This window comes from Enterococcus sp. SMC-9 (genome assembly GCF_021011285.1).
GTDB classification, from domain to species: domain Bacteria; phylum Bacillota; class Bacilli; order Lactobacillales; family Enterococcaceae; genus Enterococcus_C; species Enterococcus_C montenegrensis.
In genome coordinates, this window is record NZ_JAILYE010000004.1 from 114,741 (window position 1) to 230,083 (window position 115,343).

The 115,343-nt window shown below is 37.0% G+C and carries 99 protein-coding genes, 1 tRNA gene and 4 other annotated features (2 of these 104 cut by a window edge); of the genes, 24 read left to right on the forward strand and 76 right to left on the reverse strand.

Annotated elements, in window-relative coordinates; all coding sequences use genetic code 11:
• The 9 genes from K4422_RS07120 to K4422_RS07160 all read right to left on the reverse strand — a co-directional run.
• Positions 1-1,786: the 5' portion of an ABC transporter ATP-binding protein gene (locus K4422_RS07120; RefSeq protein ID WP_230710153.1), read on the reverse strand. 605 nt of this gene lie to the left of the window's left edge; the window shows 1,786 of its 2,391 coding nt (coding positions 1-1,786); the start codon lies at positions 1,784-1,786; its stop codon lies off the left edge, out of view.
• 14 nt (positions 1,787-1,800) lie between these two features.
• Positions 1,801-2,493 (reverse strand): TetR/AcrR family transcriptional regulator, encoded by a 693-nt coding sequence (locus K4422_RS07125; RefSeq protein WP_206902333.1) that lies wholly within the window; start codon positions 2,491-2,493, stop codon positions 1,801-1,803.
• Between the two features lie 575 nt (positions 2,494-3,068).
• Positions 3,069-3,806 (reverse strand): alpha/beta hydrolase, encoded by a 738-nt coding sequence (locus K4422_RS07130; protein ID WP_230710155.1) that lies wholly within the window; start codon positions 3,804-3,806, stop codon positions 3,069-3,071.
• A gap of 10 nt (positions 3,807-3,816) precedes the next feature.
• Complete coding sequence (locus K4422_RS07135; protein WP_230710157.1) at positions 3,817-4,344, reverse strand: dihydrofolate reductase family protein; 528 nt, start codon at positions 4,342-4,344, stop codon at positions 3,817-3,819.
• A gap of 163 nt (positions 4,345-4,507) precedes the next feature.
• Positions 4,508-4,714: a hypothetical protein gene (locus K4422_RS07140; RefSeq protein ID WP_230710159.1), complete on the reverse strand. Its 207-nt coding sequence runs from the start codon at positions 4,712-4,714 to the stop codon at positions 4,508-4,510.
• A gap of 49 nt (positions 4,715-4,763) precedes the next feature.
• On the reverse strand, positions 4,764-5,687 hold the full coding sequence (locus K4422_RS07145; protein WP_230710161.1) for a DUF5655 domain-containing protein: 924 nt from the start codon (positions 5,685-5,687) through the stop codon (positions 4,764-4,766).
• 785 nt (positions 5,688-6,472) lie between these two features.
• On the reverse strand, positions 6,473-8,806 hold the full coding sequence (locus K4422_RS07150) for an AAA family ATPase (RefSeq protein ID WP_230710163.1): 2,334 nt from the start codon (positions 8,804-8,806) through the stop codon (positions 6,473-6,475).
• A gap of 466 nt (positions 8,807-9,272) precedes the next feature.
• The gene (locus K4422_RS07155) at positions 9,273-9,464 is read right to left on the reverse strand and encodes a hypothetical protein (protein WP_230710165.1); all 192 of its coding nucleotides are present in this window, start codon (positions 9,462-9,464) and stop codon (positions 9,273-9,275) included.
• A gap of 91 nt (positions 9,465-9,555) precedes the next feature.
• Positions 9,556-9,924 (reverse strand): hypothetical protein, encoded by a 369-nt coding sequence (locus K4422_RS07160; protein WP_230710167.1) that lies wholly within the window; start codon positions 9,922-9,924, stop codon positions 9,556-9,558.
• 35 nt (positions 9,925-9,959) lie between these two features.
• Between K4422_RS07160 and K4422_RS07165 the strand changes: the two genes are divergently transcribed.
• Positions 9,960-10,247, forward strand: coding sequence for a hypothetical protein (locus K4422_RS07165; protein ID WP_230710168.1), 288 nt, complete (start codon positions 9,960-9,962; stop codon positions 10,245-10,247).
• A 52-nt stretch (positions 10,248-10,299) separates the two neighbouring features.
• On the forward strand, positions 10,300-11,586 hold the full coding sequence (locus K4422_RS07170) for a site-specific integrase (RefSeq protein ID WP_230710171.1): 1,287 nt from the start codon (positions 10,300-10,302) through the stop codon (positions 11,584-11,586).
• A 90-nt stretch (positions 11,587-11,676) separates the two neighbouring features.
• Here K4422_RS07170 and sufB read toward each other — a convergent pair whose 3' ends face one another.
• The 14 genes from sufB to K4422_RS07240 all read right to left on the reverse strand — a co-directional run bounded on the left by sufB (position 11,677) and on the right by K4422_RS07240 (position 24,710).
• A complete protein-coding gene (gene sufB / locus K4422_RS07175; RefSeq protein ID WP_206902413.1) occupies positions 11,677-13,068 on the reverse strand; it encodes a Fe-S cluster assembly protein SufB in 1,392 nt (463 codons plus the stop codon).
• Between the two features lie 62 nt (positions 13,069-13,130).
• Positions 13,131-13,628, reverse strand: a complete 498-nt coding sequence (gene sufU, locus K4422_RS07180) for a Fe-S cluster assembly sulfur transfer protein SufU (protein WP_230710173.1) — start codon at positions 13,626-13,628, stop codon at positions 13,131-13,133.
• Entirely contained in the window at positions 13,615-14,850 is a 1,236-nt protein-coding gene (locus K4422_RS07185) for a cysteine desulfurase (protein ID WP_206902328.1), read from the reverse strand. The genes sufU and K4422_RS07185 overlap by 14 nt, the downstream gene beginning before the upstream one ends.
• Positions 14,847-16,127, reverse strand: a complete 1,281-nt coding sequence (gene sufD, locus K4422_RS07190; protein ID WP_230710175.1) for a Fe-S cluster assembly protein SufD — start codon at positions 16,125-16,127, stop codon at positions 14,847-14,849. Before sufD ends, K4422_RS07185 begins: the two co-directional genes overlap by 4 nt.
• A gap of 16 nt (positions 16,128-16,143) precedes the next feature.
• A complete protein-coding gene (gene sufC, locus K4422_RS07195; protein ID WP_230710486.1) occupies positions 16,144-16,914 on the reverse strand; it encodes a Fe-S cluster assembly ATPase SufC in 771 nt (256 codons plus the stop codon).
• A 186-nt stretch (positions 16,915-17,100) separates the two neighbouring features.
• On the reverse strand, positions 17,101-18,006 hold the full coding sequence (gene hemC, locus K4422_RS07200; protein ID WP_230710177.1) for a hydroxymethylbilane synthase: 906 nt from the start codon (positions 18,004-18,006) through the stop codon (positions 17,101-17,103).
• The gene (cobA, locus tag K4422_RS07205; protein ID WP_230710178.1) at positions 17,996-18,994 is read right to left on the reverse strand and encodes a uroporphyrinogen-III C-methyltransferase; all 999 of its coding nucleotides are present in this window, start codon (positions 18,992-18,994) and stop codon (positions 17,996-17,998) included. The genes hemC and cobA overlap by 11 nt, the downstream gene beginning before the upstream one ends.
• A 120-nt stretch (positions 18,995-19,114) precedes the next feature.
• Positions 19,115-19,963: a MetQ/NlpA family ABC transporter substrate-binding protein gene (locus K4422_RS07210; RefSeq protein WP_230710180.1), complete on the reverse strand. Its 849-nt coding sequence runs from the start codon at positions 19,961-19,963 to the stop codon at positions 19,115-19,117.
• Between the two features lie 51 nt (positions 19,964-20,014).
• The gene (locus tag K4422_RS07215) at positions 20,015-20,701 is read right to left on the reverse strand and encodes a methionine ABC transporter permease (protein ID WP_230710182.1); all 687 of its coding nucleotides are present in this window, start codon (positions 20,699-20,701) and stop codon (positions 20,015-20,017) included.
• Positions 20,694-21,728, reverse strand: coding sequence for a methionine ABC transporter ATP-binding protein (locus K4422_RS07220; RefSeq protein ID WP_230710184.1), 1,035 nt, complete (start codon positions 21,726-21,728; stop codon positions 20,694-20,696). Before K4422_RS07220 ends, K4422_RS07215 begins: the two co-directional genes overlap by 8 nt.
• Before the next feature lie 76 nt (positions 21,729-21,804).
• Positions 21,805-22,060, reverse strand: a binding site (T-box leader).
• Between the two features lie 58 nt (positions 22,061-22,118).
• Complete coding sequence (locus K4422_RS07225) at positions 22,119-22,457, reverse strand: glycine cleavage system protein H (protein WP_206902321.1); 339 nt, start codon at positions 22,455-22,457, stop codon at positions 22,119-22,121.
• Between the two features lies 1 nt (position 22,458).
• The gene (locus K4422_RS07230; RefSeq protein WP_206902320.1) at positions 22,459-22,815 is read right to left on the reverse strand and encodes an arsenate reductase family protein; all 357 of its coding nucleotides are present in this window, start codon (positions 22,813-22,815) and stop codon (positions 22,459-22,461) included.
• 44 nt (positions 22,816-22,859) lie between these two features.
• On the reverse strand, positions 22,860-24,053 hold the full coding sequence (locus tag K4422_RS07235) for an FtsW/RodA/SpoVE family cell cycle protein (RefSeq protein WP_230710186.1): 1,194 nt from the start codon (positions 24,051-24,053) through the stop codon (positions 22,860-22,862).
• A gap of 417 nt (positions 24,054-24,470) precedes the next feature.
• Positions 24,471-24,710, reverse strand: a complete 240-nt coding sequence (locus tag K4422_RS07240) for a hypothetical protein (protein WP_173102292.1) — start codon at positions 24,708-24,710, stop codon at positions 24,471-24,473.
• A gap of 125 nt (positions 24,711-24,835) precedes the next feature.
• Here K4422_RS07240 and K4422_RS07245 point away from each other — a divergent pair.
• Both K4422_RS07245 and K4422_RS07250 read left to right on the forward strand, forming a co-directional pair.
• Positions 24,836-24,908, forward strand: a tRNA-Thr gene (locus K4422_RS07245).
• Positions 24,909-25,260: 352 nt separating this feature from the next.
• The gene (locus tag K4422_RS07250) at positions 25,261-25,452 is read left to right on the forward strand and encodes a hypothetical protein (protein WP_230710488.1); all 192 of its coding nucleotides are present in this window, start codon (positions 25,261-25,263) and stop codon (positions 25,450-25,452) included.
• 406 nt (positions 25,453-25,858) lie between these two features.
• Here the strand turns inward: K4422_RS07250 and upp are convergent, their stop codons facing one another.
• From upp to K4422_RS07290, 8 genes are all read right to left on the reverse strand, one after another.
• Positions 25,859-26,488, reverse strand: coding sequence for a uracil phosphoribosyltransferase (upp, locus tag K4422_RS07255; protein WP_173102291.1), 630 nt, complete (start codon positions 26,486-26,488; stop codon positions 25,859-25,861).
• Between the two features lie 60 nt (positions 26,489-26,548).
• Entirely contained in the window at positions 26,549-28,174 is a 1,626-nt protein-coding gene (locus tag K4422_RS07260) for an ABC transporter (protein WP_230710188.1), read from the reverse strand.
• Positions 28,161-28,919 carry an ABC transporter ATP-binding protein gene (locus K4422_RS07265; protein WP_230710190.1) on the reverse strand — a complete coding sequence of 253 codons (759 nt, stop codon included), beginning with the start codon at positions 28,917-28,919 and terminating at the stop codon, positions 28,161-28,163. The genes K4422_RS07260 and K4422_RS07265 overlap by 14 nt, the downstream gene beginning before the upstream one ends.
• A 228-nt stretch (positions 28,920-29,147) precedes the next feature.
• Positions 29,148-30,398, reverse strand: coding sequence for a serine hydroxymethyltransferase (glyA, locus tag K4422_RS07270; protein WP_230710192.1), 1,251 nt, complete (start codon positions 30,396-30,398; stop codon positions 29,148-29,150).
• Positions 30,399-30,528: 130 nt separating this feature from the next.
• On the reverse strand, positions 30,529-31,560 hold the full coding sequence (locus K4422_RS07275; protein WP_206902316.1) for an L-threonylcarbamoyladenylate synthase: 1,032 nt from the start codon (positions 31,558-31,560) through the stop codon (positions 30,529-30,531).
• Positions 31,561-31,760: 200 nt separating this feature from the next.
• The gene (prmC, locus tag K4422_RS07280) at positions 31,761-32,594 is read right to left on the reverse strand and encodes a peptide chain release factor N(5)-glutamine methyltransferase (protein WP_230710194.1); all 834 of its coding nucleotides are present in this window, start codon (positions 32,592-32,594) and stop codon (positions 31,761-31,763) included.
• Positions 32,587-33,660, reverse strand: coding sequence for a peptide chain release factor 1 (gene prfA, locus K4422_RS07285; RefSeq protein WP_206902314.1), 1,074 nt, complete (start codon positions 33,658-33,660; stop codon positions 32,587-32,589). The genes prmC and prfA overlap by 8 nt, the downstream gene beginning before the upstream one ends.
• Before the next feature lie 79 nt (positions 33,661-33,739).
• Positions 33,740-34,309 carry a thymidine kinase gene (locus K4422_RS07290; protein WP_206902313.1) on the reverse strand — a complete coding sequence of 190 codons (570 nt, stop codon included), beginning with the start codon at positions 34,307-34,309 and terminating at the stop codon, positions 33,740-33,742.
• Between the two features lie 410 nt (positions 34,310-34,719).
• On the opposite strand from K4422_RS07290, the gene K4422_RS07295 reads away from it, so the two are divergent.
• From K4422_RS07295 to K4422_RS07305, 3 genes are all read left to right on the forward strand, one after another.
• Entirely contained in the window at positions 34,720-36,117 is a 1,398-nt protein-coding gene (locus tag K4422_RS07295; protein WP_442896730.1) for a TrkH family potassium uptake protein, read from the forward strand.
• A gap of 369 nt (positions 36,118-36,486) precedes the next feature.
• Positions 36,487-37,839 (forward strand): Mur ligase family protein, encoded by a 1,353-nt coding sequence (locus tag K4422_RS07300; RefSeq protein ID WP_230710198.1) that lies wholly within the window; start codon positions 36,487-36,489, stop codon positions 37,837-37,839.
• Positions 37,832-38,524: a type 1 glutamine amidotransferase gene (locus K4422_RS07305; RefSeq protein WP_206902310.1), complete on the forward strand. Its 693-nt coding sequence runs from the start codon at positions 37,832-37,834 to the stop codon at positions 38,522-38,524. Before K4422_RS07300 ends, K4422_RS07305 begins: the two co-directional genes overlap by 8 nt.
• Before the next feature lie 108 nt (positions 38,525-38,632).
• On the opposite strand, the gene K4422_RS07310 is transcribed toward K4422_RS07305, so the two are convergent.
• The 5 genes from K4422_RS07310 to K4422_RS07330 form a co-directional block, all read right to left on the reverse strand.
• Positions 38,633-39,439 (reverse strand): metallophosphoesterase family protein, encoded by an 807-nt coding sequence (locus K4422_RS07310; protein WP_206902309.1) that lies wholly within the window; start codon positions 39,437-39,439, stop codon positions 38,633-38,635.
• On the reverse strand, positions 39,439-40,221 hold the full coding sequence (phnE, locus tag K4422_RS07315) for a phosphonate ABC transporter, permease protein PhnE (protein ID WP_206902308.1): 783 nt from the start codon (positions 40,219-40,221) through the stop codon (positions 39,439-39,441). Before phnE (K4422_RS07315) ends, K4422_RS07310 begins: the two co-directional genes overlap by 1 nt.
• Positions 40,218-40,997, reverse strand: a complete 780-nt coding sequence (phnE, locus tag K4422_RS07320; protein WP_230710201.1) for a phosphonate ABC transporter, permease protein PhnE — start codon at positions 40,995-40,997, stop codon at positions 40,218-40,220. Before phnE (K4422_RS07320) ends, phnE (K4422_RS07315) begins: the two co-directional genes overlap by 4 nt.
• Positions 40,987-41,754, reverse strand: coding sequence for a phosphonate ABC transporter ATP-binding protein (gene phnC / locus K4422_RS07325; RefSeq protein ID WP_206902306.1), 768 nt, complete (start codon positions 41,752-41,754; stop codon positions 40,987-40,989). Before phnC ends, phnE (K4422_RS07320) begins: the two co-directional genes overlap by 11 nt.
• A gap of 134 nt (positions 41,755-41,888) precedes the next feature.
• On the reverse strand, positions 41,889-42,806 hold the full coding sequence (locus tag K4422_RS07330) for a phosphate/phosphite/phosphonate ABC transporter substrate-binding protein (protein ID WP_230710203.1): 918 nt from the start codon (positions 42,804-42,806) through the stop codon (positions 41,889-41,891).
• Positions 42,807-43,026: 220 nt separating this feature from the next.
• On the opposite strand from K4422_RS07330, the gene K4422_RS07335 reads away from it, so the two are divergent.
• The 3 genes from K4422_RS07335 to K4422_RS07345 all read left to right on the forward strand — a co-directional run bounded on the left by K4422_RS07335 (position 43,027) and on the right by K4422_RS07345 (position 45,415).
• Positions 43,027-43,683 (forward strand): cyclic nucleotide-binding domain-containing protein, encoded by a 657-nt coding sequence (locus K4422_RS07335; RefSeq protein WP_206902304.1) that lies wholly within the window; start codon positions 43,027-43,029, stop codon positions 43,681-43,683.
• 188 nt (positions 43,684-43,871) lie between these two features.
• Positions 43,872-44,666, forward strand: a complete 795-nt coding sequence (locus K4422_RS07340; RefSeq protein ID WP_230710205.1) for a hypothetical protein — start codon at positions 43,872-43,874, stop codon at positions 44,664-44,666.
• 62 nt (positions 44,667-44,728) lie between these two features.
• Entirely contained in the window at positions 44,729-45,415 is a 687-nt protein-coding gene (locus K4422_RS07345; protein WP_230710207.1) for an HAD family hydrolase, read from the forward strand.
• 205 nt (positions 45,416-45,620) lie between these two features.
• Here K4422_RS07345 and K4422_RS07350 read toward each other — a convergent pair whose 3' ends face one another.
• Complete coding sequence (locus K4422_RS07350) at positions 45,621-46,433, reverse strand: endonuclease/exonuclease/phosphatase family protein (protein WP_230710209.1); 813 nt, start codon at positions 46,431-46,433, stop codon at positions 45,621-45,623.
• 313 nt (positions 46,434-46,746) lie between these two features.
• A complete protein-coding gene (locus K4422_RS07355; protein WP_230710490.1) occupies positions 46,747-48,927 on the reverse strand; it encodes a PTS transporter subunit IIBC in 2,181 nt (726 codons plus the stop codon).
• Between the two features lie 339 nt (positions 48,928-49,266).
• On the opposite strand from K4422_RS07355, the gene K4422_RS07360 reads away from it, so the two are divergent.
• Together K4422_RS07360 and K4422_RS07365 are read left to right on the forward strand one after the other, a co-directional pair.
• Positions 49,267-51,534, forward strand: a complete 2,268-nt coding sequence (locus tag K4422_RS07360) for a glycoside hydrolase family 65 protein (RefSeq protein WP_230710211.1) — start codon at positions 49,267-49,269, stop codon at positions 51,532-51,534.
• Positions 51,535-51,789: 255 nt separating this feature from the next.
• Positions 51,790-52,809 (forward strand): LacI family DNA-binding transcriptional regulator, encoded by a 1,020-nt coding sequence (locus tag K4422_RS07365; RefSeq protein WP_230710213.1) that lies wholly within the window; start codon positions 51,790-51,792, stop codon positions 52,807-52,809.
• A gap of 103 nt (positions 52,810-52,912) precedes the next feature.
• Here K4422_RS07365 and K4422_RS07370 read toward each other — a convergent pair whose 3' ends face one another.
• From K4422_RS07370 to K4422_RS07430, 13 genes are all read right to left on the reverse strand, one after another.
• Positions 52,913-53,158, reverse strand: a complete 246-nt coding sequence (locus K4422_RS07370; RefSeq protein WP_206902422.1) for a hypothetical protein — start codon at positions 53,156-53,158, stop codon at positions 52,913-52,915.
• Between the two features lie 366 nt (positions 53,159-53,524).
• The gene (manA, locus tag K4422_RS07375) at positions 53,525-54,481 is read right to left on the reverse strand and encodes a mannose-6-phosphate isomerase, class I (protein ID WP_206902409.1); all 957 of its coding nucleotides are present in this window, start codon (positions 54,479-54,481) and stop codon (positions 53,525-53,527) included.
• Between the two features lie 90 nt (positions 54,482-54,571).
• On the reverse strand, positions 54,572-55,591 hold the full coding sequence (locus K4422_RS07380) for a serine hydrolase domain-containing protein (protein ID WP_230710216.1): 1,020 nt from the start codon (positions 55,589-55,591) through the stop codon (positions 54,572-54,574).
• 199 nt (positions 55,592-55,790) lie between these two features.
• Positions 55,791-56,627, reverse strand: coding sequence for a VOC family protein (locus tag K4422_RS07385; RefSeq protein ID WP_206902297.1), 837 nt, complete (start codon positions 56,625-56,627; stop codon positions 55,791-55,793).
• 328 nt (positions 56,628-56,955) lie between these two features.
• Complete coding sequence (gene argB, locus K4422_RS07390) at positions 56,956-57,723, reverse strand: acetylglutamate kinase (protein ID WP_230710218.1); 768 nt, start codon at positions 57,721-57,723, stop codon at positions 56,956-56,958.
• Between the two features lie 53 nt (positions 57,724-57,776).
• Complete coding sequence (gene argJ, locus K4422_RS07395) at positions 57,777-58,967, reverse strand: bifunctional glutamate N-acetyltransferase/amino-acid acetyltransferase ArgJ (RefSeq protein ID WP_230710220.1); 1,191 nt, start codon at positions 58,965-58,967, stop codon at positions 57,777-57,779.
• A 14-nt stretch (positions 58,968-58,981) separates the two neighbouring features.
• On the reverse strand, positions 58,982-60,013 hold the full coding sequence (argC, locus tag K4422_RS07400) for an N-acetyl-gamma-glutamyl-phosphate reductase (protein ID WP_230710222.1): 1,032 nt from the start codon (positions 60,011-60,013) through the stop codon (positions 58,982-58,984).
• A gap of 188 nt (positions 60,014-60,201) precedes the next feature.
• Entirely contained in the window at positions 60,202-61,353 is a 1,152-nt protein-coding gene (locus tag K4422_RS07405; RefSeq protein WP_230710224.1) for an acetylornithine transaminase, read from the reverse strand.
• 268 nt (positions 61,354-61,621) lie between these two features.
• A complete protein-coding gene (locus K4422_RS07410) occupies positions 61,622-62,938 on the reverse strand; it encodes an FAD-binding oxidoreductase (RefSeq protein ID WP_230710230.1) in 1,317 nt (438 codons plus the stop codon).
• A gap of 35 nt (positions 62,939-62,973) precedes the next feature.
• Entirely contained in the window at positions 62,974-63,633 is a 660-nt protein-coding gene (locus K4422_RS07415) for a methionine ABC transporter permease (protein ID WP_230710232.1), read from the reverse strand.
• Positions 63,618-64,655 (reverse strand): methionine ABC transporter ATP-binding protein, encoded by a 1,038-nt coding sequence (locus K4422_RS07420; protein WP_230710234.1) that lies wholly within the window; start codon positions 64,653-64,655, stop codon positions 63,618-63,620. The genes K4422_RS07415 and K4422_RS07420 overlap by 16 nt, the downstream gene beginning before the upstream one ends.
• A 28-nt stretch (positions 64,656-64,683) precedes the next feature.
• Complete coding sequence (locus K4422_RS07425) at positions 64,684-65,526, reverse strand: MetQ/NlpA family ABC transporter substrate-binding protein (protein WP_230710240.1); 843 nt, start codon at positions 65,524-65,526, stop codon at positions 64,684-64,686.
• Positions 65,527-65,610: 84 nt separating this feature from the next.
• Positions 65,611-65,852 (reverse strand) — a binding site (T-box leader).
• Positions 65,853-66,050: 198 nt separating this feature from the next.
• Positions 66,051-67,082 carry an aromatic acid exporter family protein gene (locus K4422_RS07430; RefSeq protein WP_230710242.1) on the reverse strand — a complete coding sequence of 344 codons (1,032 nt, stop codon included), beginning with the start codon at positions 67,080-67,082 and terminating at the stop codon, positions 66,051-66,053.
• A 311-nt stretch (positions 67,083-67,393) separates the two neighbouring features.
• On the opposite strand from K4422_RS07430, the gene K4422_RS07435 reads away from it, so the two are divergent.
• On the forward strand, positions 67,394-69,316 hold the full coding sequence (locus K4422_RS07435; RefSeq protein ID WP_206902287.1) for a fructose-1,6-bisphosphatase: 1,923 nt from the start codon (positions 67,394-67,396) through the stop codon (positions 69,314-69,316).
• 229 nt (positions 69,317-69,545) lie between these two features.
• Complete coding sequence (locus K4422_RS07440; RefSeq protein ID WP_230710244.1) at positions 69,546-69,839, forward strand: rhodanese-like domain-containing protein; 294 nt, start codon at positions 69,546-69,548, stop codon at positions 69,837-69,839.
• Between the two features lie 40 nt (positions 69,840-69,879).
• Here K4422_RS07440 and K4422_RS07445 read toward each other — a convergent pair whose 3' ends face one another.
• Positions 69,880-71,037 carry an AI-2E family transporter gene (locus K4422_RS07445; RefSeq protein ID WP_277988631.1) on the reverse strand — a complete coding sequence of 386 codons (1,158 nt, stop codon included), beginning with the start codon at positions 71,035-71,037 and terminating at the stop codon, positions 69,880-69,882.
• A 134-nt stretch (positions 71,038-71,171) separates the two neighbouring features.
• Entirely contained in the window at positions 71,172-71,525 is a 354-nt protein-coding gene (locus K4422_RS07450; RefSeq protein WP_206902284.1) for a PTS glucitol/sorbitol transporter subunit IIA, read from the reverse strand.
• 263 nt (positions 71,526-71,788) lie between these two features.
• Here K4422_RS07450 and K4422_RS07455 point away from each other — a divergent pair, with 263 nt between their 5' ends.
• Genes K4422_RS07455 through K4422_RS07465 form a run of 3 tightly spaced genes read left to right on the forward strand, consistent with a single transcriptional unit; the run spans position 71,789 to position 73,362 of the window.
• Complete coding sequence (locus K4422_RS07455; protein ID WP_230710246.1) at positions 71,789-72,811, forward strand: lactonase family protein; 1,023 nt, start codon at positions 71,789-71,791, stop codon at positions 72,809-72,811.
• Between the two features lie 27 nt (positions 72,812-72,838).
• A complete protein-coding gene (locus K4422_RS07460; RefSeq protein WP_206902282.1) occupies positions 72,839-73,189 on the forward strand; it encodes a hypothetical protein in 351 nt (116 codons plus the stop codon).
• Positions 73,190-73,200: 11 nt separating this feature from the next.
• Positions 73,201-73,362: a hypothetical protein gene (locus tag K4422_RS07465; protein WP_206902281.1), complete on the forward strand. Its 162-nt coding sequence runs from the start codon at positions 73,201-73,203 to the stop codon at positions 73,360-73,362.
• 194 nt (positions 73,363-73,556) lie between these two features.
• On the opposite strand, the gene abc-f is transcribed toward K4422_RS07465, so the two are convergent.
• On the reverse strand, positions 73,557-75,062 hold the full coding sequence (abc-f, locus tag K4422_RS07470; protein WP_230710247.1) for a ribosomal protection-like ABC-F family protein: 1,506 nt from the start codon (positions 75,060-75,062) through the stop codon (positions 73,557-73,559).
• Between the two features lie 1,132 nt (positions 75,063-76,194).
• Positions 76,195-76,632 carry a hypothetical protein gene (locus K4422_RS07475; protein ID WP_230710492.1) on the reverse strand — a complete coding sequence of 146 codons (438 nt, stop codon included), beginning with the start codon at positions 76,630-76,632 and terminating at the stop codon, positions 76,195-76,197.
• 141 nt (positions 76,633-76,773) lie between these two features.
• Between K4422_RS07475 and K4422_RS07480 the strand changes: the two genes are divergently transcribed.
• Positions 76,774-79,521: a cation-translocating P-type ATPase gene (locus K4422_RS07480; RefSeq protein ID WP_230710253.1), complete on the forward strand. Its 2,748-nt coding sequence runs from the start codon at positions 76,774-76,776 to the stop codon at positions 79,519-79,521.
• Positions 79,522-79,573: 52 nt separating this feature from the next.
• On the opposite strand, the gene nhaC is transcribed toward K4422_RS07480, so the two are convergent.
• The 6 genes from nhaC to metG form a co-directional block, all read right to left on the reverse strand.
• A complete protein-coding gene (nhaC, locus tag K4422_RS07485) occupies positions 79,574-80,953 on the reverse strand; it encodes a Na+/H+ antiporter NhaC (RefSeq protein WP_230710255.1) in 1,380 nt (459 codons plus the stop codon).
• Between the two features lie 75 nt (positions 80,954-81,028).
• The gene (gene tyrP / locus K4422_RS07490) at positions 81,029-82,465 is read right to left on the reverse strand and encodes a tyrosine-tyramine antiporter (RefSeq protein WP_206902277.1); all 1,437 of its coding nucleotides are present in this window, start codon (positions 82,463-82,465) and stop codon (positions 81,029-81,031) included.
• Between the two features lie 77 nt (positions 82,466-82,542).
• Positions 82,543-84,414: a tyrosine decarboxylase gene (tdc, locus tag K4422_RS07495; RefSeq protein WP_206902276.1), complete on the reverse strand. Its 1,872-nt coding sequence runs from the start codon at positions 84,412-84,414 to the stop codon at positions 82,543-82,545.
• A 461-nt stretch (positions 84,415-84,875) separates the two neighbouring features.
• Positions 84,876-86,132 carry a tyrosine--tRNA ligase gene (gene tyrS / locus K4422_RS07500; protein WP_206902275.1) on the reverse strand — a complete coding sequence of 419 codons (1,257 nt, stop codon included), beginning with the start codon at positions 86,130-86,132 and terminating at the stop codon, positions 84,876-84,878.
• Between the two features lie 150 nt (positions 86,133-86,282).
• Positions 86,283-86,484: a binding site (T-box leader), on the reverse strand.
• 285 nt (positions 86,485-86,769) lie between these two features.
• Positions 86,770-89,442 (reverse strand): cation-translocating P-type ATPase, encoded by a 2,673-nt coding sequence (locus K4422_RS07505; RefSeq protein ID WP_230710257.1) that lies wholly within the window; start codon positions 89,440-89,442, stop codon positions 86,770-86,772.
• A gap of 459 nt (positions 89,443-89,901) precedes the next feature.
• Positions 89,902-91,911, reverse strand: coding sequence for a methionine--tRNA ligase (gene metG, locus K4422_RS07510; RefSeq protein WP_206902273.1), 2,010 nt, complete (start codon positions 91,909-91,911; stop codon positions 89,902-89,904).
• A 293-nt stretch (positions 91,912-92,204) separates the two neighbouring features.
• Between metG and K4422_RS07515 the strand changes: the two genes are divergently transcribed.
• Together K4422_RS07515 and K4422_RS07520 are read left to right on the forward strand one after the other, a co-directional pair.
• Positions 92,205-92,480, forward strand: coding sequence for a hypothetical protein (locus tag K4422_RS07515; protein ID WP_206902272.1), 276 nt, complete (start codon positions 92,205-92,207; stop codon positions 92,478-92,480).
• Positions 92,481-92,499: 19 nt separating this feature from the next.
• Entirely contained in the window at positions 92,500-93,333 is an 834-nt protein-coding gene (locus K4422_RS07520) for an NUDIX domain-containing protein (protein WP_206902271.1), read from the forward strand.
• Positions 93,334-93,584: 251 nt separating this feature from the next.
• Here K4422_RS07520 and K4422_RS07525 read toward each other — a convergent pair whose 3' ends face one another.
• The 10 genes from K4422_RS07525 to K4422_RS07570 all read right to left on the reverse strand — a co-directional run bounded on the left by K4422_RS07525 (position 93,585) and on the right by K4422_RS07570 (position 105,025).
• Positions 93,585-94,550 carry a transposase gene (locus tag K4422_RS07525; protein ID WP_230710259.1) on the reverse strand — a complete coding sequence of 322 codons (966 nt, stop codon included), beginning with the start codon at positions 94,548-94,550 and terminating at the stop codon, positions 93,585-93,587.
• Positions 94,551-94,823: 273 nt separating this feature from the next.
• On the reverse strand, positions 94,824-95,378 hold the full coding sequence (gene aac(6'), locus K4422_RS07530) for an aminoglycoside N-acetyltransferase AAC(6')-Ii (protein WP_230710261.1): 555 nt from the start codon (positions 95,376-95,378) through the stop codon (positions 94,824-94,826).
• 354 nt (positions 95,379-95,732) lie between these two features.
• A complete protein-coding gene (rlmN, locus tag K4422_RS07535) occupies positions 95,733-96,806 on the reverse strand; it encodes a 23S rRNA (adenine(2503)-C(2))-methyltransferase RlmN (protein WP_230710494.1) in 1,074 nt (357 codons plus the stop codon).
• Between the two features lie 296 nt (positions 96,807-97,102).
• Entirely contained in the window at positions 97,103-98,914 is a 1,812-nt protein-coding gene (locus tag K4422_RS07540) for an FtsX-like permease family protein (protein ID WP_230710263.1), read from the reverse strand.
• Positions 98,904-99,653, reverse strand: a complete 750-nt coding sequence (locus K4422_RS07545) for an ABC transporter ATP-binding protein (RefSeq protein ID WP_206902267.1) — start codon at positions 99,651-99,653, stop codon at positions 98,904-98,906. The genes K4422_RS07540 and K4422_RS07545 overlap by 11 nt, the downstream gene beginning before the upstream one ends.
• Before the next feature lie 293 nt (positions 99,654-99,946).
• Positions 99,947-100,090 (reverse strand): hypothetical protein, encoded by a 144-nt coding sequence (locus K4422_RS07550; protein WP_230710265.1) that lies wholly within the window; start codon positions 100,088-100,090, stop codon positions 99,947-99,949.
• 280 nt (positions 100,091-100,370) lie between these two features.
• Positions 100,371-102,797: a DNA translocase FtsK gene (locus K4422_RS07555; protein WP_230710267.1), complete on the reverse strand. Its 2,427-nt coding sequence runs from the start codon at positions 102,795-102,797 to the stop codon at positions 100,371-100,373.
• A gap of 91 nt (positions 102,798-102,888) precedes the next feature.
• Positions 102,889-103,704 (reverse strand): amino acid ABC transporter substrate-binding protein, encoded by an 816-nt coding sequence (locus K4422_RS07560; protein WP_230710269.1) that lies wholly within the window; start codon positions 103,702-103,704, stop codon positions 102,889-102,891.
• Positions 103,705-103,729: 25 nt separating this feature from the next.
• Entirely contained in the window at positions 103,730-104,362 is a 633-nt protein-coding gene (locus K4422_RS07565; RefSeq protein WP_230710271.1) for an amino acid ABC transporter ATP-binding protein, read from the reverse strand.
• A 15-nt stretch (positions 104,363-104,377) separates the two neighbouring features.
• Positions 104,378-105,025, reverse strand: coding sequence for an amino acid ABC transporter permease (locus tag K4422_RS07570; RefSeq protein WP_206902262.1), 648 nt, complete (start codon positions 105,023-105,025; stop codon positions 104,378-104,380).
• A gap of 440 nt (positions 105,026-105,465) precedes the next feature.
• Positions 105,466-105,699: a binding site (T-box leader), on the reverse strand.
• A gap of 71 nt (positions 105,700-105,770) precedes the next feature.
• Between K4422_RS07570 and K4422_RS07575 the strand changes: the two genes are divergently transcribed.
• The gene (locus K4422_RS07575) at positions 105,771-106,253 is read left to right on the forward strand and encodes a prolyl-tRNA synthetase associated domain-containing protein (RefSeq protein WP_206902261.1); all 483 of its coding nucleotides are present in this window, start codon (positions 105,771-105,773) and stop codon (positions 106,251-106,253) included.
• Between the two features lie 26 nt (positions 106,254-106,279).
• Complete coding sequence (locus tag K4422_RS07580; RefSeq protein WP_206902260.1) at positions 106,280-106,450, forward strand: hypothetical protein; 171 nt, start codon at positions 106,280-106,282, stop codon at positions 106,448-106,450.
• Positions 106,451-107,244: 794 nt separating this feature from the next.
• Here K4422_RS07580 and K4422_RS07585 read toward each other — a convergent pair.
• On the reverse strand, positions 107,245-107,883 hold the full coding sequence (locus tag K4422_RS07585; RefSeq protein ID WP_206902259.1) for a DUF421 domain-containing protein: 639 nt from the start codon (positions 107,881-107,883) through the stop codon (positions 107,245-107,247).
• A gap of 11 nt (positions 107,884-107,894) precedes the next feature.
• Positions 107,895-108,344: a DUF3290 domain-containing protein gene (locus K4422_RS07590; protein WP_206902258.1), complete on the reverse strand. Its 450-nt coding sequence runs from the start codon at positions 108,342-108,344 to the stop codon at positions 107,895-107,897.
• 276 nt (positions 108,345-108,620) lie between these two features.
• Here K4422_RS07590 and K4422_RS07595 point away from each other — a divergent pair, with 276 nt between their 5' ends.
• Positions 108,621-110,612 carry a KUP/HAK/KT family potassium transporter gene (locus K4422_RS07595; RefSeq protein WP_206902257.1) on the forward strand — a complete coding sequence of 664 codons (1,992 nt, stop codon included), beginning with the start codon at positions 108,621-108,623 and terminating at the stop codon, positions 110,610-110,612.
• Between the two features lie 52 nt (positions 110,613-110,664).
• On the opposite strand, the gene K4422_RS07600 is transcribed toward K4422_RS07595, so the two are convergent.
• Together K4422_RS07600 and K4422_RS07605 are read right to left on the reverse strand one after the other, a co-directional pair.
• On the reverse strand, positions 110,665-112,446 hold the full coding sequence (locus tag K4422_RS07600) for an ABC transporter ATP-binding protein (protein WP_206902256.1): 1,782 nt from the start codon (positions 112,444-112,446) through the stop codon (positions 110,665-110,667).
• Entirely contained in the window at positions 112,436-114,184 is a 1,749-nt protein-coding gene (locus tag K4422_RS07605) for an ABC transporter ATP-binding protein (RefSeq protein WP_230710274.1), read from the reverse strand. The genes K4422_RS07600 and K4422_RS07605 overlap by 11 nt, the downstream gene beginning before the upstream one ends.
• A 222-nt stretch (positions 114,185-114,406) precedes the next feature.
• Here K4422_RS07605 and K4422_RS07610 point away from each other — a divergent pair, with 222 nt between their 5' ends.
• A complete protein-coding gene (locus K4422_RS07610) occupies positions 114,407-115,240 on the forward strand; it encodes a helix-turn-helix domain-containing protein (protein ID WP_206902254.1) in 834 nt (277 codons plus the stop codon).
• Positions 115,241-115,284: 44 nt separating this feature from the next.
• On the opposite strand, the gene K4422_RS07615 is transcribed toward K4422_RS07610, so the two are convergent.
• A protein-coding gene (locus K4422_RS07615; RefSeq protein ID WP_230710276.1) for a GRP family sugar transporter crosses the window boundary here: on the reverse strand, positions 115,285-115,343 show its 3' portion. The gene runs 811 nt beyond the window's last position; the window shows 59 of its 870 coding nt (coding positions 812-870); its start codon lies off the right edge, out of view; it ends in the stop codon at positions 115,285-115,287.

The window sequence follows — 115,343 nt, forward strand, 5'->3', positions numbered from 1 at the left end:
GAATCAAGTTGACAACCGTTGACTTACCAGAACCCGTGGAACCGATTAAAGCTGTTGTTTGCCCAGGTTTAGCAGTGAAATTCAAATGATGCAATACATCTTCATCTGCATCTGGGTAACGGAATGTTACACCTTCGAATTTTACTTCCCCATTAAAGTCGTGATCATCTTGTGGTTGTTCAGGATTAGTAATTGTTGGTTTTGTTTCTAAGACTTCGTCAACACGACCAGCAGATACGTTAGCACGTGGTAAAATAATTGAAACCATTGAAAGCATCATAAAGGCCATTACGATTTGCATTGTATACGTAATAAAGGCCATCATATCCCCAACTTGTAATTGTCCGGCATCCATATTGTGACCGCCGACCCAAACGATTAAAACAGAAATACCATTCATCAACAACATCATAATTGGCATCATAATAGACATCGCCCGGTTAACAAACATTTGCGTTTTCATTAGGTCTGTATTGGCACCATCAAAACGTTTTTCTTCGTATTTTTCACGGGAGAAGGCCCGAATAACTGGTAAACCAGTAATGATTTCACGGGAAACTAAGTTCACCCGGTCGACCAGTTTTTGCAAGCTCTTGAATTTTGGCATTGTAAAACCAAGTAAAGTCAAAACTAAAATCAAGACTAAACCAACGGCAACACCAATAATCCAGCCCATACCAGTACCTGTTTTATATACTTCGTAAATCCCACCTAAACCTAATATCGGTGCGTACAGTACCATCCGAATTGTCATAACCAAACCCATTTGGATTTGTTGAATATCATTTGTACTGCGCGTGATTAAGGAAGCTGGTGAGAATTTTTCCATTTCAGCATTTGAAAATTGTAAAATCTGCTTGAATTGTCCCACCCGCAAATTTTTACCAACAGAAGAAGAAACCAAAGAAGCAATTAGACCAACTAAAATTGCAGCGGCAGCAGAGATTAACGTTAAAATAATCATTTGCGTACCTTTTTTCACCATATAATCAGTTTGAATTTGCTTAGTATCTTTATTCAAAGCTTTATACTCGGCTAATGTCAATTGGACTCCAACTGTTTTCATGGAATCACTTCCCATATCGCCAAGCTCGTCTTTGGTTTCTTTTCTTGCAGCTGCTAATTTTGCTGGCATCGCATCATTGGTTTTTTTCAACTCGTTTCCAAGTTCTTGGGCCTCGGCACCTTTGGCTTTGGCTTCATCCCCAAGTTTTTGGGCCTCGGCACCTTTTTCTTGGGCGGTTGCCATATCACCACCTGCTGCAGCTTGTTGAGCTTGGGCTGCGGCTTGTTGGGCTTGTTGTCCCAATGTTTTAGCTTCGTTACCAAGTGCTTGGGCTTTTTTGCCGTCTGTGCCTAATTTTTGGTAGGTCGTTAAAATTTCTTTGGCAGCATTCCCGTCTTTTGAATCTTTGGCTTGAGAAGAAGCCAGCATCATCATTGGCAATTCAAAAATCTTGGCCAATTTTTCTTTTGTCATACCATCTTTTAAATCAAGATTGTAAACATCAACTTTTTTACCATCTACTGTTTTTGTAGTAGCTTTATAATTTTCTTTAATCGTATCTTTTTCAGCATCCGTCATAAATAACTCGATAGCTGATAGCGTGGACTTGCGAATTGTTTCTGGTGTCGCAGTTTCTAGTCCTCCTTGTTGAATACCTACGTCGACGATGTCTGACGTAATACTTGGTAATGTCAAATCACTATGCGCTTGGATTCCTAAAAGTACCAGTGCTGCTAGGATTGCATACCAATATTTTCCCAGATATTTAAATAATTTCACGTCTGCAACCTTCCTTATCTACTTAATTTTTCATCTTTAGGTTTTGTAGCACCACTTTTTAGCCAATTGAGCTTTAAAGTAAAATCCTTTAAAACTTCTTCCATATCAAAATCGTCTTTTCCAACTAACTGGCGATACCCTTCTGCAACAGACGAAAATACCATGTGCATCAACATTTTGACTAAAATTTTCAACTCATCTTCGTTTGCAACTTTTAAAGTCGTCAGATCAATCATATTGTAAAATTCCTGCATGGTTTCTTTATGTTCTTGGCGTGCCTCTTCAGAATGAAAAGCCACATGGGGATGATTTCGTTTATCAAAATGGGGTGAAACTTTATGGAAAGAACGATAGTCCATATTCATAAACAAGTTCTTATAAAAGGCTGCATTCTCACCTTGCAAAACTTCTTTCACCATTTTGATAAAGTAAATTTCAAAACCGTCAAAAAGTTGTCCTTTTGCCTCTCTCATGGCATTATTCAACTCATGTTGGGTATTGCGCCGCATACTTTGAAAATAATAGAAATATAAATCTTCTTTATCTTCAAAATATTGATAAAAACTTCCCCGGGGAATCCCGGCATCTTTAATAATTTGCGCAATTGACGCATCCACTAAAGGTGCTCTGGAAAACTCTTTTTTCGCAGCTTTCATAATTCGTTGCTGCTTTTCTCTTGTCAGATGAAAAAAGGTTTCCTTTGGCATGATCTCTCCTCCTTACTTTAAAAATTTTCACTTTAAATAAATGACGCTATGTCATGTGACAATGTGTCATTATACGCTCATTTTTGGCAATTGCAAGCATTTTGCATAATTATTTTCATAAAAACGTTCAAACAAAAATGGTTATTTAAAAAGTTAAAAATATTGATTTGTCAGCATTTAAACGCAAAACATATATTATCTTTTGAAATAAAATCAGCATTTTACTATTTTCAAACAAAAAAATTTCATACTTTCTTCATATATCAATTTGAAATAACGGTTTCAATTTTATCAAGACAATAACAATTGATTATATTTCTTGCAAAAAAATATACCAATTTGTTTTCACGTTTTTTAATCGTTGACGTTAAGGTTATCAAAATTTTGTTTTTTAAATTTGCCAAGCCATCTCGCCTTTTTTTTCAAAGCTGAAGATTAAACTTTAGTACGTTTAATTTTGATTGTCTTAAAAAAAATCCTCACATAAAAAGTCGTCTTAACTTTCAAAACTTAAAAATTACACCAACTTATCATCTTTAGGGTTGCTACTACGACTTAATCCTTGAGAATTTTTCCTATTTTATTTCTTGCAACCAATGAATAATAATCTGACCAATTTTCCTTTGTTGTTCATCATTGGAGATTGTTGCTTGTCCATCACCTTTTTGTGCTCCGTAACTGCCAAAGCCAGCATGATTGCCACCTTTAATGATTTCATAAGTAGCCGTCTTTGGTAAATAGTTTTTGGCTTTTTGATACTGTTTATGATTTAATACCTGATCTTTACTAGCTGTAATTGATAAAACCGGCATATTGTTCTTTACAAGTGACCCTTTCTCATCAGGATAACTAGCTAAAAAAATCATACCCGCAATATCTTTGGGCTGGTTATGTGCATAACGACTCGCCATCACCCCACCTAATGAATGACCGACTAAAATATTTCTTTCATGTGGATTCATCACAACATCTGCTTTATTTGGGGCCATTACAGCCAAATTCAAAGGTAACTTCAAAATATAAACCCGATAACCTGCTGCAGCTATTTCTTGAGCCAAAATGCGATAACTCGCCGGATTGACCAAAGCCCCCGGATAAAAGATAAGATTTGTCTTTTCTTTTGTTTTATCTGCCTGTTGACTAGTAAATAATTCGTAATCTTTTGTAACTTTTACCGGCTTAATTGCACTTGCAGTACTTGTGGGGGTGTAGGTGTTCACTTTTAGATAGAAAACACCACCTGCTATTACTAAAATAAAGGCAACAAAAATTCCCAGCAGCGTTTTTTGCCACCAACGCCATTTCTTCAACATAAAACCTTCCTTACGTCATTTTTTTACGATAATGTAATTCCACCAATTCACCCATTTGCGTTGTCGCAACAAACGTCAGCCGTTGTTGATAATTGCCGGTTGGAAATAACCGTTTACCACTGCCTAGTAACACTGGCGCAATTTGTATCCAGTATTCATCCAATAGATCAGCTTTCATTAATTGAGTTAATAAATTGCCGCCACCAACAATCCAAATATAGTCCTTGACTTGATTTTTCAAATCACCAATCACTTTGACAGGATCTTCACTGGTAAAATATCCCTCATGAATTTCGCCTGTTCGCGTGCGGGAAAAAACGATCTTCTGTTTATTTGGATACAAGGATTCCTCTTGCAGTAATTTCAATACTTCATCGTACGTAACACGTCCCATAACGACCGTCGCAACTTTTTCTGCAAAACTTTCATAAGTCGAAACACCAGCTAAATCCGTATCAAACAACCATTGCAAATTATCATTACTGTCTGCTAAATAGCCATCCAAACTAATCGCACCATAAAACACGACTTTACCCAAGTAAATACCTCCTTTATGTATTTAAAAATTTACGCAAAAGAAGACCACTTCTTGATTATAGCAACAAGAAGTGGTCTTATAAAAAGATACGACTGAAAGATTTTATTATTATAAGCAAACTCATTTCATACTCAAAAATTATAAGCATTCACAAAATTTTTACTTAATACATTTCAGTTAACTCCAAAGCATCGCGAATATCGCCATTTTCATAAACACGGACTTGAGCTAAAGTTCCAGTTTCCCCTTGAGCTTGCCATTCTTTACTTGCTATCTTGATTTGCCAATAATGACCATATTCATCAATTCCTTCCCCCATATCATTATATAAAAGATCATCATTATAATTCACTAGTGTTGTATGAAACATTATATATTTCGTACAACACTAGTGATATTTTCTCTAAATTACAATTTTATCAACGATAATGTTTCCAAGCTTGCTTAATTAAGCTCGCGATATACTCAATATTTTGATTGTCCTTTAGAATAATTTCGTAGTCCCCATTTCCCCAATGGCCTGTTTGACTCACATCTCGTGCCATATTTTCCGGGTCATTTAGCTCACCCGCTTTTAAATTGATCCAAAGTTTCAACGCATTCTTCTGTATATGGATATCCACAATATTGCGCTTTAATTTAAAGGAATTATAGAGTTTCACGGGTTTAATTTGAATATTTCCATCCCACCCAAGAATAATTTCCCTTAAATCATCATACAAATTTTGAATGTCTAGATTACCAATTTGACGATTTTTTTCTTCCGTGTAAATCATTATTTCTTTTGATAAGCCTTTCTTACTAACTGAATTCAATTCATTAGTCTCAATACTTCTTATCTGTCCAAAGTTAGTTTTTTTAAGGAATTCAACATCAAACAAACCATTCTCATATTTTTTTGCCACGAGTAAATCAATTGGTAAGTCAGGGTTATTAAACGCACCATACTGATAATTGGTGTAGTCTCGTGCTATAAACAAAATTTTTGTTTGAGACCAATCAATATCTTTTACCCGCTTCAAATTTGCAGGATAATGTTCATTATAACTTAAGGTAAAATCCCCTTTATGCGCCAAAAGACTGTTGAGATAAGCATAGCCTTGATCAACCACGCTAAATTTTTTTCCCATTTTGTATTCAATGATCACAAAACTATTCGTCTCCTCGTCAAACGCAACTGTATCAAGACGAAAATTGTCCACAACAAATTCAGTTGCCACGAATTTTAAATTGAACAGCACCTCTAAATTGGACTCAATCAAACATTGAAGCTCCTTTTCATTGCTGAACATAACTTCTTTGACTGCAACTAGTTCTTGATTTTTTAATCGATATAAAACCATTCCTATACCTCCTTTTACTATAATTCTTTTCACTTGTTATCTAAATGATAGCACAGAAGAGGTTTAGGTAAAAAATTGAAAATAGCTGGTTAAAGATTGGGAACAGCGTTTCGAGCAATCATTTCAGTACTACCCCACAGACCCTTCCATTTGACAAAAAGCATAAAACACAAACGAAATAGATGTCAAAACAAACTAATATGAATATTAATAAACAAAATAGAATCATACAAAATCATCGAATTCAAAACTTTCCGGTGTAAGTTTCGGTGTAAAATTTGGGGAACATAGGAAAGGTTTTTATTCATTAATGTCGATACTAAATGTTTATCTTTTTAAATAGTTCTTAGTATAACACAGGTTCACCTATCAACCGCAAGAGGAGTAAGCAGCATGAATGGTAACTACTTTCCCAATAGCCACGGGTTTTGATGTATGTCATATTAATAAATAAAAAATGATGTAGAACCAACGATTCTCTACAATTGGGCAAACCCAGATCTTAAAAAATAGTAAATAAAAGAAACAAACCTTGTCAGTTGTTAATTTGACAAGGTTTGTCTGTAAGTGAAATGGTAGATATCCATATTATTTTTAATAAAAATCAAGATACATAGTAATTGAAGAGTATTGATTTATAGGTATTCTCATCCGTATTATGTCAGCTCTTTATTCTGATTCAATTAAATATACTTTACTTCATTAGAATAACCAATATTGTTAGAACTAGGTATATACGAATGGACTAGAAATAATATTAGAAATTGAAATATTATTCTATTGAATTATTGATTTTCTGATAATAAAGTCCACCTTTTGTTGTAGTTATCATAATGCTCATTTGCGTTATTATTGTAGAAAATTTCTTTGAACATCTCTAAGATATCTTCTTTATTTTTTCCAATAAGCTCAGCTGAAAGATCATCTACAGCATGTGAATTTACATTGAATAGTTTTCTATGTTCATCCATATCCTTATAAAACCGATCTGGATGAATTTTATTGAAATGAATATACGTCTCAATTATACGTCTCATCGAGTTTAGCATTGAATTTAACATATTTTGCTCATACAGAGAGCCTAGTTCCATCCAAAGAAGCTCATAATGTGTACTCAAGTCTGTCGTTTCTGATAAAATCCGATTGAAAATCCCGTTTTCAAGCCAATAAAATGTATTTTTATCGTACTTAGAGACTTCTATTAGTTTTCCGGTTGGATTATCAGGGTTTTTCTTTTTATCTTTTCTATTATCTTGTGGTTGAACATTCAGGTAAAAATGAGCGTTATGAGTCATACAAATGAAAAAATCATTATTAGCGTTAAAGCGATTTTTATACTTACCTTGATATAATTTTTGAATTTCAGTAATAATTAAATACTGCATCGTATCGTCATTAGAATTCATAGGATCATCAAAAATAATAAATTTATTTTTTTTATCTTCAGAGTTTTCTAATTGCTCCATAAAATATAAAAATGCTATTATATTTTTTTCGCCAGTAGAAACCTTGTCAATGGAACGAGTACCAGATTCATCTTTTATTTGATAGTGTTCAACTTCTTGATCATTTTTAACTATCTCCAATTGCAGATTACTTTTACCCACGCTTATCAATTTTTTATTTATACGAGTTGCCAATATTTTAGTATTTTTAGTTTGTTCTAAGAGAGCAAGTTTAGCCTGTGTTAGTTTTGAAATTTCATTTGTAATAAAATATAATGTTCCTTCATTTGGTTCCAACTCGGAACCCTTCAAAGAGATAATTCTATTTTTGAGTGCTTCACTTTTAGTTTTGTAAGAGTCAGATAATTCTGTGAGCTTAAAATTCTCAATGTCATGACCTTGCCAATCTTTTTTATAGGATTCTTTAAGGGCTAATGCTTTTGCTACGTAATGTAGTCTAAGGCTGTTTCGTGCACTTTGATGTTTAGTTGATAGTTGATTGGAATATTCATTATTTTTTCTGATCAATTCGGTGATTAGAGAATCTTCTTTATCAAAATTTAAAATGGGCTCTATATCCAATGGACCTTTTGGAGAAAAGAGACTGTCTCTTTTTTCATCAATAGCTAATTCTAGAGTTGAAATAAATGTTAACCACAGCCTTTTTTTCCCCAGTATAGTTTCATTTAGTTCGTGTATCTCCTTGGAAAAAGAATGATAAAAAGAGGTGGGATCAATACCTTGAATATTATTCACCTCATTTTTTATCTTATATAACTTATCTGATTTATATGTACGAAGCTCTTGTTGAAATAGTTCAATATCTTCACTAGAAAAATATCGTTTCAACTTTTCCATGCGTTCAGAAGTTACGATATTCCCGCAATAAGCACAGATATCTCCAGAATTATGTAACTTCCATCCTAGCTCTGCAAAATCTTTTTTCTCAGAGCTTTCGGATAGCTCGTCAATGGTAAATGTTTCTTGAACAGTCTTCTGCAATAGGATATTAAGATCACGTATAAGATCGCTGCTATTTAGGATGGGCAGGTTTTCTAAACTAATACTTTCTGTTGTTGTTTCAGATAAAACTATTTTAAGTCTATCAATTTCTTCTTTTTCTATTTGTTTAGCACTAGATATATCCTTTTCAAATTGATTTTTATTATAGTTTGTATTATTAATTTGGTTTTGATAGTTTTCTTTGATCTTTCTCGCTTGATCTGTATAAAATCTATCTAACTTACGTTCTTGTTCATTTTTAAGGAGAGAAGCCTTTTCATATTCTAAGAGTAAAGGATGTTTAGAAATCCCAGTTTCATCAATATCATGACTCTGATTTAGAGAATTAAGTTCTTGGTTAACTTCAAATTCTTTTTTTCTCAGAACGTCTAATTCATTGTCTATATCGTCAATGTTCTTCTTGATTTCTTCATTTTCTTCACCCAACACTACTGCATTTAGTCTTTGATCTACTAAGACACCTTCAAGGCCGGTGAAAATTCTAACATCGAAATCATTAAAAAACTGTCTATTAATAATGCGGCAAAGAGAACTTTTACCTGCACCATTCTTTCCAAAAATAAAACTTTTATTTAATAAAAGAAGTGAAGGATGTGACAAATCAAATACGTCTACGTCTGCTAAATTTAAATCAACATTCAAATTCTTCATTTTTTCTACTCCCCAATAAATTAATTATTTCACAATTTCATTATAGCGACTACATTAACAATAATCTAGATTATTTCATAGATAGTTAAACTAATATAGAAATAGATATGAAAAATTTGAAAACAGTTTAGTGGAAAGAGAGAATAAATTTAAGGTGTTAGATCAGTTAAGTAAAGCTTCAATTTGAGCGATTAAAATGAAAGTTAACAACGATCAAGAAGAAATAGAAAACTGTTCAATCAGCGCAGCAAGCAAAACCGCATATACAATCTTTTTCCGAGACAATAAATATAGATGAATAAAAAAGTACCAAAGCTTTTTTACCTTGGTACTTTTTTAGTATCCAAAAACTCGGTGTAATTTAGGGAAAAAGGGGGACGGAATTGATAACTCAATGTTACTTAGGACTTTCAGTTCATTGGTTTTTAGTTAATTTTAGAGGAGATTACTTCTAACCAACAGTAGTTTATTTCTGATTTCCTAATAAAATAATATTATCTGCTTTGTAATACATCGGATTTCCTGGACGGCTTGGTTGGAGGTTCTCAAACCGGCATTTGACACTCTCGCGTTTCATAATCTCATCATTATCAATCGGGTGATCCAACGTATTGACGGTGACTTGCGTTGCTTTTTTACGGAATTGCCCCAAAATCAAAATCGTTCATACTTAACATTTTTGGCATCGTGTTTTCTTCCTTTCTTTGCTATACTTGCTTTAGAAAATTTTTAGCGCGGCGTTCATTCACTTATTGGGAAGTGATGGACGCTTTTTTTGTGCGTTCTTGAATAATCGGAATCAAATCGAAACGTTGTTGTTCACTGACATATTGAATCATCCGATCAGAAAGTTCCGGTGTCCATTCGTAGTTTGGATGAATCTCTAACAAGCTCGGGTTAATCTTTACACCCTCACCATGTAAGAAAAAGAGTGCTTGTGTTAAAGCCATCGGTCCGCCATATTCATACCAATTCAAGGAACGATCAAAACTATTAAGCTGATATTGCCGTGTGGTAGTGGGAATGAGACATGGTTTAAGATAATCTTGCCACCACTGAGACGTTAGAAAAATTTGCGACCGTTCTTCATGCGACGCCCATCCAGTTATTTGGTTCACCAAAAGAAATTGCCGTATCCGAAACTACGGTAATTATGGATCGCATTGACGAATACGACCAAAAAGTTCAAAACTTGTTTAATTTAACAAAAGTCATGAATAGCTATACCATTAAGGAAATAAACGAGGTAGCTGAAAACTTAGCCTTTATTCAACGTTTCTTTACACCACAAATGCGCCGAGATGAAGAAGGATTACCTGTCTTGGATGAGAAAGGAAACCCTATTATGGAACCAATTTTCTTTGACAACTTACCCTTCGATACGATTGAAAAAACAGCCAAAGATTTAGCTTTCATACAAAAATCACAACAAAATTTGTAAATTGAATTATTTTTCTTTCCTATGTGCCCCACACATCAGAAAGAGAAAGAAAATGCCAATATATATACAATACGAAACCAAAAAAGGAACTTTTTGGGAATTACGTGCCTATCTTGGACAAGATGAACAAGGAAATGAAAAGAGAATTACTAGAAGAGGCTTTAAAACACAAAGAGCTGCTCAGTCTGAATTAAAGCGAATACAAGCCGAGTATGAATATAATAAAGGGCTCAAAAAGCAAGTGATGACTTTCAAACAACTATACGAACTCTGGCTAGAGCAATATCGTTTAAGAGTAAAGCCCTCTTCTGTTGCAACCGCAAAAAGATATTGTGAAAATCATATTTTACCTAAATTTGGTCATTTAAAACTTAATCAAATTACAATTTCTTATTGCAAAAAAATCGTTAATGAATGGCATGCAAAATATAAACAATATTCTTATCTAAAAAAAGAAACGCAAAAAATATTAAAGTATGGCGTTTCTATTGAAGCCATAGACTCGAATCCGATGCAGAAAATTCAAATGCCTCGAAAAATAGAAACAGACGAACCCATAAAGTTTTATACAAAGGATGAGTTGATTTTTTTCTTGAAACATTGCCAAAAAAATTGTTCAACAAAACTTTATACTTTTTTTAGGCTTATAGCTTTTACTGGAATGAGAAAATCAGAAACTTTAGCTCTCCGATGGGCTGACATCAATTTTGAAGAAAAAACACTGTCTATTGGTAGAACTCTTACGATCGACGAAAACAAAAATAAAATTATTCAAGAACCAAAAAACAAAAATTCAATTCGAACGATTAAGCTTGATGATACTACTATTTTTCAACTTAAAAAGTGGAAGTTATCTCAGCAGCAAGAACTACTCGTCAGCAGCCATAATGCATATAAAACAGGACAACTTATTTTTACAAACAGATATAACGAACTTTATTATCCACAAGTTGCAAACGATTGGTTAGATTGGGTGTACAAAAAATATGATTGCATTGATCTAGCGAATAGGAAAAAGATAAAAAGAGAATACGAAAAATTACTAGAAGAATTGCAAAATCTTGAAATTACACAAGAAGAAAGATTCAACAAGCAAAAACTTCTAACGATGAAAGAAAATGCAATCAATAAAGAACACATTCCGTTAAAAAGAATCACTTTACACGGTTTTAGATATACTCATTGTAGTTTGTTATTTGAATCTGGTGCATCAACCAAGGAAGTCCAAGCAAGATTAGGCCATAAAGACGTTCAAACTACGATGAACATCTATGCTTGTGTAACTCCACAAATGATTGAAAATACTGGAGAAAAATTTGCAAAATATATTGGATTTTGACGGAGTAAGTTTCGGTGTAAGCTTTGAAAATCGCGAAACAAAAAAACTAGGAACCCTATAATGTCAAGGTTCCTAGCCTGTATTTAATTATTAACCCACAGACCCTTCCATCTCATAACTAATCAAACGATTTAGTTCGACGGCGTATTCCATTGGGAGCTCTTTGGTGAATGGTTCGACAAAGCCCATGACAATCATCTCGGTGGCTTCGGATTCTGATAGGCCGCGGCTCATCAAATAATACAATTGTTCTTCAGAGATTTTTGAAACTTTGGCTTCGTGTTCAAGTGATACTTGGCTGTTATGAATTTCGTTAAATGGAATGGTATCAGATTTTGATAGTTCATCCATAATAATCGTGTCACATTCAATATGAGAAGCTGAACCGGTACTTTTCTTACCAAAGGTTACTTGTCCGCGATAGTTCACTTCGCCGCCATCTTTTGAAATAGATTTTGAAACGATTGAGCTTGAAGTGTTAGGTGCGTTGTGAATCATTTTAGCACCGGTATCTTGAATTTGGTTGGCCCCTGCAAAGGCGATTGAAAGCATGGTGCCGCGCGCACCTTCGCCGTCTAGGTAGACACTTGGATATTTCATTGTGGTTTTTGCACCGAGGTTACCGTCAATCCACTCTACTGTAGCCCCTTCGTAAGCTTTCGCACGTTTTGTTACCAAGTTGTAGACATTGTCAGACCAGTTTTGAATTGTGGTATAACGGCAGTAGGCATCTTTTCTGGTAAAAATTTCAACAATCGCTGCATGTAAACTGTTGCTTGAATACGTCGGAGCGGTACACCCTTCAACATAGTGAACGCTAGCGCCTTCATCAACGATAATTAATGTTCGTTCAAATTGTCCCGTATTTTCGGCATTAATCCGGAAATATGTTTGCAATGGTGTATCCACCCGAACGCCTTTTGGTACATAAATAAATGTCCCCCCTGACCAAACAGCTGAATTTAGGGCAGCTAATTTGTTATCAGTTGGTGGTACTAATTGGGCAAAATATTCTTTGAATAATTCAGGATATTCTTTTAAGGCTGAGTCTGTATCCGTAAAGATAATCCCTAATTTTTCAAATTCTTCTTTCATGTTGTGGTAAACCACTTCAGATTCATATTGAGCAGAAGCGCCCGCCAAGTATGCCCGTTCGGCTTCAGGAATTCCGATTTTTTCAAAGGTATCTTTGATTTTATCGGGAACATCATCCCAATCACGAGCTGGTTTATCACTTGCTTTTTGGTAGTATTTAATTTTGCCAAAATCAATATCTGAAAGGTCTGGACCCCATTTTTGCATCGGCATTTTGTTAAATGCTGCCAGTGATTTCAAGCGAAAATCTAACATCCATTCTGGTTCGCCTTTAACTGCTGAAATCTCCCGAACAACTTCTTCGGTTAAACCTTCGCCGGTACTAAAGACGGGTTTGACGTCATCATGGAAGCCAAATTTGTATTCTTCTAATTCAGGAACACCCATGCGATCACTACTCCTTACTTTATTTAGGTATTGATTTTCTCTGAAATCAATGCCACATCTTCTTATTTATTTTCCCCTAAAATATCTTCTTCATGGGAATGTATGGAACTTGTTTCGGCAATGCCACTGTTTGTTTCAACGACCGCTTTTTCCAATGCTTTCCAAGCTAAAGTCGCACATTTAATTCGCGTTGGAAATTTTGCGACGCCACTTAACATTGCGGCATCTCCCAATTTTTCAGCATCAGCTACGTCTTTTCCTTGCACCAAGTCAGAAAACATCTGCTCTAAATTGCCGACTTCTGATAATGGTTTGCCAATAACTGCGTCAGTCATCATAGAAGCACTGGCGGTACTGATCGAACAGCCGCTGCCATCAAAGGCAATATCCGAAATAATTCCATCATTTACTTCAACTTCCAAATGAATGACGTCGCCACAAGTTGGGTTATTCATTTCAATTGTCACATTAGATTTTCCCAACGTCCCTCTATGATGAGGATGGCTAGAATGATCTAAGATGACTTGGCGATACAAATTGTCTAGTTTAGATAGTGCCATGTTGGAAAAACTCCTTTGTTTTATGAATCGCATCAATTAAGCGATCCGCATCTTTTTTTGTATTATAAAAATAGAAACTTGCCCGAGCTGTGGCAGGTACATTCAAGTACTTCAATAATGGTTGAGCACAGTGATGTCCTGCTCTAACTGCCACGCCTTCCATATCTAGCGCGGTTGCCACATCATGGGGATGAAGACCGTCAATGTTAAAAGCAATAACGCCAGTATGATCTTGTGGATCTTGCGGGCCATAAACTGTGACACCGTCAATTGCTTGTAATTTAGGCATGACATAGTCTACTAAGCTTTGTTCATAAGCGTGGATTTCATCCATCCCAATGGCAGACAAATAATCAACTGCTGCCCCTAAGCCGATTCCTCCGGCAATGTTAGGTGTACCCGCTTCAAATTTCCAAGGCAATTCTTTCCATGTACTGTCGTATAAATTAACAAAATCAATCATCTCGCCGCCAAATTCCACAGGCTCCATTTGATCCAACCATCGGCGTTTGCCATATAAAACGCCAATACCAGTTGGACCACACATCTTATGACCACTAAAGGCATAAAAATCAGCATCCAATTGTTGAACATCCACTTTCATGTGGGGAACAGATTGTGCGCCGTCTACGACCATAACAGCATCATTTGCGTGGGCTAGAGCAATCAATTCTTCAATTGGATTAATCCCACCTAAAACATTTGAAACATGGGCAATCGAAACAATTTTAGTTTTTGGTCCGATTTTACGCTTGGCATCAGCTAAATCAAGATAACCTTCTGGCGTAATATCGATATAAACTAATTTAGCCTTTTTTTGTTGCGCCAATTGCTGCCAGGGAATGATATTGGAATGATGTTCCATATAAGAGATGACAATTTCATCACCAGCTTCAACAAATTTAGCGCCAAAACTTTTGGCAACCCAGTTTAAGCTAGTCGTTGTGCCTCGCGTAAACAAAACCTCTGCTGTTTCTTTGGCATTAATAAAAGTACGTACTTTTTCTCTGGCACCTTCATAAGCTTGTGTTGCACGTTCTGCTAAGGTATGAACACCACGGTGAACATTCGCATTATCTTGATGATAATAGGCAGTCAATTTATCCAACACAGCTTCAGGCTTTTGTGTTGTCGCGGCATTGTCTAAATAAACGAGTGGTTCATCGTTGACCAATTGATGTAAGATTGGAAAATCTTGTCTTAATTTTTGGGCATCAATCATCGATTCAACTTCCCTTCAATCACTTCAATAAATTCTTGTTGGGCCTCTTTCACTGGAATTGCTGTAATAACAGAACCTAAGAAACCACGAATAACTAAGCGTTCTGCTTCTGTTTTAGGCAAACCACGACTCATTAAATAGTACATTTCTTCTGGATCGACGCGACCAACACTGGCTGCGTGTCCGGCAGTAACTTCATTTTCATCAATCAAAAGAATTGGGTTAGCATCGCCACGAGCTTTATCAGAAAGCATTAATACGCGACTTTCTTGCTGCGCGTCTGCACCTTTGGCTCCTTTTAAAATATGACCAATACCGTTAAAGGTTAACGTACCTTTTTCACGGATTACACCGTGTTGCAAGATATGGCCGATAGAATGTGGTGCTTTATTGGTAACCCGGGTATCAATCCCTTGAATTTGTTTGCCTGCTGAAATGGCAACAACTTTAATTTCAGAATGGGCCCCATTGCCAACTAAATCTGTATCAAAGTCTGCTACGACATCCCCGTCATTCATGACACCAATTGCCCAATCTACCATTGCATCTTGCATTACGTAACCACGACGATTCAAATACGTCGTCAAGTCTACACCTAAGCGGTCAATTGCAGAGTATTTCACTTTGGCCCCAGCTTTGGCGATAACTTCTACAATAATATTAGCGGCTTGTTTTTGTGCTACTTCTTTTTCAGAATTAAAACGCTCCAAGTAAGTAAACTCACTATGCTCATCTGCCACTATTAAAATATGTTTAAAGAAATGCTCTGTACCAGATTGATTTAAAATCGCTTCGATTGGTTCTTTAATCACTACATTTTTAGGAACATATAAAAACACGCCACTATTCATAAAAGCGGTATGGGCAGCAGTTAATTTATCTTCAAAAGGTGTCACTGCTTTTTTCATATAATACTCGTGAACTAATTTGGGATATTCTTGCATGGCAGTAAAAATATCCGTGAAGATAACACCTTGATCCACTAAATTTTGGGGTAACTGTTCAAAAACAGTAGTGTCGTCTGCTTGTACTAATAATGGATTGTCCTGCATGACATCAAAAGAGGGGACACTTGTTTCTTTTGGTTCTCCACTTAAATGGTCACTGGTTATATTTAATAGTGGCCAGCGGTGAAAACGAACCCGTTCAATTTGTGGCAAAGCTAATTCGTCCACTTGTTCTAAAGCCTGCAAACGCATTTCCAACATCCAAGCTGGTTCTTCTTTATAAGCAGAAAAGGTGGTCACATCAGCCAGTAGCTTTTTCAATTCTGTCATCTAATTGACCTCCTTTTTAAACTTCTTCCTTGTAATCAATACCTAATTCTTTGCTGATTCCAGCATAACCTTCTGCCTCTAAGCGTTTGGCAAGGTCAGCGTTACCTGTTAAAACAACGCGACCGTCCATCATGATATGAACGACATCAGGCGTAATATAGTTTAACAAACGTTGGTAATGGGTAATGATTAAAGCACCAAAATCATCGCCGCGCATTTCGTTGACCCCTTTTGCCACTACTTTTAACGCATCGATATCAAGACCTGAGTCAATTTCATCTAAAATAGCAAAAGTTGGTTCCAACATTAATAGTTGTAAAATTTCGTTACGCTTTTTCTCCCCACCGGAAAATCCTTCATTCAAGTAACGTTCTGCCATTTCTTCTGGCATATTTAATAATTCCATTTTTTTATCTAGTTTTTTTAAAAATTCCATGACTGAAATTTTATTGTCTTCATCTCGTTTTGCATTAATTGCTGCCCGCATGAATTCTGCGTTGGTGATGCCTGGAATTTCACTTGGATATTGCATTGCTAAAAATAGCCCTGCCCGTGCTCGTTCATCAACTTCCATCTCCAATAAATTTTCACCATCTAGCAGGATTTCACCTTGGGTTACTTCATAATTAGGGTTTCCCATAATCGCAGCAGATAAAGTAGACTTCCCTGTTCCGTTTGGTCCCATAATGGCATGAATTTCGCCAGTTTTCAGCGTCAAATTAACACCTTTTAGAATTTCTTTATCTTCGATTGCTACATGTAAATCTTTAATTTCTAACGTTGCCATCGTCTCGCCTCCATCATTTTCATTCTCACTCATTTTACGCTAATTGAGAATGATAAGCAAACTTCCCTCAATAAATTTGCTTATTCTTTTACTATTATAAAATCAATAATTTTCAATTTAGAATGATTATAAATTAAAAGACCCAAAACGAAAACTTCCTCGTCTTGGATCTTAGTTATTTCTCATTTATTCTAGTGGCCAATTAGCCAGTTTTTGTAATGCTCGTGCACTATTCTGCCCTAAAATCACCGGATTAGCGCCAACTTGAACAAGAGAATAAGATGCACCTGTCTTACTGCCTAACATTGTGCTCAGTTCAATTTTCTCCCCAATCACTTTGGCATGAGCGGCTAGTGGAACGTTACAACCAACCCCAAAGACAGATAAAAACGCACGCTCACAAGTAATTGCGCTTCGCACATTTTTGTCATCAATAGCTGCGGCGATTTTTGCTGCAGGTGAATTTTTCACAGCTTCAACTGCAATCACCCCTTGGCCGACAGCTGGCAAAAATTCATCTAACGCTAAGGAAACTTGATGCAATTTAAAATCACCTAAAGCTTTGGGATGGCGTAGTAGTGCAGCTTGAGCCATCATGATACCGTCGTATTCTTTTTGGGCTAATTTTTTTAAACGCGTATCGATATTGCCCCGCAAAGACTTAATCATAAAATCCGGACGTAGCGACAATAGTTGAAATTGGCGGCGTAAACTGCCAGTACCGATCACAGCGCCTTCAGGCAAATCTGTTAATGTAGTAAACTCATTGCGTAAAATTAAAGCATCCCCTGCCGGTGCACGTTCGGGAAATGCCGCTAAAGTTAACCCTTCTGGCTCTGTGGAAGGTAAATCTTTCGCACTATGAACGGCCAAGTCAATTTCGCCAATCAATAGCTTTTGCTGAATAGTTTTAACAAAAACACCCTGTCCTGCCATTTGGCTTAAAGCGGTTGTTTGATCCTTATCACCGGTAGTTGTAAGTAACACTTTTAAAAAGCGATGTTCTGGAAATAAGTTTTGTAAACGCGCAATCACATTGTCCGTTTGAATTTGAGCTAAGGGACTTTTTCTAGTACCAATTTTAACGTCCATTTTGGCCTCCTTTAATTTCTTTTAGGAAGTCTTGAAATAATGCCGGAGCATTTTTGCCTTGGTAGATGATTTCGTAATCTTCTTTTAAAAGGGGTAACAATAAACGTTGATGTAAAGAAATAAACCGTTCATCAAATGCTGCCCCCACAAAAACGGGATACAAGTCTGCACCTTGATCGGTATAAGTTAAAAGTTCATCAAAAGTAAGTTTTTTTTCACTGACTAAAATCGTTTTTTGACCAAAACGGGGTAATTCTTCAAACCAGGATTTTGTCGCCGCTTTTGCTGCTACTGGTCCAATAAAAATCAATGCAGGATTATGCAAACCAGCTTTTTCCACTGTTTCATGAATTGTTGCAAGTGTTGCCACGACCTTTTTTTGTCGCCCCCAACTTCCCCACTCCACAACTGTAACAGGCAGGTTTTCACTGGCACCTTGGGTTAACATAATTTTAACGACAGCTGCTAATTTTTCCATTCCCATGTATAAAACGATTGTTCCACCAGCAGAAAGTTGAGCTAAAGGCTCTTGGGCAAATTCTTGCAACTGGGCTGTCGGTGTAGCTAGAAACACTTTTTCACTGACATGGCGCTCTGTAATCGCAAATCCGGCATAGACAGATACACCAGAAGCACTGGTTATACCTGGATATACTGCATATTCTATCCCGCGTTTTGCTAAAGCCTGCACCTCTTCTTCAACGCGTCCAAAAATACCGGGATCGCCGCCTTTTAATCGGACAACATTATCATATTTTTTAGTAGCACTAATTAACTTTTCTTGAATTTCACTTTGGGTATAGGCATGGTGTTCAGGTGCTTTTCCTACATAAACAAGTTTAGCATCCTCAGGGGCTAAATATAATAAAATTGGATTTAATAAGCGGTCATAAAAAATAATATCGGCATTTTGCAAGGCTCGCAATCCGTGGTAAGTGATTAAAGCAGGATCGCCTGGGCCTGCACCAATTAAAGCAACTTTTCCCATTTTTTTGCTCCTTTTAAGCTAATTTTTTAGTCATTACTTCTACGCTATTATCCCTTATCTTAAACAAAAAAACAAAGGCACAACTCACGACTTCGTAAGTGCGCCTTTACTTATTTTTTATTATTTTGCATCAACGATTTTAACAGAGCCTTTCCATTTATCGTCAACAAATTTTTTCACTTCATCGCTGTGTAATACTTCCAACAATTTTTTAATTGCAGGTTTCGTTTCATCACCTTTGCGTACTGCGATAATGTTAGCATAGGGGGAATTATCGTCATCGTGCATCAAGGCATCTTTTTCTGGATTTAAACCAGCAGTTAAAGCAAAGTTCGCATTAATTGCAACCAAGGCATCTTTTTCATTTTCATAGGTTGGAACCAATAAACCTGGGTCGATATCGTGTTTGAATTTTAAGTCTTTTTTGTTTTCAGCAATATCATCGAAGGTCGCAGTTGTTTTTTCAACACCGTCTTTTAATTTGATTAGGCCCGCGTTTTCAAGAATTGTTAAGATACGACCCCAGTCAGTATTGGAGTTTGAAGTAATGACAGTCGTACCCTCTTTAATGTCATCTACACTTTTAATACCTTTTGAATAAATGCCCATCGGTTCAATATGAACGGCACCTGCATCGACAAAGTCATAGCCATTTTCTTTGACTTGGTCATTGAAATACGGTTTGTGTTGGAAATAGTTGGCATCAATTTCTTTTTCTGCCAATAACTTATTTAACAATGTGTAATCGGTAAAAGATTTCACTTCCAAGTCCACGCCTTCTTTTTTCAATAAAGGTTTGGCTTCGTTCAAGATTTCCGCATGAGGACTTGTTGTCGCCCCAACGATTAATTTTGTTTCTTTGGCATCTGATGAAGAACTAGCTTTCTCATCTTTTGATCCGCCATTGCCACAAGCGGCTAAAGTAATTGTTGCAAGCAATACTGTTGCGAAACCAAATAATTTTTTCATTTTCATTTCTCCTCTACAATTTAATAATTTAATTGTGAAACTTCGCCGCAATTAGCGCTTGTCTAATTTTTGCGTGAAGTAATCTCCCAAGCCTTGAACAACAAAAACGATTAGTAACATAATCACCGTTGCAACTAAAGTGACCGTTTGATTACCTAATTGGAACCCTTCTGACCAAGCAAGAGAACCTAAGCCACCAGCGCCGATTGCACCAGCCATAGCGGTAAAACCAATCATAGAAACAGATGTCACGGTAAAGCCAGAAACCAAAGCCGGCATACTTTCAGGCACTAAAATTTTATAAATAATCTGCCAGTAGTTAGCCCCCATCGCATTGGCGGCTTCAATCACCCCTGAAGAAACTTCGCGAAAAGCAATTTCCACTAGACGAGCATAAAATGGTACCGCCGATAAAATCAAAGCTGGTAAGGCTGCACTAGCACCGATCATACTCCCCACCAACGTTTTGGTAAATGGAATAATTAATACCATTAAAATCATAAAAGGTGTAGAACGAAAGATGTTACTGATGATGGACACCACATTATATAAAATTTGGTAACCGGCACTTTTTTTTCGTCCTAAGCTATATAGTAATAAGCCTAACAAAATTCCTAAAACAAAAACCACAACCATGGAAACAATTGACATATAAAGCGTATCAACGGTGGATGTTTGCATCTTTGCCCAATCGACTTTGTCAAAGTTTAAATATGTTTCAGTAAAACTCTTATCCACGATGCAACACCTCCACTCCTACTTGTTGGGCAGAAAAGAATGCCATGGTTCCATTAACCGCGTCGTCGTCTCCGGTAATCAAGACCGTCAAAGAGCCAAAAGAGTTGTCTTTTGATTGCCGAATATTCCCATAGACGACGTTAATATCAACATCAAATTTGCGAATTGCTTGTGAGATTACCGGTTCATTGGCATTATCGTCTTTAAAAATTAACGTCGCTAACACACCATTAGGATTTTCAGCGATAAATTCTTGTAAAACTTCTTTTGGTTCTTCACTTTGCTGTAAGTCTTGTTGAACAAAACGTTTGGTAACAGCCTGTTTAGGATTACGAAAGACCTCAGAAACTTGACCTTCTTCCACAATCTTACCCAATTCCATCACCGCTACTTTATTACAAATTTTGCGGATGACGTTCATTTCATGGGTAATTAATACAATTGTTAAGTTTAATTTCTGGTTGATATCTAATAATAAGTCCAGTACTTCATCGGTCGTTTGCGGATCTAGCGCACTCGTCGCTTCATCACAAAGTAAAATCTTAGGATCATTGGCTAGCGCTCGAGCAATTCCTACCCGTTGCTTTTGCCCACCGGATAATTGTGCCGGATAAGCATCTCCTCGACCTTCTAAATTTACTAATGCAAGAAGTTCTTTGGCTTTTTGCTGCCGCTTCTCTTTTTTAATCCCTGCTAATTCCATCGGTAATTCAATATTTTCTAGAACTGTTCTGGACCATAAGAGATTGAAATGTTGAAAAATCATTCCCACGTTTTTACGAAACTCACGTAATTCTTTGCTCTTCAATTTGCCGATATCTTGTCCATCAACGACAACACTGCCGTCAGTTGCTAATTCTAGCCCATTTAACAGGCGAACCAATGTCGATTTACCAGCACCAGAGTAGCCGACAATACCATAGATGTCACCTTTATCAACAGTCAGAGAAACACCGTCTACAGCCTGGATTGTCTGTTTTTTGACATTAAAACTCTTTTTGACATCCGTTAATTGGATTAAAGCCATTTTTTCAGCCTCTTTCTTTTTTTCATACTTCAAGCCATAAAAAAACAGCTTGCCATCCTTGTAATTCTTTCAATTACAAAAGGACGAAAAGCTGTCGCAATTTCGTGTTACCACCTTAATTTGTTATAGTCTCACAACTATAACCTTATCCAGTACTTACCTCTTGGTGCATACTGTCGTGCTATAACGGGCACCCCCGTAATAAGCTTGCCAGCGGCTCACTTATTCTGCTCAAAGACCATCTTCCATCTTACCTTCATTACCTGTTTGCAGCATCTCCAGGCTCTCTGTGAAATGTCGGTGACATGTACTCTTCTTTTCAAAGCTTTCAAGTTATTGGTGAAATTATAACAAGCTAAAAATCGCCTGTCAATTATTTTCAGAAAAATTTTACAGTTCGTTGAATTCTGTGGCATCGACATCTTTAAATGCCACCAACCACGCATTCATTTCATCTTCATCATTTAAAACGTCAATATTTTCTAGCGCTTTTTCATTCACAGAAGAAATCGTCCCTGTTAGAGGTGCGGGAAATTCTTGCACGGCTTTTTCAGCTTCCACTTCAACTAGCGGTGTGCCTTGTTTAAACGTTTGACCGGCTTTTGGCAATGAGGCAAAGGTTACTTTACCTAAATCAGATTGCGCAGCTTCCGTTAAACCAACGACATACTCATTTCCATTGTACAATACCCACAAATTATCTTTTGTTTTCAAACATTTTTGTTGCATCTTATTTCGCGACCCCTTCATATTCAGTTTCTTTAAAGCCAATCGACAAAAGTTTGTCGTCACGCACTAAAATTGGACGTTTGATTAACATCCCATCACTTGCCAATAATTCGCTAGCTTCTTGTATCGATAAATTGGGCACTTGATCTTTTAAACCCATTTCACGATACTTCATACCACTTGTGTTAAAGAAGCGGCGTACTGGCAAATCACTTTCTTCCATCCACTGCATTAATCTTGCGGCAGTCGGTGGATTTTGAACCATATCAATGGTTTGAACCGCAATTTCTTGTGAATCCAACCAAGCTTTTGCTTTTTTACACGTACTACATTTTGGATACCAATATAAAGTCAGCATAGCATTGCTCCTTTACTTTTATTTCCGCTTTCACTTTACCACGTTTAAGCTAAAGTAGCATCTTTTTCCTCTTTTTTCGTCTCTGCTTGGTAACGCATCGATAAAATGAGGCCGATGCCGATCATATTGCTTAAAATAGCCGAGCCACCTTGACTAATAAAGGGCAATGGAATCCCCGTTAATGGCAAAAGACCAATATTGGCGCCAATATTTTCAAAAACGTGAAATAAAATCATCATAATAATACCAGTAGCAATGTAAGCATAAAACTCATTATTTGTATCAAAGCACACGCGAATCATATGATAAATTAAAATGAAATACAAGAGGATGACAAACGCACTTCCAATAAAGCCAAAATTTTCGCCAATAATCGTAAAAATCATATCAGATTCTCTGACTGGTACATAAACATCGCTAACATTAAAGCCTTTTCCTGTCATCCCACCAGAACCAATAGCAAGTAAGCCATATGCTAGCTGATAAGAATTTCCTTGCATATCATGGAAAGGATTTAACCATGAGTCGATGCGGGCAAATTGATAGGATTTAAAGCCGACGTGATACAAAAGATCTCGTCCTACCTCAGTTGTCACTAAGAAAATCGTACCTCCACCCACAATCGCAAAAATCGCAATTAGCGGAATTAAAATGCGCCAGGATATTCCAGACATCAAAAAAACGCCCCCGATAATCGCTACAAACACCAACATGGTCCCAAAGTCTTTTTGCAACATCACTAAAACCAAGACTGGCAGTGAAACAGCTAAAATCTTTAATATCAAAAGACCATCTGTAGGTAAATTACGATTACGGTATTTCACATTGTGCGTCGTTACGACTAATGCCAACATCAAAATTAACGCAATTTTCATAAGTTCGGCGGGTTGGAAATTTACCGGCCCAAAAGTAAACCAGTTTTTAGAACCCGTGACACTTTCTAAATTTCGGTCGTAAAACTTCAATAATAAGGTCATAATCACTAGACCGGCACCATAAATGTAGGGTGTCAACTTCCAAATCCACTTTGATTTCATATGCATAATCACCACAACCGCTACTGTACCGACCCCATACCAAACAGCTTGTTTGGCAACACCGGCCAATACATTAGGATTGTTACGATCATGGGTCAAGGCGACATACAAGGCTGCCAACCCGATTAAACACAACAGAAAGACTGGCAATATCACGCCATAATCAATCCGATTATCATTTCTTGCTCGTCTATTTTCCATGCTTCCTCTTCTTTCCAAAAAGACTTTGCAAACTTCTAAAAATTAGATACGACAGTAAAAGCTCGCTAAACTCCTACATTCATTTACGTTTACGTAAAATTTTGCCTTCGCATCTAAAAGATTCGTTTGTAAAGCTAGACACTGCTGGCTGATTGCAGCAGCGTTTTTCCTACGTTAGATAATATAAACTAAAAATCGAGTAAAAAAGTACACTTCCCCATTATAGTTGTTAATGAAAAGAAAGAAAAGAAGGGAATTAGACCCTAGGAAAAATTTAAAAACTTTACTTATACGGCCTAAAAAAAGACCTGAAAAATTGTATAAAAAAGGATCGTCATAAACCTAGTTCCATAAATTTTGCGGATAAAAAAATAAGACTTAAGCCAACAAGTGCTGCCAGCTTAAGCCGTAAGAAAACTATTTTAGTTTTTCCAGTTCTTTATAATTGATAATCATCACACCATTACTTTGTGTCATTAATTGTTGATTATCACCCGTTTCGTCAATTTCAACGACTGCAGAATTTTTTAACTGTTTCGTGACGGTACCGGTCTGCGGTTTTCCGTAAATTGTAAATTTCACATGGGTATCGACCTGAAATCCTTTACCTGCATCTGACGGAATGATTGTTGTTTCAAACTTACCAAAACTTGCCACTATAGAAAACCTCCCTTTAATTAATACTAGTATACCACACTTTGTGAAAATTTTCTAAGTCCTTGTTTCATAGAAGGGTTTTGCCTTTACAAATATTTTATTTTTGCTATAATTTCTAACGTACTGCCAGCTTAGCTCAGTAGGTAGAGCAACGCACTCGTAACGCGTAGGTCACAGGTTCGATCCCTGCAGCTGGCATAACTAGACAAAAAAGCCTGTCTCAAATTTGAGACAGGCTTTTTTTATGTTTAGCTATATAATCTCCCTTTTTAAATTGTTAGTAGGATGAAAGATTATTAACAGCACGCATTAGCTATAATATTATTCATATTATGTAGATAGGATTGATAAAAACGAGAAAAATAACAGGGTTAATCATTCTAGTTCTTTTAGGTTTTATGGGCTACAAAGCTTACGACTACTATCACTCAACCTATGTTGGAAAAACAGCTTACGCTTAGTTCCAAAAGAAGTTCCACCCAAACTTGAACATAAGGCTGAAACTTCAGTTGGTGATCGCTCTTCTTGGTATTCCTATGACTACAAATTAATTTTTGTCAAAGAAGATGGTACGACTGAAATAAGAGATGTATCAATCTCTCAAGATAATCCCACGCCATTAGTTCCAAACTCTTACGTTAAAGCAACCATCAGTATAAAAAGAGTACGCAAAGGACCAAATAGAATTGATGAACAGGCTATTCCTCAAAAGCTCCATAAAAAACGAACACCGTTAACATAAAAACGAAATGACCTCTTTTATTTATTTTTGTACGTTTACACTTTTGTATCCTTTCTTCTATAATGAAGATACGAGGTGATAACTATGATGAAAAGACTTTTTTATGCTGCTATCTGTACTTTAGTTTATCTTTTTATTTCGAATATTGGTAACTTTGTATTTGGAATCAGCGAGCGCTTTAGTTGGACAACTACTTTATGGGAGGCTCTCTTTTTCTTCATCTTCATTTTCTTAATTCAAGGCTTTCGAAATAAAAAATAATAAAAACTAACTTATGCACATATCAACAGACTTATCCACAATATATTGTGCCGTTTCATCTACACAATTCTATATTTTGTGTCTATTATTATTTTTTCTTACAAAAAAAACGCTGATTTTAAAGTCAGCGTTTTTTTGTAAATTATTATTTTGTACCAAACAAACGGTCACCAGCATCCCCTAGGCCAGGAACGATATAGCCGTGTTTGTTTAAATGGTCATCTAAAGCCGCAGTAAAGATATCAATATCTGGATGGGCTTCTTGTAACGCCCGCACGCCTTCTGGAGCCGCAACGAGACAAACAAATTTAATATTTGAAGCCCCACGTTTTTTCAATGAATCAATTGCCATGATGGCAGAACCACCGGTTGCTAACATTGGATCTACAACAAAGATTTGACGATTATCAATATCTTCTGGCATTTTGAAGAAGTATTCATGTGCTTGTAATGTTTCTTCATCGCGGTATAACCCAACGTGACCTACTTTAGCAGCTGGAATTAATTCCAAGATACCGTCTACCATGCCTAAGCCAGCCCGTAAGATTGGCACAATCGCAACTTTTTTACCAGTTAATGTTTTTTGCGTAGATTGTGCAACTGGTGTTTCAATTTCAATATCTTCTAGTGGCATATCCCGTGATACTTCATACGCCATTAACATCGCGATTTCGTTTACAACTTCCCGAAATACTTTTGTACCTGTATTTTTATCACGAATAATTGTTAATTTGTGTTGGATCAATGGATGATCGATTACTTGAAATTTGCCCATTGTAAAAGCTCCTTTAGTTTTTATTTTATTTTAAAGCAAATACGCTGGTTTAACAACTAATCACTTTATTTTTTTCTGCCTTGCTAGATCAATTTTTCTCTGCCAAGACACCTGGTCTACTTTTTGCCAGAAATTACGGCGATAATAATACATGAGCCACAAACCAACAGCTATGATACCTAGAGCAACGACTGCATTGACTAAAGTTGCATCGATAAGGTTTAACAAGGCCACATAACCGCCAATTAAAACTGCCCCTAAAATCATGCTGCCCCACATCATAAAAATTAACCCAACGCGACCACTGCCTCGTAAAAAAAGCTGTGTAAAATTCGTCCAGTCTACTAAAAGCAGTCGATAATCTCGCACAAAATAAAATTGTGACAACAAAAGCGTACCCAATAAGCTGCCAAGCACAAACGATACAATAAAGAATAATGAGCCTTGTAAAACAAGACCCGTAGCTAGGGATAAAATTAAGGTAATCCCACCTTGAATAAGCAGTCCTGTTTTAAATTTAGCTACCAAATATTCCTTGCGACTCACAGGCAATGTCTGCATATACGTATAATTTTCTCCATCTAAAGAAATTAAATTGCCGACAAAAGAAGTTTGATTAATTGTTATTAAAGCTAAAACTATCCCACCAAAAAAGGCTACCCCGACATATTTTAAAGGCAGATCACGCAAACTTAAGCTGCCATTCAAAGCAAAAGTAGCTATAAAGACCACTGGAAAAACCAACGAGGAAGACAGTACTTGGGTAATCAAAGAGGGATTTTTTACCAATTCGAAATTATACCGACGTAAAATCTGTTGCAAGTTTTGATTTTTCTTATGTTTTCGCCGCACTACTTGTTCTGTAGAGGAAATATTGGTCACTTGTTCATAAAGCTGTGGTAAAATCTGCCACTTCACCAAGAAAGCTAAAATAAGTAAAAAGCCTACTACACCAACTATACTTATTAATCCCTCGCTAGAAAAAGGCGCATGGGTAATATGAAAGAGTGGCAGCATTGGCAATATGATATTACGATCTGCTACATAGCTGTCAGCTGTATCTTGATTCATCAACATAATCCCAATAATAACCAGCGCCATTGTCACCCATAAAAGAAGAGTGGTCATTAATTTCTTATGCTTTTGGAAAACTTTGGTCTTCGTTATACCAAAAACAATCAAGCTACAAATTGCAAATAAAATTAACAAAACAACAATAAACAATAAGCTACTAATCACACCAGCTAAGACGATATTTAGTTTACTTTTTAAACTCGTTAGAAAAAACAAGATAAGTAAAGGAATGATGAAGGGGACTACTGATAAGGCCACCACGATATTTTTAGCAATAAAAATCTGACTTTGTTTAAATGGCAGCGGTAGATAACTGCCCAAATCTTTACTCTCAAAGAAAATATTGTAAATAATACTTACCCCTTGGGATAGTCCTAATAAGAAAAAAAGCATCGCAAAATACGTAAATGTTCCGGGCATTTTGGCAAAGTCAGTCATAAAAAGCATCGAGCCATAGACTGCTAAAAAGACCAAACCAGACAACAGATACTGGTTAATAATCGCTTGGGATAAGTTCTTACGTCCTTTTTTCCGTAGCCGATCGGTAGCTTGGGGATTCGCGTAACGTAAGCTGGTGGCAATTAAACTCTTTAATTGCTTACTCATCACCATCACCTGCCAACTCCTTGACAATCTCTTCACTGTTTTTACGCCCTGCCATTTTCAAATAAACCGCCTCTAAGGATTCCTGTGGATTTTCAGCTAATAAGTCCGTCACGGAACCATTATAAATTAGTTTTCCTTCCTTTAAGATGGCCAGTTCATCACACAACTGTTGCGCTGTATCTAAAACATGGGTTGAAAAAATGACGGTTTTTCCTTTGGCGGCATGTTTTTTCATCAATTCTTTTAAATCAAAAGAAGCTTGCGGATCTAACCCTTGCATTGGTTCATCTAAAATCCAAATGTCTGGATCTGGCAATAAAGCACCAATAATAATTGTTTTTTGCCGCATTCCATGAGAAAAACTCGCCAATGTTTCATCGATGTGATTTTCCATACTGAATAATTCGACTAATTCTTTTAAGCGCGTTTCTTTGTTTTCTAATTCATAAGCCGCAGCAATCAAATCCCAGTATTCTCCTGCTGATAATTGCAAGAAAATATCTGGTGAATCTGGTACGTAGCCAATTTTCTTTTTTATCGCCAGCCGATCTTCAGAAAGTTCTTTGCCATCAAATAAAATTTGACCTCTGGTTGGTTCAATAATACTGACTAAGCTTTTAATTGTCGTGGACTTTCCAGCTCCGTTATGACCTAAAAAGCCAAAAATTTCCCCTTCTTTAATGGTTAGCGTCAAATTTTGTAATGCTGTCTTTTTACCGTAATCTTTTCCCAAATCTTGTAACTCAATCATATTTTTCACTCCTTATAAACCTATGAAGATCGCTTATTTTAAACTAAATAGGTGCCTTACAACTTGTTATCTAGTATCATACTACAATCCTGCTTGGGATAAAAATGCAGTCTTGCATTTTTTAATAAACTTTCATTTGCAATTTTTCTTCCCAAAGCAAGTAAAAAATCAGCTTTACTTTTACAAAAAAAGCGGCAATCAAAAAGATTGCCACTTTAACGAAATGATTTATTTTTCTAAGTCTTGGTAAATAGGAAAGCGATCTGTTAGGCGCTTTACGCTTGCTTTGATTTTTGCTAACTCAGCTTCATCTTCGCGGTTTTTCAACGCATTCACTACTAATTGCGCTACTTGGGTACATTCTTCTTCTTTGAACCCACGGCTAGTCAAAGCCGGTGTGCCAATCCGAATACCACTAGTTTCCATTGGGCTTAGCGATTCAAAAGGAATAGAATTTTTGTTTAACGTAATATTCACTTTATCTAAAACATGTTCGGCAATTTTACCTGTAATATCTAAACCACGTACGTCTACTAATAACAAGTGGTTGTCAGTTGCCCCTGAAACAAGCCGCGTTTCTGGTGTTTGGTTGAAGACTTTTGCCATAGCTTGTGCATTATTGATAACTTGTTGACTGTACTCTTTAAAGCTTGGATCAAGTGCTTCTTTAAAAGCAACTGCTTTTGCTGCGATGATATGTTCCAATGGTCCACCTTGAATACCAGGGAAAACAGCACTATTAATTTTTTTGGCTAAATCGGGATCGTTGGTTAAAATCATTCCACCCCGAGGCCCCCGCAAAGTTTTATGGGTGGTTGTCGTAGTAATATCGGCGTAAGGAATTGGCGATGGATGTAACCCCGCTGCAATAAGACCGGCAATGTGTGCCATATCAACCATTAATTTTGCGCCAACTTCATCGGCGATTTCTTTAAACTTCGCAAAATCAATTGTCCGTGAGTAGGCACTCGCGCCTGCCACAATAAGTTTTGGCTGATGTTTACGCGCCAAGATGCGCACGACATTATAATCAATCACTTCGGTTGTAGGATCAACGCCATAGCTGACAAAGTGATAGGTTTTACCGCTAAAGTTAACTTTTGAGCCGTGGGTTAAATGCCCACCAGCTGAAAGATCCATGCCTAAAATTGTATCTCCTGGTTGAACCAAGGCTAAATAAGCAGCAGTGTTGGCTTGTGAACCAGAATGAGGTTGAACGTTCGCAAATTTAGCACCAAATAGTTCTTTGGCCCGATCAATTGCCAAATTTTCGGTGATATCTACAAATTCACACCCACCGTAATAACGTCGCCCAGGATAACCTTCTGCGTATTTATTGGTCAAAACACTTCCTTGAGCTGCCAAAACGCCAGGTGAAACGATATTTTCTGAAGCAATTAACTCCAAGTTGTTTTGCTGACGATTAAACTCATTGTCCACAGCTTCCCATAATTCTGGGTCAAATTCACGATAATCCATTTTAGCCACTCCTTTTAAATTAACACTCTTTTTTATCAAACATTAAACTAAGAAAAAAAGTCACTTAGTATTGAAATTGTATCATAAAAATAAGGCGCAAAAGAAATCTTTCGCCCCTTATTTTTTATCGCTATTTTTCAGCACTAAAATATTGTTGATTCGCTGATTTTTTCAATCGATTCATATAGGCGGCACCAATGCCTTCTTCAGGATAAACTTCAGCCAAAATAACATCTAAGTCTAAAGCCTTATCATCCAACGCCCGCAAACCGGCAAAAAGCCCCTTTGCCGCTGATTTTGGCGTATCTTGACTATACATAAATACACAAGCCGTATCATAGCGCATTTCTTCTGAGATACTTGGACCAGCTAAAACTCCAGCTCGCAAATGATTCTCTTTCACCCAGGCCTTTGCTTTTTCCCAGTCGCCGTTTTTTACTAATAAAACTTTCGTATCTGGCGCATAATGCTTATATTTCATACCTGGAGCTTTTGGTGCTTCACTTTCACTGACTAAATGCTTGTCTAGTGTAACGGCTACGCCTAATGTCTGGGTTAATTCTTCTTGTGTAATAGCACCAGGTCGTAAAATGACGGGTGCTTTTGTGTGATCACTTAAATCTAAGACCGTTGATTCTAAACCAATTTGAGCAGCACCATCATCGACAATTCCGGCGATTTTTCCTTTTAGGTCATGATACACATGCTCACTTGTCGTTGGACTTGGTTTACCTGAGGTATTAGCACTTGGACCTACTAGCGGAACGCCTGCTAACGCGATTAATTCCCGTGTTTTTTTATTCGCTGGCATACGAAAAGCTGCTGTGGATAAACCACCTGTAACAACAGCAGGTAAACTATCTTTTTTGATGGTAAAAATTAACGTTAGCGGTCCTGGCCAATAAGTTTCGACAATTTTTTGCGTTAACGGATGAAAGTTATCCACATAATCTTTCACCATTGCAAAATCTGCCACGGTAACAATCAGCGGGTTATCGCTAGGACGTCCTTTAACTGCAAAAACCTGCTTGACAGCCGCAGGTAAAAGTGCATTAGCACCTAGTCCATAGACTGTTTCAGTCGGAAAAGCGATCAGCTCTCCTTTTTTTAATTTTTCTGCCGCTGCTTGTAATTGATCGGTTTGGTATACCTTCGTTTCCAATCTTTATCCACATCCTTTTTTCACAGAATAGGCGAGTTTTCAACAATTTCAATAAACTTATCCACTTTTTGTGGATAAGTGATTTGTCAAGTGTGCAAAAGTCTGTTCATAACTTTTATTTTGTGAAACAGTTCTGCTAGCTATGTTTTTTAATCGTGAAACAATTTGAAAAAATTTTTTTCCACAAGTTTGCGTAATAATTAATACACATAGACCATTCGCTCATTGCTACTTAAATCTTTTTTTACGATAACTTTTTTATCGGGAAAAGCGCTTTGAAAAATTTCTGTGACAGCCTGACCTTGTGCAAAACCAATTTCCAAAAAAATTTGGCCATTAGCTGCTAGAACTTTTTGCGCTTGGCTTGCCAGCTTGCGATAAAGCGCTAAACCATTATCTGCGGCAAATAACGCTGTTTTAGGTTCAAATTCCCGCACACTCTCATCCATCAACTCCCACTCACTGGCACCAATGTAAGGCGGATTGCTGATAATAATATCATACTCTTCTTTTGCCCAAGATAAAGTATCGCCTAAAATAAAATTAATTTTTGCTCCTAAGGCTTTGGCATTATCTTGTGCCACCGCTAATGTTTCTGGCACAATATCCACTGCACTAACTTGCCAATTTGCTCTAGCCAACTTTAAAGAAATGCCGATCGCACCGGTACCGGTTCCAACGTCTACCACTTTTTTCATCGTCGTTGCTTGATTTTTTTGCAAACACCAATCGACTAATTCTTCGGTCTCTGGTCGGGGGATTAATGTTGCTTCATTTACTTTAAATTTGTGTCCATAAAAATATTCATAGCCTAACAAATATTGCGGTGGCTGATTTTGCAATAATGCAGCTACATCTACTTCAATTTGTTTTTCATCTACTTTAGAGATACTTTCATTCATGTTTAACAGCCACTGAGTCTTATCCCAACCCTTACGCGCTAAAAAAACAAATTCAATACTGTAGGCTTCTTTACCAGCTGCTTTTAAAAAAGAAGAAGCTCTTAACAGAGCTTCTCGATACGTCTTAGCCATTTTGCATCTCTTCTAATTTCGATGTTTGATCGTACATGATTAAGGCATCGATAATTTCATCTAATTTACCAGCTAAAATTTGATCCAATTTTTGAATCGTTAAACCAATGCGGTGATCTGTTACCCGGTTTTGAGGGAAATTATACGTCCGAATCCGTTCAGAACGATCCCCAGTTCCTACCGCAGATTTACGCGTGGCATCGTATTCACTTTGCGCTTCGTGAGAAATTTGATCATACACTCTAGCCCGTAATACTTTCATTGCTTTTTCCCGGTTTTTTAATTGTGAGCGCTCGTCTTGCATCGCCACGACAATCCCGGTTGGAATGTGCGTCAAACGTACAGCAGAAGCCGTTTTATTAACGTGCTGTCCACCAGCACCAGACGCATGATAAATGTCTGTCCGAATGTCTTTATCAGCAATATCAATTTCAACTTCTTCTGCTTCTGGCATTACGACAACAGTCGCAGTGGAAGTGTGAATACGCCCTTGTGATTCTGTTGAAGGGACACGTTGCACCCGATGCGCACCACTTTCATATTTCAGTTTGGAATAAACGTTATCGCCAGTGATCATCATAATCACTTCTTTGTAACCGCCAATACCGGTAATATTGGCATCCATCACTTCGACTCTCCAGCCTTGTGTTTCAGCGTATTTTTGATACATATTAAATAAATCGCCCGCAAAAAGTGCTGCTTCATCACCGCCTGCGGCACCGCGAATTTCCATGATAATATTTTTATCGTCATTAGGATCTTTAGGTAACAATAAAATTTTGATCCGTTCTTCTAAAACTTCTTTTTCTTTTTTCAAATCACTTAGCTCTTCTTTGGCCATTTCTGCCATTTCATCGTCTAAGTTTTCGCTTAATAATTCTTCGGCATCTTTAATACCATCAACAACTTGCTTGTAACGACGGTAAACTTCCACCGTTTCTCTCGTGTTAGCTTCTTCTTTAGAAAGCTCCATAAAGCGCTGCGTATCACTGATTACATCTGGATCACTTAGCAGCTCGCCCAATTCTTCATAACGATCTTCAATCGCCTGCAGCTGATCATACATAATTATTTTACTCCTTTATTTTCAAATAGATGTCTTACCGATAACTTCTCTTAAAAGCTACATTTTACTGGTTACTGACTCAAATTTCTGGATGGAAATAATGGTGACGGCAGACTGGATAATAGGCTTCATTGCCGCCAATCTGAACTTGGTCCCCTTCATAAACAGGTTTATCGTCAATATAATGAAGATTCATAATCGCTTTTTTATGACAGAACCAACAAATTGTTTTCATCTCTTCAATTTTGTCAGCATATAACAATAAGTATTTTGACCCTTCAAACAATTCGTTGCGAAAATCATTTTTTAAGCCAAAGGCCATCACAGGGATATTCAATTCATCCACAATTCTAGTAAAGTCCAAAACATGCTGTTTTTGCAAAAATTGTGCTTCATCAATTAACACACAGTAAGGCTTAAAATCTAAATTCGTAATTGTTTCAAAAACATTTGTCTCAGTAAAAATCGGCAGTGCATCTCTTTGCAAACCGATTCGACTTGAAACCCGCCCAACACCAGAGCGGGTATCTAAACCACTCGTCATGATGACAACAGGCTTGTCTTGTTCTTCGTAATTGTGGGCAACTTTTAAAATCTCAATAGTTTTCCCACTGTTCATTGCGCCATATTTAAAAAATAATTGTGCCATTTCACAAATTCCTCCGCTTCACTCTTTGATATTATAGCGGAAAAGGACAGCTTTTTACAGTAGGAATTTTGCGTCTTACAGGATTGAAAATTTTGCCTGTGACAAACAAAAAACCACCGCCACAAGGGACGATGGTTTTTCAGGGAGTAAGAAAATGAAAAGAAAAGTTTGTTGGGTTTGGGTTGTTTTGTTGGTATGTGTATATAATAGCCAGAAAATGTGAATAATTTATGACAAGAATTTGGTAAATTCATACCTTTTTTCTAACGACGCGTTTTAAATTTCCACAAGATAATTTCAATTTTTTGATTACGGTGGAGAAATAAAGGTTCCTGCCCCCAATTTTCTGCTTCTCTGCTATACTTAAGACGAGCTTAATTATTTATCCAAAGGAGTTTTTTATGAGTATAATGCGGGTGCTGCGGCAAAAACTGCGCCGAGCACGTTTTTTTATCGCTGGCAATGTTTCTTCCATTCAGATTATCGTCAGCTATTATTTATTAATGACACTAATTTCATTGCTGCTTTTTTATTTACCTATTTTTCGTCAGCCAAATGTCCACGTTCCTTTTTTAGATATGTTTTTTATGGCCATTAGCACTGTCAGTGTGACGGGACTAACAACTTTTAATATCAATCACGTCTTTAATGAAAATGGTGTCATATTGTTGGAAGTTTTATTCCAGATTGGCGGTCTCGGAATTATGATGATTTCAACTTTCTTCTTTATTATTTCCCGCCGCAAAATTTCGCTTAAACAACGACAGCTGATTATGACGGATATGAATCAGCCCCGTCTTAGTGGTATTGTCCGGTTAATTCGGATTACCTTTACCATGATTTTGGTTTTTCAAGTTAGCTTTGGTTTATTGTTTGCTTTTTACTTTTTATGGCAAGGTTACTATCAAACCCTAGGCGACGCAGTGTTTTATGGCTTTTATCAAGCCATTTCGGCTGTTACAAACTCTGGTTTTGATGTCACAGGAGATTCAATTATGCCTTTTGCCAACGACTATCCTTTTTTGATCGTCATTATGTTTTTAATTTTTATTGGCGGGATTGGCTTTCCTGTTTTAATGGATTTTTACGAGTGGATTTTATACCGGCGCAAAAAAATACAACGACGTCTGCCTTTTCGCTTTTCCCTCTTTACTAAAATTGCTGTGTTAGCCTTTGTTATTTTGTTTGTTGGTGGGACCCTGATTATTTACTTATTGGAAAGAGATCACTTATTTGCAGGAATTGATCCATTGGGACGCTTTATTAATAGTATGTTTTACTCCATGACTACCCGTAACGCGGGGTTACAGATCCACGACTTAGGTGAGTTTCAAGTGACAACTTTAATCATCTTTTCACTCCTGATGTTTATTGGCTGTAGTCCTAGTTCTGTCGGAGGCGGTGTGCGAACGACGACCATCGCCATTATCGGGTTATACATGACTTCATTTTTAAAAAGCGAAGATAATATTAATATTTTTGGCCGCCGAATAAGTGATGCGGATGTCCGTAAATCAGTCGTCGTTTTTATGCTTTCTTTAGCCATGTGCTTTTTTAGTGTCTTATTGCTAAGCGCCACTGAAAAACAATCGCTAATCGCCATTATTGTCGAAGTGACTTCAGCTTTTGGGACAACCGGCTTATCGCTTGGCATAACCTCTGACTTATCCGTTGTAGGAAAAATTGTCATTGCTTTATTAATGTTTATCGGCCGCATTGGTATGTTGTATACCTTGTTACTCTTTATTCCAAAAGAAACTCGCGACCAAGGTTACGAATACCCGACTGAACAAATCATTATTGGGTAAAGTAAAAAAATTCGATTAGAAACATTCTGCTTGAAGTAGTCAAAATAATTCGTGTAACGTCTAAAATTTTCACCTGAATAAATCATTTACCGCAAAAATACCTATAACGAGCTTTTCAAACTAAACCTCAGCTACAATAAGCTAAGCTATTTGGTCTTATTGTTAAAAGCTAAGCGAGTTTGCAAAGCTTTTTTGCATTTTTGCAGGATTTCAACGCGTTACTTAGTTTTGTTGTTGTGATAACGGCAGTATCTGCGACTAAAATTTAAGAAAAAGCAAAGGTGTTACCGTAAATTATTCAGACTATGGTATGATAAGTTGGATTTATAAAACGTAACGTCAGTTTAACTAAAAGGAGCAACAAAATTTATGAGCTTACGTAGTCACTTGGCGATATTTGCCGGTAAAAGTGCCCAATGGGTTTTAAAAACCTTTTTCAAAGGTGGTTCCAGCTATCCAGGACAATTGGCCCTAAAAATTGATCCCAATGTTTTAGATTACTATTCTGATCTTTACGAAGTGGTAGTCGTGACCGGGACAAACGGTAAAACACTTACGACTGCTTTAACTGTTAATATTTTAAAACAACAATTTGATGAGGTGTTGACCAACCCGACAGGTGCCAACATGGTACAAGGGATTGTTTCAACCTTTTTATCTGCCAAGCCAAAGAAAAATCAAAAAAACTTTGCTGTCCTAGAAATCGATGAAGCCAGTCTTAGTAAGGTAACCGCTTATATCAAGCCAGAATTATTTGTTTTCACGAATATCTTCCGTGACCAAATGGACCGTTATGGGGAAATTTATACGACCTATCGTCTGATTGTCGAAGGAGCTGAAAAATCACCGAATGCGCCAATTTTGTGCAATGGCGATTCACCGATTTTTAATTCTGTGGATACCGTCAATCCCCGTAAATATTACGGCTTTGATCACTTACCTGATAAAGAACAAATGGCCCACTACAATACCGATGGTGTCTTGTGTCCGCAATGTCACCACATTTTGCATTACAAAATGATTACCTATGCTAACTTAGGTAAATATTATTGTCCCAACTGTGGTTTTCATCGACCAAAATTGGATTACAAATTGACTAAAATGTTAGCCATGGATAATACTTCAGCGGATTTTATCATCGACGGACATGAATACGGTATCGAAGTTGGTGGAATGTACAATGTCTATAATGCTTTAGCAGCAACTGCTGTAGCAGAATATTACGATGTTCCAGCAGAAAAAATCAAAGCTGGTCTTGGTTATGATGAAAAAGTTTTTGGCCGCCAAGAAATAATTGAAATTGACGGCAAGAAATGTACCTTAGTATTAGTAAAAAATCCCGTTGGTCTAAATCAAGTCATTGATATGATTGGTCTTTCACCTTACTCTTTTTCCCTTGTGGCCTTATTAAACGCCAATTATGCAGACGGAATTGATGTCAGCTGGATTTGGGATGGTAATCATGAAGCCTTTGCCCAAATGGATATCCCAGCAGTCATTGCCGGCGGCGAGCGCCACAAAGATATGGCATTACGCTTAAAAGTGGCGGGTATTCAAGAAGATAAATTAACCGAAACCAAAGACTTAGATGAAGTCATTGAAGATATTAAGAAATTACCAACAGAAAATGTTTATATTTTGGCAACCTACACTGCAGTGTTACAATTACGAAAAAAATTAGCAGAAAAAGGTTACATTAAAGGAGGAATGGATCGTGGCTGATTATGAATTAACATTGGCCCATCTATACGGCAACCTGTTGAACACTTACGGCGACAACGGCAACTTATTGGTGTTACAATATTTAGCAAAAAAAATGGGCATTCAATTGGACACAGAGATTGTTAGTATCCACGAAAAATTTGATCCTGCCAAATACGATCTCGTCTTTTTTGGCGGCGGACAAGATTTTGAACAATTAATTGTCTCTGAAGATATTCAAAATAAAAAGGCAGATTTAACAGATTACATCGAAAATGATGGTATCATGTTAGCTATTTGTGGTGGCTATCAATTATTGGGTCATTATTACATGGGAGCTAATGGCGAAAAAATCAAAGGAATCGGCGCGTTAGATCACTACACGTTAAGTCAGGAAAATAATCGTTTTATTGGCGACATTGTCATTCACAATGAAGAATTCGATGAAACTTACTACGGCTTTGAAAACCACAACGGACGGACTTTTTTAGGCGCAGGAGAAAAACCTTTAGGCAAAATCGTTGAAGGAAAAGGCAATAACGGCGAAGATCAAACAGAAGGTGTCATCTACCGCAATGTTTACGGTTCTTATTTCCACGGCCCTATCCTAGCTCGCAATGAAAAACTAGCTTACCGCTTATTAAAAACAGCTTTAGAAAAAAAATACGGTGCGATCACTGTCCCCTCATTAGCAGAAATTGCTTAATACAAACAAAAAATGAGGCCACAACCAGAGTGTTCCGTTACTTATAATAAACGCTGTTTATGCGCAAAAAAAGGTGTGACAATTTTATGTCACACCTTTTTTATTGACCTAACACGAGCGCATATCGACTTTTTGTAATAACTTGCCGCTCGTTACAATTTCTCTTGCGGTCTCTTTTAACTGCCCTGCTTTGACTTCGTAAAGACTAAAACCCGCGTGTTGAACAAAGCGAACAATCCCATCGCCTTCATCTTGTCCCAAAAAGGAAAGACCATCGGCGGTATAGTAAGGAATTTGACCGACAGTTTTGTGATAATGGTAATGCGTATGGCCATTTAAAACAGCTAAAATAGTGTAACGTTTTAAAATTTGCCACAATTGATCAGACTGGGGTAAATTTAACGTTGCATATTGTTCTGCAATTAAATGGTGATGAGTCATAAATAAAACGGGCTTGTCTTGGTGCGCTGAAAGAACTTCTTCTAACCAATTTAACTGAGCTTTATCAATTGTCCCGTCTGCATTACCATAAACAGAAGTATCAAATGACACTAAATAAAACGGATCAAATTCAGAAACGAAATTATAGTAGTTTGAAGAAGGCGCGTTTTTTAGCCACCCTTGATAAAAATTTTCTTTGATATCATGGTTACCTAATGTGACCATAACAGGTGTATCAGGAAACTTTTTGGTAAAATACTCGTGCAAAAAGCGATAATCAGCAATTTGACCATCTTCGGTTAAATCGCCAGTAAGCAAGACTAAATCAATAGCTGTCATTTCTTTGGCCTTTTCAATCGCACGATCTAAATAGGTCAAGGGATTCTCCATTTTTGTCAACATTGCTTGATAACCTGTGGTAGCTGGCAAATAATGACTACGGTAATGTAAATCAGAGAGTTGTAAAATTTTCATTAGCGTAACTTCCTACGAATCCAGCCAGTGAATAAGTCTAAGCTAAAGACGGTTACCACGACTCCTAATAAAATAATACTAACGCGATCCCAACTCCGCGTTTGAATTGCAAATATCAAAGGTGCCCCAATTCCGCCGGCACCTACCAAACCTAAAGTTGCGGCACTTCGCACGGCGATTTCAAAATGATTTAAAGACAGTGAACTATAGATTGGTAATAAATATGGTATACGCACAGAGAAAACAATTTGCCAAAAATTAGCACCAATCGCTGCTGCATCCTCAATCAAAGCCTCATCCATCCCTTCGGCTTCTTCGGTAAATAATTTTCCTAACATGCCAATTTGATGCACGCCGATTGCCATTACCCCAGCAAAGGGTCCTGGACCAACGACTTTAACGAAAATAATAGCGTAAACGAGTTCAGGAAAAGCCCGCAAAACGTTACAAATAAATTTACCAATTTTGGCTACCCAAGGATAATTTTGCCACAAATTGCTGGCACTAATTAAAGTTAAAGGTAGTGCCAAAATCGTTGCAATAAAAGTGCCTAAAAAAGCAATCCCAATCGTAAGCAACAATAAGCTAAGCAAATCTTCTCCACTACCATCATATAAGTAGTGCCAATCAGGATGGGCTAGCCCTTGTATTACTTCTGCTCCCATTGCAAAAGAAAATGTTTTTAAGCTGCTGTAGTCAATTCCTGAGGCAGAATAAATCACTAAAGCTAAAAGTAGCAGCACAAAAAAATATATTTTTTTGCTAACTTGACTAAGTATCATCCTAATCTCCTCCTAACTGCTTCACTTAAACCATCCACAATGGCCACCACCACAAAAATCGTCAAAATTATAATGGATACGCGATCGTAACGCATAAGCGCTAATGATGAATTCAAAATAACACCAAGCCCACCAGCGCCCACATATCCCAACACGGTCGAAGCTCGTACGTTTACTTCAAAGGCATAAAAAGTATAGCTGATAATTTGGTTAATGACTTGCGGTGTAACCGACCAAATAGCCACTTGCATTTTGTTGGCACCAACTGCCTCATTGGCTTCAATTGGGCCAAAATCAATTGTTTCAATTGCTTGAAAAATCAACTGGGAAACCATCCCGAAGGTAAAAACGGCAATCGTTAGTACCCCTGTTGCCTCACCAATACCAAAAATGGCAACAAATAAAGCGGCCAATAATAAATTGGGAATCGTGCGAATCACGCCTAAGAAAAAGCGGATAATATAAGATAAAAGACGTTGTTTTGTCACAACGTGAGTCGCTAAAAAACTAATCGGAACGGCAAATAGAACACCTAAAAAAGTACCCAAAACAGACATCTGCAATGTTTTGAGTAGTGGCGTTACAAGACTTGGTAAATAGCTAAAGTCAGGTTTTAAAAAGCGGGCTAAAAAAAGGGCCATCTGATTAGAATTTTGAAATACCGCCTGAAAATTAGCGTCAGTTAAAAGGATACTGCCTTGTAAACACAGCAGTAGCACAATTATTACAAATAAATGTTTGTACCAATTAAAATGGACGGTATCTTTAATTTGCATTTTCTCCCACTTCCTTTTCGTACGCTTTCCCATAGATTTCACTAAGACGTTGTTCCGTCAGTTTTTGTGCAACATCATCAAAAACAATTTCACCACTTTTTAAAGCGATAATTCTACTGGCATATGCTTTTGCCAAAGAGACAGAGTGAATATTCACAATAATCGTCTTATTTAAGTTTTGGTTGATTTCTTTTAAATCTCCCATCACTTTTTCAGATGTAACCGGATCAAGAGATGCCACCGGTTCATCAGCTAAAATAATGTCAGCTTGCTGCACTAAGGCTCTTGCAATTAAAACACGCTGCTGCTGACCACCGCTTAATTCATCACTTCGGGTGTGCAATTTATCAGATAAGCCGACTTGACTTAAAGCTGTCGCTGTTTTTTCATAGTCGGCTTTTGTAAACAAACCAAAGATACTTTTCCAAGTAGAATAATAGCCAAGACGACCGGATAATACGTTTTTTTGGACTGTACTGCGTTTAACCAAATTGAAACTTTGTGAGATTAACCCAATATTGCGGCGGATTTCCCGCAATTTTTTCTTATTGGCGTTTGTAATCGATTCACCATTAATGATAATTTCACCAGCAGTCGTTGTGACCAGACGATTGATAGACCGCAAGAGGGTACTTTTCCCAGCACCACTCAATCCGATAATGGCAACAAATTCACCATCGGCAATCGTTAAATTAATATCCTTTAAGCCTTTGACACCATTCGGGTAGACTTTAGCAACATTTTTAAATTCAATCATATTTTTAACTCCTAAATTAGATATCGAAATTCTTCCAAATGACAACTTGAAGCGCATTTTTTTCTAACTGAAAAACGCTTTGACTCTATAATTATACGAGTAAAAAAGCCAGCTCCTAAGAACCGGCAATTTGTTTACTCAGAAGCTTTTTTCGTGTATTCGCGAATTGTATCATAGGCACTATCAGCAGATTCTTGGTAGCCTTTGTGCCCCCATAAAGCCATCGCTTCTTGTCCGGCTTCATCTTTTGGCATATTCAAAAAGACATCTTTAATTTCTTGTTTTAATTTCGTGTCCATTTTGGGCTGCACCGCAATCGCATCGTTAGGAATATCACCTGTGGTTAAATATAAAACCCGTAAATCTTTCATAATATCCTGATCACTGAATTTTGAAGCAAATACATTACGCGCACCTTCAAAAACAAAGGCTGCATCCATTTGACCGTTTAATACAGCTGTCATTTCACTTGGAATATCATTGACCGTTGTAACAGTAGCATCTTTAGTTGGGTCAACACCGGCCTCTTTTAATTCAGCTACCGGGTAAATATAGCCACTAGCTGAATTCGGACTTAAAGTAGCAATTTTCTTTCCTTTTAAGTCTGTCAAATCCTTTAAGTTGCTATCAGCTTTAACTAAAATTTCACCTTTAAAAGTATTGGTTAATTTATCTGTTGGTAAACCTGTTTTTCTATCGTAAGCACCCAATTGAGAGGTCAACACTGCTTCTGCTGCATCCATATCTTTTGCTTGCACATAAGCCGCTGGCGGCATAATTCCTACATCAACTTGACCTGAGGCCATCGCTTCAACAATCGTAGAATAATCTGTTGCCAGAGTAACAGTCACATCTTTATCAAGTTTTTTTGATAAATACGCAGCAAATGGTTTTGTTTTAGCTTCCATAGAACCATCATTATTCGTTGGAACAAATTGCACCACCAATTTTTCTTTTGTGTCCCCTTGTGCCTTTTGTTCATTACCACACCCTGTAAGACCGACTAAAATTCCTAGTGTTAAAAGACCGGTTGCCAACATTTTGAAACGCATGTTTTCTCCTCCTATTGGAAAATGATTTATATTGCCCCCACATAATAGCAAGAATTATCTCAAACAAAAATGACCTGTGTCACTTTGTAGGTAATTTTTTTGTAAATTTTAAGTAAAACCCGAACATTATCTTTACACCACTTGGAAAAAGGATGCTTTTTTACTCATTTGCCGTTATAATCAAAAATAACAAAACACTCATTTGAGAAAGGAAGCTTTTATGAAACAGCTATTTGATAAAAGCCAGTTAAAAGAAGCAATTGCCACTAATAATTTACAAGATTATTTAAGTACAGATTTACTTTCAATTGCAACTTTATGTACCTTTGAAAAAGATGAAGATCTCATTCAAGCGGGAACAGCTTCGAAGTACTTATATTTTCTAGTAGAAGGAAGTGCGATGGTCTATTCATTTACCTACGATACACAAAACATTTGTATCAATTACTGCTATGAAGCAACCATTATCGGAGAGGCCTCTTCTTTATGGGAAACCACACCCAGTAGCAGCGTTAAAGCCATGACCCCTTGCACTTGTGTTTGCATTAACTTGAAGCAATACCGTTCTATTTTGCAAAATGATTTGCGCTTTTTAAAACATACCTGTCAGCTGCTTAGCTACCGCTTAAACACAGGGATTAATCTGGCCAATTCCTTAAGTGAACCCGTCGAAACTAGACTAGCCCGTTTTATTTTAGAACATGAAAAAGATGAACTTTTTTCTTTTCAACTTAATAATTGTGCGGCTATTTTAAATGTTAGTTACCGTCATTTGCTGCGCACCATGACTAATTTTAAAGATCAGGGCATTTTGCAAAAAGTTCGCGGTGGCTACCGAATTTTAAAACGCAGTCAGTTACTTGCCTTGACTGCTTGAATTTACACTTGGTATCTAGCTAGACAGTAAGTTTTTTCGTCATATTTTACTGTATGAAGCAACAAAATAATTTGTGCCATTACCAAAAATGAGTAAGCTATTTTTAAGCCGAATTTGCTTTAAGAAGTGGTAAAATCAATTGAAGTCTAATAACCTAAAATCAAATTATCGAAGGGAAAAACTAGTAAATGAAACCTACACTTGCTGATGACATTAATACTTTAGCTGCCTTTTGTACGCTGCGGGATATTCCAGCTTTAACACAAGCTAATTTGCAGAAAGCTTATAATTTTCCCCAGGCAGATGCCTTCGTTTTATTTGGTGGCACCATTCTAGCTGGTATTGAACCTTTAGTAACTGCGATGAAAAACCAAGTCGCAAAAAAGTATCTGATTGTCGGCGGACAAGGCCATACAACTGATGCGCTGCGGGATAAAATAAGGCAAGCATATCCGATGATTGCAACAGACCAGAGTGAAGCAGAAATGTTTAATGACATTTTGTATCTAAAATTAGGCCAAACTGCGGACTACTTAGAAGTTCAATCAACGAATTGCGGCAATAATATCACCAATCTATTGAAACTATTGACCAAAAACAAACTGCCAAAAAAATCACTTATTTTATCCCAAGATGCGACCATGCAACGTCGAATGAGTGCTACGCTAGAAAAATTCGCACCTCAAACGACAATTATTAATTATGCCAGTTATAAAATCCAGACAAAAATTGAAAATAGAAAATTACAATTTGACCAATCTCTTTTAGGTATGTGGGAAATGGAGCAATACATTACATTGTTATTAGGTGAAATTAGTAGATTGCAAAATACACCATCTGGCTATGGACCTTTAGGCAAAGATTTTATTGCCCCTGTTTTTATACCAGAAGATGTACTGGCTGCTTTTCACCGGGTTGCACAAGCATTTCCTAATAAAATCCGCACAGCTAATTCTGCTTATGCTAAAGAATTAGCGGAATAAGCTTTAGCAAAAAACAGTAACTAAAACTATAACGCATCACTTCTATCACTAAGGAGGCTATTATGAAAGGAATTTTGTTTGATTTTAACGGCACCTTGATTAACGACACGCAAAAGCACGAAGAAGCTTGGCAGGCTTTTATCACTAAAGTCACAGGGTCCCCTGTTTCCAAAGGGGATTTTGCCAAGTATTTTCACGGTAAAAATGCACAACATACCTTAGAACATGTTTTCAAACGACCTTTAACAGCTCAAGAAGTTGCAGACTATGCCGAAGAAAAAGAAGCTTTATATCGCGCGCTTTGTTTGGCTGATCCAAATTACAGCCTCTTAAAAGGAGTACCCGAATTTTTGACTTTATTGCAAAAAGAACAAATTCCCTTTACAATTGCCACTGCTTCGGGAAAAACAAATTTAGATTTTTATTTTGATACTTTGAATTTAAATCAGTGGTTCCAACTGGATAAAGTAGTCTATGATGACGGCAAAATGATTAGTAAACCTGACCCTGATCCATATTTAAAAGGAGCTGCTCGCCTTAGGTTACTCCCATCAGAATGTGTCATTTTTGAAGATGCACCCGTTGGTCTTTTAAGTGCATATAATGCAGCTGCAGCTCAAATTGTAGCTGTCGCTACTTCCGAAACAAAAGATTCGCTTGCTAAATTACCCGGCGTTTCCCTAATAGTGGCAGATTTTACTGATCCTACCCTAACTGTCTTAATCGACCAATTCACTAAAAAAAGCTGAGGAAACCCTTCAAGTTCAGCCATGGTCAAGAATTAGTAAAAAATAGACCCGCTCTTATTTGCCCTCCTTGCAATTGTGGTTCTTCACAAATATTACTATCTAAGATAATAAATACGATTTTTTTGTATTGTAAAAAATGTGACCTCTGCTTTATAAAAAAAATCAGCGGACTGATTGTTTATAATCAGTCCGCTGATTTTTTTATTTATTCCCACAGTGCTGTCACACTGACGCCAAAATGATCACTAACAATTGGCGTTTTATCCCCATTAAATAAGACTTCATGACTTAAAACAGTAAATTCTGGCGTTAAAAAGATATAATCAATTCTTTCCCCATTACTTTTTTCCCAACCGGCAATCTGGGCTAGGGTCGTTTCTTGACCACTCGTTTTTTTGGCGGCATAAAAACTATCTTGTAGCTGCCAATTACTTTCCATGATTTGCTTATACCCTTTTGTATTAGCCGGGTTATTAAAATCTCCCATTAAAACGAGCGGATGAGAATGATCTGCTAAAAAAGCTTGGACTTGCTCCCATTCAAAGGAAAATCCTTCTTGCCACCATGAAAAATGACCACTGAGCACTTGTACTAATTTACCTTCCACTGCAGTTAAGGCAGTCAAAATCCTGCGCGTGTGGTAATCTGTCACATCTTTTGTTTGAGATACCAATGTATCTTGGGCGATAAAAGGTTCTTTGGCTAAAATTGCCACCCCTTCATCAAAACGGTCATAGCCGATATGGTTATAACACCAAGACCAATAATACTCCTTATCCAAACATTGCAATTGTTCTTGCAGACGCAAAGCAAAATTATCTTCACGAATAATGACGTCTGTGTTACTAGGAATAAACCAATCATCTAAAAAAGCCTTCTCACTTGTCATCAACTGATTGACTTCTTGCAAACAAATAACATCGTAGTCATTTGTAGCAATATTTTCAGCGAGGTGGGCCAATTTTTCGGTTTGATTTTCTTCCAACCAACTATGACAATTTAAAGTTAAAAATTTCATTTTAATACTCCTATCTTGCTACTTGTCCCAAGAATAACATACTTTTCCTTCAAAAAAAGTTGCAGACCACATCAGACAATAAGAAAAGCTGGATAAACTCCTTCAACTTGCTAGTGATCCGGCGAGACTTCAATAAATTGTTTCCCAAATTTCTTTAAATTTCGCCTTATTGTCCCAGCGATTTAATTTAACAGACTGGGCAGCGCTAAAGCAGGCAAAGCACAGTTTTTTCTTATGAGAGTTTATACTTTTTTGTAGGGTGAAAAAAAGATTGCGCCGTTAAGACGCAGTGTCTTTTGCGCAATCTTCTTGTTTATAACGCTACTTTTGCAATTGGTGATTTCCCAGTAACTTCGCCAGTTTTTTCTAGCGTCACCGATTCAATTTCAGCTGCATTTGTAAAAGCAACAATAATAGTTGTTTGTTTACCAGCTTTTTGAATCGCAGCTAAATCCATTTGGGCAATCTTATCACCAGCTGAAACTTTATCGCCTTCTTTAACATTTACAGTAAATGGCGCACCTTTTAAATCAACCGTATCAATTCCCATATGCACCAATACCTCTAACCCTTCATCAGTCAGCAGTCCTAAAGCATGTTTGGTTGGAAAAACACTGGTAACTATTCCTGCTACTGGTGCATAAACGGTGCCATTCACAGGTTCAACGCCAAACCCATCACCCATCATTTTTTGTGAAAAAACAGGATCATTTACTTCTGTAATTGCTAAAACCTTACCATCAGCTACATTGACGATAGTTTCGGTTACGCCTTTAAATTTCGTTGCTGCCTTGCTTGTGCTAATTTCAGCAATCACTTCTGTTTGTGGAATCTCCATACCAGAATCAATGGCATCTTGAATATCAGATTTTAAAATATCGGCTTTTGGACCATAAACAGCTTGTACGCCTTTATCTTTCACCAATAGTCCCATCGCACCTGCGTTTTTCCAATCTGGTTCTTTTCCAACCTTAGCTGGATCTTTAACAGAAACCCGCAAACGTGTCATACAAGCATCGACATCCATGATATTTTCTTTACCACCTAAAAGGTTAATCACTTTTACGATTTGAGAATTTGGATCAAGAGAGCCATCTGCTGAAACAGCTGCACTGTCGCCCTCTCCTTTATTGTCATTTTCATAGTTTCCATTACGTCCTGGTGTGGCAAAATTGAATTTTTTAATTAAGAAATTGGCAATGAAGAACATGGCAACCCCAAAGACTAATGTTACCCAAATAAAGTTGAATAAGTCGCCGCCTAAACCAGCCTTTATCGCCATTGGTGTACGCGTTAACAATTCGATATTGCCAAATGAATGAACGCGTAAATGTACGATATCTGCCATTGCAAAGGCTGCCCCTTGAACAACGGCGTAAACAACATACAAAGGCACTGCCGCAAACATAAACATAAATTCTAGCGGTTCTGTTACCCCAGTTAAAAAGACAGCTAGTGCTGCAGAAAGATACATTGATTTGTATGCATTGCGTTTGTCTTTGTCAACATTGCGGTACATTGCAAAAGCTAAGCCCATCAAAATACCAGAAGCTCCAATCATTTGCCCAACTTTAAAACGCGCTGGCGTAAAATGATTTAAAACATATTCATATTGTGACATATCGCCTTGGCCTTTTAAATTTACCAAGTCGGTTGCCCAGGCCAACCATAACGGATCTTGTCCAAACACCTGTTGACCTGCTTGTGCGCCTGACATAATTGTATATGCGCCACCTAATTCTGTGTAGTTAATTGGAATCGTCAACATATGATGTAGTCCAAAAGGTAAGAGCAGCCGTTCCAATGTCCCATATAAAAACGGTGCCAAAATTGGGGCGGTCTCTTGTGATTGTGCGATCCACAAACCAAAATTATTAATTCCTGCTTGGATCACAGGCCAAACAATCGCTAAAACTAATGAAACTAAAATAGAGCGGAAAATAACGACAAAAGGTACAAATCGTTTACCGTTGAAAAAGGCTAAGGCATCTGGTAATTTACGGAAGTTATAATACTTATTGTAAGCTGTCGCTCCCACAAAACCTGCGATAATACCAACAAAAACTCCCATATTTAATGCTGGAGCTTCCAAAACACTAGTAAAAAAACCATTTACCATAATTTTTGTGCCAAACAACGTTTTGGTCAATGCTTCTGGATCTGCTAACATCTCACTTGTAACGCCAAAAATCGCACCTGTGATGCGGTTAATCAAAATAAATGATAGACCAGCAGCAAAGGCACCGCCTGCTTTTTCTTTAGCCCAACTACCTCCAATAGCTAAAGCAAATAAAAGATGTAAATTACCGATAACGGCCCAGCCGATATTTTCAATGACACCGCCTGTGGTCACTAACGCTCCTAGATCTGGATTAATCATTGGTATCGTTTTTCCAATACTAATCATTAAACCCGCAGCCGGCATTACGGCGATTACAACCATTAATGCCTTTCCGAATTTTTGCCAAAACTCAAAACTAATCAATTTTTTCAGATTTTCTTTCACTTACCTTCCACTCCTTTAGTCATTTTCGCTTTATTACGAATAAATAATTGCCTCTTTTGATTGCAGCTTTCAGCGCAATCGGTTTCGTTACAAATTATTATAGCGGAGAGTTTTTTTTCTGTAAAGGTAAACTTTAATTTTTATTTTACTGAAACATTTTCACACTTTTTTTAATTAAAATAGGAAAATAAAATATTTCTTATGGTCAATACTTCATTTCCAGCTCCCAAATATTTTTATTGCAAACTTTTGCAATATATCTCTTGACTAACGCAATCGATTGCGTTTATTATTTACTTAACAAAAGGATACAGGGAGGATTATAAAATGAATCAGATTCAGCGGTTATTTGACATTGACCCATGGAAAATTGCGACGAAAACTTTAGATAAACAAAACAGACGCCTACAAGAATCACTAACAAGTACCGGAAACGGCTATATGGGGATGCGAGGAAATTTTGAGGAGCACTATTCTGGTGACCATCATCTAGGTACTTATTTAGCTGGTGTTTGGTATCCAGATAAAACGCGCGTTGGCTGGTGGAAAAATGGCTATCCAGACTACTTTGGTAAAGTAATCAATGCGGTTAATTTTTTTAGCCTTACGATTAAAGTCAACGATACAACAATTGATTTGGCAACAATTCCCTATGAAGATTTTTATTTAGAACTTGATATGCAAACTGGGATTTTAACCCGTCACTTTACAGTCAAGGTCGCCGACGCTACAATTCGTTTCAACTTTGAACGCTTCTTATCGATTGTTAAAAAAGAATTAGCTGTTCTAAAAGTTACGGCCGAAGTAATTACAGGTAGCGCAACGATTACCATTGACTCTGCTTTAGATAGCAATGTTCGTAACGAAGATAGTAATTACGATGAATTATTTTGGGAAGAAAAAGCAAGTGGTAAAGAAAACGATGCTACTTACTTGACCGTCCAAACGGTACCCAACAACTTTGGAATCGAACGTTTCAGTGTGACTGCGTTAATGAAACACGATCAAAAATCATTAGCGACAACACCAGCACCGTTAGCAATTTCAGATGCTTTTTATTACGAAGCAAAAGCTGGGGAAACAATTTCTTTTGAAAAACGAATTGTTGTTTTAACGAGTCGTGATATTCCAGAAGAAAATCAAGTCGCAAAAGCAGTTGAATTGATGACTGCCTATGATCAATCGTTTGCTACATTAAAAGCAGAACAAGTTGAGGCTTGGAAAAAGCGCTGGGAATTAGCAGATGTTGCTATTAATGGTGATCCTGCAGCCCAACAAGGCATCCGTTTCAACTTATTCCAACTATTTTCAACTTATTACGGCGATGATGAGCGGTTAAATATTGGACCAAAAGGTTTTACCGGTGAAAAATACGGCGGTGCAACATATTGGGATACCGAAGCCTATGCTGTCCCACTTTACTTGGCCTTAGCAAAACCTGATGTCACCAAAAACCTTTTAAAATATCGGCATAACCAATTACCAGAAGCCCACATCAATGCCCAAAAACAAGGATTAGCTGGCGCTTTATATCCAATGGTAACTTTTACTGGGATTGAATGTCACAATGAATGGGAAATTACTTTTGAAGAGATTCATCGGAACGGTTCTATCGCTTATGCGATATACAACTATACGAACTACACTGGTGATGAAACTTATTTACAAAAAGAAGGATTAGAGGTTTTAACTGCTATTTCCCGTTTCTGGGCAGATCGTGTCCATTATTCAAAACGACAACAGAAATATATGATTCACGGTGTAACTGGTCCTAACGAATACGAAAATAATATTAACAACAACTGGTATACCAATATTTTAGCAGCTTGGTGCTTGAAGTACACCTTAACAAGCTACCATCGCTTAAAAGATCGCACTACCGTTACCATCAGTAAAACAGAACAAGATAAATGGGAAGATATCATTGACAATATGTATTTACCTGCAGATGAAGAGCTTGGTATTTTTGTGCAACACGATACGTTTTTAGACAAAGATTTAATGCCTGTAACCGACTTAGACTCTGCTGAATTGCCTTTAAATCAACATTGGTCTTGGGATAAAATTTTGCGCTCTTGTTTTATCAAACAAGCAGATGTCTTACAGGGAATTTATTATTTTTCTGATCAATTTACTTTGGAAGAAAAACGTAAGAACTTCAACTTCTATGAACCTATGACTGTTCATGAATCATCTCTTTCTGCTAGCATTCACGCTATTTTAGCTGCTGAATTGGGCATGGAAGAAAAAGCGTTGGAAATGTATGAACGAACTGCCCGTTTAGATTTAGATAATTACAACAACGATACCGAAGACGGTTTGCACATTACTTCAATGACCGGTAGTTGGCTTGCAATCGTTCAAGGCTTTGCCCAAATGAAAACTGATCACGAAACATTGCGTTTTGCGCCGTTTTTACCAAGCAAATGGGAAAGCTATGCCTTTCACATCAATTACCGCGGAAGACTTTTAGCCGTGACTGTAACAAAAGAAGCTGTCACTTTGAAACTTGTTTTGGGAGAGGCCCTTGCAGTATCCTTGTATGATGAAAGTTATACCTTAGTAGACGAAATCACAGCAGCGATGAACAATTAAGTTGCCTTCACCAAGCTAACTTACAAATAAAATTTTATTTCTAGGTAAAGTTTAGCTTGTTGTGACAGCACTTGTTTTTATCACGTTATCTAAAAAAAGCTGAGACAAAAGCCTACAAACGCTTGTCTCAGTTTTTTGTTTTTTACGCAAAATAAAAAATATCAATTCAGAATAAAGAATTTCGCTAGTTTTCTAACGTCAAAATTGCTATGATAGCAAAAGAATCCATTTCAAAATGAAACAGGGGGGAGACCCATGAGCATCACTGTAAAAGATGTCGCCAAAAAAGCCGGCGTAGCTACTTCGACGGTTTCCCGCGTCATCAATGACCATCCTAGCATCTCTGAAGAAACCAAGAAAAAAGTCCGCAAAGTTATGAAGGACTTAGGCTACGTTCCCAACGTTACGGCGCGCAATCTCGGTAAACAAATTGCCAGTGCGATAGGCATCATCTTGCCTCCTTTAGATTCAAAAGAACGTTTAGGCAACCCCTTTTATTTAGAAACTATCGAAGCGGTCAACGAAGAAGCCAGTACCTATCAAATGTCTGTGGCCGTTGCTTCTGCGCCAGATTTTGATACTCTTTTGGAAAATGTTAAACGGATGCATCTACAAAAACAAGTTGACGGCTTTATCTTAACTTATTCGGATAATCATGATCCAGTTATTGCCTATTTATATGACAATAAAATACCTTTTACTTTAATTGGACAGCCTTATCAAAACGAAAGCGAAATTGTTTTTGTCGATAATGATAACCAATTACTTGGAAAACAAGCAACGGAATATTTAATTGCCCGCGGACACAAAGATATCTTATTTGCTACGAATACGACCCGGGAAAATCTTTATTTTGAGCGCTATTTTGGCTATCAAAAAGCCTTGATGATGGCAAATTTGACGACCCAACCGGCAGTTAAATTTGAAACACCCGAAGATTATGTTGTCTTTGAAGATATATTAAAAGATACCCAGGCTACTGCATTAGTCGTTATTGATGATCTGTTTGCGATGCGTATTATGCAGTTGGCCCAAATTTATGGTAAAAAAATTCCCGACGATTTATCGTTAATTAGTTTTAATAATTCCATTTTCTCCACACTCGTCCATCCTTATATCACTAGCCTTGATATTGATGTCGCTCGCTTAGGAAAAATGGCAACACAAAAATTGATGGAGCAAATCAATCAACAGATCACAGACGGGATTAAAGTCATTGTTCCCCACCAGCTAATCCAACGAGAAACTGTTTTAGACCTAACAAAATTATCTTAATAAAAAACAGATCAATCTAAATACGCCTTAAATGTTCAACGCCAACATTGAACATTTAAGGCGTATTATTGTCATTAATTAATCTTTGCTGATTTTTTAATAACTATTGCAGTAAATAGACCCCCAACAAGCAAAATAAAATACCCATTGCCTCTTTTAAGTTAAAGGGTTCTTTAAAAATAAAAATGCCAATTGGGATTAACGCTAACGTCAATAAACTCGTGACTAAAATCGCTGACATATTCACAGGCCAGCCTGAACGATACATCCACAAATAGCCCACCTCTACAAAAACAATCGCAATTCCCAATAAAACAGTTCCCCAATTTAAATATTTTACTTCTTGCAAAAGGCTAGTTTTATGACTTCCTGATAAAAAAGTTACTAGACATATTAGCCATGCAATTCCGTAAACAATCAAAAGTGAAAAGAACAGATTGCTCTTTTCATTCACACTCTTTGAAGCAAAATGATACAACAAATTAGCAAATACAGTTACGAATAACGGCGCATAAAACAATTGCAACACATCCCTTGCCTTTTTTTCTATTGTACCAAATCTCAAATGCTGCAGTAAAAATCAATAGGCAGAAAAGCTAGACAGCTAGAACAGTCAAAGCACTATTTTTTCTTGTAAAAATTTATCCTTCCTTTACAAATAAAAAACCTGCGGCAAAAATCAAAGTGACTTTTACCACAGGTTTTACTTTTGAAATTATTCTTTTGCACCAGGTTCTGAAGCGATAATGCTGCAGTCACCTTCAACTGTCCAATCAGAAATACCGTTTGGCATAATACAACTTGTTCCCATTGGCATTTCATAAGATTTGCCGTTAACTTTTAATTCACCGAAACCGTCAATCACAGTCATTAACGTATATGGTGCATGAGCGTCTAGATGCAATTCACCTTTAACTTGCCACTCGTAAACGTTAAAGAAGTCAGTTTTCAAATAGGTGATAATACTTGAATTTCCTTTTTTTACTTCTGTTACATTTAATTCTGGTTTTAAAGCTGGTATGGTCGTTACATCAATAGATTGTTGGATGTGTAACTCCCGTGTATTTCCGCTATCATCTTTACGATCATAGTCATACACACGGTAGGTCGTATCAGAACTTTGTTGAGTTTCTAAAATCATAATACCTTTACCAATGGCATGAATTGTCCCACTTGGTACATAATAGAAATCGCCTTTTTGCACTGGCACACGAGTTAATAAGTCATCCCAGCGTTCAGCATGAATCATTTCAGCTAATTCTTCTCTGGTTTGTGCATGGTGCCCATAAATAATTTCTGCACCCGGCGCGGCATCAATGATATACCAACATTCGGTTTTACCTAATTCACCTTCGTGTTCCATCCCATATTTATCATCTGGGTGTACTTGGACAGATAATTCATCTTCTGCATCTAAAATTTTAATCAGTAGTGGAAAAACAGGTTCAGTAGGATTACCAAACAACTCTTTGTGGTTTTGCCATAAATCGTCTAATTTTTGTCCAGCAAATTCGCCATTCTCAACGACACTTACACCATGGGGATGGGCACTAATCGCCCAATCTTCTCCAATTTTATCACTGGGTAAGTCAAAACCGAAAACTGTATGTAATCGATTGCCACCCCAAATTTTTTCTTGAAAAACAGGTTTCATAAATAATGGTTCCATTATCAATTTCCTCCTAGTTGTAATGTTTTGCCTCGTTTGGAAAATATTACTTTCTTTTTTATAACAACTTGTCTTGAAGTATTATACCACTTTTCACGATTTGTGAGCCTTTTCTTTTAAATATAATGTAAGGATCTCATCTCTTTTTTTCAAATAAAGCTGGCGATTATCTATAGGATGTACCCGGTTACTCAAAAAGATAAAACCGCTTTTATTTTCAGGGTCTAATAGCATAAAGGTCCCTGTATACCCAGTGTGAAATAACAACGGACGGCATTTATCATCTACAGTATATTTTAAATCCCAGCCCAAAGATCGTTTGTTATTATGTGTTGGCGTTTGATCTGTCAAAAGCATTGCCACGGTTTCTTCACGTAGATAATCTTGGCCCCAATTTAAATACATTTGGGCAAAAATTTCTAAATCTGACAGGTTAGTAAATAGACCAGCATTTCCAGCTTCAGCTTGTAATACTCGCGCCTTAGGGTCGTGGGTTAAACCTTGCAAAACAGTGCCGTCAGACAAGACTTCCGTTGGTGCAATTTTACTTCTTAACGCCTCAGATGGTAAAAATAAGCTATCATCCATCTTTAATGGTTCCAAAACTTCTGTACGAAAAATTTCAATAGTTGTCTTTTGATATATTTCTTCTAGCATAAAACCTAATAAAATCGTCCCCGCATCTGTATATTGGACAACTTTGCCTAAATTTTCGCCCGGTTGTAATTTTAAATAGGCCGCCTTTAACTCTTCTTTATTTAACTTATCTCGATTGGCAATCCATGTCTTAATATCAGAAGTATGGGTTAGTAAGTGGCGTAAGGTAATTTGCGGATTTCTAAAAGCGGATAGATACTTTTGTAACGGCTGATCTAACTGTATAATCCCCTGTTGGTTTAGACGCAAAACAACGCTCGTGGTACAAATTACTTTGGTTAAAGAAGCCACATCAAACAGCGTATCTTTTTGTAAAGGTACTTTATGAGGTACAATCATCTGAGCACCTACTATCGTTTCATCCACTGCTTCTTTTTCAATAAAGGCAAAAGCCGCACCAGGAAAGATACCTGCAGCCAGTTGCTCTTTAATACATGCTTTTGTTTTTGCATACATCTTATTCACCTTTAATTCTTAGTTGCTTTTTTTGATTTTACCACGTAATTCAAGAAAAGAAAGACTGCACAAACTCGTTTTGCTTTTAAGTATTAAAAGGAATTTCAATGAATTGCTGTGCAAATTTCTCAAGATTTTATCTTTTTATCGTTCAAAAAAAGAATCCGGACTAATCGCCCAGATTCAATCGTTTTGCTTTCTAATGCCGTTTTTTATCTTTACTAATGAACCACCATTCAATTCCGGTTGGATCATAAATTGTAATAATTTGTTTTTTCTGATCGATGAAAAACGCAACGTTTAAACTTGCTAAGTGGTCTGCTAAAGCTAAGATATCTGTAGGTAAAACGCGAAACTGTAAGAAATCAAGCCCTAAAACATCATCTGTTGAAAGATCTAATGTTCCTCCTTGACCAGCCGTTAGTCCCACATGGAAGTTTCCGCCATTTAAAGCCAAAATACCACTCGTTTCATCTTGAACTTTTAGACCAATAACATTTTCTAAAAAATCTTGCTGCTCTTTTAAGCGACTTGTATTTAGATGAAGTTTATCAAAATGAACGTCATCTGATAAACGGGGAAATTCTCCTGTGGCTTTTTGCGCTAAATCAGCAAGATTAAACGCTGTTGGATTTTGATGTTCGCTTTTTGTGCCAAAATAAATTTCCAACTGATTGCCCTCAGGATCTTCAACTAAAATTCCCGTTGCATCGTTGTCTGCTAATGCATCTTTAATTGGATAGTCTGCTTTAATTAGACGTTGTGCCACATCGGCCAACTCCTTTTCAGAAGGAATCACCAAACACAACCGTTGTAATTTCTTAATTTCACCAGTGTGGTCTTGTGCATAAGGACTTTCTTCCAACCACAACAATTCGCTTTTACTTTTGGCGTTGCCAAAAATTGCTAATTCATTTTCTTCTCTTTTCAAATTAAAACCAATAATATCGCGATAAAATTCAATCATTAAGTTTCGATTTTTAACGCGTAATGCCACGGTCTCAAGCCCTGCCGCCGCTAGTGCAAATTCAGCCATTTTCTTTACTCCCCTTCCGACAAGATTATTGTACTTAGAAATCAGTCTTGTCGCAAATGATATCCCTTAGCTACTTTGTAGTAAAAACGTTATCTAAAGAGAATTCATCTCTAAACATTATATCAAATTGTATTTTATCACTTTTTTAAGAAAAATTGGCTCAATTACCTGACTAAATACCATTTTTTCAAAATAATCAAAAAAAATCATTTTTTCTAATCATTCTAAGTGATGGTCTGACAAAAAATATACCGCAACTTGGATTTAAACTTTTAAAAAGAAAAAACCTGCCCGCTTTTTTGCGGCAGATTTTTTTGAAGCTAGTATTTTAATTTGTCGCCAGTACCGGTACTTTTGCTAAAATAGTAGTCCCAGAATTTGTAATGGTGTTATTAATGCATACCGATTGCACACCGGCTACTAGTGCCTTTTTAGCACTAGTGATTTTGGGGACCATTCCTCCAGTAACAATTTTTTGTGTCACAAATTGTTCCAATTGCTCAAAACAAACTTCATCTAACCACACATCATCTTTTTTAATTCCTGGTACATCGGTTAGTAAAAACAATTTTTTTGCCTGCAAACTTGCTGCAACCTGACAAGCTACTTCATCGGCATTAATATTAAGCCACTGTCCTTGTGGCGTGATGCCTAATGGCGCAATAACAGGGATTTGATCCGTATGAAACAAGGTTTCCAATAATGCATTTGAAATTTGGGTTACTTCACCAACGTAACCCAATTTTTTGCGATTAATAAAATCGCCTTGAATCAATTGATTACAGCCGGCATTTAACCCGACTGGTTGTAAACCAGCCTTTTGTAATGAAGTGGTAATCAACGGTTGGACTTGACCCAACAGCACCATCCGGGTAATTTCTAGTGTTTTTTTACTGGTAATACGCAAGCCCTCTTTGACCTCAACTTTTAAATTCATTAATGTCATCATTTTAGAAATATAGTGACCGCCACCATGAACAATGACAATCTTTTTATTTTCTGCCTGCCATTGTTTTAGTTGACTAAAAAAAGCTTTATCCAAATTGTCAGAGGCGATACCGCCCATCTTTACTACGATCACGTCATTATTTTCCATCTTTTCTCACTCCTTAAATTTTGAAATCTACCGAAAACTTGATTTTAAAATCATCAGGTGTGATACAATGCGTTAATTTTGACATAATCGTAGGTCAAATCGCATCCCCAGGCTTTTCCTTGACCATTGCCTTGTTGTAAAGTAACAAAAATTTTAATGACATCTTCAGCCAGTGCTGCTGTCATTTTTTGCATATCAAAAACCGTCGGCAGTCCATTGGCATAAACTATTTGATCCCCTAAAATAATTGTAACCTCCTCAGGATTAATTGGACTTCCGCTATACCCAATAGCACATAAAATGCGGCCCCAATTAGGATCTTTACCAAAAATTGCTGTTTTAACTAATGGAGAACCAACTACTGACTTACTAATCATGCGAGCTATCAAATCATCGCAGGCTCCACTTGTAGTTACTTCAATTAATTTCGTTGCTCCTTCGCCATCTTTGGCAATCATTTTTGCCAAATCTTCCATCACTGTTTTTAAAAGTTCTTTTAGCTTTTGATAGGCTAACGTTTTGGTTTTAATTTCGTGGCCACCAGCAGCGCCGTTTGCCAGTAGTAATACCATATCATTTGTTGACGTATCACCATCGACTGTAATCTGATTAAAAGTTACCTCCGTCAATTCTGAAAGTAATTGCTGTAGCGTCAAACTCGAAATATTGGCATCACAAGTTATAAAGCCTAACATTGTGGCCATATTCGGATGAATCATTCCTGAGCCCTTGCCACAGGCAGCCATGGTAATGCAATGACCATCTATTTCAGTTTGATAAACCACATTTTTTGTAAAGGTATCTGTGGTTAAAATTGCTTTGGCGAAATTATCAGCTATCCCCTGTTTTTGTAAACTTTCAATACCTGCAGTTACCTTTTCCATTGGTAGGGGTTTTCCGATTATTCCCGTTGAGGCGACGGCGACCAAATCTGGTGCAATCTGTAATTTTTTTGCCGTTACCGCAGCCATTGCTTTCGTATTTTTTAATCCTTCATCGCCGGTACAAGCATTTGCATTGCCTGAATTTACTACAACAGCCTGCAATTTTCCAGCTAGTAAAATTTCTTTGGTATAAGTAACGCTAGCTGCTTTAACCTGATTCGTAGTAAAAACGCCAGCCGCTTGTGCTGGTGTCATCGAGTATAGCCAAGCAATATCATGATTTTTATATTTTAGGCCACAGTGATTCCCATCTGCTGCAAAACCTTTGGGTGTGGCGATTGTTCCATTAATTTTTTGCATATCTTTTTTCTCCTTTAAGGAAACATGGGCACATCCCTAAGCCCCGTGTCTTCGTCTAATTGCGCCCACAAATTGAAGTTTTGCAATGCTTGACCACTGGCTCCTTTGACTAAATTGTCAATGACACCCACCACGGTCAAAATACCGGTCTGTGAATTCAAATCCAACCCGATATCACAAAAATTGGTGCCCACCACTTGTCGCAGCTGTGGTAGCTGGCCAAGTGGCTGCATTCGGACGAAAGCACGGTGGTTATAACTTGCAGTATAGGCAGCATAAATTTCATTTTCCGTCACACCTTTTTTTATTTGGGCATAAAGGGTCATCATAATCCCCCGTTTAACTGGGATGAGACTCGTCGTAAAGTGAATATTGGTTAAAGATTTATCAAATTGTTGGAGCACGCTAATAATCTCTGGAATATGCTGATGTTCATTTAATTTATACATCGTCATATTTTCGGCGCATGTAACAAAATGACTACTGTCAGACAACGTTTTACCAGCTCCTGTTAAGCCGGATTTCCCGTCAAAAATTAGCGGAGTAGCTTCAATAAGATTTGCTTTTACTAATGGCATCGCAGTTAAAATGGCCGCCGTTGCATAACAACCTGGGTTGGAGATTAAATTTCCCGGTTTTTTATCCATTAACTCTGGTAAGCAGTACTGTGCCTTTTTTAATAGTTTGGCATCAGCTGGCGTTTTTTTATACCATTTTTGATAAGTAGCGCCATCTTTTAATCGCAAGTCCCCAGATAGATCAATCACTGGAAAATTGGCAGCTACAAAAGGCGCCGCTTCTTCTTTGGTTACGCCAGCCGGTGTTGCAAAAAAAACAATGTCATTTTCTGCCATCACCTGTTCTGGTGTGTACCCAATAATTGTCTTTTCTACTAAATCGTTTAGATGGGGATAAAGTTCGGCACTATTTTTTGTATGTTGCCCGTGGCTGTGTAAAGTTCCCAGCTCCAAAACGGGATGCTTGCAAATCAATCGTACTAATTCAAGCCCAGTATAGCCAGTTACCCCGATTATTGCAGCTTTCATCATCTTGTCACCTCACCTTCTAATTTATAAGCAATAAAACACAAGTTATTAAATTAATCTGATTATAAACATAAGCTTTTTTCACGTCAATGTTTTTTTATTAATTTTTTCGATATTTTTTTATATTTTTATACAAAACATTGAAATTATTTTTTTGCCCTAAAACATTGAATGCGCTGATTAATCACCTATTCTTGTAAACTAAGTTTTGAAAAAGCTTTCTCAAAAATATGCAACCCGTGGATAATTTCTGTGCTCGTAATAATCAGTGGTGGCAAAAGGCGTAAAATATTTTCCCCCGCCCGTAAAGTCAACATTCCTGCTGTCTCTAGCGCTAGCATAAGGTTTGTTACATTTGTTTCTTCCTGTAAAACAATACCAATCATTAAACCTTTGCCACGAATCGACTTAATGAAAGGCGCATTGAGTTTTTTTAATCCTGTCATCAATTCTTCACTACGCATTTTTACATTCTCATAAATATTTTGATCAGTTAATTCAGTTAATACCGTCTTTGCGGCTACCATCGCCATTTTATTGCCACCAAACGTCGATCCGTGACTACCCGGAAGAAAAGATGCACCTAGTTCCTTTTTGGCTAACATCGCTCCAACTGGAAATCCATTTCCTAAGCCTTTTGCTAAAGTTACAATATCTGGATAAATGGCATAGTCTTCAAAAGCAAATAAGCTACCACAGCGACCAATTCCGGTTTGAACTTCATCGACAATTAAAAGACAATCATTCTCACGACATAACTTTGCTACTGCTTGTAACCACTCTTTATCTGCCGGAAGTACACCGCCTTCTCCTTGAACTACTTCTAGCATTACTGCTGCGGTCTTTTTCGTTATCGCCTTTTGTAAAGGTGCCAGTTCGTTAAAGGGGAGATGTACAAAATCTGGTACTAGCGGGTGAAAACCTGCCTGAATGCTTTTTTGACCGGTGGCAGACAGCGCACCATATGTTCGTCCGTGAAAAGACTGCCAAAAAGTTATAATCTGCGTTTTTCCCGTTTTTTTTCGGGCTAATTTAATTGCCGCTTCGTTGGCTTCTGCGCCACTATTACAAAAATAAGCTAAATAATCAAAGCGCTGGCACAATTTTTCCGCAACTTCTTCTTGCAAAGAATTTTGATAGAGATTTGGCGTATGCCACAACTTTTCTGCTTGCTTTTTTAATGCACTATTTAATTTTTTATTCCCATACCCCAAATTACAAACACCAATACCGCTAGTAAAATCCAAATATTCTTTCCCCGTATGGTCTGTTAAGTAACAGCCATTTCCCGACATAATTTCATACGGTTTTCTTTGATAATTTGAAAAAAGATACGACATATAACCACCAACTTTAAGTTTTATGTATTAATATACATAAATATACAATTAACCACAAGAATTATTTTTATTTTTGCTTAAAAAACACAAAAAATATTCGCATTTTGTATAAAACAAACAAAAACAGCCTAAATTTGGTATTACGAGCTAGATTGTGAAGCCGGAGATGGATATACTTGCGACAAAGCTAAAAAGTCTAAATTTACCAAAAGTTTAGAAAATAACTTTTAATAAATTTAGACTTATGAATTAAACTATGCTTTTTATTTTAGTCAAATATCTTATTGGGGTTTAGTATAGCATTGGGATCTAGAGCTGTTTTAAGCTGTCGCATTAAGCCTAATTTTTCAGACGGGAGATTTTTCATAAAGTATTTTTTCTTTAACAAACCAATCCCATGCTCAGCAGAAGGTAAGCCACCTATAGCAGCAATCTTTTCATAAAGCTGATTCAAAAAAGTTGCTAACTGCTCTTGCCAAAGTGTATCTGCCAAATTTTGTCGCATAATACATGCGTGTATATTCCCATCACCAGCATGGCCAAAAAACACACCGTCTAGCCCCAATGTCTCTGTCAATTTTTTCATATAGACAATCGTATCGGTAATCTGATTAATCGGTACTACAATGTCTAATGGTTCTTGTTGGCTACTTTCTTCTACCCCAGAAACAATTGCGCCTCGCAGTTGCCAAATCAGATTAGCTTCTTGGGTTGTAAAAATTTTAAAAGTCGTAATATCAGCTTCTTCTAGCAATTTTTTTAAGCTTTCAATTTGATTTAGACATTCTGCGTTGCTACCATCTACTGTTAATAATAAAAAAGCTGTGCCGGTCATAGTTGGCATCGGAAGTTTCAAAAAATCAGCAGCGTATTTTAAGCCACTTTTTTCAAAAAATTCCAACGCAGCCGGAGTAATTGTTGAAGCTAAAATTTGATAAACAACTGGCGCCAAGTCTGTTAAATTATTAAATCCAATTAATAAACTACGGGAAGTTGCAGGCTTTACGCGCAACTTCAGCTGTAATTGGGTGATGACACCTAGTGTTCCTTCTGAACCGATAAATAAGTCTTTTAAATCATAACCTGAACTATCTTTATTATTTAAACCACCAACAAAGACAATACTGCCATCGGCTAATACCACTTCCATCCCCCGGATATTATCTCTTGTTACCCCATACTTAAGTGCGCGCATTCCACCAGCATTTGTGGCTGCCGTGCCACCAATTGTAGCCGCTTTAGAACCAGGATCTGGCGCGTAAAAATACGGTGTAGGTGCTAAATAATCTTGAATTGCCTGTAGCGTTACTCCCGCCTCGACGGTTAAAGTTAATGTTTGCTCATCTAGTTTTATAATTTGCTGCATCTCTTTTAAACACAGCAAAAATTCCTCTTGCTTGGCAAAAGTTGCCCCCGTGAGTCCGGTATAGCCCCCGACCGTAATAATTTTTTGCTGTTTACTGGCTGCGTCTTTTATACAAGCTACAACTTCTGCTGTATTGGTTGGATAAAAGATTCCAGCTGCATTTCCTATTTCACCAGTCACCTTATTTTGTAAATATGCTACTGGTACTTTTTTGTACACTTGCCTCACCCCCTAACTTTATCACTCCTTAAATCTTAACGGGTAAAATGTTGCGCCAATCGGTCGCCACCCCACTGAATAAGTTGCACCACTACCACTAATAGTAAAATAATCACCACTAAAACCAATGTTTCATAACGATAATACCCATATTGAATTGCCAAATCGCCAATTCCACCAGCACCAATTGTTCCCACCATCGCAGAATATCCCAACAAGCTAATAACTGTTAATACAAGGCCGCGAATTAAGCCCGGTAAGCTCTCAGGAATAATCACACCTAAAATAATTTGTTTGGTTGTTGCACCCTGGGCAACACTGGCTTCTAAAATTCCCGGATCAACTTCTGCAAAGGCCCCTTCTGCCACTCGAGCAAAAAAAGGAATTGCTGCAATAGATAGCGAAATTGCAGCTCCCGTTGGCGTATAAGGGTCTCCTAAAATGGCAGCCAAAAAAGGAATCAGGGTTACCAGTAAAATGAGAAACGGTAATGATCGAATCGCATTAACGATAAAACCTACTGTCTTGTGGAGGAGGATATTTTGATGAAATAAAACATTGCTAGCTAAAAACAACAGTAAACCAATTAATCCGCCAACTATAACACCGATAATTGTCGCGACAGCCACCATATAAAAGGTGTCTGCCAAAGCTTTAGGCAAATGCTGTTGTAAAATTTCTACGGTTTCTGCCATTTGCTTTCCTCCTTAATTTCTTTTGTGGCAAATACTTTTTCTGCTAATTGCAAGACTGCCTTTTCCAAATTTTCTTTTTCTCCGGTTAAATAGACCAGCAAAATACCAATTACATCATTTTGAATGTATTCAATTTTTCCATGGATAATTGAAATAGCTACATCAAATTGTTTGGCAACATCTGTAATTAAAGGAGCCAGCGTATTATCCCCTTGATACCGCAATTCAATTAAGCGTCCTTGGGCTAAATCCGGTAGCAGCTCTTGAGGTAAATGTAGGTTCAAATAACGCCCCACTAATTTTTGCGTAATAAGCGCCTTGGGATTTGCAAAGATATCGTAGGTGGAAGCCATCTCCACCACTTTTCCTGCTTCCATCACTGCCATGCGATGAAAGAGTTTTTTAGCCACTTCCAATTCGTGGGTAATAAAAACAATGGTAATTCCTAATTTCTGATTGATTTCAGCTAAAATTCGCAAAATTTCCTCTGTTGTCTCTACATCTAACGCACTCGTTGCCTCATCACACAATAAAATTTCTGGATTATTCGCTAGTGCTCGGGCGATACCAATTCGTTGCTTTTGACCACCAGACAATTGATTGGGGTAGCTATCCATTTTATCGCTTAAATCAACTAAAGCCAGCAATTCTTTTACCCGTATCGGCAAAAGATCCTTATCACAATTACCTGCTTTTAGCGCAAAAGTAATATTTTCTGCCACGGTTTTATTATTAATCAAATTGAAATGTTGAAAGATCATCCCGATTTTTTGACGGAGCTTGCGTATTTGATCTGTCGGCAATTGCGTAATTTCTGTCCCATCAATTTTAATACTGCCTAAACTAGGTCTTTGTAAGAGGTTTAGCGTGCGGATTAACGTACTTTTCCCTGCACCACTAAGTCCTACGACCCCAAAAATCTCACCTTGCTTGATTGTTAAACTAACATCTTTGACAGCAGCAAAAGTCTTTTTTTTCTGGGTAAAATTGACTGTCACATGTTCTAAAACGATTTTATCCATCCCAAAACTGTCCTTTCTAAAAACCGATTTATTGCCAATCAGCCGGTTTATCAAAGTCTTTAAAATCTGATTTTGCAATGGCATCTTTAAAGTCTTGACTAACAAGGGCTGCTTGAATGACCTTGGCTAACTTAGTATCTTTATCTGCAGTGCGTACCACAAATACATTTTTATATTCTTCTTTTAATTTTTCCAAAGCCAAGGCATCGGCCGGATCTAGTTTTGCTGCCCAGGCGAAGTTGCCGGGTACTAATGCTAAATCAACAGTATCAATTGACCGCGCCAATTGTGCTGCGTCAAGTGTCTTAAATTCCAAATTTTTAGGATTCTTATCAATATCGTCTACTGTTGCTTTTGTTTCATCCACATCACCTTTAATTGTGATTAAATTATTAGCTGAAAGTAATTGTAAGGTCCGGGCCAAGTTAGAAGCATCACTCGCAATCGCTACAGTGGCACCTTCTTTGATTGCAGCTAAGTTTTTTAATTTTTTAGAATAAATCCCCATCCCTAACGTGGGAACAGTCCCAATCGCAGTTAGATCCAAATTATTATCAGCAGAAAATTTTTCTAAATAGGCGGTGTGTTGGAACAAATTTGCATCAATTTGTTTCGCATCTAATGCTTTATTGGGCTGAACATAATCATTAAATAATTTGGTAGTCAATTTAAAACCATCTTTTTCAACTAACGGTGAAATGACATCTGTCACCATATCCCCATAAGGTCCTGGTGCTACGCCAACGACAACCTCTTTTGTAGCACTATCAGAAGATTTTTGTGCCGCTTTTTTATTTTCACCACCGCAAGCTGCCAGCGTTATTACTGCCCCGAATGTCACAATCCCTGTTACTATTTTTTTCAATTTCATCTTTTTTCCTCCTTTTTTAATTTCCTGCTTTTACTTTGAAAGCTTATAAATAAAAAAGCTCTCGTCCTTATTTTGCCTAAACAAAATAAGGACGAGAGCGTAAGCTTTTCGTGTTACCACCTTTATTCATCGAACAATTCGTCCGACCTCATCATAGTACGTGTTCATACTACTGTGCTATAACGGGCACTCCCGTCAACTGCTTGTTCAAAACTCACAGTTTCCTGCTCAAAGACCATTTTCCAGATGCCCTTGTTTACTTCTTTTCACCCACCGAAGCTCTCTTTAAAACGCATCATCTGTACTTATCTTATCGTCGGATTTGTGTTATTGCTAGCAATGATAAAGGATTATGCGCTTCTCGTCAACCTAAAAATTATAATTTTCTGATATTTCTGTCAATAAAAAAAACTGATTACGTCATTTTTATATTGGAATAATGTGATTAAAATACTGTTTTTCTAAAAATAAAATAGACTTGGCAAGCGCCAAAAATATTTTGCCGTCTGCCAAGTCTATGTCACTTATTCATCTGTTGCCAGTTGTGCTTCATAAGCAGCAACTTTTTCTGGATGATGCTTTTGCAAAAAACGCTTTTTAAAAATTAGAAACTCTTCTAAGTCCATCAAAATATGGTACAGGCGCGCTTTGCGTAAAAATTCTTCTTTGGTTTGCGGCAAACTGGCATCTTCAATCTTTTGCACCAATTGGTCCATCATGTGCAGTTGATGAATTGGTTGACTCATCTCCCCAAAATGGGCTGCAATTTCATTTAAAAAAGCAACAATAACGGCAGAATCGCTCTTAATACGGCGTAATTTTTTTATTTCATAATGCAAATTATGCAAGACATTGCACTGCTGTGTCCGCATTTCAAAATAATCTAAATAAAAATCATCGGTTAGCGGTAAGCGATTTTGCTGGTAGGCAAAAGCTACTTGAGTATAGTTGTGCAACTCTTTTTCCAAGCCGATAATATCATCCCACACGTGATTATTAACCTCGCTGTCGGCCAAATAGGCAGCTAATTTTTCAAAAACGATTTTAAACTTCTTTTCGCTGATTGTCCGGCAGTAATTCAAATATTTTTTTTGGCTTTCATAATGCTGAAAGTGATTTACGACAATCGCAATAAAAAGACCAATCACCAAAAGCCAAAATTCATTGATTATCGCTGCTAGCGTAAGAGCTTTTCCTGCTAATAAATGGGTAAGCACAACAGCATTGACCGATAATGTGGGCAATAGATTACGCGCACTTAAACCAAATGTCAAAAGTACGAGAATGACACCATAACTTATCCATTCTAACTGGTGAATGGGTTGGATAAAAAAAGCTAACAAAACCGTTACCAAAAAAGTGCCTATTCGTTGTAAACACAGACGCCACGTTTGCACTTTAGTAGTTGAAATCGTCAATAGCGTGATAATCCCCGCTGAAGCGGCGAAGTTCAATCCTAATAATTCTGCCAGTAAAATCGCCAGGGCACTGCCGATCCCAATTTTTAAAGCATAGCCTAAATGTTGTTGCCACGTATTTTTCGTTAATAAATTCATCAATCGTCTCCTTTATTTTACAATTTTATTTTATTATACTGGAAAAACAACTGTAATTGGGGGTCTACTTTGTTCTTTAAAAGTTCTTTATTTAAAAATGATTCCTTATCTTAACTTTTCAGTAAGCACCACTTTTTTATGTCTACATCACGCATTTTGCTTTTTATATTTTCTTTGATAACTTTAAGTTTTTGTATATACAACTATACCAATAAAGCATTTTATGTATGAATTACTTATTTAAAAGCAATTTATTACCTATACATAAAAGGAATCATTTGCTATATTATTACAATAGCGGAGGTGATAATTTGGAAAAGAAGTATTACCAATTACTTAAAGAAAAATTTCCAAAAAAAGAACAAGTCTTAACCGAACTGATAAATTTAGAGGCTATTGTGCAATTACCCAAGGGAACAGAACACTTTGTTAGCGATCTTCACGGAGAATTTGATGCTTTTGATCATGTTTTGCGTAATGGTTCAGGTAGTGTCAAAGAAAAAGTTAAAGAGTGTTTCCAAGCTATGCCCAAAGTCCCGATTACCGATTTATGCACCCTTATTTATTACCCAGAAGAAAAATTGGCGTTACAAAAAGCTTCTTTAAAGCCACAAGCATTAATCGCCTATTATAAAGAAAATATTCCTTATCTTCTGCAAGTTACCAATTATGCTGGACGCAAATATACCCGCTCAAAGGTTCGAAAAGCACTCCCACCGCAATTTGCCTATATTATTGAAGAATTACTAACTGAAGTAGATACAAAAAAGGACAAAATCGATTATTTTACTACGATTGTGAATCGTATTATTGAATTAAACCAAGCACCAGCCTTGATTACTGCCTTATGTAAGACGATACAACGCCTTGTAGTTGATCATCTTCATGTAGTAGGCGATATTTATGATCGGGGACCTAAACCTGATCAAATAATGGAACGCTTAAGCAATTTACCTTCTGTCGATATTCAATGGGGTAATCACGATATCGTCTGGTTAGCAGCTGTTGCGGGTTCTCCAGTAGCCGCGATGAATTTATTACGGATTTCTTCTCGCTACGGAAACTTAGATATTTTAGAAGAGCGTTATGGTATCAATTTACGCCCTTTAGCGACCTATGCTCAAAAATACTACGAACCAACCCCGGCTTTTAATTTAAAAGCCGAAGACATGCACACATTTTCTGAAGCTGAACAAATTTTATTCAATCAAATTCAGCAAGCAACTGCTATTTTGCAATTTAAATTGGAGGGCCAATTAATCTTGCGCCGTCCGGAATTCTTATTAGACAAACGCAATGTGCTAACGTTTATCGATTATTCCAGTCAAACCATCACGCTTGATGACGTCGTGTATCCACTGGTTGATTTCAATGGCCCTACTGTGGATGAAAAACAACCACTAACCTTAACAAAAGAAGAAGAAACCTTAATTGCCCGTCTCCTTTCTTCCATTCAAGAATCTGAAAAACTAAAACGCCATATGGATTTTATGTTGGCTTCAGGATCTATGTATTTGTGTTATAACGATAATTTACTATTCCACGGGTGTATTCCGTTACATGAAAATGGCGATTTAAAATCGCTACGAATTAATGGCCACAATTACGCCGGCAAAGCATTACTCGATTTTTACGAAGAACAAGTCCGTAAAAGCTATTTAGACCCTAGTTGCCATGATGATTTTGCCACAGATATGCTGTGGTATTTATGGACCGGGGAAAGTTCTTCACTTTTTGGTAAAGAAGCCATGACAACTTTTGAACGCTACTACATTGCTGACAAAAAAACGCATATTGAAAAGAAAAATCCTTACTATCGCTTACGTAATGATGAAACAATTTGCCAAGAACTGTTAGCCGAATTCGACTTGCCTCATCATGGCCATATTATTAACGGGCATACACCTGTTAAAGAAAAAAAAGGAGAAGATCCAATCAAGGCCAATAGTAAATTGATTGTTATCGATGGCGGTTACGCCAAAAGTTATCAAAAAACGACCGGTATTGCTGGTTATACGTTATTATCCAATAGCTATGGTATGCAACTAGCCGCTCATCAACCCTTCACCTCGGTTGCAGATGCTGTGAAAAACGGGACCGATATTATTTCGGTTAAACGCCTAGTGGATGAAGTTATCCACCGTACGAAAGTAAAAACGACCAATACTGGCGTTAAAATCTGTCACGAAATGGCGGATTTAAGTTATCTCTATCAAAATTTCGACAAAATTTAAGCAAAAAACGCCAAAACAAAACAATTGTTATTGCTAAAACAGGAATTTTATTTCCTGTTTTTCTGTTTTAGCGATTCTTTTATTCATATATAACCTTAATAAAACAGTATGAAAATCGTTTACATTCATTTTCTTTTCATTATTTTATCAGTTTGAGCGAAAAATGTTGAATTTTATGGCGAAATATCCTAAGATACAAACATCTTACAAAAAGAAAGAAGGATGAAAGATGACTTCAATTTCCGTACAAGATTTTAACTTGCTACGACAAAACGAAGCGCTGAACATCTTAGATATTCGCGATTTACAAGACTTTGAAATGAGCCATTTGCAAAACGCTGTTTCAGTACCAGCGACTAGTCTTCCTAATGAATTAAATAATTTAGATAAAAATGCGACTTACTATGTGATTAGCTATTCCGGACGTCGCTCAGAAATCATCGCGAGTTTCTTAGAAAATCATGGCTTTCACGCCATTCATGTTATTGGCGGTATGCGTGATCTAAAAGAATTAGCAGCTTAAAAAAAGCGCTGTGACAAGTTATTTGTCATAGCGCCTTTTTTTATTGCTCTTCTTCTACGTCTTCTTCGTGATAATATTGGGAAACATCTTTATACCACTCAAAAAGGTGTGTAATTAAAACTTTGGCCGCCGCGTAAACAGGAATCCCCAGAATAACCCCCACGACCCCAAATAATTTACCAGAAGTTAATAATACCAGCAAAATAGTAACCGGATGGACCGAAAGCTCATTGCCTAATACTAATGGCGAGATCAAACGCCCTTCAATAGTTTGTTCGATAACAAAAACTACCAAAACTTTTACCAGCATAATCGGACCCGCAACAATTCCTAAAAACACCGCTGGGACCATTGCTAAAAACGAACCTAAATAAGGAATCAGATTTAAAAATCCAGCTGCAACACCTAATGTGACCGAATAATCCAAACCAATAATAGAAAAGCCGATAATAAACATAATCGAAACCGCAAAGGCCACTGTTAATTGGCCTCTGATATAAGATGAAACCTGATCATTCATTTCTCTTAATACTTTTAACGTCGGTTTGCGAACTTTATTTGGCAAGAATTTAACAAAATAAGGTGCTAAATTACGGCCATCTTTTAAAAGATAAAATAAAATAAATGGCATCGTAAAAATCGCTACCAAAGTTGATGCCACTGCCCCGACTATTTTGCCAATGCTAGAAATAGTTGAGCTAGAAATATTACGAATGAAATCTGTCAGCCAGGTTGTGATTTTGTCACCATAACTATCAAACTGATCTTTAAAGGTACCAAACATTGGGTCGTTTAAAATTTCATTGGCCTTTTGGTCGATAACATCCAAATAATTGGGAAAATTATCAATAAAGCTGGCAGTTTGTTCGCGAATTTTGGGCACGATAACCACCACACCCCAAGTAATTAAGCCAATTACTAATAAAAACAATAAGATGATACTATAAATTCGTTTTAGCCCCTTTTTTTCCAAGTAATCCACCGCGGGGTTCATCAAATAATAAAAGACCCCAGCTAAAACAATGGGTAAGCCCACGACACCGACAAATTGGGCCACTGGCTCAAATAAATACGAAACCTTCGTAAAAGCATTTAAAATCAATAAAATTAATAAAATAATTAACAACGCTGTCACAAACTGATTATTCAAAAACCATTTCCAAAACCACGACAGCCGTTTCTTCTCTTTTTCCATCAGTAACCTCCTTAATTAGTTGTCATTAGTGTTTTTTTTAATGGCGATACGCTCATAATCACATTACACCAAATTTTGATTTTATGCGATTTTAGTTTATTTTCCATTTTTTGTTAAAAAAACTTTACCTCTAACATTTAAGGATACGTAATCATCATGCCTACTTCTAAATGGGGAACTTCAAAAGGTGTTAAGTATATCCCATTTACGATGCTGTCAGCTGCTGGTATTTGATCAAATACAAAAGATGCATGTTGAATTTCATGCAGGCCTTTTAATGCCGTATTCCCTAGATGGGTGACTGTATATTTGGCGCTGCCAAAACTGATTTCATCTCCAACTTTTAGCGTAATTTCAGAAGCTGCTGGCACATCTTGAATAATGGCATAAGGTTTTAGCCCAGCTGTGGCGCTTTCATCAAAAAAGATTAAAAGTTTCTCTTTTGGATCAATTGCCTGTTCGCCAATTGCCGTAATTTTTCCTTCTATCATTTGTAGTTGCCTCCTAATTTTAAATTGGTTCTTCTTTCAAATTTTCCAACTGTTTATCGAAGTTATAGCCTGGCTTTAAGTCGTATGAAAGAGACGCCATGCAAATAATCCAACTGTTTTAACAGCCTTCATTATAACATAACTAAACTTTTCTCTGACTTCTAAAGCGGATTCTTTGTGGTAGAATAGAAAAGAGTACGACTTATTGAATGAAAAATTTTTTCTTAGAAAAAGTTTGCAAATAATTATTTAGGAGGAAAAACATGTTACATCACTTATTACTAGGTACTTATACCAGACGTGTCAGCCAAGGAATTTATCGCATTACTTTAGATACTGCAAATGAGCAATTGGTAGACTTGGAATTGGCGACCAAAGAAAATAGTCCAACTTATTTGGCTCAAAGTAAGGCAAAAAATTTATACACTGTAACAGCCGTTGATGGCAAAGGTGGTTGTGGTGCATACGATAAAGATTTCAACTTTTTAAATGCCGTGACAAAAGAAGGCGCACCATTATGCTATGTGGCAGTGGATGAAGAGCGTCAGTTAGTTTATGGTGCAAATTACCATTTGGGTGAAATCAGCGTCTATGGTGTAGAACAAGATGGCAGTTTAAAACCAGGTGTCATTATTAAGCACGATGAACCAACGGGTAGTAATGAAAATCAAGATAATCCTCATGTTCATTATACAGATTTAACCCCTGACAAACGCCTTGTTGTTTGCGACCTTGGTACCGATCGCGTTTACACTTATAATGTCAGTGAAACAGGTGAATTAGATGAAGTGGCGATTTACCAAACCGAAGATGGCGCAGGCCCACGTCATTTAGTTTTTCATCCAACAAAAAATATCGCGTATTTATTAGGTGAGTTAAATAGTACCATGACTGTTTTAAGCTATAATCCACAAGATGGTAGCTTTACAGAAATTATGCAAGACTCCTTAATACCAAAAGATTTCACTGGTGCTAACGGTGGTGCTGCAATTCGCATTAGTCAAGATGGTCGCTTCTTATACGCATCCAATCGTGGGCATAATTCAATTGCTGTTTTTGCAATTTCAGAAGATGGTTTGACCATTGAAAAAGTTCAAACGATTAGTACTGAAGGTGAATTTCCACGGGACTTTGCGCTTGACCCAAGCGATAAATATGTCGTTTGTGCCAACCAAAACAGTGACAATTTGACGCTTTATACGCGCAATCAAGAAGATGGTCACTTAACCTTAATTCAAAAAGATGTTTATGCCCCTGAATGTGTCTGTGTTTTATTTGAAGACTAACAGTCGAGAAAATTGGAGGAATCCCCCATGTTTACTAAAACCCCTGTTGAATTATTATTAAAAGACTTTTCAAACTTATTAAACAAATGTCAATCCGTTTTTGATTTAGTAATCAGTCGTCGTTATAATGTAAATTTAGCGATTTTAACTACGGCTGAAGCCTATGCTATTGCTGAAAAGGCGTATGTCCGTTGTGATCAAAATGTCCAATTACAAACTAAAGAAGTTGAAGCTTTCGTTAACGCTTTTGACGATTTTTATTTTGAGCTAAAGCAAGTTTTATTCCACGACGACGATGATATTCCAAGTTTTAAGAAACGTCTAACTACAATGCAAGAGCAATATGAATTGTTAACACAATCATTTAATTTGTTATAGGAGATTATACAATGAATCAACAAGAAGCTTTGGATCGCTTAAAAGAAGAATTAAACCTGCCCTTTTTTAATGGCAAAATTGAAGAAAAAGAATATAGCGAAGAAGAGTATCAAAAAATGAAAAATGATTTGATTAAATACTTTGACGACTATGTTCGTAATGTGGAAAATTAAATCCATCTATCCTATTTTTGATAAGTAGTGCGATTTTAACGCCTTCTTTAGTTTAATTCAGTTAAATCAAACTAAAAAACAGCCGGACTACCTTTTTTTGGTAGGTTTAGTACCTCAAAAGTCAGAATTTTTCTCTAACTTTTGCTGGGAACTTCGAAACACCGGCTGTTTTTATTTTTAGTGAATTTTCCTAGTTACTTTTTTAATTCCAAAAATTTTGTCGCGACGTTGTTTAAAAATGTTTCATCGTGCTCAATGATCACCATAGTAGGCTGGACGGCTTTTATAACGGCTTCAAGTTGTTCTTGATTAAAGACATCCAAATAATTTAGCGGTTCATCCCAAATAAACAATTCTGCCGGACTTGCCAAAGACTTCGCCAATTCTACTCGCTTACGCTGCCCCATGCTCATATCTTCAATTTTATTATAGAAAACTTCTCGCTCAACACCCAATTTACGTAAATTATTTAACAAGTCTTCGTAATTCAAGTGGTGACTTTCCGCAAATTCTGTTAAAGTCCCGGTATTATCTTCGTAATTTTGACGCAGATAGCTAATAGTAAGATTTTGCGGGCGCTTCAAAATCCCTTGGCTATTACCGGTAAAATGTTCCATTAAATAATGGATTAAAGACGATTTACCAGCACCGTTGATCCCTTTTATTGCCAGGCGTTCCCCTTGACGTAATTCAAATGAAACGGGTTGAAATAGTGGGGCGTTATCGCCATAGACTAACGTTAACTCTTCTGCTTGTAACAATAACTTATGATGCGTAGGAGCAAAATTCATTTGCAGCCTATCGACTGTTTCAATGTCTTTTAATAGCTCTGCTTTTTGCGCAGCTTGATCTTCTAGTCGATTCACAATTGCTTTGGAACGTTTCATAGTGCGGGCCGCATCCGCTCCCACTGCCCCTTTATTCACGCGACGCTTTTCTGTATCAATAAATCCTTTTGATTTTTTCGTCTTATCCCCTTCGCGAGAGCGGGCCCACTCCGCTTTTTCAGCTGCGGTTTGTTGCAGGCGCCCAATTTCTTTTTTTAATTTAGCATTTTGTTCCAACTCATATTTATCCCGCAATTGCTTTTGTTCTTCATAAACAGAAAAATTACCTTGATATAAAACCAATTGACTTTTTTCAATCGATAAAATATGATCTACCACTTCATCCACAAAATGACGATCATGGCTTACCACAATAAAGCCTTGTTTTTTTCGTTTTAAATACTTTGCAACTTGCCTTCGCCCCATGACGTCTAAGTGATTGGTCGGCTCATCAATTAACGGGAAGTTTAATTCATCCACAAACAATAACGCTAGTAAAACCTTCGTCTGTTCCCCACCGGAAAGACTGACAAAGGGGCGCCACAAAATTTCAGGATCTACGCCGAGTAAATTTAGTTCACGTTCTAGTTGCCATTGTTCAAAATTTACTAATTCTTGTAACGCATAAAAGGTTAGCTGCCCTTTGTCTTGCAATTGCTGAGGAAAATAGGTAAACGACATTTGATGCGTAATCTGGCCTTCATAGGGAAATTTACCCTGTAGTAGATTTAAAAGCGTCGTTTTTCCCCGCCCATTACGACCAATCAGCCCTAGTTTCCAACTTTCATCAATTACCAAATTACTATGATCAAAAAGTAAAACGCCCTGGTTGTCAAAACCAAACGTCAAATCGTGTATTTTTATTACGGTCATCTTATCACCTCATATAAAAACTGTGGAAATGTACTTATTTAATTCGTGCTAACTAGCGAAAGTATATTTCCAAGTCAGACATTGCTACACATAAATACTGGTCACATTTTTATCTTTTACAACAATATAAAAAAGGACCGTCCTATTTTCAGGAACGGTCCCCACTTTGGGTTATTGACAAATAAGGCAGATAAAAAGACCCTACAAAGTCATTGAACCAATCCTGAAAATCTGCACACGAATACCTTGGTCGTTCCAAGTTTTTCGTCTAAATGCAGCTTCAATAAATTGGTTAAATAATCAATGCAGGATCCCTCATTTCGTTTTTAGTAATTTAAGATTAGCACGATTTTCAATTCTTGGCAATTTTTCTGAAGTGAAATTAAAAATTGGAACAAACCTATTCAAAAAAATTGCGCCACCTTACAATAAAAAAACATATACTTTATTTTTTATCATTTTTTTGATTTTTAATTTCTTTTATAAGTTAAAAATAAGAAAATTCATTTCGTAACTTTTCATCTAAAAAAAGAAATATGACGCTCGTTTTTCTTATTTTTAGGCATAAAAAAAACCATTGGGTTGGTTAGGCCCAATGGAAAAAGGAGTAATTACTCTCAAATGGAGTAAAATGAAAAATAAAAAGGTTGTTGTTGGTTATGTATTTAATATAAACGACAAGTGCTTTTTTGTCATAAAAATAACGTTACAGTTAAATTAGATAACTCTCGTTTTGCTAATTATCCCGTTTTCCCAGGATTTATTTGCTCACTTCAGGTGAATAAAATTCATTTCTCCCTTCATTTTCACAAATTTAGTTTTTTGGCCGAAGGGTTGATTCGTGAAGCTAGACAGTCAGAAAAGCTTTTCGGACTCGTTTAGCTTTTAAGCATTAAGGTACAATTGCAATAAATTGCTTCTTTAATTTCTTGCAATTGTGTTCTATTGTCGCCGAGAATTAGTCCATAAAGCTAGACATAAAAAAGGCTAGATAGTAAAAAAAGCAGTCAAAGCAATATTTTTTGTGACAATTTTATACTGCCTTGATAGCTTACAAAAAGAACCTTGAAAAAATTAACAAAAATTTTCAAGGTTCTTTTTTTAGTTTGAGAATGAAACGACAATAAATCTTTTATTTTTTGCCTAATAATAAGTTTGTCATTCGTTGAATAGAAAATGAGATTTCGTCGGTTGCTTCGTCTTGTTTTGTTTCAGAAGCATCAAAGGCTTTTGTATCAATCCCATTTTCTGTTTGTAAACTGACAATCATTTCATCACAGCCAGCAACATATTTTTCATAAGAACGTTGGAATTTTTTATGAATTCCCATTACTTTTGCAGGTGGACGCAGTTTTTCAATTTGCGCTAACATTGCTTTGTATTTTTTTGTGCCGGCAGCAAATACATCTACGACTTCCACAATCTTTTCTGGCGTCAAATTTGCTAGTTCATTTGTATCAATAGCAGTGCGAATAATTTCATAATGCGGGTTCATTTCTTCCCCGATTTTTTCTGTATCTTGTACGATATCATTAATATTTTGGACATAATAACCAAGATTTGGTCTCACAGTTATTCCTACTTTCTTTTTTTGTGATAATTTCATTTTAGCGGTTTTTCTACTAATAAGAAAGTATTCTCTAAAAAAAGGGTTATTTTTTGCATTTTTTCTAAGAGTCTTGGAAAATATAGATAAAGGTGGTGAAGGAAGATGGCACAAGCAAAATCACTTCAAGCATATGCCAAATTAAGCAGTGCTGACACGCTCACAAATATGAACAGCACAAAAGCCGGACTAACTGAGGCGGAAGTAAAAAGCAGGTTGGCGAAATACGGAAAGAATGTGATTGCTGCCACAAAAAAGCAATCACTATTAAAAGTGTTTTTAACTAACTTTACAAGTATGATGGCAATTTTATTGTGGGTAGCTGGCCTCATCGCCTTAATGACTGGTACGCCAGAATTAGGAATTGCGATTTGGCTTGTCAATTTGATTAATGGCGTTTTTAGTTTTTGGCAACAATATCGCGCCCAACAAGCTACCAGTGCTTTACAAAAAATGCTGCCTAGTTACGTTAAAGTCATGCGAGCAGGACAAACAAATAAAATTTTAGCCGCCGACTTGGTACCCGGAGATATTGTTTTATTAAATAGTGGTGATAATATTCCCGCCGACGGTCGCTTACTTTCTGCCGATAGTCTGGAAGTAAACCAATCTTCATTAACTGGTGAATCTATTACTGTCAATAAAGAAACCGATCCACAAACCGACGCAGCCTTAAAAAACGCTGGTAAGTACGCTGAAGCAAATTTGGTTTATGAAGGTACATCGGTGGTCAATGGCAGTGGCTCCTTTGTCGTTTTAGCTACTGGAATGCACACTGAATTTGGCCAAATTGCCAGTTTGACTACTTCTGTTGCAGCTGTTAAAAGTCCGCTGCAAAAAGAATTGGATATATTAACACGGCAGCTTTCATTAATTGCTATTGTTATTGGGGCATTGTTTTTTGTCGCCGCTGTCTTTTTTGTCGGATATCCCTGGCCTAAAGCTTTCATTTTTGCGTTGGGAATGATTGTTGCCTTTATTCCTGAAGGCTTATTACCAACCGTTACCTTATCTCTTGCAATGGCTGTCCAAAAAATGGCAAAAAAAAATGCGTTAGTAAAACATTTGAATAGTGTAGAAACTTTAGGCGAAACTACGGTCATCTGTTCTGATAAAACAGGTACATTAACCAAAAATGAAATGACCATCGAAAAAGTTTGGCTTCCAACAGCTGATTACACAGTTTCTGGTACTGGTTATGAACCTAACGGCATCGTGACAAAAGCTGGTAAAAAAATAGATTTAGCACAAGAGCATGACTTATTACAACTGATTCGGATTGCCAGTCTATGTAATGACTCAGCCATTGAAGAAAAAGAAAATCACTACCAATTAGTGGGTAGTCCCGACGAGGGCAGTCTTTTGATTTTGGCAGCTAAGGCTGACTACGATCTAAGGGATGAAAGGAAAAAATATCCCCGTTACAACGAACTGCCCTTTGACTCAAAACGCAAACGCATGTCAACTATCCATCAAAATAATGGGCAAAACTACGTCTTTACCAAAGGTGGCATTACCGAAGTTTTAAGCTGTTGTCAAAGTTATTTAAAAAATGGGCAAGTCCTCCCCTTAACTGAAGCTGTAAAAAAAGAAATTTTAGCTAAAAATGATGATTTTGCAAAAGAAGGCTTACGTACTTTAGCATTTGCTGATCGTATTTTACAGACAACAACAAATTTAACCATTGAAAATTGCGAACAAAATTTGACTTTTGTCGGTATCACCGCCAGTCAGGATCCACCGCGAGAAAATGTCATGGAGGCAATTCAAAGATGTCATGATGCCTCCATTCGAATCATCATGGTAACTGGTGATTACGGTCTAACTGCCAAAAGTATTGCCCGCAAAATCGGCATCGTCAAAGGCGCTGACGTCCGGGTAATTACCGGCGATGACTTAGCTAATATGTCTGATTCAAAATTAAAAGAAAATTTAACACATGAAGTTATTTTTGCTCGCGTTGCTCCTGAACAAAAATACCGCGTAGTCTCTCTATTGCAAAGTTTAGGTGAAATCGTTGCTTCCACAGGTGATGGGGTCAACGATGCACCGGCCTTGAAAAAAGCGGATATCGGTGTTGCGATGGGAATCACCGGAACCGATGTCGCCAAAGAAGCAGCCGATATGATTTTAACCGATGATAATTTCACATCGATTGTAAATGCAATTGAAGAAGGGCGGACGGTTTACAACAATATTCGCAAATTTTTATTGTATATTCTAAACAGCAATATGCCAGAAGCAGTCCCTTCTTTATTGTTTTTATTATCAAAAGGTATGATTCCCTTACCTTTAACTGTTATGCAGATTTTAACAATCGATTTGGGTACTGATATGTTACCTGCTTTAGGGTTAGCAACTGAACAAACTGAACCCGGTACTATGAAAAAACCGCCCCGTAAGCGGACAGAGCATTTATTAACCAAGCAAATTATTTTAAAGGCCTTTGCTTGGTATGGTCTTTTAGCCTCCATTATTTCAATCGGCGCCTATTTCTTTGTTAACCACTTAAACGGCTGGCCCACGACTGCCTTAGCTACTGACGGCAACGTTTATGCCATGGCCACAACTATGACCTTAGCTGCAATTGTCTTTTGCCAAATTGGCGCTGTTTTTAACTGTCGCACCGCAGAACAATCACTTTTTAAAATTGGTTTTTTCTCAAACAAACGAATCTTAGGCGGTATTTGTTTTGAAGTGATTTTAATTGCATGTTTGATGTATGTCCCGTTTTTACAAAAATTATTTGGCACCACCGGCATTCAACTACAAGATTGGCTATTTCTAATTTGTATTCCTCTACCTCTGATTATAATTGAGGAAATCCGCAAGAAAATGATTCGCAAAGCTTAAATTTAGCCAAAAAACCATCAAGGCAGACCTTGATGGTTTTTTTAGCTTATTTTTAATGAACAGGATGAGCTGCATGTGTTTGGCGATGATTTAAAATAAAACCTACCACAATGGTAATGACCGGTGCCAACAAAGGAAAAAAGGCAAAAGGAACATACGCCATAGCACTCACTTTTAAAGTACCCGCGATAAATGTACCGCTAACCCCCCAAGGAATCAACGCATTCACACTGGCACCTGCATCGGCTAAAGTTCTAGTTAAATAGCGATTGTCTAATTTCGCTGTTTCAAAAGATTTTTTGAATGTTTCTCCCGGTAAAATAATCGATAAGTACTGTTCCCCCACAATAATGTTTACCCCGATACTGCTAAGAGCGGTCAAACCGATCAAACGAGACGGACGATCCATTTTACTTTTTAGTGCTTCAACAATATTTTCCACAATTTGATATTTCAATAATAAGCCGCCTAAAGCCAACGCTAAAATAATGAGACTGGCTGAACCCAACATACTCATAATACCACCACGGGATAAAAGTGTATTCAACTTCTCACTAGCTGTTTTGGCCGTAAAGCCATTCATTAAAATAGTGGCAACTTTTTGCACCGTTAAAGTATGATCATGAATAAAACTAAGTCCAATCGCAACGCTGGCGCCTGTTAATAGTGTCGCAATCGCTGGAATCTTCTTGACTGCCATAATAAATAATATAACCAAAGGAATTAATGTCCAAGGTGAAATCCAAAAATTATTTTCCATATTGGCAATCATTTCATTCACACTCGTCAAATTAGCTGTTTTACTTGTATGACCTAAAAAGACGTATAAAATAAAACTAATTACAAAAGCAGGTAAATCGGTGAAACGCATATTAGCAATATGTTGAAACAAATCAATTTCGCCAATTCCAGCTGCCAGATTGGTCGTATCTGATAGCGGTGAAATATTATTGCCTAAAAAAGCCCCCGAAACAACTGCTCCTGCTGTATACGCATCGTGAAAGCCTAAAATATGGCCAATCCCTAAAAAAGCAATTCCGATCGTGGAAATTGTTGTAAATGAACTTCCTACAGTTAACCCGACAATCGAACAAACGACAAAAACTGTTGGTAAGAAAAAACGTACCGAGATAATTTTAAACCCATAAACCATGATCGTCGGAATTGTTCCTGCTAAAATCCAAGCGGCCACTAACACGCCAATTAATAAGAAAATAATGATGGGAATAATACCTGGGGTAATGCCACTGATAATCCCTCCATGAATATCATCCCACGAAAATTTTTTCATGCGACCATATAATAATAGCAGCATGAAAACAAATAAAATCGGAACATGAGGACTTAGCTGAAAGCCGATAATTAATATTCCCAAAATTGCTAACATGGCTGCCAAAACCGCAGCACTTTCTTTGGTTGAAATTTTTTTCATGTAAATACCTTCTTTATTTTTTCAAAGTAAAAACGCCCTGCCGCAAGGACTTACGACAGAACGCTTAGTAAATTGTTAATGACTATGGTGCAAGTGGTCTGCAGAAGAGTCAGTAACAGCAACTTTCCAGTCATTTTTCTTAAAGTGATTAATGACCAAAGGAATAACAAACATCACAACTGCAATAGCTGCAACTAACAACGCATTCGCTAAAGTAGATGTCCGTAATGTCGCATACGTAACGACAACGATTGAAAATAGCAACATGATGCTAACAACCCATACAAAAGCATTCCCTTTTTTACCAATTCGGTAAGGACGAGCCATTTCAGGATGATGTTTCCGTAATTCTAAAACGGAAATTGCAATTAGAACATATACGATACAATAAACGATTGTCGTAGCGTTCGTTAAAGTTAAGAAAACAGTGCTGACATCATCCATAACCCCATACAATAACGCAAATAGTGAAATAACGATCGATTGCGTCAAGACAACATTTTTAGAAACGCCATATTTATTTTCTTTTTGGAAGCCAAACTTAGGTGGTAAGAAACCTTCTCTTGCAACTTGAATAATAGTTTTTGAAGGACCAGTTACCCAAGCAGAAAGTTGTAACAAGACACCAATGAACACCATGAAACTGAAAATATTACCAATAATTTTTGGTAGACCCAAAATTTCGCAATAAATGATGATTGGTTGGGTAATATTGGCCAATTCCATTTTGCCCGCTGGGACTACATTGGCAACAAGCATTGCATTAATAACGTTTAATAAAACTAAACCAATTAAAGCGATGAAAACTCCCTTGGTATAATTTTTCGTAGAATCTTTTAAACGAGGCATATAAACTGAACTCATTTCAATCCCAACGAAAATAAAGCTAATACCTGCTAAATATTTTAATGTTTCAATATGTTGCAAGTCTGGTAAAACCTTTGACCAAGAAAAAGCACCCAAGTATCCATTTGATACTAAGCCAACCTTGAAAAAGGCAAATAAGCCAAGTACAAACATTACAACAACGGGGATGTATACGCCTAACCAAACGCCGATGTTACCACCGACTTTGGCCATATCAAATTTTAAATTCAAAATGGTAATAATCCAGTAAATAATTAAAATACAAGCTAAAACAAACCAGTGATTATTGCCTAATGCGACATTACCAAATGTATTTCCTAAAAGTGGGCCTAAAGTTGAGGCTACCATTACCATTCCTGGGAACATTTGCACCCATAGTAACCACGCAACTACAAAACCCCATTTGCTACCTAAGGCAGTTTTTACCCATAATTGTGGGCCGCCTTCTTCTGGCAACATGGTAGAAAGTTCACCGGAAATCATTGAGATTGGGCCGGCAAAAAAGACAACTGCAAAAATTGAATAGAAAATTAATGTCCATCCAACTGCTGCTAAAGTTGGGATACTCCGAACGGTGGCACACAAAGCCATTGTTAGACCAATAAAAGTCCCCAAACTAATTTTATTAATATCTGACTTACTCACTTTTGACACGCTCCTTAAAATTGGACCGCAGTCGATCAGTTACCTGACGGCAACTGACCCTGCCGTCTACTGACTGATTAGTGTGCTGAATGTACTAATTTTTCTGCATAGATTTTTTCCAATTTTTCTTGAAGCGCAACCTTGATTTTTTCAGCATATTGTTCAAAGTTTTCTTCTTTATTCATATATGGTGTCATTACGCTGGCACGCAATACGGTAATTTTTTCCACCCGACGCCATTCTGCATCTGAAAAACCAAGTTGGTTAACAAATTGTAATGGGCTGTCACCATAATCAGGCACAGCAAAGTCAGTATGTGAAGTTAAGAATTCATTACCATAAATGCTTCCTTTGACATATGAAGAGTAGTCATAAACATCGTGATTTAATTTATTCATTGCTTCTAAATCATCATTACCTTTTTCTTTGAAGACATAGTCTACCATGTTGAAATCAGGATAAGTTAATGGGTGTACTTCAATTTCTTTATCGCCAACTTTAAAGGACAAGTTGTTTAAGAAGTTAAAGAAACGGTGTGAACCTTCAATAGATGCCCCCATTAATTTACCATACCCGGCAACATTCAATGGTAAAACATGATGTGCAGCCCAAACACTGGCAGCTGTTGCACCGGCTTTGGAACCTTCTAAGATATAAGCGCCTAGTAAGGCAGGAATATCAGCGCCTTTTTCAAAAACGTAAGTTGCAAAATAAGAAATTACGTCCCGCATCCGAATATCTTGGATAACAATCCCACCAGCAGAATAAGGAACATAACCCATTTTATGCGGGTCAATTGTAACAGATTCAGCTTCTTTTATGGCACGATAAGCATTGTACACTTCTTCTAAAATATAATTTTTATTTTCAGTGAAGACCCCATTTTCAAAATGAACATCTTTTAATTCTTCAAATGGGATAAAGTTATTATCTTCGTCTAGGAAAATGGCACGACCATAACCACCATAAGCAGCGTCTACGTGCAAGTAGAAATAAATACCGTCTTTTGCTAAAACGTCGCGTAGGGCAGCAATTTTATCGATTGGGTCGATTGCGCCTTCTTCTGTTGAACCAACAACACCCACAACACCTAAGATTGGTGTTTTATCAGCGGCTAAATTGCGCACGATTTTTTCAAGTTCATTAACATCCATCCGGTAATTGTGATCCACTGGTACTGGAATAACTTGATCCAAGCCAATCCCGATAATGTCAGCAGCTTTCAACCATGAGTAGTGTTTTGTTTGTGGAACTAACCATTTTCCTAATTTTTCTAGGTTTTTACCACTGCGGGCAGAAGCAGCTTTAATATCATCAATTTTTTCGGGCACTGTTGCAAGTAAGTCCATAATTTCTTTCGTAGACAAATTCAAAAGTTCCCATTCTGACTTACCACTAACCAATTCTGGTGTAACTTCTTTCATGGCAAGCGGTAATGATTTAATGTTGCGGGCATACCATAAGCCTTCCAAATTTGCTAAAGAACCGTCAGCAACAATATGTCCCCAACCATCGCTATAGCTCATTAATTGCGCAAATTCACGTCCTACTTCTTCTTCCATTTGACTTGTAGCAGGAGATGATTCATAGGCTACGTTATTGCCGTTCCAAAGCATAGCAAAGTTATAGGCTAACAATGATGGCATTAACGTTTCTGAGTTCATATGTCCCCAGTAACGTCCGGCAGTATGCCATGGGACAGAATGACTGCGCATCCGTGATGAAATTTCAGATAAAACATCTTCCATTTTGTTGACAGTGTTTTTAAAACTTTCACTGCTTTTTTCTTCAGGCGTAATAATTGGCATGTCTTGTGGCATGTAATTTTGGCGCCAGCCTAAATGCTCGTCTACTAATTCGTTTAACAAAGCTTTGTAAATTTGGCCATTTTCAGCTTTGTCCCCAATAAATAGGGCATTTAGATTCAAATCGTTTCCTTGTTCACTCATGATGAACTCCTCCTAAAAAAGTATTGATAAAAATTTTGTCGTTTGTAGGTTACACCTGTTCTTTTTAAAAGTAAAATCATATCTGGACTGTTTTTTAATCAAATTCTTAATTGTTAAATTGTTTTAAAGTTCAAGTCAATTGTGAAAATTTAATAAACCAGTCCGCGTGATACTTTTTATCTGAAAATTCTAAACAGATGTAAAAACAATCGTTATTTTAAGTGGTGGAATTTTAGTCGATTTTTTTATTCGTGAATTATTTTTAGGTTAACCTCAATCTGATAGTCATTATCTTTGTGAAGTCATTTTATTTTACATACGATAAAAAAAGAGCACTCTGTCAAGACAGAATGCTCTTTTTCGTAACGTATTAACAGTGATCTTTACTTTTTTAAGACCAGTTCATCATTTGAAATGGAAAATGAAAATCATTGTTTTTCAAGGTAAAAAATTATTGAATTCTAATTTAATACTTTGGCCAAAAAGTATTTTTTCTTACCTTTTCTGATAACAACGAATCTTCCTTCGAAATGATCAGATGGTGTTACGACAAAATTTAAATCAGTGATACGATCACCGTTAATACTTATAGCTCCGTTTGAAACATCTTCTCGTGCTTGACGTTTTGATGGTTCAATTTTTGTTGCTACTAATAATTCCACGATATTTTCAGGGTCGTTGGAAATTTCAACTGTTGGCATTTTGCCAAAACCTTGTTCAATTTCAGTAGCATTTAAATCTTTGATATTACCAGAGAATAACGCTTCGGTAATTTTTTGCGCTTCGTCTAAATCTTCTTGACTGTGAACAAAGCGGGTCACTTCTTCAGCTAAGCGGCGTTGTGCTTCCCGTTTTTCCGGTTCAGTCGCAACTTTTTGCGCTAATGTATCGATTTCTTCTTTATCTAAGAAAGTAAAGAATTTCAAGTATTTAATGACATCCCGATCATCTTGGTTCAACCAGAATTGGTAGAATTCAAATGGGGAGGTTTTCTTAGGATCTAACCAAACAGCGCCTCCGGCAGTTTTACCAAATTTCGTTCCATCTGCTTTTAGCATTAAAGGAATTGTTAAACCAAAGGCTTCTGCTTCTGGTCCTTCTAATTTTCTGATCAAATCAAGACCAGCTGTAATGTTTCCCCATTGATCGGCACCACCGATTTGAAGTTGTACACCAAAAGTTTTGAATAGGTGTAAAAAGTCGATGGATTGTAAAATTTGGTATGTGAATTCGGTAAAGGAAATTCCCACTTCCAAACGACTTGAAACAATATCTTTTGCCAACATTGTGTTAATGTTGAAGTTTTTACCGTAGTCTCTTAGAAATTCCAATAATGAAATTTTTGATAACCAGTCAAAGTTATTTACAAAACTAATGTTAGCATCTTTACCAAATAACTTGCGCATTTGATTGGATAATGCATCCACATTATGTTGCACTGTTTCCATTGTTTGCAAAGTTCTTTCTGTTGTACGACCACTAGGATCCCCAATTGTTCCTGTTCCACCACCGATTAAAATATAAGGACGGTGGCCCGCCAATTGAAATCTTTTCATCATCATGAAAGGAATTAAATGTCCAATGTGCATGGAATCACCTGTTGGGTCGACACCACAATAAAGCGCAATGCTCTTTTCATCTACGAGTTTACGTAGACCTTCTTCATTGGTTTGTTGGTTGATGGCATCCCGCCACGTTAATTCATCAATAATATTCATCTTATTGACCTCCGTCTATATTTATGAAAGCAGTAAACTGCTGGCATAGCAAAATTTTATTTTGTTATTAAAAAATGTTTTTTATTACACGACGTTCAAATGTAAGTAATTTTTAATTTAGGATATAAAAAAAATCCCTTGGCAAAATTGCCAAGGGACGAAAATTCGCGGTACCACCCAAATTATATGCTATAAAAGCTAGCATATCACTCAAACATTTAACGCTGTCGCGCGGCTTTACGCCAAGACTCCGGAAGTGTAATTCACACAATTAGCATGTACTGGTTTGCAGCTCCACCAGCTCTCTTTAACAGCGGCTATTGTCCTACTGTGTTTCCATCACAGTCATCATTTATTAATGTGTCTACATCATAAAACTGTACAATCGGTTTGTCAACAAGAAAGACGTTATTTTTTTCAGAATAACATTTTTTGAAATAAAAATTACAGCGCTATTTTTCCCAAAAAAATTAGCTGTCACAGCATAATTATTCATAGTGAAAAAGGTATGGTACATCACTTTGACAAGCTTTTTCCATCGGTGTAAAAATTGCAGGTGTCACCGGCAAACACCTTACTATAAAATAACAAAAAAAAGACTGGGATAATAGGATAATCCCAGCCTCTTTCACTTTATTTATTCTTTACCCATCGCTCTTTGGAAAGCTTTTACAATTTCCACGACTGGAATAATCGCAAAGGATGAACCAACAACAATTCCCCATTGATATAAATCAAGATGTGCAACGCGGAAGATATCATTTAATCCTGGTACAACAATGATTACCATCATCAAGAAGAATGAAAGTAAAATTGCCCAGTTGAATGATTTGTTGCGGAATGGCCCAACTTTAAATAAGGATTGGTGAACAGATTTCACGTTAAATGCGTGGAATAACTGCATCAAGCCTAGGGTTGCAAATGCCATGGTTAAAGCATCACTATGAATTGCATCATAAGTTGCGTGTACTGGCCACTGGATAGCAGACCAATAAACAAATAAAACCGTAGCCGCTTCTAAAATACCTTGATAAATGATACTTGAGAAGACACCGCCAGAAAACAAGTTGGAGTTGCGTCCTCGTGGTTTATGACTCATTAAATCTTTTTCAGCCGGTTCCATTCCCAAAGCAATTGCTGGGAAAGTATCCGTTACTAGGTTGATCCACAATAAATGAATTGGCAATAAAGTATCCCAATTTAACATCGTTGCAATAAACAACGTCAAAACTTCACCCAAGTTAGCTGCCAATAAATATTGAACAGCTTTTTGAATATTAGAGAAAACTTTACGACCTTCTTCTACAGCCACAACAATTGTTGCAAAGTTATCATCAGCTAAGACCATATCAGAAGCCCCTTTAGAAACTTCTGTACCGGTAATACCCATACCAACACCGATATCTGCTTGTTTTAAAGCCGGAGCATCATTAACACCATCGCCTGTCATCGCAACAACTTTGCCTTCTTTTTGCCACGCTTTAACGATACGCACTTTGTGTTCTGGAGACACACGGGCATAAACAGAATAGTTTGCAACTTTTTGCGCAAACTCATCGTCAGACATTTGATTTAATTCAGCACCTGTTAAAACGGCAGCATCATCCCCGGCTTTAATAATCCCAAGACGTGCCGCAATTGCTTCTGCGGTATCTTTGTGGTCACCAGTAATCATAATCGGACGAATACCGGCTTCTTTGGCTACCTTAACAGCATCTGCAGCTTCAGAACGTTCTGGGTCAATCATGCCGACTAAACCAGCAAAGATTAAATCATTTTCGACTACTTCTGTTTCTAAATCAGTTGGAATAGCGTCCACATATTTATACGCCATACCTAAAACACGCAATGCTTGTTTGGCCATATCTTTGTTATTGCTCAAGATTTTTTGTTCTTCAGCGTTTGTCATTGGTTTTACTTCATCAAATACTTGATACTGTGTGCAACGATCTAGTAAAACATCTGGTGCGCCTTTAACAGCAACTAAATAGCGACCATCTGCTTCTTGGTGAATGGTTGACATTAATTTACGATCTGAATCAAAAGGTAATTCTGCAACCCGTGGTTCTGCTGCTACTTTTTCAGTAACATCAAAGCCTTGGTCTTGTCCAAATTTCACAAGTGCAGTTTCTGTTGGGTCCCCAATTAATTCGCCTTCTTGACTGAATTTTGTGTCATTGGCGTAGTTCATAATTTTAAGGGCCATATTGTTATCTGGAATATGTTCAGACGATGGATATTGACGATCATTGGTATAAAGTTTTTCAACTGTCATTTGGTTCAGCGTTAACGTCCCTGTTTTATCTGAGGCGATGATATCTGTTGAACCTAATGTTTCTACCGCTGGTAATTTACGGATAATCGAATTACGTTTTGCTAATACTTGCGTACCTAAAGCTAAAATAATTGTAACGATTGCTGGCAAACCTTCTGGAATTGCAGCAACGGCTAGAGATACAGAAGTCAATAGCATATCCATCCAAGGTGTACCGTTAACTAAAGTTCCAAACAAGAACATGATCACAGCAATAACTAAAATTGCAGCTGTTAAGAATTTACCTAAGTGATTCAAGTTATTTTTGAGTGGTGTTTCGGTTTCATCCGCAGCTGCCAACATACCTGCAATCTTACCAACTTCGGTATTCATCCCTGTATTTACAACTACACCTTTACCACGACCATAGGTAACATTACTGTTGGAATAAGCCATATTAATACGGTCGCCAATACCAATTTCAGTACCTTCTAAAACAACCAATTCTTTTTCTACTGGTACAGATTCTCCAGTCAAAGCCGCTTCTTCAATTTTTAAAGAACTAGACTCAATCAGACGCATATCAGCTGGAACAACATCGCCGGCTTCTAACAATACGATATCCCCAGGCACAAGATCTGTACTCTTAATTGATAACGCATGACCGTCTCTTACAACATTGGCATTTGGTGTGGACATGTCTTTTAAAGCTTCAATCGCAGCTTCTGCTTTTGACTCTTGGACAACACCCATCACTGCGTTAATAATGACAACTAACAAAATAATGATGGAATCAACCGGCTCGTGAGGCGCAGAAATAATTGCGGCAACCAATAAAACTAAAATCATCAAGTCTTTGAACTGTTCAAAGAACTTTTGGACCATTGATTTTTTCTTGCCTTCTTCCAGCTCGTTTTCACCGTATTCACTTAGACGCTTTTGGGCTTCTGCGGCACTTAGACCGTCAGCAGTTGCATCTAACTCTTTTAGAACCTCATCTGGCGTTTGGGAATAAAACGCTTGGCTCAACTGCTGTTTTTTGTTTTCTTCTGACAATTTTGTTCCTCCTTTGAAATTATCATCCACAAGTCAGCTAAAAAAAATAGACTTGTGTATGTGCATAACATACATAAGTCTCACTAATTAAGGCAACACCAGAAAGTTAATTTCGGTTGGTGATGTTGCCACAGCTTATGCTGCTAGTTACTCCCTCATGAAAACATATAAATACAAGAAACATTATATAGTAGATTGCAGCCATGGGCAAATACTTTTCGCAAAAATCCATGGTAGAAACAAATTAAGGTTAGCTTTTTTTCGCGCTTCTTTTTCCTAAAAAAAACGCTGATTAAATAATCTTTGCCACTAGCTTTCAACTCTTTAAAAGTAAGAAGGAGATTTTCGAAAATTGTTGCTCAAATTTTTGAAAACTCTATACTTCACTTACAGTTTAAATAAAATAATAAAATAAGCCATATTACTTACGTGAAAACGTAAGTAATATGACTCGTTTCATTAGGCGATCACTGAACCATTTGGCATTTGTTTTGGTGCCTCCACAATGGCTAAGTTTCCTTTTTCATCTTCTGCTGATAAGATCATCCCTTGACTCACTTGTCCCCGCATTTTTCTTGGTTTCAAGTTCGCTACGATTACGACCTTTTTACCAATCAGCGCTTTAGGATCAGGATAAAATTCCGCAATCCCCGATAAAATTTGGCGATCTTGACTGTCCCCAGCAGCTAGACGAAATTGTAATAATTTGTCTGCCCCTTTGACTTTTTGACAGTCAATAACCTCTGCGACTTTCAATTCTACTTTATCAAAATCATCGTATTTAATTTGTTTTTCTTTTACTGAAACCAATTCCGTTTCTTCTGGATCCCATTTTACTGCTTCTTCTGGGTTACTTACTCCTTCAGTCATTTTCTTTTGAATGTAAGCAACTTCTACTTCTTGATCCAAACGTGGGAAAATTGGCGTACCTTTGGCAACAACTTTCGTATCACGTGGAAATTCCCCAAAACGTAGATCTTTTAAGTCCATTGTTTCTGGATCCAAGCCTAATTGTTGGAAAATTTTCTTTGGTGTTTCAGTCATAATCGGTTGTAATAAAATTGCCGCAATACGCAGACTTTCAGCTAAATGCACCATCACACTGTTCAATTCAGCTTTTCTTTCTTCATCTTTGGCTAATACCCAAGGCTCTGTTTCATCAATATATTTATTGGCACGAGAAATCAACGCCCATACTTCTGATAAAGCAACACTAAATTCCATTTTATCCATCGCTTGGTGATAACGCCCCACCACATTTGCCGCTGTTGTTGATAATTCACTATCAAAAGCGGTAACTTTTGATGCATAAGCAGGGACATTGCCATCACAATATTTATTAATCATGGCAATTGTACGGTTCAATAAGTTCCCCAAATCATTGGCTAAGTCATAATTTACCCGCGCAACAAAATCTTCTGGGGTAAAGACACCATCAGAACCAAAAGGCATTGCCCGCAATAAGTAGTAACGCAGAGCATCTAAGCCGTAACGTTCCACGAGCATTTCAGGATAAACCACGTTACCTTTTGATTTACTCATTTTGCCATCTTTCATTAATAACCAGCCGTGACCAAAGATTTTTTTGGGCAATGGTAAATCTAATGCCATTAACATAATCGGCCAATAAATCGTGTGGAAACGAACAATTTCTTTGCCTACCATATGCACATCTGCTGGCCAATACTTGTCAAATAAATGCGTATCGTCTGAACCGTAGCCCAATGCCGTAATATAGTTTGACAAAGCATCGATCCAAACATAAACAACGTGTTTTGGATCAGATTTAACTGGAATCCCCCATTTGAAAGTCGTTCGTGAAACTGCTAAGTCTTCTAAACCTGGTTTAATAAAATTATTGATCATTTCATTTTTGCGCGATTCCGGTTGAATAAACTCTGGGTGTTCATTGTAATATTCTAGCAGGCGATCTGCGTATTTACTCATACGGAAGAAATAAGATTCTTCTTTAACCAATTCAACTTCATGACCGCTTGGCGCTTTACCGCCAATCACTTTACCATCTTCATCACGATAAACTTCGGCTAATTGGGTTTCGGTAAAATATTCTTCGTCAGAAACTGAATACCAACCTTCGTATTCTCCTAGGTAAATATCACCTTGTGTTAATAGTTGATCGAAGATTTTTTGAACAGCCGCTTTATGATAGTCATCTGTTGTCCGAATAAATTTATCGTAACTAATATCTAATGTCTTCCATAATTTTTGAATGTCTGCGGCCATTTTATCCACATATGTTTGGGGTTCAACCCCCAACTCCAATGCTTTTTTCTCAATTTTTTGACCGTGCTCATCAACACCAGTTAAGTAAAAAACATCAAAGCCCATTAAACGTTTGTAACGAGCAACGGCATCACAGGCGATTGTCGTGTATGAATTTCCGATATGCAATTTGCCGCTGGGATAATAAATTGGGGTTGTAATATAAAAAGTTTCTTTGCCAGCCATGGATTTTCCTCCTAGTTAATAAAAAAGTTAAATGACTTACCTTAAAAATACAGTCAAAAAAATAAAATAAACACCAAAATAGGCTGCTAACCGTACTTTAACCAAGGTAGTCAAACTAATTTTCAAGTACACATCACGTAAATGATTCTTAGCTAGTATACCACAATTCCAACTTTCTTTAAGTCCTTTTCCTTGTAAAAAACATCGGCAAATTCATTTTCCCTCTATTTCGTCGCCTTAAAAAAAGTTTTTTTGGTATAATAAAAGAGATTAACGAAATTGAGGGAAATAATATGACTAAAAAACATCGTCTTCTAATAGCGGCAATTGCCATTTTAACGCTCTTGCACATGGTATTTTGCGCCTTTTACAGCCGCTTGTACGGCTATTTTAATTTACAAGATAACTTACGACTATTTCTTTTAGCAACATTAATATTTCGCGGGATTTTCTTGGCTGTTATTGCGATTTCAGGCTTTATTAGCCTAAATGACAAAGCTAGTAAAGTAACGCCCTTTTATTTGATTTTCTTTTTGTTTAATTTGATTATTCCATTTGTTTTTAATTAAAAGTAGAGGTGAGCCGTTTATGCCAGAATTTGCAACATTAGCTGAAGAAAAACAATACTATGAACAAGTCGCCACCGAAGAAGAATTTCTCCAGTGGTATAAAAAACAAGATCACCCAGAATACGAAAAGCCATCTTTAACTGTAGACATGGTTTTAATGTGTTACAACAAAGAAGAAGATCAATTAAAAATGCTTTTAATCAAACGAAAAAGCCATCCTTACCGTAATTCTTGGGCTCTCCCAGGTGGTTTTGTTATGCCCAATGAATCAACGGATGACTCTGTCTTACGAGAAACGCAAGAAGAAACTAGCGTCGAAATTTCTAAATCAAATATTGAGCAGCTCCATACTTTTAGTACGCCTAATCGCGATCCTCGGGGTTGGGTCGTTACCGTCAGCTATTTAACTTTTATTGGTGAAGAACCACTAAGTGCCGGCGATGACGCCGATGACGTTCGCTGGTTTACGATGGAAAGAAAAGGTAGTGAGCTTTATTTAACCAGTGGTCACGATGTTGAAATCATTTTGAATTTAAAAACCGGCGCTTCTTCTGGCAGTGACTCTTTGGCTTTTGACCATAGTCAAATTGTCTTAAAAGCATTTAACCGGGTAGCAGAAAAAATGGAGCATGAACCGCGCGTCTTACAAGTCTTAGGACCAACTTTCACGATTACCGAAGCTCGTAAAGTTTTTGCGAAATTTTGGGGCATGGATTTTAAAAGTATTGATCATTCCAACTTTAAAAAAGCTATGTTGCAATACTTTGTTGAAATCGGAGAAAAACCATTGGGAATTGGTCGTCCTTCAAAAATTTATCGTTTAAAAGATGATGTCCTGTTGGCAAAATTTTGATCAAAAAAGCTCTCGGTACTCATTTAGACACGAATAATCAATCAATTTTTAGAAGACTTCAGCTTATTTTTTAGCTGGCTGGTTTACAAAATCAGCTAAAAAAACGTCATTAAGGCCAATGACATGTAACTGTCAGCCTTTAATGACGTTTTTTTATTTGGTTTATCATAATTAGTGAACGGATTCCTAGAAACAAAGCCAAGCTTTTTTATCCCCTAGGCGAGCCCTGGAGTCCCTTCCAGTTAAACTGTTTAACTGATTTTTCGCACCGTTTTAGCGGCTGTTAAAAAAATCACTTTTTTCCCGTACCAATTGGCTTTATACTGCAACTTAACTAAAAAACTTTGCCAGTCCGCCAACGTAAAAGATCCCTCTATCCCATTTTTTGGGACTTCAACATATAAAAAATCATAGTTTTTAATCAGATGCATTGTTAGTTCGTCAATCCACGCTTTTTTTTGCTGTTGCTTATGATGGTACAATTTTTGTACCTTTAATTTTTGTTTTTGATAGTTTTTGGCCTCTGCCAATCTCACTTTGCGTTGCTGTGCACTTTTGGCTTTTATTTCCAATTTTCGTTTGGCTTTTTTTAACTTGGTTTCAAGGTCATTTACACAAAGTTGACGACAAAATTTTAATTGATTGCCTACAACAAGCTGATTTGGAGCAAAACGTAATTCAATTTCAGTTTTAGTCTTAGGCAAATGACCAACTTCTTCTTCACATAATAATGAAACATAAAACTGTTGCAAATTCTTTGCAGTAATTGTTGCAGATTTAATTTTTCCTACCACTTTTCGATGACAAACAACGGCAATGGGCTGTTTTAATTTAGGTACCTTCAATAAGTTATCCTTTAACCAGATTGTCTGTTGCTGATTATTCGTGGTGTAAGACTGCCACGTACTTTTTTTGAGCTTCATTTTTGGATGCCCACTTCTACCTTGATAATAATTTTGAAATGCGCGCGCTAAATTTCGTTGTGCATTTGCTAATGCCAAGCTATCGGTTAATTTTAAAAAAGGAAATTCCTTTTTTAAGGCAGCAGGTGTCAGCTTTTTACTTGCTTCAATCGTATTGAACTGACGCTGTTTTAAAAGCGTATTGTACGTAAAGCGAACGCAACCAAAAGTTTGAATTAAAAATTTTTGCTGTGCTTTGGTTGGATAAATGCGAAACTTGTAAGCCTTTAGCACTTTCCTTTGGTTTTTCCCCATATTTTCCCCTTAAAAAGCATACTCCCCAACAAAACAACAAGCCGGCAATTGCTGGTAACTAGCAATTACTTTTTCTTCAATATGAAATGCAACACTTAAATTTTCTGAATATTGCATCTTTTATCTTTGTAAACAATTTTAAAGAATCTTCTGAAAAATTGCAAGCCCGTTTTTACTTGTGAAAAATTTATACATTCCAATTAAAAATACTCGAACACCTTTAGTTAGCTAGCAGACCAACTTTAAGGTTATTCAAGTATTTGTTGTGCTTGTCTATTCTTCTGTTAGTTCTTCAAAATCACCAATTCGCTTTGCCATAATAATATCTGGTTTAAACCAGCCGTTTGCGTCTGGAATCACACCGGTAATTTGATAGCCCATTTTTTGATAAAAACTGTAGGGGTGATTCTTTAGATTTTTTATTTGCGCAATCGTGCCAAAAAGATCCTGATACAAATCCACTTGACTTAACGTTGTTTCATCATTTTCGTCATCAGTACCTAAATAAATAGTAATGCCACCGCGAGATGCAATTTCAGATTCTAAAAAAGATACTAAGCGAGCCCCGATTTTTTGACGTCTAAAATCAGAAACGACAACTAATGGATGCATTTCCCAGCCCGTTTGACCATATTGTGGGATTGCCCCAACAAAGCCGACTAAGTCATCTTCCACCAATGCGGCTACGGCAATACGCTCTGGTGCTAACAATTTTTCAACTTCTGCTTTTGCTGTTTGCCCATAATCTTTCGGCCAAGTTTTCGCTAAAAGATCCGCCAACTGGTCTCTTAAAATCCGATTATCTCGTTCAAATTCTGTAATTAACATTGGCATGCGCCTCCTGTAGTATTATGGGTAGTTTACCAATAATTAGAAAATGTCGGAAATAAAATGCTTTTTACTTCTTTTCAATGAAAAGCGCAACGTCATTTTTAGCTTTTGGAAAAAAGCACGCTATTTAAGTAATAAGCCAAAACCAGGGCAAAAAGGCTGGCCGATGATAAAAAAAGTTGAGATAAAAGCCAGGCTGACTTTCATCTCAACTTCAAAAATTTTTCTTTCGGATATCTGAGTGGACGTTAATTCATCTCAACTCCTATTTGCAAATAAACAGTGTGACAAAAGGAGCTTCTTTTGCGATAAGTGCAATTCTTAAAGAGGTAGCACTTGTTCCAACCGCTCTTAAGCTTGCTGTTTTTGCTTTTGTTCTTGCATTTTTTTACTACGTAATTGCCCGCAAGCCGCATCGATATCTGTTCCGTGTTCTTTGCGAATAACACAATTAATCCCATTGCGTTTTAAAATATCGTAAAAACGTAAAACATCTGCTTTATCACTGCGGGAGTATTGATCGTGCTCACTAACTGGGTTATAAGGAATCAAGTTCACGTAAGCTAATTTTTTCTTATCTTTTAATAGATCTGCCAACTCTTGCGCATGATGTGGGCGATCATTTACATTATTTAACATAATATATTCAAAAGTCACCCGTCGATTTGTCTTTTCAATATATTCGTCGATTGCTTCCATTAACACTTCAATTGGATAGCTTTTATTGATGCGCATCATGGAACTTCTCACTTCATTATTAGGTGCATGCAATGAAATCGCCAAGTTAACCTGTAACCCATTGTTTGCAAATTCTTTAATTTTACGCGCCAAGCCACTAGTTGAAACAGTGATATGGCGAGCACCAATAGCTAAACCTTTGGCATCATTAATGACTTGAATAAAGTTCATCACGTTATCATAATTATCAAATGGTTCACCAATTCCCATTACCACAACATGGGAAACACGTTCATCTTCACCGCGTTCATCAAAGTAATGTTGAACCAACATAATCTGCGCAACGATTTCTCCGGTAGTTAAATCCCGTTGTTTGCGCAAAAGCCCACTGGCACAAAAAGTACACCCAATATTACAGCCAACTTGGGTCGTGACACACACAGACATCCCATATTCTTGTCGCATCAAAACAGTTTCGATCATTAATTTATCGGGCAACTCAAATAAGTATTTGACCGTTCCATCACTCGCTTCTTGCACAACCAGTTGTTTTAATGGATTAACGATGAAATGCTCTTCTAACTTTGCGATTAAATCTTTAGATAAGTTGGTCATTTGGCTGAAGGCTGTCACCCGTTTTTCATAAAGCCATTCCCAAACTTGGGTCGCTCTAAATTTCTTTTCGCCATTTTCAATAAACCAATGAATTAATTCTTCTTTATTTAAACCATAAATCGATGGTTTCATTGTAGGTTTTCTCACAATTTTTCCCCTTTTTGACAGATTCGCTCCATACTATAACAGATTTATTGTCCTTATTTCAATAAGGGCAGGATTTTTTTAAAGAATAAGAAAAATTTAAAATTCAAGTGTGGCTAAAAAGTATGCTAACTTTTTAACGAAGTATCTAAAAAATTGCGACATATTGGTATTTTTATCATAAAAAATAACCACTTTATCTGACTTGTTCCCTATTTTACTTTCTCAAAAGCAAGAAGGGGAACTGCAAATAAATAGTGGTTATTTTCTCAGGTGCGGCTAAATTACGCCGTTACAGCTTGATAGACTTTGCGGAAGTAAAAGATGCGGGCAACCAAGTAATAAATAATTTGGATGACTACAAAAACGCCAAGAACTTCCCAACCAGCTAGCTGCATCCCCATTTTAAACATATGATACATGGCAGTTAGTGCCACTGCGCCATGAATAACCGACACAATAATTGGGGTAAAGAATAAAATACCGATTTGTTGATAAATCATCTTTTTCAGCTCTTTTTTGGCCAAGCCCATTTTATAAATCATCTTGAATTTTTCAATATCGACATCCATATCACTATATAAACGGAAATATAAGAAACTACCGGCAGATACGAAGAAGACAATACCAATGAAAATTCCGACAAATAAAACAGGTGCATAACTTTGGATAACCATATCTTTCATAAATTCGACTGAAACGATATCAGTATTTTTTTCGACCGCTTTACCGACTTTAATCTGATCTTCTACACTTGCATTCGGGGTAAACCAATAAACATAGTGATTTGGTTGATAATCTTTCATTGCAACTTGATCACTAACGACATAAGTTGGTATAAATGTACTCAAAATGGAAGTATCTTCTTCTTTTGTGACTTCTAAATTACTACCTGCCACTGTTACATTTTTTGTTGTTGCTGCATTTTCCATCCCACTTGTGTCTTTTAATTGAATCGCAGTCCCCTCTTTTAGCGCTAAGGTTTCCGTTTTAGTAGCCTTGGCTAATTTATTGTATTCACTTTGGCTAATAACTTGAATCCCTTCACCAGTATAAACACTCACGGGTACTTCATCAGCTTTAATATCATATTTTTCAAGCGCGCTATTTACAGCCTGCACCGAAGTTTCTTTGGCATCAAGTGCTTGAAAGGCATATGACGTAGCATCCATATTACCTACCAACAATTGACGGAACCCATATAAAGAACCAATTGCTGAAAAAGCTACGGTAGAAATAATCGCAACTAAAAAGAAGGAGCGCGCATTATCTTTCATCCGAAAAGCAAGATCTGAAAAGACGACCATATTGGTTTTCTTCCAAAAGACTTTTTCGTTTTTCCGTAATTTTTCAATAACCCACACACTTAATTGATCAAACAAAAATTTCGTGCCCACAATAACTACAAAAACAACTGGTAGAAAAACGATAATGACCGCAGTTTCTGGCGCTAGTAAGGCAGTAGCGTAACCTGCTGCAATCAAAACTACAGCTAAAACACTTTTCCAACGAGAAACTTTAAAGGAGCCCTTACCTAATTCACCGGCTTTTAATAACGTTTGCACGTTTAGTTTAGGTAATCTAAATTGAATGACAAAGGAAATGACAAAAAACAGTGCCATAAAGGCCACAACAGTTAACGCTAATGCTTTAACCGGAAAATAAAAGCCTAAATCAATTCGCATTAAAAATTTTGATAGCCATAAAATAAGCTGTGAAAATAAAACACCTACTAGACTACCACTAATTGTCGCAAAAAAACCAATGACAATATTTTCAATAAAAACCATCTTTCGTAACTGTTTAGGGCTCATCCCTTGAATCATTAATAGTCCGAATTCTTTTTTTCGGGATTGTAAAAAAACATCCATGGAATAAAGAACAAAGAAAAAAGCAAAACCGTAAATAATGATTGCGGCTCCTAGCATCCCCACTTGGGCTTTTGAATTTAAGGCATCCCCAACAAGTTTGGGATGAAAAGCAAAAACGCTAAAGGTGAAAAAAACCATCACCGCAAATAAAGTACTTAAAAAATAAGCAAGGTATAGGTGTTTGTTGCGCATCGTATTACGCACAACGAATTGTCTAAAATTCATTGTCAACCCCCTCAATTGCGGCTAATTCCTCCATGATTTGGTTATAAAAGGCTTGCTGACCATTTTGGCGTCTGATTTCATGAACCAATTCTCCGTCTTTAATAAATACGATTCGTTCACAGTAGCTGGCTGCCAATGGGTCATGGGTTACCATTAAAATTGTAGCTTTTTCTGCTTCATTTAATTGTTGCAATAAACCCATCACGTCTTTTGATGACTTGGTATCTAAATTTCCGGTTGGTTCATCGGCTAAAACCAATTCTGGTTGATGAATCATCGCTCTTGCAACTGCCACACGTTGCGCTTGTCCGCCGGAGATTTCAGCAATCCGCTTTTTCAATAAATCCCCGATCCCTAAGCGACTTGCGACTTCTTTAACCTGACGTTTCATGATCGCTACTTTTTCACCATCTAAGGTTAGCGGTAAAACGATATTTTCTTCAACTGTTAATGTTGGCAATAAATTAAAGCTTTGAAAAACAAAACCCAGTTGATTGCGACGAAAAGCAGCAATCTCTTCTTGATTTAACGCATGAGGGTCTTTGCCATTTAGCAAAATCTTGCCACTAGTTGGTTCATCAATTGTGGCCAATAAATTTAGAAATGTTGATTTCCCACTTCCTGAAGGTCCCATAATACCGATGAATTCACCATCGTCGACTGTTAAGTCAATTCCTTTTAGTGCTTCATATTTCATGGTGTCCCCATAAACTTTACGTAAATTTTCAACTTGTAACATCTTCGCACTTCCTTAGTCATTTGTATTTGATAAAAATAATTTGTCTGATTTACCTGTTACAATCAGACCTCCTGTTTACTCTTTTAGTTTACGAAACTTTCGGCTAACACAAAATAGATAGGGCTAACAAGGGCCTAACACTTTTGTTAGGTGTCTTCATGTAATAAATAAATTTGATTGGTACAAAAAAACCTGAATAACTAACTTTTCTTATCCCACCATAAGCTTCGTAAGAAAAGTTAATTTTCAGGTTTTATTTTTGAACTTTTTGAACGCTTAGAAATTTTTTGACTTTATTTTCCCTGTTCTTTTTGCTTTTGTTCTTTTTGTTCCAGTTTACCGTATGCGTTACGAGCAAAGGTATTCCCGCTTGCGGCTCCACTATTACGTGATAGACGGGCGATTTTACGCAATAAATTTAGCAAGAGTTCTTTCATACTTCACCTACTTTTGGCAAATAGCAAAGCTAAAGGAATCCTTCACCCCCATGCTATCCTCCCAATTTATACCTTCTTTATTGTTAAGAAAAGCTACTAAAACGCCCTTAATCCTTACGTGATCCGGGTAAAATATTACGAAATTGGGATTACTGTTGGAATTTAAAAAAATCTCGCCTTATTGTAAGCATTAGCGTTTACACAACTTGATCTGAATATGTTTACCACAAAGCATATCCAAAAGGGAACAATATATTTTTAGTGTTGAAAATGAAACTATTTATTCAAAATCTTGCGGAAGTTCTTCTGGTTCACTTGGTTCAATTAAAACTTTACGGGGTTTACTACCTTCTGAAGGCCCCACAACACCATGCATTTCTAATTCATCGACTAGGCGTGCTGCTCGGTTGTAGCCAATACGAAAACGGCGTTGCAGTAAAGAAACACTGGCAGTTTGCATTTCAACGACTAAATCTTTTGCCTGTTCATACAACTCATCTTCTGGTTGTGCATTGGCGCCACTGTTTGTTTCGTCTTCTTCGGTTACCATCATTTTCTCTTCATACTCAGCACCTTGTTGTTCTGTGATGAATTCCACGACACGTTCCACTTCATGATCGGAAATAAATGCGCCTTGAACACGAATCGGTTTATTTTCGCCCATTGGTAAAAAGAGCATATCGCCACGACCAAGTAGTTTTTCTGCGCCATTGCTATCTAAAATGGTACGAGAATCTGTACCGCTAGAAACAGCAAAGGCCATACGTGAAGGAACGTTTGCTTTAATAATCCCGGTAATAACATCGACACTTGGCCGTTGTGTAGCCAAAATCATATGAATACCCGCCGCTCGTGCCATTTGCGCTAGGCGAATAATCGCATCTTCCACTTCATTTGAAGCAACCATCATTAAATCCGCCAATTCATCGACAATAACAACAATAAATGGCAAAATCGGATTGTTTTCCCCATGACTTAAATTACGGGCTAAAATCATTTCATTGTAGCCGGTAATATTTCTAACACCAGCTGCGGCAAATTTCTCGTAACGTTCTTCCATCTCTTTAACTACTTTTTGCAATGCTTGCGCGGCTTTTCTAGGATTCGTTACAACCGGAGTTAAGAGGTGAGGAATACCATTATAGACATTTAATTCCACCATCTTTGGATCAATCATCATTAATTTGACTTCATGAGGTTTTGCTCGCATCAAAATGCTGGTGATAATCCCATTGATGGCTACTGATTTCCCGCTACCAGTGGAACCAGCAATTAACAAATGCGGCATTTTAGTTAAATCAGCCGTTTGTACTCGCCCGGAAATATCCCGGCCAAGTGGTACTTCTAATAATTTATCAGGATGATCTGGCTGTGCCTCAATAACTTCTCTAAAGGAAACTGTACTGATACTGCTATTGGGAACTTCAATCCCAATTAAAGATTTTCCGGGAATTGGCGCTTCCATCCGCACATCTTTTGCCGCTAGTGCTAATGCAATATCATCGGTCAAGCTAACAATTTTGCTAACTTTAACACCAACTGCCGGTTGCACTTCAAATTTCGTTACTGCTGGTCCTAAACTAGCCTTCACAACTTTGGCATCGACACCAAAACTTTGGAAGGTTTTTTCTAAGACTCCAATATTGTGTTCAATTTTTTGATACTCATCACTTTGATCAGTCGGTGGTAGTGAATCTAATAATGCAACATCTGGCAATTGATAATCACGATCTTCTGCTTCTGCAGGAATTTCAAAGTCTAAATCTTCACCGTCATCTGGCATTTCTGCCGTAGTTTCTGAAAGATCTGGTGTATTTTGTATTTTAGAATCCATTTTGGGTTTTGCTGCCAATTTTTCTTGGAAGTGATCAATCGGCACAAAACTCAATTGTTCAGCTTCGACTGCCGTGTCAACTTTTTCTGTCGCTGCCAATTTTTCTCCAGCAGTCATGGGACGCACTTGATTTTTTTCATTGCGGGCCAACTCTTCTTTAGCCGCTGCTTTTTCTTCTGCAATTTTTTCGGCCTTTCTCGCCGCTTTTTCTTCTTGTCGCGCTTTTTTCGCCGCTTGTCGCGCAGCTTTTTTCGCAGGATCACCAGCTAAAAATTCTTGTAAATTATCCCCTATATTTTGCAAGTGTTCTACTAATTCGCCACCACTCATCATGCTGACTAAAAACACCCCTACTATTGCAAGTAAGAAGGCCAAAAAATAGCTCCCCACTTGGGAAACAAGAAAGTAGCTTCCCTGATACAAAATTGCCCCCAACATACCGCCGCCGACATTTTGACTAACTTGATTAGAGCGAATGTCTCCTAATAATGTTCCCCAAGTCGTAGTGATAATATTGGGTGTGCCACTAATCACATTGCGGAATAATAGAGCATGCAAAAATAATAACAATGCCGCATAAATCAGCAAGCCACCAAAAAAGCGGCGAAAACTTTCAAACTTTGCTGCTGTCGTTTTAACCATTAGCCACAAGCCATACAAAGCTAAAGCCACAGCCAAGATAGGATACGTATTTCCACCGATAATCCGCAAGCAATTTGCAATTAAGGTGCCTAAAAAGCCTAGCTTAAATAAACCCAATCCGGCAAATATAATAAATGCGGCGCCGATTGCCGCCAACATCATTTTTTCTTGTTGCTGTTGTTGTTTTTTAGTCACGCGTTTCTTTTTCTTCTGGCGTTTTGGTTGTGCCATTTTCAATCCCTCATTTCATCTTCTCCATTATACAAAAAAAAACAGGCGAACAAAAGTTTTGTTCAGCCTGTTAAAAGTTATCTTTTCGCAATTATTTTGGGGCGACATCTTCACCAAACCATTTTTCAGAAATCTTTTTAAATTCACCGTTGTCTTTTAATGTTTTAAGTGCTGTATTAATTTTTTCTACTAAAGCCTGATCATTTTTTCTTACGCCAATTGCGTAGTCTTCATTTTCAAAAGGACCTTTGATGATATTGTAATCATCCATTTGCTTTTTCTGCGTTAAATAATAATCAGCGTAGACTTTATCGATTAATAAGCCATCGATTCGCCCATTTTCTAAATCAATAAAGGCTTCGTTAAAGCTAGCGTATAAGACCGCATCATTATCGGCCACAATATCTTTTAATACTTCTGGTTGCTTTGTAAACAAGTCATACCCAGAAGAACCTTCTTGCGCGCCTAAAATTTTTCCCTTCATATCCTTAAAAGCAGTTAATTTACTTTTCTTTGGTGTTACTAACACTTGGTCATTTTCCATATACGTATCTGAAAAAAGGACTTTTTTCTCCCGTTCTGCCGTTTTGGAGTAGCCATTCCAAATGACATCAATGGTCCCGTTATCTAGTTCTGTCTCTTTCATAGACCAATCAATGGATTGAAATTTGACCTTTTGTCCTGTTTCTTTAAATACTGCTTTGGCTAAATCAATATCAAAACCAACTAAATTTCCCTTCTTGTCTTTAAACCCCATCGGCACAAAAGTATCGTCTAAACCCATAACAACTTCTTTTGGTACTTCGTTTGCTTTCGTTTTAGGATTTTCCTCTTTGCTTGCACAAGCCGCCAGTAAACCCAGACTTGCCACTACTGTTAATAACGCGCCCCATTTTTTTAATTTCATTTTCCAAACCTCCATTTTTTCCCATTTATTTTGGTGATACTTTTAACGTTTGATCAGCAATATGTTCGGCAAAGGCCCAATCATGGGTAACCACAATTTGAGTGACGCCTTCTTTTTTTAAAGATAAAATTAGTTTTTCCACTTGTTCTCTTAAGGCTGGATCTAGAGCACTCGTTGGTTCATCATAAGCTAGAACTTGCGGGTCCATTGCCATCGCCCGAGCAATCGCCACCCTTTGTTTTTGACCACCAGACAATTGGTAAGGATAACTTTGTAATAAATCTTCTAAGCCTAGTTGAGCTGCTAATTTTTCGGCTTTTTTACTATAGACAGCTTGTGTTTCTTTTAAGACTAACTTTGTCGCCAAAGTTATATTTTCAAAAACGCTCAGGTGAGGAAATAATTGAAAGTCTTGAAACACCACACCAACAACTTGTTCTTGTTCATTTAAGGCAGTGGGATTAAAGGCTTTACCGTCTAATAAAAACGTTCCGCTATCTGCTTTTTCCAAACCTGCCAACATCCGTAGTAGCGTTGTTTTCCCGCCACCAGAAGGACCCACAATAGCTAAAATCTCGCCGTCTGGAATATTTAAATCCAAATTTTCAAAAATATTTTTTTTACCAAAAGCCTTGTTAATTTTTCTTAATTCCAACATTTCTACTTCACCTGCCTAACGGTAATAATTTAATTTATTTTCTAAAAGTTTCATAATTAACGTAAATAAACCAGTCATTACTAAGTATATCAAACCAACACCAACTAACGGTAGTAATGTTGTATCCCGTTCCATCGCAATTTTGCCGATACGCATCATATCTGAAAGGCCTAAAATGTAAACCAATGAAGTATCTTTTACTAAATTAACAACTTCATTTCCCACAGAGGGAAGAGTAATTTTTACAACTTGCGGAATAATAATTTTTTTGATCGTCTGCATTTTACTTAGGCGTAATACTTGGGACGCTTCATATTGTCCTTGGGGGATGGATTGAATCCCGCCACGAAAAATTTCAGCAAAATAGGCAGCATAATTAATCACAAAAGCCAATAGCGCTGCATCAAAGCGATCTAAAACCAAAGCTGGTAGCAATAAAGGCAACCCATAAAAGATAAAAATTAACTGTAGTAGTAAGGGTGTCCCCCGCATTACCCAAACATAGACTTGCACCAATAGTTTGAAAGGTTGCAGATGACTCGCTAGAACAAAAGCTAAAATAATCCCTAGCGGAATCGATCCCAATAGCGTTAAACCAAATAATTTTAATGTGATGCCTGCACCAGACAACAATTGTGGTAAAACAGAAATTAAATAATTCATTTGTTTCTCTCCTTTATTTTTCTAATTCAAAAAAGTGGAAGACACTGGGTCAGACGCAACTTTTTAACCTGACAAATTAAAAAGCAAGTGTATGAATCGCTCACGGTCTATCTTTTGATAAACGAAAAATTTTCGTGTGAAAATTTTTACTTCCAGATAAAAAAAGCCCTCTGACTTTTACATCAGAGGGCGTAACAACGCGGTGCCACCTCTTATTTTTTACTTTTTCACAAAAGTAAACTTAAGCAGTCAAATCAAAATAACAAAGCTTAAAAACTTCCTTGTACTAAAAAACAAATGGGAAATTTAAGAAAAATTATACCCAACCGTAAATTCCGCCTTCGTTTTTTAGCACTAGTTTGTGAAGTTTGACTATGGTAACAAAGGAATTTACGAGAAATTCGTAATCCGACTATAAAAAAAGTCCTTTAGCGCATGCGCTAAAGGACGTAAATTACGTGGTTCCACCTTTTTTCACTCTTGTTTTACAACGAGAGCCTCCATAAGTCATCTATCAATGACTGCTGCTGTAACGGGCATACCCGGATTTTCTTACTTTTATTTCAGAAAAACAACTCCAAGATGTGGTTCACAAATTGCCATCGTCTCTTTTCACCAACCAGAGACTCTCTTTGGATAAACAAACTTGCTACTCTTCTTATCGATGTCGTATTATTAGGTTGTCTTTAACTTTAAAAGGTCAAATGCATTTTGTCAACTATTTTCTTTGAAGGGAGTTTTTTTCATGACTGCAACACAACAAGAAGCGTACCGCCTGTTAGCTGATTTAAATATTTCTTATCAACGAGTGGACCACGAGCCCATTACTTCTGTTAAAAACGTGCCCTTCTCATTACCTGGACCGCAAGTAAAAAATTTAGTTTTAAAGCCTCGCAAAGGCGAACATCGTTTTTTAGTCATTTTACCTGATGAAAAGCAAGCAGATTTGACACATTTAGCCGAAATTTTAGCGGAAAAGCGTCTTTCTTTTGTTTCTGAAAAAAATTTGTTAGAATTACTCAATGTGCCTGCAGGTTCAGTCACACCTTTAGCTTTACCAAATGATCATGATCACAAAATCACAGTGGTCATAGACAAAGCCATTGATCAAAATGATACCGTTGGTTTTCACCCAAATATCAATTCAACGACGTTAATCATGCAATTTGCTGACTTTGCCAAACTATTAGATCATCTTGGCTACAAGCCGCTTTATTTAGCAATTTAATAAAATTACGAGGTGTATTTGCTCTTATGTTATTCTTATTTATCTTCACCCTAATTGCCGGTGGTGCCGGCTATTTATTTTATTTATTAACAAAAGATTCAATTCGCGAAGTTTATGAACAATTAGATGACAAAAACAAAAAAGTTCGCAAAATAAAAGCAGTCTGTTTAGGGGTTTTTCACTTAATTGCCTTTTAATCGATAAAAAAAGCGGCAGGAAATTGTCCAGAGTTGAGCTATAAGACCAAGATTTACGAAAACGGCTTTTTCTTTTTAGCAAATTTCGACTTTGATCGCAGGATTAATTCGTGAAACTAGGCAGTTCAAAAGAATGGACAGCGCTAAAACATTCAAAGCAATGTTGTTTTTCAAAAAATTTATACTCCTTCCATAGATGAAAAAAACGTCTTTTAGCATGTATCAATCGTAAAGGGTTAACTTTTCGATTGATTAGCTAAAAGACGCTTTTTTTATGTAATTTTAAAGCTTGAAAAAATATGTACTATACCAGTAAATCCAATCCCAAATATTTCAAAACTCCTAACAATACACCTGCCAATATAATAACAGATAAAATCATAAATAATATCAACCCAACTAAAAACCGACCTCGACTTCGCATTGACAGCCCTCCTTAAAATATTCTACTTGCATATTTATACTAGCATGTACGAAGCCAATTCCTAAAAAAATGTGAGATATTTTAGTGCTTTAACCCACTTTTTTTATATCCTTCCCACCTAAAAAAAGATTTATTAAAAAACACAGCTAAAAACTTATAAATAACGATGTTATGTATTAAAAATTCATTTCCCCTCGATAAATCACGCGACAAAAAATGTTGTTTCAAAGTCTTTTACACGCAGTAAAACAACTTTGAAACAACATTTTCTTTTTTATTTTCTCATTTTTTTATCAGATGATTACTCAGAATAAGAACACACTGTATCGTTATACTATCTTTTGCATTTGATTAGCATCGGTCTTTTTATTTATTGTGCATCATAGGCAGTTAATATAACGTTGCCATTTAAATATTCACCTAAATAGATTTCGCCAATCCGCTCATGGCCTTGTTTTTTTACCTCAGCTTCTAGCCAATCGCTGTCTTTTTCAATGATTTCTAATAAATCAAAGTTAGCTTGCCCATCTACTATAATAGGATAGCGGATCATTTCTGCACCATATTCAATCACATTTAACTGGCCATTTTGTTCCATCACAGCCAGCTTCACTTTCTCCACTTCAAAAATACCATTAGAACGTAGCTTAAACATCAAATCATTTGCAGAAATACCAATACGTAGGCAATCTTGCACATTAACAGCCCCATTGCGAATTAACGTGACCGGTGCGCCGTCTATAACGCGTTTGACCCAACGATTGTGTTCTTTTGCAAATTTCAAAACCAAAACTAGCAGCGTCCAAATAATTAAGACCAATACAAACTGCAAGACAGTAATGGCTTCATTATAAATCACACCACCAATAATGCCCCCTAAAACGAAATTTTGTACTTGATCCATGGGTGAAGTCGGAGCCAAATTGCCTTTACCCATAATCGTAATTTGTAAGATTAAACAAATTAGGCCTAAAGCAAACTTAGCCAAAATTGGTAAATAGTAACTCATTTTATTTCCCCCTATTTTTGTTTCACAATTTGGTCTTTTGATGTCAACAAAGCAACCGAATCCAATTTAAAATTCGTACCATCTTGACTTAATGTTACCCGGTAACAATCATCACCAATCAACACGAGCATTTGATCAGACAAAGTCGTGCTGTTTACATATACTTCTTCGGGTGTGACAACTTCATCTTGAGCCACTCTTTTAACAAAATGCACCATCTGAGATGATTGAGAATGATTGGTTTGATCTTGTTTGTAATCAGAATATTGCACCCCTAATAAAAAAAGCAGCAACAACAGCATAATAATCGTTAAATCTCGATATTTGGTATCTAACCGGTGCCGTAAATAAGCGCTAAATACAAAAATCAAAAAAAGCAAGGCGGCAAAAATCAGCCCATATTTGATATAGTCGTTTACGCCAGCATTATTTTGCAAATAGCTTATGCCGTAAAAAGTCATTTTAACTCCTCATTTCTTCATATACTTATCCTTATTTTAGCATGAAGACGAATTATTCTTGATATATTTGATTTTTTTACAGCTATTGTTTGACATTGCCCTAAAAAGTCTTGATAATGTAGCTTAATTAGGGGAGTAGCACATAGATGAGCTATGGTTTTAGATCAACAACTCGCGTAAATCGCTGGTCTAAAACATAATTGCCAGACCTAAGTTAAACCAAAAATTCACTAATAAAAAAATTTTGGTTAATTTAAGCAAACTTAGGAGGAAAAAATGAGTCAGCAAAAAATGTCAAAAGTAACAGCAGCTGGTCTGCTAGTCGCCATGGGGGTTGTTTACGGAGATATCGGGACAAGCCCTCTTTACGTTATGAAGGCGATTGTAGAAGAAAACGGTGGCCTAAAAAGTTTAAATCCCGATTTTATTTTGGGCGCAGTTTCTTTAATTTTTTGGACGTTAACTTTTTTAACGACCATCAAATATGTAGTGATTGCTTTAAATGCCGATAACCACGGTGAAGGTGGGATTTTTTCTTTATATACCTTGGTCCGTAAAAAAAGTAAATATCTCATTATTCCAGCCATGATTGGCGGTGCAGCTTTACTAGCCGATGGCGTCTTAACGCCTGCTGTAACCGTGACAACAGCCATCGAAGGGCTTCGCGGCATTCCTGCTTTTTATGAACACTTTGGGATGAATCAAAATATCATTGTCATTATCACCTTAATTATTTTATTGATTTTATTTACGGTGCAGCGTTTTGGAACAGATGTTGTCGGTAAAGCATTTGGACCGGTAATGTTTTTATGGTTCACTTTTTTAGGTGGGATGGGGCTTTTCCATTTTGGCCAAGATCTATCGGTTATTCGCGCTCTAAACCCGCTGTATGCCATTAAACTTTTGTTTAGTCCAGATAATAAGTTAGGAATTTTAATTTTAGGAAATATTTTTCTAGCAACTACCGGGGCAGAGGCTCTCTACTCGGATATGGGACATGTAGGGAAGAAAAATATTCGGGTCAGCTGGCCTTATGTCAAAATTTGTTTATTGCTAAACTATCTTGGGCAAGCAGCTTGGCTTTTAAGTGTTTACCAAGATCCTAAAACACAAGCAATTGAACAGTTAAATCCATTTTTCCAAATTTTACCGGCAAGCTGGATGATCTTCGGTGTCGTCTTTGCTACGATCGCTGCTGTCATTGCTTCACAGGCTTTACTTTCAGGTTCTTTTACCCTTGTTTCAGAAGCGATTAAGTTGCGCTTGTTACCGCGCATGAAAATTATGTACCCTGGTTCTTCAATTGGGCAAATGTATATTCCCGCGGTAAACTTTATTTTATGGCTAGCTTGTTCTTTAATTGTTTTAACATTTAGAACCTCTTCTCATATGGAGGCTGCTTACGGACTATCGATTACCGTTACGATGTTAATGACCACCTTGCTTCTTTATTTTTATTTGGCCCAAAAACGTCACAATCGTTTATTGGCAGCTTGTGTTAGTCTTTTCTTTGCCGCAATTGAAACTATCTTTTTCATTTCCAGTGCCGCCAAATTTTTACATGGAGGTTTTGTCGCAGTCATTATGGCCCTTTTCATTTTAGCTGTCATGATTATTTGGGAGTGGGGCAATATTATCCAAGAAAAAGCCAGCGATACTGTACATCTAAAAGAATATGTACCACAATTAACTGCATTGCGTAGCGACGAAAGTGTCCCGATGTATCAAACAAACGTCGTCTTTATGGTGCCCCACGTTACAAATGATGAGATCGGCAAACAATTTGTTTACTCTATTTTGGATAAACGACCAAAACGGGCGCAAACGTATTGGTTTGTCAACGTCATCGTAACAGACGAGCCTTATACTAAAGAGTTTTCAATTGATACATTAGATACTGACTTTATTGTAGTTGTTCGCCTGTATTTGGGCTTTCGCGTCAACCAAGAGGTCAATGTTTATGTCCGTCAAATTATTCACGATTTAATGAAAGACGGGCGTTTACCAGAACAACCTCAACGTTATTCCTTAACACCTGGCCGCATTGTTGGTGATTTTCAATTTGTATTAATTGAAGAAGAATTGTCCAACAATACAGAATTGGATAGATGGGAACGCCAAATTATGCAGGCAAAACTCTTTATTAAACGCCATACCATGTCTCCTGAAAATTGGTTTGGACTAGAGTATAGCGATGTCTTATACGAAACAGTCCCACTAATCATCGGCAAGATGAAAAAAACGCGTCTTATCGAACGATCAAAATAAAGAAAAAGAGCTAGGATTTTTATCCTGGCTCTTTTCCTTAGAATAAACGTTGTTAAATTGCCTGTAATAAATCATACTGGGATTGATACAAGTGATAATACAAACCCCGTTGTTTCATTAACTCTTCGTGATTGCCACTTTCAGCAATGACACCCCCAGCTACATAAAAAATACGGTCTGCATTTTTTATCGTTGATAAACGGTGCGCAATAATAAAGGAAGTTCTTCCTTTTAGCAACTGTTGCAATCCTTCTTGCAATAGTTCTTCTGTTTTGGTGTCAATACTTGAAGTAGCTTCATCTAAAATTAAGATTTTAGGATCCGCCAATAATGCTCTGGCAAAGGAAATTAATTGACGCTGTCCTGCCGATAACGTACTTCCTCTTTCTTCTACCACTGTTTCATAACCATCTTTTAAATCCTTAATAAAATCATGGGCTCGAACAACTTTAGCAGCGGCGATAATCTCGTCTTTACTAGCATCGAGTTTACCATAGCGAATATTTTCAATAATAGTTCCAGAGAAAATAAACGTATCTTGCAGCATAACCCCCATTTGACTCCGTAATGACTGTAATGTCACCGCGCGTACATCAATATCGTCAACTTTAACACTACCGGAATTTACATCGTAAAAGCGACTAAGTAAATTAATTACAGTGGTTTTACCCGCTCCAGTAGGCCCAACTAATGCAATACTTTGGCCGGCTTCCACATGGAAATCAACACCATTTAAAATATTTTTGCCCTCTTCATAGCGGAAAATTACATCTTCAAAATCAACATTTCCTTTAATTGGCGGTAAAACTTTGGCATCTGGTGCATCTTGAATATCGGGAATTTCATCTAACGTTTCAAAAATCCGTTCCAAATAAGCACTCGCCGTAATTAAAGAATTATAAAAGTTTCCAATATTAATAACAGGATTCCAAAAATTATTGATATAGCTTAAAAAAGCAATCAAAGTCCCCGTCGTGACATTAACCCCTAAAGAAGAGATACCAACATAATAAATAATACAGGTTGTCAAAACGGCAATATTTTGCACACCGGGCCATAAAAGAAATTGAATTTTGACAGCCTTCATCCAAGAAGTCCGATATTCCCCACTAACTTCATCAAAAACGCGGGCGTTTTCTTTTTCCCTGGCAAAAGATTGCGTAATCCGAATCCCTGCAATACTTTCATGAATATAAGCATTCAGATTAGATTGCTTGTTACTCAATACTTGATAGGCTTTTCGCTGCTTATTTTGAATTATCAATACCATGACAAAAAGGACTGGCAATAAGATCAAGCTGTATAACGTTAAACGGACGTCGATAAAAAACATAAATGCTAAAGTAATGACGACACTGAAAATATCTGAAATTAAATTAATTAAACCATTACTTAATAAATCGCTCAGGGTATTAATGTAATTTACAACCCGAATCAAAATTTTGCCATGGGGACGATTATCAAAATAAGAAAAAGGCAATCGTTGTAAATGTTCAAAAATATCAAAACGCATATCTTTTAACATATCTTGCCCAATTTCTGTGATGTGCATGATGCGATAGTGCATACACCACCCAATCACCACTAAAGACAAAAGAAAAATCCCGCCTAAAAACAACAAACGATTACTGTCTTGTTGCGGAATAACAGTATCAATAGCAATTTTGGTTAGATAAGGACCTAACATCCCCAGGCCATTGGCCAAAATGATGGTAGCCAACACGACAAAAATCGCTTTTTTATAAGGTGCGACATAGCTTAATAGCCGTTTTAAATCGCCCCAGCGAAACTCTTGGGCTAACTCTTCATCTTCATCAAAACGATTACGCGCCATCTTCTTGCCCCCCTGTCAAACCAAGCTGCTTACGATACACTTCATAATATTTTCCACGCTTTGTAACTAATTCTTCGTGGGTTCCTTGTTCTACGACATGACCTTTTTCCATTAAAAGAATCAAGTCCGCATCTTTGACAGAAGAAATGCGATGGGCGATGACAAACGTCGTTTTTTCTGTCGTCAGTTTTGCCAATTCGTGCTGAATTTTCGATTCTGTCTCCATATCCACAGCCGACGTTGTATCATCTAAAATTAAGATAGAAGGATTTTTTGCCAAAGCGCGAGCCAAGGAGATCCGCTGTTTTTGCCCACCAGACAAGCCCACGCCTCGTTCTCCGACGACAGTCTCATACCCTTGTGGCATCCGCGCAATAAAGGAATCGGCATCTGCAACTGTCGCCATTTGACGGATAAAGTTTTCATCAGCATAAGGATTACCAAAAGCAATATTATCAGAAATAGTATTTGAAAATAAAAACACATCCTGCATTACCATGGAGATATTTTCCCGCAATTGTCGCACGGGGTATTCTTTTGCATCTTTGCCATCAATCAAAACGCGTCCTTTTGTCGGGTCATAAAAGCGACCAACTAAATTTACTAACGTCGTTTTACCAGAACCGGTTTCGCCTAAAATACCGACTGTTTTACCCGGTCCGGTTTTAAAACTGATATTGGATAAAACATTATGTTCCGGATCATCTGAAAAATGAAAACTAACATTTTCAAAGACGACTTCTCCTTTAATCGGATTAAGTGTCTCCTCTTCTTCTACTGGAATACTTGATTTTTGCCCTAGTAATTGACGAATCTTAATACATGCGGCGTTAAAGCGCTGGACATCATTGATCAACCAACCACTCATCCGCAAAGGATTATTTAACATCCACAAATAACCATTAAAAGCTACTAATTGCCCTAACGTCATGTTACCGCCAATAACCAAAATTCCCCCGAAAACCAGTGTGATGACTGCTAATGTACCAGCAAAGCCATCCAACCATGGTAAAAAGCGGGCCGAGACTTTAGCCGATTCCATATTGCGTTGTTTAAAGTCTTCGTTGTATTGCTTAAATTTATCTAACTCAAAATCTTCTCTAGCAAAAGCCTTTACCACTCGGTTACCACCGATATTTTCTTCTACCATAGAATTTAATCGTGAAAAACTCTCCCGTATTTCAAAAAACTTAGGATGCGCCTCTTTGGCCATTTTATTAGTTAAAACAAAAATAATCGGCGTAACGATCAACAACGCCAAAGTCAGCTGCCAACTAATAAAAGCCATCACGATGACTGCTGCCAAAAACCATAAGACACACTCTACGATATTGTAAGTTACCCATGCGACGAAATGCCGAATTGCATCCACATCCCCTGTCATGCGCGCCATGATATCGCCCACCCGCGTATGGTTAAAAAAATCAAAATCTAAGCTTTGCAATTTGTGATACATATCCTCTCGCAAGGCATAAATTGCGTTTTGACTCATTCTTTCACACAAAATTTGATACAGGTAACGGACAATTGTCCGAAAAACAGTTGTACCAATCATCAGTGCAATCAAAGGTAGTAACCACGTTTTTTTCCCTTGATTAATGACATCATCGACAATTAACCCTCCAACATAAGGATTCACCACAATTAAAACAGCATTGATTATAATAAATAAGCAAATAAGGCCAAAATGATTACGCGCTTTTTTTACATACTGCCAAATCCATTGCATATTAGACATCCACTCACCTCCAACTTCTTGTCTATAAACATCTTAGAGCAATCAATTGGAAAAGAAATGGGATATCTTCTTTAAAATGATGTAAAATATTAACAAAGACGATTTTCAAAATTTATTATTCCATTATTTTTTTAATCAATTTTTTTAAAGCGATTGCAAAAATTGTATTTTATTTTATTACTTAGACTATTTTTAGTTAAATACAAAATATAGGAGCCTATCATGCATTTAATTAACGCCCAGACTTTTAATCCCGAAATATTATATCTCTTTGATGCCTGTTGTGATGAAGACTGGGTCGGTGAATTTCACGCCCACGATTTTTTAGAAATTTCTTTAGTGCTAGAAGGCGAATCCGAGTATTTTTTTGAAGACTTACCTCAAACAACTATTCGAGCAGGACAAGTTTTATTGTTTAACCCGGGCTACCACCATATGGAGCGCCATGTAAAACAAACGTCTCATCAATTGCATATCGGTATTAAGAATTTTACTTTACAAGGTTTGCCGAGAAATACATTTCCCCATAAAAGTCCCATTTTAAATTTGGGTCGTCACCAGCAAAATGTGTTGCAAATCGCTTGGCGCCTCTTAGAAGAACTGTATCAAGACGCACCAGAAACCCTTGTTTTGCGCAAAATTCTTGTTAGTGAAATGCTGGTGCATATTTTACGCGGCTTAGATGATACCAACGAGCGGCAACCGACTTTTCTTTCCAGTCGCCAACAACGACAGCAAAAAATTGTTAACGATACTATTTACTTTTTGGAAAATCATTTTAAAGAAGAAATAACATTAGAACAGCTGGCACAAGCGCAGTTTGTCAGCCCAGCCTACTTATCGCGCCTTTTTAAAGAAATAGTCGGTGAAAGTCCCATCAATTACTTAATCAAGTTGCGTTTAAAAGAAGCAAAGCATTTATTAAAGACGACACCTTTAACGATCAAACAAATTGCTCAAGCAACAGGTTATCAAGATGCTTACCATTTCAGTAAATCTTTTAAAAAGCAATTTGGGATTGCCCCTTCTGGTTTAAGCGAAAAAAAGACATCATAGTTTTATAACTTTAGTGAGTAAAATTATCTCTCAGCTCGATAAATTTATTTGGAGATTGAAAAAAAGAGAATTCCAAAAAGAAAAAATATCATTCCAAATACTA

Coding starts and splice junctions, on each gene's coding strand:
- K4422_RS07125 (WP_206902333.1), bottom strand. CDS start 2,493: ATGCCAAAGGAAACCTTTTTTCATCTGACAAGAGAAAAGCAGCAACGA.
- K4422_RS07130 (WP_230710155.1), bottom strand. CDS start 3,806: ATGTTGAAGAAATGGCGTTGGTGGCAAAAAACGCTGCTGGGAATTTTT.
- K4422_RS07140 (WP_230710159.1), bottom strand. CDS start 4,714: ATGTTTCATACAACACTAGTGAATTATAATGATGATCTTTTATATAAT.
- K4422_RS07145 (WP_230710161.1), bottom strand. CDS start 5,687: ATGGTTTTATATCGATTAAAAAATCAAGAACTAGTTGCAGTCAAAGAA.
- K4422_RS07150 (WP_230710163.1), bottom strand. CDS start 8,806: ATGAAGAATTTGAATGTTGATTTAAATTTAGCAGACGTAGACGTATTT.
- K4422_RS07165 (WP_230710168.1), top strand. CDS start 9,960: ATGGATCGCATTGACGAATACGACCAAAAAGTTCAAAACTTGTTTAAT.
- K4422_RS07170 (WP_230710171.1), top strand. CDS start 10,300: ATGCCAATATATATACAATACGAAACCAAAAAAGGAACTTTTTGGGAA.
- sufB (WP_206902413.1), bottom strand. CDS start 13,068: ATGGGTGTTCCTGAATTAGAAGAATACAAATTTGGCTTCCATGATGAC.
- sufU (WP_230710173.1), bottom strand. CDS start 13,628: ATGGCACTATCTAAACTAGACAATTTGTATCGCCAAGTCATCTTAGAT.
- K4422_RS07185 (WP_206902328.1), bottom strand. CDS start 14,850: ATGATTGATGCCCAAAAATTAAGACAAGATTTTCCAATCTTACATCAA.
- sufD (WP_230710175.1), bottom strand. CDS start 16,127: ATGACAGAATTGAAAAAGCTACTGGCTGATGTGACCACCTTTTCTGCT.
- sufC (WP_230710486.1), bottom strand. CDS start 16,914: ATGGCAACGTTAGAAATTAAAGATTTACATGTAGCAATCGAAGATAAA.
- hemC (WP_230710177.1), bottom strand. CDS start 18,006: ATGGACGTTAAAATTGGTACTAGAAAAAGTCCCTTAGCTCAAATTCAA.
- cobA (WP_230710178.1), bottom strand. CDS start 18,994: ATGGGAAAAGTTGCTTTAATTGGTGCAGGCCCAGGCGATCCTGCTTTA.
- K4422_RS07210 (WP_230710180.1), bottom strand. CDS start 19,963: ATGAAAAAATTATTTGGTTTCGCAACAGTATTGCTTGCAACAATTACT.
- K4422_RS07220 (WP_230710184.1), bottom strand. CDS start 21,728: ATGGCTTTAATCCAATTAACGGATGTCAAAAAGAGTTTTAATGTCAAA.
- K4422_RS07225 (WP_206902321.1), bottom strand. CDS start 22,457: ATGCAACAAAAATGTTTGAAAACAAAAGATAATTTGTGGGTATTGTAC.
- K4422_RS07230 (WP_206902320.1), bottom strand. CDS start 22,815: ATGCTGACTTTATATTGGTATCCAAAATGTAGTACGTGTAAAAAAGCA.
- K4422_RS07235 (WP_230710186.1), bottom strand. CDS start 24,053: ATGGAAAATAGACGAGCAAGAAATGATAATCGGATTGATTATGGCGTG.
- upp (WP_173102291.1), bottom strand. CDS start 26,488: ATGGGCAAATTTCAAGTAATCGATCATCCATTGATCCAACACAAATTA.
- K4422_RS07260 (WP_230710188.1), bottom strand. CDS start 28,174: ATGGTGATGAGTAAGCAATTAAAGAGTTTAATTGCCACCAGCTTACGT.
- K4422_RS07265 (WP_230710190.1), bottom strand. CDS start 28,919: ATGATTGAGTTACAAGATTTGGGAAAAGATTACGGTAAAAAGACAGCA.
- glyA (WP_230710192.1), bottom strand. CDS start 30,398: ATGGATTATCGTGAATTTGACCCAGAATTATGGGAAGCTGTGGACAAT.
- prmC (WP_230710194.1), bottom strand. CDS start 32,594: ATGGCTAAGACGTATCGAGAAGCTCTGTTAAGAGCTTCTTCTTTTTTA.
- prfA (WP_206902314.1), bottom strand. CDS start 33,660: ATGTATGATCAGCTGCAGGCGATTGAAGATCGTTATGAAGAATTGGGC.
- K4422_RS07290 (WP_206902313.1), bottom strand. CDS start 34,309: ATGGCACAATTATTTTTTAAATATGGCGCAATGAACAGTGGGAAAACT.
- K4422_RS07295 (WP_442896730.1), top strand. CDS start 34,720: ATGCGGGTGCTGCGGCAAAAACTGCGCCGAGCACGTTTTTTTATCGCT.
- K4422_RS07300 (WP_230710198.1), top strand. CDS start 36,487: ATGAGCTTACGTAGTCACTTGGCGATATTTGCCGGTAAAAGTGCCCAA.
- K4422_RS07310 (WP_206902309.1), bottom strand. CDS start 39,439: ATGAAAATTTTACAACTCTCTGATTTACATTACCGTAGTCATTATTTG.
- phnE (WP_206902308.1), bottom strand. CDS start 40,221: ATGATACTTAGTCAAGTTAGCAAAAAAATATATTTTTTTGTGCTGCTA.
- phnE (WP_230710201.1), bottom strand. CDS start 40,997: ATGCAAATTAAAGATACCGTCCATTTTAATTGGTACAAACATTTATTT.
- phnC (WP_206902306.1), bottom strand. CDS start 41,754: ATGATTGAATTTAAAAATGTTGCTAAAGTCTACCCGAATGGTGTCAAA.
- K4422_RS07330 (WP_230710203.1), bottom strand. CDS start 42,806: ATGCGTTTCAAAATGTTGGCAACCGGTCTTTTAACACTAGGAATTTTA.
- K4422_RS07335 (WP_206902304.1), top strand. CDS start 43,027: ATGAAACAGCTATTTGATAAAAGCCAGTTAAAAGAAGCAATTGCCACT.
- K4422_RS07340 (WP_230710205.1), top strand. CDS start 43,872: ATGAAACCTACACTTGCTGATGACATTAATACTTTAGCTGCCTTTTGT.
- K4422_RS07345 (WP_230710207.1), top strand. CDS start 44,729: ATGAAAGGAATTTTGTTTGATTTTAACGGCACCTTGATTAACGACACG.
- K4422_RS07350 (WP_230710209.1), bottom strand. CDS start 46,433: ATGAAATTTTTAACTTTAAATTGTCATAGTTGGTTGGAAGAAAATCAA.
- K4422_RS07360 (WP_230710211.1), top strand. CDS start 49,267: ATGAATCAGATTCAGCGGTTATTTGACATTGACCCATGGAAAATTGCG.
- K4422_RS07365 (WP_230710213.1), top strand. CDS start 51,790: ATGAGCATCACTGTAAAAGATGTCGCCAAAAAAGCCGGCGTAGCTACT.
- K4422_RS07380 (WP_230710216.1), bottom strand. CDS start 55,591: ATGTATGCAAAAACAAAAGCATGTATTAAAGAGCAACTGGCTGCAGGT.
- K4422_RS07385 (WP_206902297.1), bottom strand. CDS start 56,627: ATGGCTGAATTTGCACTAGCGGCGGCAGGGCTTGAGACCGTGGCATTA.
- argB (WP_230710218.1), bottom strand. CDS start 57,723: ATGGAAAATAATGACGTGATCGTAGTAAAGATGGGCGGTATCGCCTCT.
- argJ (WP_230710220.1), bottom strand. CDS start 58,967: ATGCAAAAAATTAATGGAACAATCGCCACACCCAAAGGTTTTGCAGCA.
- argC (WP_230710222.1), bottom strand. CDS start 60,013: ATGAAAGCTGCAATAATCGGGGTAACTGGCTATACTGGGCTTGAATTA.
- K4422_RS07405 (WP_230710224.1), bottom strand. CDS start 61,353: ATGTCGTATCTTTTTTCAAATTATCAAAGAAAACCGTATGAAATTATG.
- K4422_RS07415 (WP_230710232.1), bottom strand. CDS start 63,633: ATGGCAGAAACCGTAGAAATTTTACAACAGCATTTGCCTAAAGCTTTG.
- K4422_RS07420 (WP_230710234.1), bottom strand. CDS start 64,655: ATGGATAAAATCGTTTTAGAACATGTGACAGTCAATTTTACCCAGAAA.
- K4422_RS07425 (WP_230710240.1), bottom strand. CDS start 65,526: ATGAAATTGAAAAAAATAGTAACAGGGATTGTGACATTCGGGGCAGTA.
- K4422_RS07430 (WP_230710242.1), bottom strand. CDS start 67,082: ATGAATTTATTAACGAAAAATACGTGGCAACAACATTTAGGCTATGCT.
- K4422_RS07440 (WP_230710244.1), top strand. CDS start 69,546: ATGACTTCAATTTCCGTACAAGATTTTAACTTGCTACGACAAAACGAA.
- K4422_RS07450 (WP_206902284.1), bottom strand. CDS start 71,525: ATGATAGAAGGAAAAATTACGGCAATTGGCGAACAGGCAATTGATCCA.
- K4422_RS07455 (WP_230710246.1), top strand. CDS start 71,789: ATGTTACATCACTTATTACTAGGTACTTATACCAGACGTGTCAGCCAA.
- K4422_RS07460 (WP_206902282.1), top strand. CDS start 72,839: ATGTTTACTAAAACCCCTGTTGAATTATTATTAAAAGACTTTTCAAAC.
- K4422_RS07465 (WP_206902281.1), top strand. CDS start 73,201: ATGAATCAACAAGAAGCTTTGGATCGCTTAAAAGAAGAATTAAACCTG.
- abc-f (WP_230710247.1), bottom strand. CDS start 75,062: ATGACCGTAATAAAAATACACGATTTGACGTTTGGTTTTGACAACCAG.
- K4422_RS07480 (WP_230710253.1), top strand. CDS start 76,774: ATGGCACAAGCAAAATCACTTCAAGCATATGCCAAATTAAGCAGTGCT.
- nhaC (WP_230710255.1), bottom strand. CDS start 80,953: ATGAAAAAAATTTCAACCAAAGAAAGTGCTGCGGTTTTGGCAGCCATG.
- tdc (WP_206902276.1), bottom strand. CDS start 84,414: ATGAGTGAACAAGGAAACGATTTGAATCTAAATGCCCTATTTATTGGG.
- tyrS (WP_206902275.1), bottom strand. CDS start 86,132: ATGAATATTATTGATGAATTAACGTGGCGGGATGCCATCAACCAACAA.
- metG (WP_206902273.1), bottom strand. CDS start 91,911: ATGGCTGGCAAAGAAACTTTTTATATTACAACCCCAATTTATTATCCC.
- K4422_RS07515 (WP_206902272.1), top strand. CDS start 92,205: ATGACTAAAAAACATCGTCTTCTAATAGCGGCAATTGCCATTTTAACG.
- K4422_RS07520 (WP_206902271.1), top strand. CDS start 92,500: ATGCCAGAATTTGCAACATTAGCTGAAGAAAAACAATACTATGAACAA.
- K4422_RS07525 (WP_230710259.1), bottom strand. CDS start 94,550: ATGGGGAAAAACCAAAGGAAAGTGCTAAAGGCTTACAAGTTTCGCATT.
- rlmN (WP_230710494.1), bottom strand. CDS start 96,806: ATGAAACCATCGATTTATGGTTTAAATAAAGAAGAATTAATTCATTGG.
- K4422_RS07540 (WP_230710263.1), bottom strand. CDS start 98,914: ATGAATTTTAGACAATTCGTTGTGCGTAATACGATGCGCAACAAACAC.
- K4422_RS07545 (WP_206902267.1), bottom strand. CDS start 99,653: ATGTTACAAGTTGAAAATTTACGTAAAGTTTATGGGGACACCATGAAA.
- K4422_RS07550 (WP_230710265.1), bottom strand. CDS start 100,090: ATGAAAGAACTCTTGCTAAATTTATTGCGTAAAATCGCCCGTCTATCA.
- K4422_RS07555 (WP_230710267.1), bottom strand. CDS start 102,797: ATGGCACAACCAAAACGCCAGAAGAAAAAGAAACGCGTGACTAAAAAA.
- K4422_RS07560 (WP_230710269.1), bottom strand. CDS start 103,704: ATGAAATTAAAAAAATGGGGCGCGTTATTAACAGTAGTGGCAAGTCTG.
- K4422_RS07565 (WP_230710271.1), bottom strand. CDS start 104,362: ATGTTGGAATTAAGAAAAATTAACAAGGCTTTTGGTAAAAAAAATATT.
- K4422_RS07570 (WP_206902262.1), bottom strand. CDS start 105,025: ATGAATTATTTAATTTCTGTTTTACCACAATTGTTGTCTGGTGCAGGC.
- K4422_RS07575 (WP_206902261.1), top strand. CDS start 105,771: ATGACTGCAACACAACAAGAAGCGTACCGCCTGTTAGCTGATTTAAAT.
- K4422_RS07580 (WP_206902260.1), top strand. CDS start 106,280: ATGTTATTCTTATTTATCTTCACCCTAATTGCCGGTGGTGCCGGCTAT.
- K4422_RS07585 (WP_206902259.1), bottom strand. CDS start 107,883: ATGAGTTACTATTTACCAATTTTGGCTAAGTTTGCTTTAGGCCTAATT.
- K4422_RS07590 (WP_206902258.1), bottom strand. CDS start 108,344: ATGACTTTTTACGGCATAAGCTATTTGCAAAATAATGCTGGCGTAAAC.
- K4422_RS07595 (WP_206902257.1), top strand. CDS start 108,621: ATGAGTCAGCAAAAAATGTCAAAAGTAACAGCAGCTGGTCTGCTAGTC.
- K4422_RS07600 (WP_206902256.1), bottom strand. CDS start 112,446: ATGGCGCGTAATCGTTTTGATGAAGATGAAGAGTTAGCCCAAGAGTTT.
- K4422_RS07605 (WP_230710274.1), bottom strand. CDS start 114,184: ATGTCTAATATGCAATGGATTTGGCAGTATGTAAAAAAAGCGCGTAAT.
- K4422_RS07610 (WP_206902254.1), top strand. CDS start 114,407: ATGCATTTAATTAACGCCCAGACTTTTAATCCCGAAATATTATATCTC.